We start from the raw sequence: 115,343 nt of genomic DNA on the forward strand, positions 1-115,343 counted from the left end.
CTTCTTCGATGGCTTCGCCGGCAGCCAATGCCGTGGCATCGATGGCGTCGACTTCCATCGCGGCTTCGGCAGTGGCAGCATCGGCTTCGGCCAGCAGCGCGGCTTCCTCGATGTCCCCGGTGGCAGGTTCTGGTTCGGCTTCGGCAACGGCCGGCTCGGCAATCTGCTCGATGGCCGGGGCAGCGGCTTCTTCGACGACCGGCGCAGCGGCCTGCTCGACGACTGGTTCGGCAGTTTCCTCGGCGACCGGCACCGGGGTTTCTTCGACCAGCAGCGCATCGATCTGCTCGAGGTCCGGTGCGGCAGCTTCTTCGACCACCGGCGCGGCGATTTCCTCGACCGCCGGTTCAGCGGCTTCGGCGACGATCTCTTTGGCTTCGCCCGGCTCCACCAGGCGCAGCGTTTCTGCGGCAGGCCCGGCCTGCTTCAGTTCAGGCGCATCGAAAGCGTCATCGAAAGCGGCATCGAACAGGTTATCGATGTTGCCGTCCTGCGCGACAACTTCCTGCTTCGACTGCTCTGCGTGTGCCGTTTCTGCCGGCAGTTCGGCGACCAGGCTGTGGTAAGTATCGCTGAACAGGTTGTCGAGGCGCTGTTCCAGCTGCGCGCTGGCTGGCTCGCCGACAATGCTGTCCAGGCGTTCGTCGAGTTCCTGGCCGACTTCCGGCGGATGCGCCAGTTCGTCGCGCAGCTTGTGCAGCGCTTCGATCAATTCCGGCTGTTCCGGCGGCAGCTCGCCGGTGGCAAAGCTTTGCAGCATCTGGCGCACGCGCTCGATCGTGAAATCGAACAGGTCGTGTTGCGCATCGTCCAGGTGCGGCGCTGGCGGTTGCAGTTCCTGCAGCGTGATTTCCAGCGCATAGGACAGCTCACGCAGCGGCTTGAAGCCCACCGTGCCGGAGGTGCCGGTCAGGGTATGCACCGCCTGCAACGCCTCCGGATTCACCGGACGCTGCTCGTGGCGCCATTCGCCGAAATCTTGCGACAGCAGGCGTACCAGTTCGTCGGTTTCCGCCATGTAGATGTTGTACAGCGGCAGCGGGATCGCCAGGCGCCCCACGAACTTCATATTGTCTTCCGCCGGCGGCTCTGGTGGCGTTGGCGCGGTAGCAGTCGGGAATTCGATGACGTTGGTTGGGCGGGCCGTTGCCGCTTCCGTTTCCAGCGCCTCGACGACCAGCGGCTCGTCCAGCGTCAGGGCAGGTTCGGGCTCGGTGACTTCGATCGCGTCCAGGTCAAAGGACAGGTCGGCAGGCAGTGCTTCGATCACTTCCTCGGCCGCTTCCGGCGCGGCTCCCTCAGCCGCCGCCTCGGCGCCGGCAGGCTCCACGACGATTGGCTCGGCCAGTGCCGGGGCCTCGATCGCGTCCACTGCAGCCTCGATCTCGACGCCGGCTGCTTGCGGCGCACTTGGCGCCGCGGCAGGCAGGGTGCCCGCAGCAGGACGCTCGAACACGCCAGTGTCCTGCACGCGCGTGGCAGCGTCGACGATCGGTTTTTCCTGGCGCGCAGAATTGCCCGTGCTGGCCAGTTCATCCACCCATGCCGACATCTCTTCGCTCGCAAATTCGAGCAGGCCGAACAGGTCTTCGGTGGCACGGCGCTCTTCTGCCAGCCACAGGTTCATCACCTTCTCGATCGAATGCGCGCCGTCGCCGAAGCGGTTCAGGCCCACCATGCGGCTGCTGCCCTTCAGCGTGTGGAAGGAACGGCGCAGCATGGTCATCGTGTCCAGGCTGGAAATCTCGCTGTGCGGACGCGCCAGCGTCTCGCGCACGAAGGCCAGCACTTCCTGCGCCTCGCCGATGAAAATTTCCAGCAGCTCCGCTTCCACCGCCTCGTCGCCGGCGGCGCCGGCTTCGGGAACGGGTGCGGTCAGCACCGGCTCAGGGGCCGCTTCCGGCTCCGGCAGCGCCTCCTCCAGCACCGGGATCGACTCCGGGCCGGAGATTTTCTTGAACGGCACGGCACGGAACGTACCGTGTTCCGGATCGAAGGCGAACCGCTCGCGCGCGCCGGATGGATTCTGCGCCAGCATATCGACGAAGAAGCCCAGCGCGCCCACGTTCTGGGCGATCTCGTCGAGCGCCCTGGCTTCGTGCGCCTCATCGAACTGGCCCGATGCCAGGCGGCCGATCTCGATGCGCACGTGCGCCGCGGCGTTCATTGCATCGTCCTGGTCCAGGATGGCGCAGGCGCCGTGCAGCTGGTGCAGCACCTTGTCCAGGTCCGACAGTTCGGCGCGGCGCGCCGGGTCGGTGTAATACTCGTCCAGCATCTTCTCGACCTGGCGCAAGCCGGTCTTCATTTCCAGCGCCAGGGCGACGACGGTATCTTCTTCGTGCAGCTGGCGGGCCAGGCCGCCCTGCCACTGCGCCGGCTCCGGCGCCGCGCCGCCGGCCTGCAAGGCTTGCAGGCGCGCCGCGATGGTGTCGGCGTGGACGTTGAAATCGTCCGGCAGGTGGCGGATCTGGGCGATGCCGTGCTCGGCGAACAGCAGTGCCGTCGCCATTTCCAGCCCCAGCGCCTCGCTGCGGCGCGTGCCCACGGTATTGCGTGCCGACTCCGCCAGCTGGCGCAGCAACGCTGCCAGCGCGCCCAGGCCCAGCATTTCGCTGGCCACGGCCGCCTTGGCCAGGGACTGGCCGAAATCGTTATCGAGTTCCGGATTGTTTTCGTTCTGTTCGATGCGCTGCCAGACCGAACGCGCGTGGGCGATGCCCTCGCGCGCAGCGGCCAGCGAAGCGTCGTCAATGCGGCCGTAGCGGCGCGTCTCGAAATCGTGCGGCACCATGCCGTCCAGCGCATAGCCGGCGCGCAGCTGGCGCGCCAGCGGCGGCAGGGTTTCCGGATCGGCCGAGGCGATGAAGAACAGCGCCTCTTTCAGCACATTGTCCGGCAGTTCGGGCGAACCGGCCGACAGGCGGCGCAGTTGCAGGTTGATCAGGCCGAACAGCTGCTTGACGTAGCGGTTGCTTTCCTGCTGGCCGCTCACCACCAGTTCGGCGAAGGCCTGCATGGCGCGCCAGAACACGCGCGCCTTATGCTCGCCTTGCTGGTCTGCCACGTCGGTAATGGCTGCCTGCAGCGCCGCGGCATGGATCGCCTGGCTGCCGGCGTCGGCCGCCTTCAGGTAGGGCAGCAGCGCGCGCTCGAAGCGCTGGCGCAGGGCCTTGTAATCGGGGGCGCCGCCCGGCGCGCCGGCCGATGGCAGCGCCGCCGGCAGTTCCGGCACATGCGATACGTCGGGGAAGAACAGGTCGGCCGGGTGGACCCGGTCGATGCCCAGCAAATCCTGGATATCGCGGAAGAAGGGGAACAGGCGCACCGGCTGGAACGGGGCGCCGGACAGTAGCTCCTCCAGGAACTCTACCAGCGCCTGGTACATATTGGCCAGCAGCTGCGCATGGTCCGGCGTGCATTTCAGCGTGCCGTCGCGCATGCGGTCCAGCACCACTTCCGCCAATTGCGTCAGCAGCGCGACGCCGTCCACGTCCACCATCTGCAGGGCGCCGTGCGCCTGGTGCAGGTGGGACTTGGCATGCATCAGCGCCGTGGTCTGGTCTTCCGCATCACGCCCGCCGGCTTCGAACAGCGCCGTGCGGGAACGGGCCAGCGCTTCGCGGATTTCACCCATGACCCAGGACAGCGGGCCGGTGTCGTATTGCGGCAAAGCGGTGAACGAAAGATCAGGTTTGCTCATAGATTCTAAAAATTAAGCGGCAACTTGGGCACTAATCAGGCACTCATCAGGCGCCGACGCGGAATCGCGACACGGAGTTCTTCAGCTCCTGCGCCAGCGAGGTCAGTTTGCGAACCGAGCTCGCGGTTTGCTGGGTACCATCCTGGGTTTGCTGCGTTACCTGCAGGATGTGCTGCATATTGTGCGCCACGCCGTTTGCGGACGTCGCCTGCATGCCGGTTGCGTAGGAAATACCCTGAATCAGTTCCGCCAGGCGGTTCGAAACCTGCGAGATGTCCTGCAGTGCGGTACCTGCCGCGTCGGACAGCTTGGCACCTTCGACCACACCCTGCGTGGATTTTTCCATTGCCGCCACCGCGTCGTGGGTGTCGGTCTGAATGGTCTTCACCAGCGCACCGATCTGCTTGGCCGCTTCGGCGGAGCGTTCCGCCAGTCGCTGAACCTCTTCCGCAACCACCGAGAAGCCTCGGCCTGCCTCACCTGCCGATGCCGCCTGGATCGCCGCGTTCAGCGCCAGCACGTTGGTCTGTTCGGTAATGTCGGAAATCAGCTCGGTGATCTCGCCAATCTCCTGCGAGGATTCGCCCAGTCGCTTGATGCGCTTCGAAGTTTCCTGGATCTGCTCGCGGATCTCGTCCATACCCTTGATCGCGTTCTGCACCGCTTCCGCACCCTGGCGCGCCGCATCAACCGACTGGCGCGCAACGTCCGCCGATTCGGCCGCGCTGCGCGACACGTCGGTAATTTCGTTGGCCATCTTCACAACGGTGTTGGATGCGTCCTGGATCTCCTTCGACTGCGCTGCCGATGCTGCCAGCAGGTCGTTGGAAATACCCTGTGCGTGGGTCGATGCCGAGGTAACCTGTTCCGCGGTGATCGTCACACGGCCTACCAGGCCGCGCAGCTCTTCCACGGTGTAGTTAACCGAGTCGGCAATCGCGCCGGTAATGTCTTCCGACACGGTTGCCTGCACGGTCAAGTCACCGTCCGCCACTTCCTGCAGTTCGTTCATCAGGCGCAAAATTGCGGCCTGGTTCTGCTCGTTAATGGCCTTGGTTTCTTCTTCCTGCTGCTGCGCTTTCAGGCGCATCGCTTCCGCTTCCTGGCGGCGGCGCTCGGAAGCGCGGCCACGGTTCTGCGAATCGAGCAGCAGCACGCGGCCGATCGCCGCAGCGGAGACCAGGGTCACCGTCAGGCCAACCACCATCAGCCAGAACGAGATACCCAGCGAGTCCTGCTGCTCACGCAGCTTGGTCTGCAGGTTGGCGAAGTTGGCACGAACGTCTTCGTTCTCGTTGAACAGCAGTCGTTCCGCGCTCTTCGCAGCGGAGAATTTTTCCAGACGGTCCAGAATGAACTTGACCAGCTTGTCGTAGTCTTCGAAGCCTTTCTTCAGCGCCTGCAGGTTTTCGCGGGTCTCGCCATCCTTCACGGCCGGCAGGCCGAGCTGGTCGCTGCCGCCCAGGAAACCGTCCACGGTCTGGCGGAACACGGTCGCGTCGCGGCCCAGCTGGAACGCGGTCTCGGACGAGGAAACGCCGCCCTCGGTCAGGAAGTTCGAAGCGCTACGGCTCATGCGCTGGGTCAGCATGCCCAGCTTGCCCAGTGCCGCCAGTTCCTTGGCGCTGCCGCCCTGCTTCAGGCGCGCCGATGCGACTTCCTCGGTCAGCGACAGCAGGTCAGGCGACATGGCGTTGAGCTTTTGCAGGGTCTCGTCCAGACCGGCCAAGTCCCATTTGTATTTGGCGATGGTGGCGGCAGCCTTGTCGGAAGCGGTCCACTTCTTGCGGGCATCGTTCAGGGTCGGCAATACCGCGCCCGGGGCCGACAACACCGAGTGGCCGGCATAGCGGCCGCCGTCGGCCAGCGCCAGCAGCGCGCGATTCAGTTCGCTGCGGCTGTCCTCCAGCTGCTTGATCGCCTGCTGGTTGCCCTTAATCGCGTTTGGCGCCGCCTTGCCGATACGCTGCGAGTGCATCAGCACGTCGGAAGCGATCTGGGTACGGGTCGACGTCACGCCGCTGTTGTACGCGTTCCACGCCACGAAGACCACCGACAGCAGCAGCGATACGCCCAGCGTGGTGGACAGCAGGCTCAGCTGGCGCGCGCTGGGCAGGTGGCCGATCAGCGGCAGCTTGACGTTGGCCGCAGCCTCGCCCACCGAGCTGGTACGCAGGCGCTGCAGCAAGCCGCGCGCGCCTTCCGCCGCTTCCGGGGTAACGCTTTCGGTCGCTGCCGGTTGTTCAGCAGTGTCAACGGCCGCCTCTGGCGACGCGCCTTCGTACTGAGAATTGTTAAAGTTGGCAAACTCCGAATTGGAACCCAGCTCGGCGCTGGCCTCCGGTGCGGAGCGCGACAAAAATTTAAATGCCATTACTACGTCCCCCGATAGCTTTCAATATGTTGCGCCTGCCCGATGGCAGCGCGAGATTACAGGCCGATTTGCAGGAACCGCGCATCGTGCACCAGTTCGCCCAGGTCCAGCCTGGTCCACTGCTGCCCTTCACGGTCTTGGAATTGCTGGCCACCCCAGGCAGCTTGCCCACTGTCCGCCGGTGCTTGTTCCACCATTTCGTCCAGGTTGCGCAAGCCAAGCACGCGCCCGGCCAGGATTGCTACATTAAAGTTGAGGTGGGTGGCAAACGTCACCAGGCGGCTGTCCGGGCCTGCCTGCGTGCCAGCCTCGCCCATATAGCGCGCCAGGTCGACCACACCGACCAGGTTGCCGCGGATATTGGACAGGCCGCGATACCAGTCCTGCGACAGCGGTACCGCCGTCACAGCCTGGAACGGCACGATTTCGCCGACCTGGGTCAGGTCCAGCAGGCAGCGGCGGCCGCCCAGCAGCACGCCCAGTTCGCGGCCGGCATTGCCCGTGCCGGCCTTGGCGGCCTGCATGCGCTCCAGCAGCGTCACTTGGTACTGCCGCAGGCGGCTGCGGCGTTCAGCGCCGGTCGGCGCCTGCTGTTCGGTCGTCATCGCTTAACCGAGTGCGGCAATCTTGGCCAGCAGCTCGGCCGCGTCGACCGGCTTGACCAGGTAGTCCTTGGCGCCCTGGCGGATGCCCCAGATACGGTCGGTTTCCTGGTTCTTGGACGAGCAGATGATGATCGGCACGTCCTGCAGCTCAGGATCCTTGGCGATGGCGCGCGTGACCTGGAAGCCGTTCTGGCCAGGCATCACCACGTCCATCAGGATCAGTTGCGGCTTGTCGGCCTTGATCTTGGCCATGGCTTCTTCGCCGTTTTCAGCGGTGGACACGGTGAAACCGCTGCGCACCAGGATGTCGGTCAGGTAATAACGCTCGGTAGGCGAGTCGTCTACGATCAGGATTCGTTGAATGGCCATGCTTTACTCTCTGTATTACGGTGTTTTACGCACTGGCGGCGGCGGTGTGCTCTCGCACCGCAGCCAGCAGGCTATCTTTGGTGAAGGGTTTGGTCAGGTAGGCAGCCGAACCGACCATGGCGCCGCGTGCGCGGTCGAACAGGCCATCCTTGGATGAGAGCATCAGCACTGGGGTCGTATGAAACTTGGCGCTCTTTTTGATCAGGGCGCAGGTTTGATAACCATCCAGCCGCGGCATCAGGATGTCGCAGAAAATCAGCGCAGGCTGCTGGTCATTGATCTTGGCCAGCGCATCAAAGCCATCCTCGGCCAGGATTACCTGGTATCCCGCCTGGGTCAGGAAAATTTCTGCGGACCGGCGAATAGTCGAGCTATCGTCGATCACCATGATTTTCAGTCCGGTTCCTTGCGGTTTTGTCGTCATTTCTAAAGTATTTCCCTATAGTCTCGCTACGATAGCACAGGGGACAGCCCTATGGCAGGATCTGCTGCTTAAAAGAAACACTTATTTATTTGAAAACTTGGAAACATTCCTTATTTGATAAGAAACTAAGTTTTCAATTACATAACAGTTTAGATGGCGACCATCTCGAAATCATCCTTGCGCGCGCCGCATTCCGGGCAAGTCCAGTTCATCGGCACATCGGCCCAGCGGGTGCCCGGCGCAATGCCTTCTTCCGGCAAGCCTGCGGCTTCGTCATAAATCCAGCCACAGATCAGGCACATCCAGTTCTGGAATTCCTGGCTTGTATCATTGCTGCTCACGTTGAGTCACCTTCTAATAAAGTAAAATGCTGAATTAGGTATCTTAATCTAACCGCCGTGCAAAACCAAACATCTCCCTTGATCCTGACATTTGGCGTGGCCGATCCGGTCGGAGCGGTGGGCGTGCATGCCGACCTGGCTGTTTTCCATGCCCTCGGCTGCCGCGGCCTGTCCGCCACCACCGCCCTGCTGGTGGGCGACAGCGCGCGCGTCGAAGACCAGCAGCATGTCGATCCCGACTGGGTGGCCGACCAGGCCCGCATGGTGCTGGAAGACGTGCCGGTGCAAGCCTTCAAGGTGGGCGCGCTGGACCACCTGGAACATGTCTCCACCCTGGCCGAAATCGTCTCCGACTATCCCGACGCGCCGCTGGTGCTCGACCCCTTCGGCAGCCAGTTGCCGCCGCCGGGCGACGAAGACGATCCCGAAGAGCTGCTGACCGTGTTGCGCCAGCTGCTGGTGCCGCAGGGCACGCTGCTGATGCTGTCGGAAGTCGAACTGGCGCGCATGGCCGAAACCTGGCGCGACCTGGGCAACGGCGAAACCATGGCCGACGACGCCGAGCACCTGATCGACCTCGGCTGCGAATACGTGCTGGTCACCGGCACCAACGCCGGCGGCGGGCAGCGCGCCAATACCCTGTACAGCGCCGAAGGCGTGCTGCGCCACGACAAATGGCAGCACCTGCCGGGCCCCTTCGTGGGCGCCGGCGGCACCCTGTCGGCCGCCATCGCCGCCTGGCTGGCGCACGGCCTGGCCGTGCCGGAAGCCGTGGAGCGCGCCGAACAATACACCTACCAGACCTTGCTCCATGCCCAGCGCTATGGCATGGGGCGCTTTGTCCCCAATCGATTCTTCAAGCCATGACTACTTCGAAAAACGACATCCTGTTCGAACGCGCCCAGAAATCCACCCCGGGCGGCGTCAATTCGCCGGTGCGCGCCTTCCGTTCCGTGGGCGGCACGCCGCGCTTCATCACCCGCGCCGAAGGCCCCTACTTCTGGGATGCGGACGGCAAGCGCTACATCGACTACATCGGCTCCTGGGGCCCGGCTATCGTCGGCCACGCCCATCCGGAAGTGGTGAAGGCGGTGCAGGATGCCGCCACGCGCGGGCTGTCCTTCGGCGCCCCCACCGAAGCTGAAATCGAGATGGCGGAAGAAATCTGCCGCCTGCTGCCGTCGATCGAACAGGTGCGCCTGGTCTCCTCCGGCACCGAAGCGACCATGAGCGCCCTGCGCCTGGCGCGCGGCGCCACCGGCCGCGACAAGATCGTCAAGTTCGAAGGCTGCTACCACGGCCACGCCGACTCCCTGCTGGTGAAAGCCGGCAGCGGCCTGCTCACCTTCGGCAACCCGACCTCGGCCGGCGTGCCGGAAGACTTCGTCAAGCACACCCTGGTGCTCGACTACAACAACGTGGACGCCATCCGCGCCGCGTTCGACGAGTACGGCAATGAGATCGCCTGCGTCATCGTGGAACCGGTGGCCGGCAACATGAACCTGATCAAGGGCACCCCGGAATTCCTGGGCGCGCTGCGCGAACTGTGCACCGAGCATGGCGCCATCCTGATCTTCGACGAAGTGATGTGCGGCTTCCGCGTCGGCCTCGGCGGCGCGCAGGAACTGTATGGCATCAAGCCCGACCTGACCGCGCTGGGCAAGGTGATTGGCGGCGGCCTGCCGGTGGCAGCCTTTGGCGGCTCGAAAGAACTGATGTCGAAGATGTCGCCGGTGGGCGCGGTGTACCAGGCCGGCACCCTGTCGGGCAACCCGGTTGCCGTGGCGGCCGGCATGACCACTTTGAAACTGATCCAGCAGCCCGGCTTCTACCAGGGCCTGGCCCGCAGCGCGCGCCGCCTGGCCGACGGCCTGAGCGCCGCCGCGAAAGAAGCCGGCGTCACCTTCTGCGCCGATGCCGAAGGCGGCATGTTCGGCCTCTACTTCAGCGCCACGCCGCCCAACAACTACGCCGAAATGATGGCCGGCGACCGCGAGAAGTTCAACGTCTTCTTCCACAAGATGCTGGACGAAGGCGTCTACTTCGCCCCGGCCGCCTTCGAAGCCGGCTTCGTCAGCGCCCAGCACGACGACGCCGTGATCGACGCCACCATCGCCGCCGCGAAAAAAGTCTTCGCTACGCTTTAAAAAGTCGGGGTCAGGTCTGGCAATCCGCCACATTTTTCGCTTTGCGAAAAATGTGGCGGATTGCCAGACCTGACCCCGACTTTTAATTCACTACTGGTGCGCAGCTGAAAGGCCGCGCGTCCATCGGGATGTCGATCCGGAAGGTGGTGCCCAGCGCCGCCGAACTGGTGACGATGATGCTGCCGCCGTGGCTCTCGGCCACGCGGCGCGCATAGGGCAGCCCTACTCCCCAGCCATCCTTGGAGCATTTGCCCCCGCGCGCGCGGCGATAGACCTGGAAGATCGATTCCAGCTCTTCGGCAGGAATCGGCTCGCCGTCGTTGTGCACGGACAGTTGCACGCGCTCGCCATGGCAGGCGACCCGGATCAGGACCGGCGTACCCGGCTTGCGATACTTGATGGCATTGCCCAGCAGGTTCTCCAGCGCGCGCTGCAGCGAGGCGCGGCACCATTGCCCCACTGCCGACTCGAATTCCACCTGCACCTGCACTGCGCTGCGCTCCATGGTTTGCTGCGCAACCTCGTAGGCCAGCAAGGCAAGGTCGAACTCCTCCAGGTGCAGCGGCAAGCGTTGCCCGCCTTCGAACACCATGCAGTCCAGCAGGTCGCGCGTCATTGCTTCGATGCGCTGCGCGTTCACCGCGATGCGCTCGGCCAACCTGCGGATGTCGTCAGTCGGCGCCTTGCTTTCGATAACTTGCGCCGCCACGCTGACGGTCGACAGTGGTGTGCGCAGGTCATGCGTCAGCGCGGCAATGAACTGCTCGCGCAGCGCTGACTGGATCAGGGCGAAGGCCGTCACGCTTTCGCGGATGGCGCTGTCGATCGAGGTGGCAATCGCTTCGCGCTGATCATGGGTCAGCACCACGCTGTGCAGGTGCAGCATCTTGAACAGCACTTGCCGGAACAGCTGGTATTCGCGGATCAGGGTGGTGGTGTCGTAGCCGCTCAGGCGCGCGCGCTCGCCGCCATGCTCCTGCGCGATCACCGCCACGTCGACGCCGCTGGCCTGGTAATACTCGTGCGTCAGCAGGCGTGCCAGGTGCTCGTAAAAAGTCGGCAGGGTATTCAGCAAGATCGGGTCGGGCAGCTCGCCGGCCTTGCACAAGGTCTCCCGCGCTACCTCGCGCCAGGCGTCGATCACCTGGTCGCGCAGCGCCAGCATCGCTTGCGATGCTGGCGACAAATCGACCTCAGCCATTCAGCCTCCGGGGTAAATGTGGATTGTGAAACGAAAGAATGTGACGAAGATACTTTCGTGTCAATATGTGGCCCGAATGCTGTATATGATTGACAAGTACAAGTACTGGAGCATGCAATGGTTCGCAGCTGGAGCAGGAACAACTGGTTTTCACTGTTATTCGCAGGCGCCCTGGGCGGTCATTTCGTCCTTTACCGGACACAGGGCAACCCCTTGGGTCATCCGGAGTGGCCGCTGCTACTGGACCTTTTGGTTACATTCCCTGTTGCATATTTGCTGATTTGCCGGCCCGCCTGGAAGGATTGGCTCAGGAAATGTGCCGCCATGTTGTTGCTGGGGCTGGCGTTCGGCAGTTTCGCCATCCCCGATGCATCCAAGCTGGCATGGCGCGAGATTGACCGCTTGCGCATGGCACTGCCTGGGCTGCTCGCCATGGCGGAAATAGCCCTCGCAGCCTGGCTGCTGCTGGGAATTCGTCGCGCCCTGCAGGCCGACGCCAATCCAGACCGCGTCCTGGCGCGTGCTATCCGGCGCCGCTTTGGCAAAGGCACCACGGGCCGCCTGATGGAGTTCGAAGCACGCATCTGGTATTACGCCCTGTTCATGCGCACGGCGCCCGTATTTGAAGGCGAACAGCATTTTTCGACGGCCCGTGCAGGCGGCAACGCGAGCAACCAGCTTGCGTGGATCTGGCTGATGGCATTCGACATCCCCGTCGCGCATTTGCTGCTGCACTTCCTATGGTCTCCGGCTGCCGCCTGGGTCGCTACGGCGTTGACTGCCTGGGGCCTGCTCTATTTGCTGGCCGACTATCGCGCCACCCTGGCGCGGCCAGTGTCGCTTGGCGCTGCCGATTTGCACCTGCGCTGCGGCGCGCTGGCCGCCGATGCCGTCGTCCCGTATGCCGCGATCGTCTCAGTCGCGCGCGTGCCGCATCCGGAGCGGCGCCTGCCTGGCAAGCGCTATTTCCGCCACCAGGGTGCGATGAATGTGGAAATCACGCTGCGGCCCGGTACCGCGCTGCCAACACTCTTGGGCGGCGACCGGGCTGCCACCCACATCGTGCTTGGCGTGGACGACCCTGCAAAATTCGTCGAGGCGCTGGGCGCGCGGCTGCACTGAGCCGGGTCCGCTGCGCTACAGCGCTGGCGGCCCGGCCGGCCCAGCGCACTCGGGCGCTGACGCGCGCACGCGCTTGAGCGGAATCGACATCAGCCAGCCACGCAAGTTCCTGACCAGCGCACGGCCGCAATGCTCGCTGACCGGTACAGCGCGTTCGACTGCCTCATTCTTCCCTTCCAGGTAGCGGAAGGTGCGCTCGGCGCCGGCGTTCGGTGCGACAGGCACGAACGCATGCGCCCGCGCAATCTCGACTGATGCGCGGAACAGTCCAGCGCTGACCTCCCGCAGCCGCTGGCCGCCGTCGCGTTGCCAGAATACAGCCTCGTTCTCCACTTCAACGGCTCGCGACACGACCCGCACCGTGTTGGTGTAGACCGGCTGCTCGCTTCCCGCCTGAAACACCGACACGGTATTGTCGACGATCAGCGCGCTCTGGTCCTGCGTCATGTAAAACACCGGTGAGCTGGCAATGAGCAGTCCTGACTGCGGCCGCTCATTGCTGCCGAGCCAGGATACGCCCGTCGCCGCAGGAAAAGCACGCTCAGCCAGCTCGGCATGGCTGAAGGTATTCAGGGTCTTCCTGAAAGGCACCAGGATCCGGTCCGCCTCAGCTTCGATCTCGCTGCGCTGCTCTTTCATCTGGCCCTTGACCACCGCCGCGTGCGTCGCCAGGGCCATGATAAAACCGGCCAGGCCGGGCGTCGGATACAGCATGGTGCCCGGCGCCTGGCCGGCCTTGTCAAAATTGACCTGGCCGTGGAAGGCGACTTTTTCCTCGGCCGGCAAACTGAGCGACCAGAGGGCATCGGCCTGCGCGGATTCGGCCGCCTTCGCCGCCGGCAGGCAAGCCAGCAGTACGGCCAGGGCAATGTAACGATGGCGGGTCATTGTCTTAGTTGGCCAGCGGCTGGAGGATGGCCTGGCGGGCCGCTTCGATCGCCTGGAAATAGGCATTGCTCAAGCCAGGGAAGGCCGGCGCTTCGTCCCAGTTGCCCTGCGCGCTCTTTTGCTGCAGCAGCGGCACATACCACTCGTAGGAACCGTCCCTGAAGTCGACCATGTAGAACATGCCGCGGACGACTCCTTTGGGTTCGCCAGCGGGAATGTACGAGGAGTATGCGCGCGTGATGCCTACTTCCGCCAACTCCACCACCAGCAGCTTGTCCAGCTGGTACTGCGATTGGAGCGAGGAGTAATCCCTGGGCGCCGCGTTGCGCACTGTGCTGCCGGCCTTGGGCAATTGGCCCACCACAATCGGCTCGTCGATCACGACAGGCACCTGGCCCTTCAGTTTCAACACTGCGGCGATGTCATCCTTCAGGCCGGCCAGGTCATCCGTCGGCAAGGTCCGCGCGTGGGCCGTCAGCTTGGCGTTTGCCAGCGCGGCGGCAGCATGGCACAGCGGCCATTCGGCACCTGGGAAACTGGTGTCAGCCTTGGGCAATTTGCTCATCGCGACGCCGATGCGCAGTCCCGGCTCGGCAAATGGCCTGTAAGCCATCGAGACCGGAGCTTGAGGCGGGGTGGCGCAACCTGCCAGCCAGCCTGCGGCAACGGCAAGCAGCAGCCCAAATCCGAATCTCATCTCAGCCCTTTCGTATCGTTGGAATTTCGCGCAACCGGGAGTCGCGGCGAAATTCTACCTTTCAAACAGGGCTTAGCAAATAAATATGTTGCTTTACATCAACGCAGCCAGCCGCGGCGGCGGAAATACATCAATGGCGCGGCAGCACTGACAATCATCAGGCCCCAGGCCCAAGGGTAGCCCAGGTGCCATTTCAGTTCGGGCATGAAGTCGAAATTCATGCCGTACACCGAGGCGATCAGGGTCGGCGGCAGGAAGGCCACCGAAGCCACCGAGAAGATCTTGATGATCTTATTCTGGTTAATGTTGATGAAGCCGACGGTGGCATCCATCAGGAAGTTGATCTTGTCGAACAGGAAGGAAGTGTGGCCATCCAGCGATTCGATGTCGCGCAGGATCTGGCGTGCTTCCTCGAACTGGTCGGAATTGAGCAGGCGGCCGCGCATCAGGAACGAGACCGCGCGGCGCGTGTCCATCATGTTGCGGCGGATGCGGCCGTTCAAGTCTTCCTCGTGCGCGATGGCGCTCAGGGCGTCGGCCGCGTCCTTGTCGGTGAATTCTTCCTGCAGCACGCGGCCCGAGACTTCTTCCAGGTTCTGGTAGATGCCTTCCAGCGCATCTGCCGAATACTCGGCGTCGGTGGCGTACAGGTCCAGCAGCACGTCCATGTAGTCGGCGATCGAACCGGGACGCGAACGGGCGCGCATGCGCACCAGGCGGAATACCGGCAGGTCGTCGGTGTGTACCGAGAACAGCATTTTCTTGGCCAGGATGAACGCCACCGTGACCACGCGCGACGGGCCCTCGTCTTCTTCCAGCAGGAAGTCGGTCCGCAGGTGGAGGTCGCCGTTTTCCGCTTCGTAGTAACGGGCGGAGGCTTCGATGTCCTTGACTTCGTCTTCGCCTGGCAGGATGACGCCGTAGATGGACTTGACCCAGGCGCGTTCGTCTTCTGTCGGATCAGTCAGGTCGACCCAGACCGGCGCCACTTGTTCAAGGTCTTCGCGCGTCTCAATAGGCACCTGGTTGAGCCGGCCATTTTGTAAAACGAAAACATTGATCATAGGCAATCTCAGCCGGACAGGGGATGTAGAGCGCGGGTTCTAAAAAACTTCGCAAGTGTACCCGCAAAGGGGGGCGGGTTGCCACCCCGCCGAGGCATATTTTTAGCGCGTTGCCCGCTCAATGGCGCGGTCTGTGGCATTCGGCATCGCTTCCGGCGGCGGCTTGGGCGGCTCCTTCGGCGGCTCGATGCCGCGCGAGTCGTGGATCTCGATGACTTTGCCTTTTTCACCACATTCGGTGTTGGAAATCACGGTCTTGCCGTTGATGACGCATTTGCGCATCGGTGCCGGCGGCGGCGTCACCGATGCCACCGCTGGCGCCGCCACTTCGGCCGCCTTGGCGCCGACCTTGTTCAGTCCTTCTGCAAACAGGTTGCGCTCCTGCCGCATCGAGATCAGTGCAAATGCCGCCACTGCGCCCAGCACGCCCATAATGACCGCCACCGCGACCAGGCTGATGCCCGCTTGATGTTTTTTCATGGAAGATCCGCCGAATTCATTCGTTGCATGATGATGCCGGTACGCCGCGCCAGATAGGCCGATTCGCGGTGCGCATCATAGTATTTAGGACGCGGCAGCATGACTGCCAGCCGCGCCGCCTGTTCCGGCCCCAGCTTCGACGCCGGAATCCGGTAATAGTGGCGCGCCGCCGCTTCCGCACCGTAGATGCCGCGCCCGAACTCCGCCACGTTCAGATAGATCTCGAAGATGCGGCGCTTATCCATCAGCATCTCGAGCATATAAGTGATGATCAGCTCCTGCCCTTTGCGCAGATAGCTGCGCGAGCCGGACAGGAACAGGTTCTTGGCCAGTTGCTGCGTGATCGTCGAGCCGCCGTGGATCTTGGCGCCCTTCTTCTTTTCCTGGTTATGCTCGTAGGCTTTCTGCATCGCCTCCCAATCCACGCCTTCATGCTCGGCGAAGTTGGCATCCTCCGAAGCGATCACCGCGCGTTTCAGGTTCGCGGAAATGGCCTGGTAGCCGACCCATTGCTGCTGCACGCGCGCTTTCGGGTCCTTCTCCTGCATAGCGGCCTGCTGCTCACGCATGAAGGCCGTCATGGTCGGGTTATGGTCGACCCACCACCAGATCTGCACCAGGAAATACAGCTGCACCGCGAGGAAAATCGCGATCGGGACGATGATGAACCACTTCAGCTTCCTGATCATAGCCTGGCGCGCAACTGCTGTAGCACTTCGGCAGTCCGAGGGCGCACGCCACGCCAGACCTGGAAGGCTTCGGCGGCCTGTTCGACCAGCATGCCCAGGCCGTCGCGCGCGACGGCGCCGTGGCTGGCGGCGAATTGCATGAAGACGGTCGGCCTGGCGCCGTACATCATGTCCAGCGCCAGCGCACCCGGCGCAAAGACCGTGGCCGGCACGGGCGGAAGATCGGCGCTCAGGCTGGCGGAGGTGGCGTTGATGATGATGTCGAATGCGCCCAGGACGTCGGCAAAGCCGCAGGCCGACAACACGCCCGGCCCGGCCAGCGCGCCGAATTGTTCGACCAGGGCCTCGGCCGTGGCAACGGTGCGGTTGGCGATCACCAGCGCAGCGGGACGATGTTCCAGGATGGGCAGCACGACGCCGCGCGCAGCGCCTCCTGCGCCAAGCAGGAGCACGCGCTTGCCGGCAATCGCGACGCCGGCGTTCTGCACGATGTCGGCCACCAGGCCGGCGCCGTCGGTGTTGTCGCCCGTGATGCTGCCATCAGCGCCGAACACCAGGGTATTTACCGCGCCCGCAGCCTGGGCGCGCACGGTCAGCGAAGTGGCCAGCTTGTGCGCTTCCAGCTTGAAGGGCACGGTGACGTTGGCCCCCTTGCCGCCAGCGGCAATAAAGGCCCGGACCGCGCCGCCGAAACCGTCCAGCGGCGCAAGCCATTTCTCGTAACTCAGTTGCTGCCCAGTCTGCGCCGCATAGGCCGCGTGGATTTCAGGCGACTTGCTGTGGGCAATCGGGTTGCCAAAGACGCAGTACTTGTCCATCACTGGTTGCTTCCGTAGGAAACCTCGACCTTCTCTTCACGCGTAAAGACGAACTTCTGCACGATCACCCACAGGTCGTCGCGGTCCTTGGAGCGCATATTCGGCGGGAATTTGCCGAATGGCGCGGAGCGGCGCACGATGCTGATCGCTGCCTTGTCCAGATCCGGATTGCCGGAGCTGCGCTCGATCACGGTGCCGCCTTCCTTTTCATAGACGCTGCCGTCCTGGAAGATAGGAATGCTCAGCACCACCACGCCGTACAGCTTGCGCCCATCCTTCTGCGGGAAATTGAGCGTGCCGATATCCTCCACGCGGCGACGGAAGGCGTTGTAATACATGGCGTAGCCGACGCCCTGCGTGCTCGGCGACAGGAAAGTCTTTTTCGGTCGCTTGTTCTGGTCGTCGATGGTTTGCGTGATTTCCGCTTCCATGCGGGCGATGGCTTTGCTGCTTTCAATCAGCTCGGCGCCAGTGCGGCTAGGGTCGGTCTGGTTCTTTTCGGCCACCGGCGGGGCGGACAAAGGACTCTTTCTGACTTGGCTCAGCAGGTTTTTCTGGCGCTCCTCCAGCTCCTGCATATAGCGCTGGGAGGCCTTGATGCTGTCGCCGGTTTCCATGCGGCGCATGTCGGGCAGCGGGGATTTGGCACGGCCGGCATCGGCATTGCCGCCGCCATCCAGGTCGGCCTGCGCCAGTGCATCGGCCTTCAGCGGCTTGGATGCATGCTTGGCATTGACCAGGATGACTTCAAGGCCGGGGTCGGTTGGCTCGACCTTGAAATCTTTGGGGGCGACGAAATGCACCATCAGCGCCACGGCGTGGAAACCCACCGATACTGCGGAGGCGATGACAAGGAACTGGTTTTCTTTGAAATACTTCACGCGCTGGAATCAAAAATGATGCTTTAGAGAATCTTGAATTCTACTTCACTGTGGGCCAGGTTCGGTAACAACCGTCTCGCTGGCGAGCGAAGCTTCCTCTGCGTCGGCCTCGGTCGGCTGCGCCGGGTCGGCTGGCGCCTCTTCCTCGTCCAGTTCCGCCTCGGGCTCGGAAGGCAGGGTAATCGAGCCTTCCTGCAGGCGCGTCTCGATGGCCAGGTCGACTTCGTCCCAGCGCAGCACGTCCAGCTTCACGTGTGACCCGCGTGCAACAGACGGCATGCCGGGCATGCGCACGATCAGCGGGATGTCGGCCAGGCGCAGGACTTCATCCTTCAGCACCACGGCTTCCACTTCCTTCGCATTTTCCTGGCCCAGCCATCTCAGGCACCAGTAACGCTCCATATTCGACTGGAAGTCGGCATAGGCCGCGTAGGCCGCATCGAAGGCCGACACGATGGCGAACAGGTTGGCGTCCTTGTGCTTGAACGGCGCCACCATCGGCGCGGTCACGCCGTGCGAAGCGCAGGCCAGGATCTGCCATTGGTTGACCAGGTCGGTATACCGGCGCAGCGGCGAAGTCGACCATGCGTACTGGTCCACGCCCAGGCCCTGGTGCGGGGCCGCCTGCGTCATCATGCGCACCTGCATCTTGGCGGCCCAGCCGCCCACGCCCTGTCCCTGGGTGCGGTAAATGCCCGGCACGCCATGGTCGTGCATCAGCTTGCCCCAGGTGGAGTTGGCAAAGATCATCAGCTCGGCCACGATCTTGTCCAGCGGCGCACCGCGCTTGCGGCGGGAAATGGTGACGACGTCGTCTTCCACATAGAAGTTGAAGTCGACGCGGTTGTTCTGTTCCGGCTTCAGGCCGAACGCTTCGCGCTTGACCATGCGGCCTGCTTCCAGGTGCTGTGCCCAGCCCCACAGCAAGGCCAGCTCGGCCTTGCGCGGGTAGTCGCCCGCGCCGCTGGCCAGGGTTTCCTCGTTGACCAGTTCGTCCAGCGTGTTGTGGCGCAGGTTGTTGGCGATCGGAACCAGTTCAGCTATCGTCTCGGTCGAGATCACGGACCAGTCGGCCGGGTCGAGCACGGCATACAGGGACAGGGCCGGGCAAGTCTTGCCCTCGGCCAGGGTGAAAGCGTCGACGATGCTGTCCGGCAGCATGGTGATCTTATCGCCCGGCATATAGACCGTGGACATGCGGCTGCGCGCGATCTTGTCGATGGCGTCGTCCGGCTTGATGCCCAGGCCCGGGGCGGCGATGTGGATGCCCACGCGCACCTTGCCGTCCGGCTGGTGCACCACGGAGAAAGCGTCGTCGATCTCGGTGGTGGTCACGTCGTCGATGGAGAACGCTTCCACCGCCGCCAGCGGCAGCTTGGCCGGAGCGGAAGGCACCGGCAGTTCGGGGAAGCCATGGCCTTTCGGGAAATTCTCGAACAGGAACTTGGCCATATGCAGCTCTTTCGGCGACTTGATGCCGCCGGCCGACAGCATCAGGCGCGCCGGCGTGGTGTGGGCCTCGTTGGCGGCCTGCTCCAGCGCCTTGTATTCGATGGTGTTCTTGTCCGGCTTGAACAGCAGCTGGTTGACGATGTTCTGCATCGATGCCGGCAGGGTGCCAGCCTTCAGCTCCTCGGCGTACTGGCCCTGGATGATGGCTTGCTGTTTCTTTTTCTCGATGCCGGCCAGGGCGGCCTTCAGGGTCTGCTCGGGCGCTTTCTTATAGCGGCCGCGGCCCTTCTTGTGGAAATAGATCGGTGCCGAGTGCAGGCTCAGGATCAGGCCGGCCGCTTCGGCCGCTTGCGGAGCGTGGCCGAAGTATTCGGCGCCCAGTTCGGCAAAACCGAACTCCTCTTCGCCCGCCACCTCCCACAGGAAGTCCAGGTCGACGTCGGCGGCAATGGCCTTGGCCTGCTCCATCAGCTCGGCCGGCGACGGCTTGTCAAACTGCAGCATGACATCCTTGGTCTTGACCTTGTTGCGCTTGCCGCTGGCCATTTCAACCTGGTAGGCTTCGCCCGCCTGCGACAGCACGCTGCCTACTTTGAAATCGCCGGATTCTTCAAAAAATACATTCATTTCACATTATTCCGTTCAAGCTTGAGCACCGGCGGCAGGAATACCTCGGTCACAAGCAAAGTTCCTTCATGGCGCTGGTACAGGCAGCGCCGTGCATACAGTAAAGCTTCATCCGGCACCTCGGCGCCGTGCGCCGCCAAGGCACTGCGGGCACGCCGGGCCAGCGGATGCGTCGCGCGCAGCCGCGCAAATTCCAGTTCGCCACGCCGCACCTGCGGGTCGCCAAACAGTGTACTGCCGAGCGAACGTTCGCCCAGGGCGCTGAACAGCGGCCAGTCCGAGGCATCGGCCGACATCGGCACCACGGTATGGGCGAAGACGACAGGCGTATTATCACACTGCAGCAAGACCTCCCGCTCCCAGACGCGGCCTGGGCGGTGGTAGCCGATGATGTTGGCTTCATCTGCCAGGCAGATTGCCGTGTCCTGGTGCAGCAACTGCACGCGGAAGGCGCTGCTGTGCGCTTTCAGCTTATTGGTCAGCGAGCCGCCGCCGGTCAGCCAGTGGCGGTAGGGGTGCGGGGCGTTTGTCGCGAGCACGTGACCGTGCCAGTTGGCCTGGCGCAGCGATTGACCTTTCATCGAGCCTCGCCCGTGATGCCGCAAAACTCGAGGACCTCGTCGAGGTAGCCGGCGTACTCGCTGATGGCGTGGTCGCTGCCCTGCACTACCTTCTGCTTCGCGCCGGCATAGTGCGCCACCATGTCGCGGTAGTCCAATACTTCGTCACCGGTGCAGGCAACCAGGAAGTAGCGTTCCGGCTGCGTAATCTTCGGCACGGCCAGCGCGCGCAGCTCCTCTATATATTCACGCTTGAATTCGAACGGCTCGTCCGAATGATAGGCGGTCGTGACGCCAACGTGCTTTTCGAGGTCAAGCGCCGCAACCACTGCGGGATTCAGCAGGACGGCGCGGCAGCCAAGCTTTTCCGCCATCCAGGTGGCGTAGTAGCCGCCCAGCGAGGAACCGACAATCGTGAGTTCTTCGGCCGGCACGCCTGCCACCAGGCCAAAGGCCAGTTCCATTGCCCGCCTGGGGCTGGCCGGCAGCTGCGGGCAGATGAATTCCGCGCTGCGGCCAAGCTGCGCCATCCGCTCCCCGGTCAGCCGCGCCTTCATCGACTGCGGCGAAGAACGGAAGCCATGCAGGTACAAAATCATTACTTCAGCGCCTCCAGCAATTTCTGGTGGACGCCGCCGAAGCCGCCGTTGCTCATCACAATAATATGGTCGCCCGGCCTGGCCTGCGCGACAATAGCTTTCACCATACCGTCCAGGTCCTCGTAGGCCGAGGCGATTTCGCCCATTGGCGAGAGGGCTTCAGCCAGTTTCCAGCCCAGGGCTTGCTCGCTGCCAAAGCCGAATACCAGGTCGGCCTCTTTCAGGCTGCCGGGCAGCGCGTCCTTCATGGTGCCCAGCTTCATGGTGTTGGAGCGCGGCTCCAGCACGGCCAGGATGCGGCCATTGCTGCCGATCTTCTGGCGCAGGCCGCCGACGGTGGTTTCGATGGCGGTTGGATGGTGGGCGAAGTCGTCGTACACGGTCACGCCGTTAACGGTGCCGCGCACTTCCATGCGGCGTTTCACGCTCTGGAAGCTTTCCAGCGCCTGGGCCGCGATCTCGATCGGCACGCCCACGTGGCGGGCTGCGGCAATCGCGGCCAGCGCGTTGGAGCGGTTATGTTTACCGGTCAGCTGCCAGTTCACAGTGGCGGCCTTGGCGCCCTTGAAGATGACGTCGAAGCTGCCGTCGGCATGTTCAGCCATGGACCAGTCGGCGCCCTCTGCGCTGCCGAAGGTTTCCTTCTCGCTCCAGCAACCGCGTTTCAGCACGCGCTGCAGGCTCGCTTCGTCGGCATTGGCGATCACGCGGCCGATGCCCGGCACGGTGCGCACCAGGTGGTGGAACTGGGTTTCGATGGCGCCGATGTCCGGGAAGATGTCGGCGTGGTCGTATTCCAGGTTGTTCAGGATGGCCGTCTTCGAGTGGTAGTGCACGAACTTGCTGCGCTTGTCGAAGAAGGCGGTGTCGTATTCGTCTGCTTCGATGACGAAGAATTCGGAGTCGGCGCCGGGGCCGGTCAGGCGGGCCGATATGCCGAAGTTCTGCGGGATGCCGCCGATCAGGAAGCCGGGCGCGTAGCCGGCATGTTCCAGGATCCAGGCCACCATCGCCGAGGTGGTGGTCTTGCCGTGGGTGCCTGCGACCGACAGGACCCATTTGTCCTTCAGGATGTGGTCACCGATCCATTGCGGGCCGGAGATCATCGGCAGGTTGCGGTTCATGATCTCTTCGATCAGCGGATTGCCGCGCGAGACGACATTGCCGATGACATAAAGGTCGGGATTCAGTTCTACCTGCTCGGGGCCGAAACCCTGGATCAGTTCTATGCCCTGCGCTTCCAGCTGCGTGCTCATCGGGGGATAGACATTGGCGTCGCAACCCGTTACGCGGTGGCCGGCTTCCTTTGCCAGGACGGCAAGCCCGCCCATGAAGGTGCCGCAGATGCCTAGGATGTGGATGTGCATGGTGCAGATAGAAAAGAATCAAGAGCCGGATTTTACCTGATTAAAACCGGTAAACCGGTGTCTGACCCGCAGGGTCAGACACCCAACGGTCTCCTGGTCGGCGGTTTTGGTTGTGCGATGTTGATCTTCTCAAAAGTCAAGGGCACAGAACCAACCCACGGCTTCGAGACCGTTCGGGGTCTGGCTCTGCGTCAGATGGCCGCCCCGTCAGACCCCGAATTACCGGTTTTAGGTATGATGCATCCATGAACCCCGAGATCAAAACCGAAATCGCCGCCGCCGCCGCCCGCATGATCGCGCAGGATGGCGCCGACTACGGCAGCGCCAAACGCAAGGCCGCCCGCCAGATATTGGGCGAGTCGCAAGCCCGCGACCTGTCCGACATCCTGCCCGACAACGAACAGATCGAAGAAGAAGTCCGCCTATACCACGCTCTATATAACGCCGACACCCACCCGGCGCATTTATTCAGATTGCGCGGCCTGGCTTTGCAGGTCATGGAAATGCTGGAACAATACCAACCTTTCCTGACCGGCTCCGTCCTGTACGGTACGGCGGGCATGCACGACGACATCCACCTGCAAGTATTCGTCGACAGCGCCAAGGAAGTAGAAATCTATTTATTAAACAAGAACCTGCAAATCGAGATCTCCGAGTCGCCCCATTTTCGAGGGCCCCGTTTCGAAGATGTTGAAACGGCCAGCTTCATGTGGAAGAACGTCGGCGTGCACGTCGAAATCTATGAGCAGGACGATCTGCGCGGCGCGAAAAAGAAAAGCGGCGACAAGCTGCTGCGCGCCGACCTCACCGAATTGCGCACCATCCTTACCAATAGCTCCCACCCAGCCCAATAATGAAAAAATTTGCAATCTACGCCGTGGCCGCCGTCCTGTTTGCCGGTGCCGGCGCCTGGTACTTCCTCCACACCCAGCAAGCTCCCGCTCCAGCCCCGATCACCACCACCGCGCCAGCCGGCGTGACCAGCCCGGTGGCCGCCATGATGGCCGAGTCCTTGCCAAATGATAAAGGCGTCAAGGAAGCGCTGTCGAAATGGAAAGGCAAGAACCTGCTGGTGAATTTCTGGGCGCCGTGGTGCGCGCCGTGCGTGGAAGAGATGCCGGAATTGTCCGAACTGCAAAATTCCGAGCTCGGCAAGAAGGTCCAGGTGATCGGTATCGGCATTGACTCGCCATCCAATATTGCAGAATTCACACAGAAAGTGAAAGTCGCCTACCCTGTTTACGTGGCAGGAATGAGCGGGACCGAACTGTCGCGCCAGTTCGGCAACACGCAAGGCGGGCTGCCCTTCACCGTCCTGATCGGCGCTGACGGCACAGTCAAAAAGACCTACCTCGCACGCCTGAAATTCGACGACCTGAAGGCCGACCTGGCGGCACTAAACTAGCAGAAGAACGCCGCCGAACGACCGTTCTATTAAGTTCCGACAAGTTATTTTCTCTTGCCAATGCTCGTAGATGGCGGCAAAATGCGGAACTTTCGCGGAAAATGGTCAGGGAATCATGGCATCGAACCTGCTGCTACTTAATGGCCCCAACCTGAATTTGTTGGGGACGCGCGAGCCTGAAACCTACGGCGCCAGCACGCTGGCAGACGTTGAACAGGCTGCGCAGGCACAGGCCAACACAGCCGGTGCACAGCTCGCCTGTTTCCAGAGCAACCACGAAGGAGCGTTGATTGACCGCATCCACGCAGCCCGAACCGAGGGCGTGGATTTCATCGTCATCAACCCGGGTGGCTATACCCACACCAGCGTCGCATTGCGCGATGCACTGGCCGGCGTAGCGATCCCTTTTATTGAAGTGCACATTTCGAATATTTATCGGCGGGAGGAGTTCCGCCACCATTCCTATCTCAGCGCAATCGCACAGGGGACGATCTGCGGGCTTGGTATCGACGGATATCGTCTCGCCATCGACTTTGCTTTAAAAAGCAGTTAATCTACCGCGATCTGCGCACATCTAACGCGATGCCGCCCATAAGGCGACATCAATGTAACCGTCAACATAATAGATAGAACAAGGGAGCCAACAACATGGATCTACGCAAGCTGAAGACGCTGATCGACCTGGTAGCAGAGTCGGACATCGCTGAACTGGAAGTGACCGAAGGCGAAAGCAAGGTTCGCATCGTCAAGTCCGGCGGTCTGGCACAAAACCAGGTCGTGATGATGCCGCCGCAAGCGCCAACCCATTACGCACCCGCTGCCGCTCCTGTCGCAGCACCGGTTGCCGCGCCTGCCGCAGCCGCTCCAGCTGCCGCCGAGCCGACCGGCCACGTTGTGAAGTCCCCAATGGTGGGCACTTTCTACCGCGCTTCCGCGCCTGGCAACCCAGCCTTTGTTGAAGTGGGCGCCACCGTGAAGGAAGGCGACACCCTCTGCATCATCGAAGCGATGAAGCTGCTGAACGAGATCGATGCCGACAAGTCCGGCACCATTACCCAGATCCTGGTCGAGAACGGCCAACCGGTCGAATTCGGCCAGCCACTGTTTGTGATCGGCTAAAGCCGGGCCATGGCTGCTGTGGATACTGCGGCAGCCAGCACAATCTCTCCTCCTTTCACAAACATAGAAGCTGCCATGTTTGAAAAAATCCTTATTGCCAATCGCGGTGAAATCGCCCTGCGCATCCAGCGCGCGTGCCGCGAACTGGGCATCAAGACTGTGGTCGTGCACTCCGAAGCCGACCGTGACGCCAAGTACGTGAAGCTGGCCGACGAGTCCGTCTGCATCGGCCCTGCTCCTTCGGCCCAGTCCTACCTGAATATGCCGGCCATCATTTCCGCGGCCGAAGTCACCGACGCGGAAGCGATCCACCCGGGCTACGGCTTCCTGTCCGAGAACGCGGACTTCGCCGAGCGCGTGGAAAAATCCGGTTTCGTCTTCATCGGCCCGCGCGCCGAATCGATCCGCATGATGGGCGACAAAGTGTCGGCCAAGCAGGCGATGATCAAGGCCGGCGTGCCTTGCGTGCCAGGTTCCGACGGCGCCCTGCCGGATGATCCGAAAGCCATCGTGCAGATCGCACGCAAGGTTGGCTATCCGGTGATCATCAAGGCCGCTGGCGGCGGCGGTGGCCGCGGCATGCGCGTGGTGCACACCGAAGCTGCCCTGCTGAACGCGGTCACCATGACCAAGTCGGAAGCCGGCGCCGCCTTCGGCAATCCGGAAGTGTATATGGAGAAGTACCTGGAAAACCCACGCCACGTGGAAATCCAGATCCTCGCCGACGAACACAAAAACGCCGTCTGGCTGGGCGAGCGTGACTGCTCCATGCAGCGCCGCCACCAGAAAGTGATCGAAGAAGCGCCGGCGCCGGGCATCCCGCGCAAGCTGATCGAAAAGATCGGCGACCGCTGCGCCGAAGCTTGCCGCAAAATCGGCTACCGCGGTGCGGGTACCTTCGAATTCCTGTACGAGAACGGCGAGTTCTATTTCATCGAAATGAACACCCGCGTGCAGGTCGAGCACCCGGTGACCGAAATGATCACCGGTATCGACATCGTGCAGGAACAGATCCGCATCGCTTCCGGCGAGAAGCTGCGCTTCCGCCAGCGCGACGTGATGCTGTCCGGCCACGCCATCGAGTGCCGTATCAATGCCGAAGACCCGTTCAAGTTCACCCCGTCGCCAGGCCGCATCACCGCGTGGCACGTACCGGGCGGCCCAGGCGTGCGTGTTGACTCGCACTCCTATGCGGGTTACTTTGTACCACCGAACTACGATTCGATGATCGGCAAGGTCATTACCTACGGCGCGACCCGCGAGCAGGCTATCCGCCGCATGCAGATCGCGCTGTCGGAAATGGTCGTTGAAGGCATTTCGACCAACATCCCGCTGCACCGCGAGCTGATGGTTGACGCACGCTTCATCGAAGGTGGCACCAACATCCATTATTTGGAACAACGGTTGGCAGAGATGCCAAAAGCAGGCAAGTAAAATAGGTAAGAAATAAGATGAGCTGGACTGAAATCGTCATCGAAGTAGCCCGTGAACACGCTGAGGCCCTGTCCGAAGCGTTGATGGATGCGGGCGCGCTGTCGGTGTCGGTGGAGGATGCCGATGAAGGCACCGACGCCGAAAAACCCCTGTTCGGCGAGCCGGGCATGGAGCCGACCGAAGCGGCATGGGATCATAGCCGCGTGGTCGCGCTGACCGATGACGAGGAAGACCAGGCCCTGATCGTGGCGGCTGCCGCCGGCGCGATCGGGCTGGCTCACCTGCCAAAGTTCACCACCCGCAAGGTGGAGGATGCCGACTGGGTGCGCCTGACCCAGTCGCAATTCGAGCCGATCCATATCGGCAAGAACATCTGGGTCGTGCCGAGCTGGCACGAAGCCCCCGATCCGTCGGCCCTGGTGCTGGAACTTGATCCCGGCCTGGCTTTCGGCACCGGCTCCCACCCGACCACCAAGCTGTGCATGGAATGGCTGGAAGCCCACCCGGCTCCGGGCAAGACCGTGCTGGATTACGGCTGCGGTTCCGGCATCCTGGCCATGGTGGCGCGCAAACTGGGCGCTGCCACGGTAGCCGGTGTGGATATCGATCCACAGGCGATCGTCTCGGCCAACGACAATGCGGTGCGCAACCGCGTGGAAGATATCCAGTACTTCGTGCCGGATGATTTCGCGGAATCGGCGTTTGCCTCGCAGCGTTTCGATATCGTGGTCGCCAACATCTTGTCTTCGCCGCTGAAACTGATGGCGCCGATGCTGTCCGGCCGCGTTGCACCGGGCGGTTCGCTGGTGCTGTCTGGGGTGCTGGCGCGCCAGGCAGAAGAAGTCGCTGCGGCCTACGCGCCGTTCATCAAGCTGAGCGTCTGGGCTGAGCACGAAGGCTGGGTGTGCCTGTCCGGCACGCTGGCATAAGGTAGCTTCCTGACTGATGGCGCTCGCCACTAAATGCCCCCATTGCAATACGATCTTCAGGGTCGCGGCTGACCAACTGAAACTGCGCGGGGGCATTGTCCGTTGCGGCTCTTGCGCGCTGGTCTTCGACGGCAATGCTGCCCTGGTCGAACCGGCTGCCAAGCCGACTCCTGTCATTCCCGATGTAGTCGCCGAGGCGCCGCCGCCCAAGCCGGCGGTCTCCGATTACGTGCATGGCTCGCCGGTCGATTTCGAGATCGATTTCGGCGAGGAGCCGGCACCTGCTACGCCACAGCCGCCTGTGGCCGAGCCAGTCTCGCCTGCCGTCTGGCGTACCGCAGGTACTCCGGCCCCTGTTGCCGAGCCAGTGCCCGCTGCCGCCCAGCCCAAAGCGCCCTCGCCTGACGACATCGCCATCGCCGCCGTCACTCGTGCGTTCGCCCACGTGACCACGAATCCTGCGGTGGCATCGCCCGCGCCAACTTCGCCATCGCAAGCCGAACCGCCGCAGCCCGCCGCGCCTGCGCAAGCGGCAGCCTCGACGCCTGTCGCCGAGCCATCACGCCCGGCTGCCGCTCCGCTTGCCGCCAAGCCATCGCAACCGGTCGAAGCTTTGCACGCTACGGCGCCGTCACCGGCAGCTCGCGCCCCCTCGTCGCCGGCTGCGCGTTCGCTGATCGATGTAGTGTCGCCCGACGCCGCTTTCACGGCAGCTGCCGAACCATCACCTCCGCTGGTAGCCGACACTGCTGCCGCGGCATCATCAGCCAAGGCGCGGACGCCGGCTGGTTCGTCTTCGCTGGCCGACCTGGTGGCGCCCGATGCCATCTTCACGGCCACCGCAGAACCGTCGCAGCCCCTGGCACCTCCACCGGCCGCCAAAGCGTCGGCCCCGGTTGGCTCAGCCATGCTTTCGGATGTGCTGTCGCCCGATGCCACTTTCTCGGCCGCTACGCAAACAACACCAGCTGCCACCGCACCGACGACGCCAGCACCGCGCACCGCGTTCACGCCAGCGCCAACGCCAATCCCTGCGGCGGCCGCTCGGCCTCCTGTCGACGCAACCACGTCCACGGCGATGCCCCAGCCGGCAGAAAGCCTCCCATTCGGGGCCCCTCCGCCAGTCGACCGGGCGCAACCTGCTGCCCTTGAAGCCGCTCCGCAGCGGGACGAGCCACCTGCCGAGCCGGCGCAACCTGCCGATGCGAGCGCGCTCGCGCCGGAAGAAGCGCTCGAAGTCGAAGCCCCAGCGCCCGTCGAGCAGGCTGGCGCGCCTGCCGACGATACAACGCCTCAGCAGCGGGACGAAACACCTGCCGAGCCGGCGCAAGCTGCCGACGCGAGCGCGCTCCCGCCGCAAGAAGCGCTCGAAGTCGAAGCCCCAGCGCCAGTCGAGCAGGCTGATTCGCCTGCCGACGATGAAGCGCCCCCGCAGCGGGACGAAGCACCTGTCGAGCCGGCCCAAATTGCCGACCAAATCGTGCTCGCGCCCGATGAAGCGTCCGCATTCGAGGCCCCATCACCCATCGAGCACACCGATTCACTGGCCGACAATGAGGCCCGCCTCGAGCCAGCGCAGGCGGTCGAAGATGGCGATGGCGTTCAGCCATGGGACGATACGCCCGCCGGCGAAGAGCACGCGACGACGGAATCTGGCGAGCAGGCCGGCGCTTCCCTCGTGGAGGCTATCGACCAATGGTCGACCGATAATTTACATCCCGACGGCCGCGTCGAGCCCTCGCTCGACACGCCCCAAGAGCACGTGGTGGTCGCCGCCCTTGATGACGCGCACCATTTTGAAGACCTGCCGTCCGAAGAGCCGTCCGAGCCGGTAGCACCAGCAGCCGAGGCAGAGGCGAACCGCCTGAGCGAACCATCCCTGGATGCCGAACCGTGGCACACAGGCGAAGCAGAGGCGTCCGACGACGCTGCGCCAGCCAGCGAAGCATGGAGCCTGTCCGATCCCGACGAAACTGCCCAGCATGCAGTCGCAGCAGTCAACACGGATGCACCGGACGACGGCGCCTCCATCCCCGACGAAGCGCCAGCCGAACAACCGGCCAAATCCCGCCGCGAACGCGCCCTGAAGCGCGCCAAATCGCGCCGCGATGCCAGCGGTCCGTCCGCCGAACACGAAGTCTTTGCGCTTGAAGAAAACGGCCCCGCACAGGAATCGAGCGCCGAAGAAGTTGCTGCCCGCATGCGCGCGCTGGCCGGCGTCGACGAAGCAAAAGCCGAGGCCGAAGCCGAAGACCTCGACCACTCCGACCTGAGCTTCGTGAAGCGCGTCGACCGCAGCCAGAAGTACGGCAAGGCGGTCACGATCACGATGGCCGTCGGCGTCCCGATCCTGCTGGCGGGACTGGTGCTGCAAGCCGCCACCACCTTCCGCGACAGCCTGGCCGCGAATTACCCGCAACTGAAGCCAGCCCTGGCCGCCGTCTGCCAGCCGCTCGGATGCAAGATCGCCCTGCCCACCCAGCTCGATGCCCTCAGCGTCGAACCGGGAGAGCTGGCCAGCATGACTGAAAACACCTTCAGCTTCAGCACCGTCCTGCGCAACCAGTCCAAGACTCCACAAGCCTGGCCGCACATCGAACTGACCCTGAACGACAACGCCGACAAGCCGGTGCTGCGGCGCGTATTTGCCCCGCGCGAATACCTGCCCTCGCCAATCGAGCCCGAAAAAGGCTTCGGTCCGCGCAGCGAGCAAAGCATTAAACTGTACTTCGAGCTGAATGAGCTCAAAGCTTCCGGCTATCACATCGCCATTTTCTACCCTTAAAAATACTATGACTAAAACCGCGCTTGTCTGTGGCTCGCTGGCCATCGACATCATCATGCAATACGAGGGCCGTTTCGGCGACACCCTGCTGGCAGACCAGCTGCACAAGGTCAACGTGTCCTTCCTGGTGCCGACCATGCGCACCGAGTTTGGCGGCTGCTCCGGCAATATCGCCTACTCGCTGAAGATGCTGGGCGGCGACCCGCGCATCGTTGGCGTGCTGGGTCAGGACTGCGCGGCCTACCTGGAGCGCTTCCAGAAGCTCGGCATCTCGACCGACAACATCCTGATCAAGAAGGATGCCTACAACGCGCAGTGCTTCGTCACCGCCGATGCGGACCACAACCAGATCAATGCCTTCCACCCAGGCGCCATGTCGTTCGCGCACGAGAATCCGATCGAGAAAGCCGGCCCGGCCCGCATCGCGATCATCTCGCCGGACGGCCACCTGGGCATGCTGAAGCACGCGGAAGACCTGGCGCGCCTGGGCATCCCGTTCATCTTCGACCCGGGCCAGCAGATGCCGATGTTCACCGCCGAACAACTGATCGGCTTCATCGAGCAGGCCACTTATGTAACCTGCAATGATTATGAAATCGAACTGCTGATGTCGCGCACCGGGCTGACCATCCCGGATATCGCTGCCAAGCTGGAAGCATTGATCGTGACCCGTGGCGAGAAGGGTTCGGAGATTTATACCCAGGGCAAGCGGATCGATATTCCTGCCGTGGTGGTCGATTCGTCGCTCGACCTGGACCCGACCGGTTGCGGCGATGCGTATCGCGCCGGCTTGCTGTTTGGCCTGGTCAACGACCTGGGGTGGGAGTCGACCGGCCGCCTGGCCAGTTTGCTGGGTGCGATCAAGATTGTTACCAAAGGGGCGCAGAACCATGTGTTCACGCCTGCTGAAATCGCGGACAAGTTTGAGGCGGCGTTCGGTTACCGTTTCTGAAACCGGTAAACCAGGGTCAGACCCAAGGGTCTGACCCTGTACGGTCTCCCAGGCGCGGGTTGGGTTCCAGGCTTTTGACGTATTGAGAAGATCAAAAACGCACAACCGAAACCCGCGGCCGTCGCTCTGACGGGGTCAGACCCTTGGGTCTGACCCAGATTTACCGGTTTACAAGACGCGCCACATCCTCCAGCGTCACGCCGGACACTTCCAGCAGCTTCTTCTTATTGGTCTGCCCATGCGTCAGCGTCACCGCGCTGCGCGACACGCCCAAGGCTCCGGCCAGCCACTTCACCAAGGCCTCGTTCGCCTTGCCCTCGATGGGTTGCGCAGCCAGCTTGATCTTCAGGGCATCATCCAGCACCCCGATCACCTCGGTCTTCTTCGCATTCGCCTGGATCTGAACCGCCAGCCGCACGCCGCCCGGCAAGGGCGAACACCAGCTGCGGCTCATGCCACCCCGAACAGCTTGCCCAGCAGAAGTTGGAAGATCTGCAGCAGGATCACCGCCACCAGCACCGACAAGTCCAGGTTGCCAACCAGGGGCACCACCTTGCGGATAGGCCTGAGCAGCGGATCATTCAGCGCGCGCACGAAAGGCGCCAGCGGGGCATGCGGGTTGACCCAGCTGAAGATCACTTCGATGATCAGCAGTGCCATGAAACCGAACAGTATCCACTGCAGGAAGCGATACAAGGCCGCCAGCAACACGTACTCCACCGACCGTCCAATCAGGAAATCGATCGACGTCGCCAGGATTACGATCAAGAACGCCCCGATCAGGCTGGCCCAGTCATAGCCGCCCATGCCGGGAACGATGCGGCGCAGCGGGCGCACCAGCCAATCCGATAATTGAAAAGTAAACTGTGCCACCGACGAAGGCGGCCGGACGCGGATAGCCTGCATCCAGAAGCGCAGCAGCAGCACGCCGCCGAGGAGGCTCGCTATAACATCGACGATCAACTTCAGAATATCAAACACGAGTTCACTCCAAATAAAAAAACCGCTGTGCGATTGTCTCACACAGCGGTGTCTTCGCCATCCGGCACCAAGCGTTTAACGGCTTAGGAAGGACGGGTGCTGGTCGGGAACGGCCAGGCGGCTGCCGGGGCGATCACGGTTTTTGCTGCCGGAGCGGCGGCTGGAGCTGGGGCTGCAGCAGCAGGTGCTGGTGCGGCGGCTGGCTTCACAGCTTCCTTCTTGGGAGCAGCTGGTTTCTTAGGAGCGGCCTTTTTAGGGGCAGCTGGTTTAGCAGCCGGAGCTGCAGCCGGTGCTACGGCTACTGGCGCAACAGCTGGCTTGGCTGCTGGCTTAGCCGAGGCTTTTTTTGGGGCGGCCTTTTTAGCTGCAGGCTTGGCAGCTGGTTTTGCGGCGGCTTTAGGAGCGGCTTTTTTAGCAGCTGGCTTGGCAGCAGCTTTCTTGGCAGCTGGCTTCTTGGCGGCTGGCTTGGCAGCAGCTTTAGGAGCGGCCTTCTTGGCAGCAGGCTTGGCAGCGGCTTTCTTGGCAGCTGGTTTCGCAGCAGCTTTCTTGGCGGCTGGCTTGGCAGCAGCTTTCTTGGCAGCTGGCTTGGCAGCAGCTTTCTTGGCGGCTGGCTTGGCAGCGGCTTTAGCTACGGTCTTCTTGGCTGCTGGTTTCGCTGCAGCTTTCTTGGCAGCTGGCTTAGCTGCTACTTTCTTGGCAACGGCTTTTTTAGCTGCTGGTTTAGCGGCGGCTTTCTTGGCTGCTGGTTTTGCTGCTGCTTTAGCTACAGTCTTCTTGGCTGCTGGCTTGGCTGCTGCTTTCTTCGCTGCTGGTTTTGCTGCTGGCTTAGCAGCGGCTTTCTTCGCTACTGGCTTAGCTGCTGCTTTCTTGGCTGCTGGTTTTGCAGCTGGCTTGGCGGCGGCTTTCTTGGCTGCTGGTTTAGCGGCTGGCTTGGCAGCGGCTTTCTTGGCAGCTGGTTTAGCAGCTGGCTTAGCTGCGGCTTTAGCGGCCGGCTTGGCGGCAGCTTTCTTTGCTGGAGCAGCTGCTTTAGCGGCTGCTGGTTTCTTCTTAGCGGCGGTTGCCATTTTTAGTTCTCCTTCATCTGGGATGGGAAAAATTCACGCACAAATTTAAAACCCGTCCGGCCCTGCGCTGGACCAGGCGAATTATTCATCGGCACAAACAGGGTTGCGGTTTGCGCTAATGAATTCGGCACCCAGCTGAACTGCTGCACCTCCTCACAAGTGCAGCGCTTCAGCCATCGATTCCTGCGCCGGTGCTTGGCAGCGCAGGACTCAAATTCTTTGTCGCGACGATTGCGCGGGTGGGGCGTCAACTCAGCTCCTCGACCCTTCGCCGGGCCACTTGGTACGACCAGCGTTCAAAGAAAAAACCGCCCGGCCTGATCGAGTGATCAGGAGAGCGGCTTCGCTGTCGTCGTGTGGTCTTTAAGCATACTTATGCGTTTTTGGTTCCCATTATTTTTCGATTTTTGCGGTAACAACACACCCGAAAAAACAGTGCTTGCAAATTCACGCGATTTCAAGTTCGCAAAGTACACGAAAGCTTGTCGATGCGCAACCAGCACGAATGATTTTCTTCTTCTTTTTTTGCGCCGATCTGCGAGTTCGCGCACATTGAAACGCGCATCGCGAGCCGCTCACGCGCTTCGCTCGACCATCACATTGTCGACCACCTTCGGATAACGCCTTTAGGTAAAGGCTGTATAAAAAATGAAGCGCCCTGGCCTGCGTTTGCGCGCGGGACCGGGGCGACTGATGGCGGCGTTTGAAAATTTTTTTTCGTCGCGATTACGCGACATGCAAAATTCGCTGCATCACGCGTTCGAGATCAAGCAAACAGGTGCTGTGCGTGCTGCCATCTGTTTGCGGCAGCTCCACCACCTCATGCGATTCAGCTGACAGTCCTTGCAGCGCCGCCGAGGCCTTCATCAACGACGGTGCAGCGAAGCGCTTGCCGTCATCGACCGTGACGATGTCGGCCACCGCGTCGACTACCAGGCCGTAACGCCCTTCTTCGCGCTCGATCACCAACACCTTGCCGGCATCTTCGCCGGCGTCCATCCCGTACAGGCGGCGCAAGTCGACCAGGCTGATGAGCTGTTGGCGCAGGTTCAGCACCCCGCACAGGCAGTCGGGCATGCCGGGCGGGTGGCTGATGTCGCCGCCGTGGTCGATGATCTCGCGCACTTGCTTCAGCTCCAGCGCGAACAGCTCGCCCACCCGGAAGCTCAAGTAGACCTTGCGTCCGGCGCGCTGGCTGGCTGCCGCCGCCCCGCCCTGGTCGGCTGGATACAGCCGGCGATGGCCCAGGTCCATCTCGCCGATCTCGCTGCGCGAGAAGGTGCCCGCGTGGTCCAGCAGGATCACGTCCTCTTCACCGGGCCGCGCCACGCAACCGGCAAACATCGCACTGCGCTCCTTGCTCAGCAAAGGGATCGGCAGCACTTCATCGCTGGTGAAATGCAGGATGCTTTCCACTTCGTCGACCAGGAATCCGATCGTCGCCTCGCCGATGCGGGCGACCAGGATGCGCTGTTCGGCATCGGCTTGCGCGGGCAAGCCGCCGGCCAGCGCGGCAAAGTCCACCACGGGCACCTGCAGGCCGCGGAACAGCATGCGGCCGCGGCACAGGGGACTGGCCAGGATGGACGCGGCCAGTTCGGGCACGCGAACGATTTCCTGGATCGCCTTCATCTCCATCGCGAACCGGGCGCCGGCGGCACGGAAGCTGATCGCGTGGCGGCGCTCGCCGACCACCCGCATCTGGCGCCGCGATTCGGCGCCGGCGGCGCGCATCGATTGCACCTGCGGCACGTTCTCGATATGCACCAGGCGGTCGATGTCGAGCACCTGGACCAGGCGCCGGCCGTCTTCCAGCAAGATGGTGCCGGCTACTACCCCTTGTGTCGATCCCTCCGCATAACGCAACCGGCTGCGTTGTTCGGGCCGCACGCGCAGGATTTCGCCGGTGGCGTGCACCAGCAGGCCGACCTGCGCTTCCTGGTAGTCGATGATGGCGATCTTGTCCGAAGCTGCGGCCGCAGGCGCCGACGGATCGAACAGGCGGCCCAGGTTGACCACCGGGATCACGCTGCCGCGCAGCGTGAACATGCCTTCCAGATAAGATGGCGCGAGCGGCACGCTGGTCATGCGATCGGGAAAGTTGACCACTTCGCGGATGCACAGTGCGGGCAAGGCGAACTCGCTGCCGCCCAACATGAAAGACCCAAACAGTTCGACCGCCGCCGCGGCGTCCGCCTGCGGCGCCGCCGACACCACACGCAAGGCTTCCATGGCTTACACCACGAAACCGGCGACTAGCTTGTTCAATTCCCCGGCGCGCGAATTCAGGCTGGCGGTCGACGAGGCAATGCTGTCGCAGCTGCCGGCGGACTGCTCGGCCGCTTCGGCGATATGGTTGATGGCCACGCTGACCTCGCGCGCCGACAACAGTTGCTCACGGGCTTCGTGCGAGATTTCGGCAATGGCTTCGCTGGTCTTGCCGACGCCTTTGACGATGCGGTCGAAGGCTTCGCTGGCCTGGTGCGAGATGGCGGTGCCGGTATTGACCCGCTTGACCGACTTGCTGATCAGCTTGGAAATCTCCTTGGTCGCTGCGAGGAACGCTCGGCCAGCTTGCGCACCTCGTCCGCCACCACCGAGAAGCCCAGGCCATGTTCACCGGCGCGCGCCGCTTCGATGGCCGCGTTGAAGGCCAGCATATTGGTCTGATTGGCAATATCGCTGATCACCTTGACGATCTCGCCGATGTCTTCCGACGAACGATTGATCAGGTCCATCGCCTCGATCGAGCGCGCCACCGCCTTGGCGCCCGCCTCGGCTTCGTCCTGGGTCGACTTGGCCAGGTTCGTTGGCCTGGCCGGTGCTGGTGGCAATCGCATCGATCGAACGGGTCAGGCCGTCGACCGTGGCGTTCATCTCCTCGACTGTCGCACCCAGCTCCTGCGAACCGCCAGCCACTACGCCGGCACGGTTGGCGATCTCCTCGGCATCGTCGGCGAAGGCGGTGGCCGACATCACTACCTGGCCGATCACGCCGCGCAAGTCTCCCATCATCTTGCCGATCCCTGCGCCCAGCTGGTCGAGCGGCTCGTCGCCGGCCAGCGGCACCTCGGCCGTCAGGTCGCCCTTGGCCGCGCGCGCCACCGCATCGAGCAGGCGCTCGATCTTGGCGGCGTCGCTGGCCGCCTTGTCCTTGATGCCCTGCTCCATCAGCACCTGCTCCGTGATGTCGCTGGCGAACTTGACGATTTTGAAAGGCGTGCCGTTCATGTCCAGGATCGGATTGTAGGTGGCCTGGATCCAGATCGTCTTGCCGCCATTGCCGACGCGCTTGTAGCGGCCGCCGTCGAATTCGCCGCGGTTCAGTTTTTGCCAGAAGCGCTTGTAGTCGACGCTGGCCGCGTAGTCGGTCTCGCAGAACATGCGGTGGTGTTCGCCCTTGATGTCGTCCAGCGTATAGCCCATCGCATCGAGGAAGTTGCTGTTGGCGGTGAGCACATGGCCGCCCATGTCGAATTCGATCACGGCCTGCGCCTTGTCCATCGCGCTGACCTTGCCCTCGTACTCTGCGTTGCGCAGCTTGGTGGCCGTGATGTCGGTGGCGAACTTGATTACTTTATAAGGCTTGCCGTCGGCGTCGAACACCGGGTTGTAGGAAGCGTTGATCCAGATTTCACGCCCGCCCTTGCCAAGGCGCTTGTACTCGCCGTGCTCGAAATGGCCGGCGCGCAGGCGTTCCCAGAATTGCTTGTATGCTTCGCTGGCCACGAACGCGCTGTCGCAAAACATCGCGTGGTGGCGGCCCTGCACCTCGTCCAGCGTATAACCTGACCGGGCTGTTCATTTGGGTGAGCTCCTGTAGGGATTGTTGCCACTGAGAATTTTCAGTATAGACAGCGCCCTGCGGGGATACTCACGCTTGTCACCGTTGTCGACCCACAACGAAACAACGCCCGGCGTGCCGGGCGTTGTCAGTTTCTTACTCCTCGTGGAAGGCTTCTTCCCGTTTCTTGCGCAAGGAAGGCGACAGCACCACCGCCAGCGCCAGCACTGCCAGCGCCAGCAAGGTGGCACTGATCGGACGGTTGAGGAATACCATCGGGTCGCCATGCGACAGCGTCATGGCGCGCCGCAGGTACTCTTCCAGCATCGGCCCGATGATGAAGCCGAGCAGCATCGGCGCCGGCTCGGCATCGAGCTTGGCGCAGATATAGCCGAACACGCCGAACAGCGCCATCAGCCAGACGTCGAACTGGGCGTTATTGAGGCTGAACACGCCGATCGCGCAGAACATCAGGATGGCCGGGAACAGGCGGTGGTATGGCACGGTGATCATCTTCACCCACAGGCCGATCATCGGCAGGTTCAGCACCACCAGGAACAGGTTGCCGAACCACATCGACACGATCAGGCCCCAGAACAGATCGGGCTTCTCCGTCATCACCGCCGGTCCAGGGGTAATGCCCTGGATGATCATGGCGCCGATCATCAGTGCCATCACCGGGTTGGACGGGATGCCCAGCGTCAGCATCGGGATGAAGGAAGTCTGTGCGCCCGCGTTGTTGGCCGATTCCGGCGCCGCCACCCCCTCGATGGCGCCCTTGCCGAACTCTTTTGCGTTGGGCGACACCTTTTTCTCGAGCGAGTAGGAAGCGAAGGAAGCCAGCATCGCGCCTCCGCCCGGCAGGATGCCCAGCGCCGAACCGAGGAAGGTGCCGCGCAAGACCGGCGCCAGGATGCGCTTGAAGTCTTCCTTGTTCAGCATCAGCCCCGACACCTTCTTCATCAGGATGTGACGCTCTTCATCATGCTCCAGGTTGCGCACGATCTCGCCGATGCCGAACATGCCCATGGCCACGATCACGAAAGAAATGCCTTCAGCCAGCTCCGGCATGTCGTAGGTGTAACGTTGCTGGCCCGAGTTGACGTCGGTGCCGATCATGCCCAGGAGCAGGCCCAGGATCACCATGCCGATCGCGTTCAGCAAGGAACCGCTGGCCAGCACCACGGCCGCCACCAGGCCCAGCACCATCAGCGAGAAGTAGTCGGCCGGGCCGAACTTCAGCGCCAGGTCGGCCAGCGGCGGCGCAAAGCACGCCACCACCACGGTGGCCACCGTGCCCGCGAAGAAGGAGCCCAGGGCCGCCGTTGCCAGCGCCTTGCCGGCATGTCCCTTGCGCGCCATCTGGTAACCGTCGATGGCGGTCACCACGGAGGATGACTCGCCCGGCAGGTTGACCAGGATGGCCGTGGTGGAGCCGCCATACTGGGCGCCATAATAAATACCGGCCAGCATGATCAGCGCCGCCACCGGCGGCAGGCCGAAGGTGGCCGGCAGCAGCATGGCGATGGTGGCGATCGGGCCCAGGCCCGGCAGCACACCGACGGCAGTGCCGATGAAGACGCCCATCAGGCAGTACATCAGGTTGGTCAGGGTGAAGGCGGTTTCAAAGCCCAGACCCAGGTTGCTTAAAATTTCCATGCCCGCTCCCTAGAAACCGAGCCAGGGGCCGAGCGCAGGTATCGGCAATCCCAACAATTTAATGAACAGCACATAGGCGAAGGCCGCCAGGCCGATGGCCAGCAGTGCCACTTCTTTCCAGCGGAACTTGGGGCTGGCATACGCGCTGACCAGCACCAGCACGGCTGCCGCCGGCACCAGGCCGGCGCCGCGCATCAGGACGCCGAACAGCACCACGGCCAGCGTAACCAGGGCCAGCGGCTTGAGGTGCAGCTTTTCCATCGGTTCGCCGTGGCGGAAGAAGGAACGCAGCACCCCCGCCGCGCCGATCACGGCCAGCAGGATGCCCAGCACGACCGGGAAGAAGGCCGGCCCCATGCGGAAGGAAGTGCCCATGTTCAGGTCGCCGCGCGTGAACACGGCGCCCAGCCCAATGGCGATGAAGATCACCCCGATCCAGAAATCCTTCGGGTGACGAATTGCGGAAGACATCAGAGACTCCTTGGCCGGCGCTTAGTCGGCGTAAACACCGGCTTTGCTGATGATCGGGCCCCAACGGTCGATATCAGCCTTCAGGTGCGCACGCAGGGCTTCCGGCGTGGCGCGCTTGGTTTCCACCGGCTCGGTGCCGAGGTCGGCGAAGCGCTGCTTGACGGCCGGATCCTTCAGCGCCACCTGCAGGGCGCCAACCAGGGTGTCGATCACTGGCTTCGGTGTGCCTTTCGGTGCGTACATGCCGTGCCACACCGCCACTTCAAAGCCAGGAACGCCGGCTTCGTTCAGGGTCGGCACGTCCGGCATCGACGGCACGCGGGTCTTGGTGGTGACGCCGTAGACCTTCACCTTGCCGCTCTTGATCTGGCTGGTGGTGTTGGTGGTCTGGTCGCACATGAAGTCCACCTGGCCGCCCAGCAGGTCGTTCATGGCCGGGCCGGTGCCCTTGTATGGCACGGTGGTCAGGTCGGTCTGGATGGCGGACATGAACAGCATGCCGCACAGGTGGGACGCCGAACCGAGGCCGGCGTTGGCGTAGGTAACCTTGGCCTTGTTGGCTTTTACATAAGCCAGGAATTCCTTGAAATCCTTGGCCGGGAAGTCCTTGCGCGCCACCAGGGTCATTGGCACGTCGGTCACCAGGCCGATCGGCTCGAAGCTGTCGATGGCGTTGTAGCTCAGCTTGCGGTACAGGGCCGGCGCGGTGGAATGGCCGATGTGGTGCAGGAAGATGGTGTAGCCGTCCGGAGCCGCCTTGGCGGCGCGCGCCGCGCCAATGGTGCCGCCGGCGCCGCCGACGTTTTCCACAACGATCTGCTGTTTCAGCTTGGTGCCCATGGACTGCGCCAGCAGGCGCGCCACGGTGTCGGTCGGTCCGCCGGCTGCGAACGGCACGATCAGGGTGATCGGCTTGGTTGGGTAGCTCTGTGCCTGCGCGAGGCCGGCGCCGAACAGGGGCAGGCATGCCATTGCGGTGATGAGGGCGCGTCGTTTCATGTGGTTCTCCAGTTGCTGATTAATTGTTGGATTTGCGCTACTAGTAATGTTGTACCAGCAATTATTGGAGGACACAAGTCGGGCCTGTCAGTTTGATTGACTTCGCGCCTCAAGACGCACATGATTGGCTGATCATGGCTCCCAAGCTGCACCTCGCCGCATCGTTCCTGGCGCTGCCTTTGGCGGCATCGGCCGGCTCGCTCCAGCTGTTTACCGAGTACACGCCGCCCGACATCATGCGCGATGGCGAACGGGTCGTCGGCATCTCGCCGGACAAGGTGAAGGAAATCATGGCGCGCGCCGGCATCAGCTACACCATCGAGATCATGGCGTGGCGCCGCGCCTACGAACTGGCGCTGCGCACGCCGGCTTCCTGCGTATTCTCCACCTCCCGCACGCCGGAGCGGGAAGCCCTGTTCAAATGGGTTGGGCCGCTGCGCGAAGTGGACTGGACGCTGTACGGCCTGGCCAACCCGCCGTTCCGGCTCGCCACGCTGGATGACGCCAGGCACCTGCGCATTGGCGGCTACAACGGCGACGTGCGCGCCCAGTTCCTGCTGGACCGCGGCTTCAAGGTGGATATTGCGCCCGACAATTTTTCCAACCCGCGCAAGCTGCTGGGAGGCCGTATTGACCTGTGGGCGACCAGCCACCAGCTGGCCAACGGCGTGCTGGCGCAGGAAGGCCTGCTCGGCAAGATCGTGCCCCTGCTGACCTTCCACACCTCGCGCGCCTACCTGGCCTGCAACAAGGCGGTGCCGGACGCGCAGGTTGCCGCCATGTCGGCGGCCATGGCGGAAATGGTGAAAGACGGTACCTCGACTGCGATCGACCGCAAGTATGCCAACTGGCGGCCAGCGCCCTCACCCACCCGCTGACCTGGGCAAGCGCAAGCGCCGGAAGCGGTGGCGCCGGTGCTCCTCGTTGTCGAGCGAAAGCGAGGACTTGACCAGGTCGCTGCGGCTGATCACGCCCACCAACTGGCGGCTGCCGGCATCGGCCACCACCGGCAAGCGCTCCAGTCCGTGCACCGCCAGGCGCACCGCCACCGTGCGGCAAGTTTCGCCGCGCAGCGCCACAATCGGGGCGTTCACGCCATACAGCTCGCGCACGTGCACGGCGTGGCTGGCCTGCACCAGGGTCGCGCGATCAAGCATGCCCAGCACCGCGCCATTGCTGGTGACCGGATAGGCGCGGTGGCGCTGCGCCGCGCCGAAGTGGGACGCCAGCACGTCGGCAACGCGCGCATCCGCGTCGATCGACACCGGGGCGGCCGTCATCACCTCCTCCACGCTATGCCGCTCCAGCGGATCGATGCCGTACTCGCGGTAGATATGGTGGCCGCGGCGAGCGATCTTCTCGGTCAGGATCGAACGGTGCATGGTGATGACGGTGAAGCCATAGGCCACCACCGAGGCTGCCAGCACCGGCAGCAGCGCATTCGCATCGTGCGTCAGCTCATAGGCAAAGACCGTGGCCATGATCGGTGCGCGCATCATGCCGCCCAGGGTGGCTGCCATGAACACCAGCGGCCAGACCGCTGGCGAGCCGCCCGGCAGGTAGGGCGCCAGCAGCGTTCCCAGGCCGGCGCCCAGCATCAGCAAGGGCGCCAGCACGCCGCCCGACGTGCCCGAGCCGAGCGCGATCAGCCACATCACGGCCTTGGCGGCCAGCAGCGTCGCCACCACGCCGGCGGCCAGGTGATTTTGCAGCAGGTCGCCGATCACGTCATAGCCGACGCCCAGCGCGCGCGGCTGGAAATAGCCGCCGATGCCGATCGCCACGGCGCCCAGCGCCGGCCACCACATCCAGTGCAGCGGCAGCTTGTGGAAGCCGTCTTCAATGCGGTACAGCGCGGTCGACAGCAGCCACGCCATGGCGCCGCACAGCACTCCGGCCACGGCGCAGGACAGCAAGGCTACCGGCGGCAGCTGCGGGCTTTGCTGCGGGAACAGCGGCCCCGCTTCCATCAGCAGCGGCCGCAGGAAACCGGCCACGGCGCAGGCAATGGCGACCGGCAGCAGGCTGCGCGGGCGCAGTTCGAACAGCAAGAGTTCAACCGCCAGCAGCAGCGCCGCGATCGGCGTGCCGAAGACGGCCGTCATGCCGGCCACCGCGCCCGCCACCAGCAGGGTCTTGCGCTCGGCATCGCTCAAATGGAAATGCTGCGCGAACAGCGAACCGACCGCGCCGCCGGTCATGATGATCGGCCCCTCGGCGCCGAACGGCCCGCCACTGCCGATGGCAATGGCCGAGGCCAGCGGCTTGAGCACCGCCACCTTGGGCGACATCGCACTGCGCTTGAACAGGATGGCCTCGATCGCCTCGGGAATGCCGTGGCCGCGGATCTGCTCCGAACCATAGCGGGCGATCAGGCCAATCACCAGTGCGCCAATCACCGGCACCACGATCACCCAGGCGCCCAGCGCATGGGCGGACGGCGATTGCGGCGCGGTCGACAGGGACTGGAAAAAGAACAGGTTGGTGAACAGCGAAATGGCCTTCAGCAGCAGCCAGGCGGTGCCGGTGCTCAGCATGCCGATCAAGGCAGCCATGGCGCCAATCTGCAGCAGGCGCGCGTCGCCGCTGAAATCGCGGCGTGGATCGTACGGTTTCATGGTTTCCTGGGCAGGTTGGGAACGGTGAAGACGCCGTGCAGCGATTGCAATTCGGCGCGATGGATGGCAGCCAGGCGTACCAGCACTTCTTCGCCGGCGGGCAGCAGGTGGACTTCGACCCGGCGCCGGTCCTGCGCATGCGGGCGGCGCTGCACCAGCCCGGCTGCCTCGCAGCGGCCCAGCAATGCGACGACGCCATGCTGCTGCGCCTGCAGCCGTTCGGCCAGCTCGCCGACGGTGGCCCAATCGCGGCCGGGAAAGCCCTTGATATGCAACAGCAGCAAATACTGCAGTGGCGTGATGCCTTCGGCCTGGGCCGCGTTCTCGGAGAAGCGCTCGAAGCGCCGCATCTGGTAGCGGAATTCGGACAGGGCCATGAAGTCGGCCTTGGCCAGCGTATCTGGTGGAGACGGCATTTTTATATCACGATATGATGTAATCAGCCGGTCATGATACCACCGTTTTTCTATCTGCAACCAGGCCGGCCAGCGCTGCCTGTCGCGGGATCACGCCGCCGGCTTTGACCTCGCAGGCGCCACGATGTGCGGTTGCTGCGGTTCTTGCGTGAAGTGCGGCGACATGATCTGGACGCCTTCGCGATTGAAGACGTCGACCACCTGCTGGTGTAGTAGGCTGAGCAGCTCGGCACGGCTATTGGGCGAGCTCAATACCGAGCATGCCACGAGCTTGTATTCGATATAGAAATCGGACAGGGCGCTCTGGATCACATACGGCCGCGGTTCCGCAGCAATGCCCTCGGTGGTCGCAGCCGCTTCCTCCAGCATGGCGTAGACCTGGCGCCAGGGCGTGTCATACCCGATGGTCACGCTCGTATCGACCACATAAGCGCCCGGCACGGCGCGCGAGTAATTCTTGATCGTATTCGACAGTACCCAGGCATTCGGCATGGCCACATCCACGCCCATGCCGGTACGCACGCGGGTATCGAAGATTCCGGGTTCGACCACCGTGCCCTGCACGTCGCCGATGCTGACGTAGTCGCCCTTGCGCAGCGCCCGCGTATACATCAGGATCAGGCCCGCCGCGCCCTGGCCGACAATGCTGGAGGCGCCGATCGACAGCATCAGCCCCGCCAGCACCGTCACGCCCTGGAAGGCCGCCGTGTGCGAACCAGGCAGGTAGGGATAAGCCATGGCCAGCGCAAACAGCCAGATCACCACCTTGCCCAGGCGGCGCGTCGGCACTGCCGTATCGCGATCGAGCCAGCCGAAATGCAGCTCGCCGCTTTCGATGCGCTTGAAAACAGAGGCCAGCGTGGCGCTGGCAAGGCGCGCCACGACAACAATCACGGCAACGAGCAGCAGGCCGGGAATCGCATCGGCCACGTTGCCGGCGATTTCAGCGGCGGTATCGAGCAGGAATTGCTGCAAGCGTTCGCCCCAGTTGCGCGCGAACGGAATCCGCGCGAGCACAAAGGCCAGCCAGACGTAAGCGGCCAGCAGCCCCAGGAACCAGGCCGCAACATCCATGGTGAGCCGCATGAAATGGACCAGGTGTTCCGCATCGAGCACGCGCACGTTGCGCACCCGGACCTGCGCCAGGCGCCGCCCCAGGATCGCCTCCAGCCGGCGCCGGCCCTGGCGGCGCAGCGCCGCCAGCACCCACAGGAACAAGGCCAGCGCGCAGCTGGCCAGGGCGCACAAGGCCAGCGCTTGCGCGATATAGGCCGGGCTGCGCTGCTCGCGGCGTTCCAGCAGAGCTTTGTTCAATTGCGCGGCGCTTTCATGGGCCAGCAGTTCGGTGGTATCACCCGCCAGGGCGTTGACGTCGCCGGGAGACACCAGGAACAGCAGCGAGCCGTCCAGCAGGACTTGCGTACCCTCGGCGATCGAACGGGTGCTGGCCTGCTGCGGACCGCCTTGCGCAAGCGCGCGTTCGAGGCGTTTCTCTGCAGCTTCGGCGCGGTCATGTGGCGGATAGCCGCTCAGCATCGCGCGGAACACGAAGACTGTCCGGTTGCCGACGGTGAGCCGCGCGAGCGGCGCCTCTGGCTGGGCCGCCGGCGTGGCACTTGGCAGTGCGTGGCTCAACTGGCTGAACGTCAGCAGAAAAAGACAGAAAAGCGTGCGTAGCAGCATGGGTTCCTTCATGTCAATTTGCGTGCCATCATTGCATACAATGCTGTACAACTCAATCCATGCGCTCGCCACCGCCAAGCATGAAAATGTTACGACTGCTCGTCCTCAGTTGCCTGCTGCTGTCCGCACCGTACGCAGGGTGCGGCGAACTGGTCGTGCTGGTCGACCGGGCGGCCGACATGCCCATGTCGCGCATTGAGAATGGGCGCCTGGCGGACGGCGTGCACAAGATGCTGGGAGAGGCGCTGGCCCGCGGCACAGGGCGCGAGCTGCGCTTCCTGCTGCTGCCGCGCAAGCGCATTGCCAGGGCCTTGCAGCAGGGCGAGGCCGACATCCTTTGCGGCTATACGCCGGAATGGATCGAAGGGGACTTCCTGTGGACAGAACCCGTGTTCACGGCGGAGGAAGTCCTGGTCACCGATGCCCGCCATCCGCAACCGCATTCCATCGCCGACCTGCGCGGACAGGCCATCGGCACCATCCTAGGCTACCAGCATCCTGAAATCGAAAAGGTCCTGGGCGCCGGCTTTGTACGGGACGATTCGCCCAATATGGAGACCAATCTCGAGAAGCTGGCGCGCGGCCGGGTGCACCATGTGCTGATCGCGCGCGCTGTCCTCGAATACCGGCAGCGCCTGCGGGCCTTTCCGCTGAACCTGCACCCGCCCCTGACTGCGGCGAGCTTCACGACCCGCTGCGCGGTTTCACGCAAAGGCCATCTCAGCCTGGAAGAAGCCAATCGCGCGATCGCTGCCGCCGCCAGAGACGGCACGCTCGCGCGGATCCTGGCGCAGTTTCGTTAGGCGCCTGTCCGGCTTCACGTGTCGATGTTTTCAGCTCGTTTGGCAGCAGATAGGTATAGCTCTTTGGATCGAACATTTCCTTCCAGGTTTTCGTGCCCACCTGGATTCCTTCCTGCATGCCGGCCTTGCGTGTGATATACAGCGGTGTGAACGTCGAGTCGCTTACCGGGTCGGTGCGATAGGACCGCTACAGTTGGTTGCAGCGGCGCGGAACGATGGCGTACTCCTCGTCCGCCTCCTCGCTCGACGCTTCCGGCGAACCCTCACCCTCGGCAGGCGCAGTCTTCTTTTCGTCCTTGTTTTTTCCCAGTCGGCATACGCGCTCTCGGTTTCCTTGCAGTTGCCGGCCCCAGGACCTGGAACGCTGCCGTGAACTCGGTCAGCACGACGATCTGTTCATTGCGCTGCGCCAGGACCACGTTGCTGGTGGTGGTGAAGTGTTCGCCCACGGCGGCTTCATTGGCGGTAGTCTTCAGCCCCCCCGGCATCGACGCTCAAGGCTTCGAACGAATCCTGGCCATCCTTCGATTCGATGGCGAGGCCGCTGGTGACCAGGTAGAGCTCATCGCCTCCTTGCCGTCGACTTTCTTTTGCTGTACGACCGTGATGGGGTAAGTTGCGTGGTTCATTTCGTCAACGTAGAGCCAGCCTTTCCGCGACTCCGAGTACTTGCCATAGTTGCGCCTCATGAGCCCGTCGATCGGAACGGCGATACCCTGCTTGCGGTCCGCGCTCAGCGCTTCGTGTCCACCTTCAATGAACCTGCAACGGGTAACAAACTGCTAATGTGACGGCCAGCAAAGCCGTGTACACCAGCGAAGCCATAAGCAATGAGCTGCGCAGTAGGTACCCCGCCCCCAATGAAGTTGCGCCACTTGAAACCAGTCTGTAGGCGAAACCATTATCGGCCGGATTTCAGAAATAGCAATGCACGCTCAAGCACTTCATCCTGTTGCGCCCGCAGTCCCGCAACAGTAGGGTGGACCGTGATATGAGGTTGAATACCTATTTGTTGCAAACGAGTGCCATTGGCGCGGGTGATTCCGATCCCAGAATAGCTTACAGTGACTTTGCCCGGAAGTGTCATGAGGCGAAGGTCGCCGTTCGTGCCAACGCTCGGGCTGCCAATAAAGGTGACAGGCGCCACCGACTCAAACAAGAGCGCGGCATGTTCCGCCTGGCTCATGGTTCGAGCATCGATCAGGACCACGACCGTACCGGAATAGATCGGGCCGTCGGCACGGCGAATTGGCTGCGGATGATACAGGCGGAAAGCTGTCGACGGTAACAGGCCACTGCCGAAAAACTGGTGTATCCCGGGGCCGCTGGCGGCGCCCTTGACGTTCAAGCGGGCGGCAATGGCCAACGCCGTACTGCGCGGATAACCCCGCAAGTCAAAGATTACGCCCGACGTATCCGCAATGAACGAGAACATGGCGGGGACCGCATCCGGTTCCAGGCGGTCGAGGTCCACATAGGCGATACGGCCTTCAAATCTTTGCAAGACGGGTGAGGATGCCCGTTGAATCGTCTCGGCGGTTACAGCTTTCCGGCCCAGCGTGGCTTCATACTCACCGCGCGCACCGAGTAGCTTCAGCCTGGCGACCGAAGCCGGCTGGCCTCGCAGCAAGGTGCCCAAAACGCCAAATTCAATGCCAGCCGCCGTGGCAGCTGAAGTCCGGGACGCAAGCATTGCCATTCGCGTTGAAATTGGCTGGTCATCGATTGCAATGAGCTCATCGCCGGCACGAATGAATTCTGCTTGATCGCCGCCAACGCTGTCTGCGGTGGCGATAACCTTTCCGTCGATCAATGCAAAGCGCAGGTCCAGGTCTCCCTTTCCATAAAAGGCATTCAGTGCCCGGCTCGATACCCAGACATGGTTGTCCCCCATCTGAATTGCCATCGTCTCCAAGGCTTGGGCGTACTCAAGGCTGTTGCTGACCATCGTCATTTGTTGCAGACACGTGGCCAAAGCGTCATTCCAGGCCTCGCCAAGTAACTCCCGATAAGGATATTGGCGATCTATCGTGGCCCACATTTTAATGGCGGCGAGAAGCCGTTGCTCCAGCGCGGGGAATTCGGCCTGATCAGCCTGGTGGTGCTGGCGTGCCATTATGGGCGCTGGATGCTGGGCGGGAGCAGGACGCCAATGGCCGTGATTTTTCAGCATTTGTATTGCCGCTTGCACGAGTGCCTTCTCGGCATTGCCGTCGCCTGCAGCGGAGATGACCTCATTGGGGCGAAAGCCGATGATTCCCTGAGTTGTCACCAATCTGGCGCGGCTAAACTGAACCGTTATATGTTCGCCGATATTCAGGTGCTGCAATGGCACCGCATATGCAGGCAAAATTCGTCCCACTGCAATAATTTGTGCCGCGCCCCTTGTTTGCAGGGCCACGGCAACCTTGGGAACCGGGAACAGATTGTCGACTATAAATACGATGGGTTTGCCGCGCTGCGAGGGCTGCGGCGTAACCGAGCGCATATTCATCGTCAGCAAGCCGCCGACAGCAGCGCCGTCGTCCGCCGTGCCGGATGGCAGCGCGTCAGCATAAAACCGGTATTGCTCAGTTGGCAAGGCCAGCGGCGCCGTGATGACGCGGGCTGCAAGCTGCTCCAGATAGGGAGCTTGGTTGGGAACTTGCCAGGATGTGCTACGCAGATCGATGACCAGACCGCGCACGTTTGGCAAATGCGCCAGAAATTTCGCCCAGTCCGCCGGCGACACCGGGCGGCCGCCATGCAGTCGCAGCAGGCAATAGCTAGCCGGCAACTCTTGCCACAGAGCTTGGCCCGACGGGAGGGCGAGCGGCCGGCTCTCGCTCTTATCCCAGATGCGCAACGCAGAATCATGCAATGGTTGCATCAGCCGCTCGATGGCAAGCATGCGCGCGCCGTCATCCTGCGCAGCGAGCATTGCCGGCAACGCATCGACCAGCGCCTGATCCCAGTCGACTGTCCCGTCACCCAAGGCTGGATGAAGGTATTGCACATCGCGCCAGATGCGCGCCATGTCCGGCAGGTCGGCCTGTGCAGCGACAGCCGCTGTAGGCAGGCAAATTAACAGGCTGGCCAAGCAAAGCAAGCTGGCCCACCTGCGCCGAATACCTTGCCGCAAGCTCATCCATGACATCATGGTTGGGCTTGCGCTACGGCATGCGTCAACGGCGCGCGCGCGTGTTTGCCAATGATGTCGCGCAGCAGCAAGTCGTTAAGTGTCCACAGCAAGGCTTCGTGTTTAATGGCAGGATGTGCAGCCTGCAGCGCCTGGAAGCTGATCGGCTGTGTGGCATTTGCAATGGATTCCGTGACCGCCTGGCCATGCGGCGTGCGTAAGGAAGCGCGGCCATTGATCGTGCGCGCCTTGAAAATGGCGCGACCATCGAAGCGCGAGTGCAGGATGAAGCGACTCTGTTCCAGCTCGTCGTAAGCGTCTGCCCGGAAGGGACGTGCAATGTCGAAAGCACTTGCCGTGCGCTCGTTGCGGACCAGCTGCGTTTGGTAAGCCGAGAAGGTCTCGTCACTAAATAGGACTTCCAACAGCGTCTCCTTTGCCGCAGCGATGATGTGCCGCGATTGCTCATTCGCGTGAATTGAGTGTCGGCACGAAAAATGGTCGGGCAATACGTTCTTGGCCACCCATTCCACGTAGTTCGCGACGACTGGTGGGTGAACGCCGATGGCAACGTGGAATGTCTCTTCCCGCAATGGTATTGCAGTGTGCCACCATCCGCGCGGAATATAAAGGATATCGCCTGCTTCCAGTATCTCATCGAAGAAGGGAGTAGCGGGGCAATCGGCTTTATGGTGCAGGCTGGTTTGACCAGGCAGTGGCAGGGAGAACGTGGGTTCATAAACAAGCCACCGCTTGCGTCCGATCAACTGTACTGCAAACACGTCGTGCGTGTCCCAATGGTTGCCAAACGTCTCCTTGTCACCAAAAGAAATATAGCCGTTTGCCGCTGCGGGCGCGCCGGTGAATCGGGCGACCTGATTGCACAGATCGCGAATGGGTACGGATACCCCTTCCATCCGGTTGTAAATGATCGAGGCACCGTCTTCCAGCAACTTGGCCAGTTCGGCTTTGATGATGCGTTTGCGAACCACGCCGAGGTCGGAACAAAGTTCCGTATATTTCGCTTCATCGATGACCCCCCCCTTGTGCACGCGCAGATTGGCATCGGTGTTCTCACCGACAAACAGGGCGCGATCCACTTCGTCCCAGCCGACAGCAAGCGCGGCGTAACCGCCACGCTGAATAAAGGGACGCTTTTCGTGCAGTTCGTCAAAGAAGGTCTGTTTCGATATTCCAAAGTCCAGCATGAGTACTTCTCCAATTGTCGTATAGGAATGCAGTCAAGCACTGCGTAGATGGCTGGCAGGCTGATCGTTCGCGACCCGGCCGTGCTCAATGGTCAGAATCCGGTCTGCGGAGGCGATGGTCTCAAGCCGGTGCGCGATAATAATGCGCGTTATCCGCAGCGCACTGATGGCAGCGTTCACCTGCTTTTCGCGTGGTACATCAAGGTGGCTGGTAGCTTCGTCCAGGAACAATATTTGAGGACGCTTGTACAAGGCACGCGCCAAAAGGATGCGCTGCTTCTGCCCGCCAGATAACACCGTACCCATATCGCCAACCAAGGTATTGAATCCCATCGGCATAGCCCGGATATCGTCCAGTACGGAGGCGGTCGCGGCACACTGCTCAACCCATAGCGGATCGGCATCGGCGTCAAAGAAACTGATATTGTCCTGAATCGAGCCAGCAAACAGGACGTCATCCTGCAGTACGGTACCGACCATCGAGCGAAATGCATTGACGCCGAGCTGCCGTATATCGGTGCCGCCAATGGTAATGCTTCCTTCGTGGGGCGGACGAATTCCCAACAGGACAGATAGCAGAGTACTCTTGCCGCAGCCCGATGCGCCGACGATGGCCAGCGACTCTCCTGCTGCCAATTCGAAGCTAACGCCGTTCAACACCCATGGTTCCTGTTCGCCATACCGGAATCGTAAGCCGGCCACCCGTAACGATGGCGCCGTGCGGTCGGTGGCGCCAGCCATATGTTCGGGCCCATCTTCTTCGGGTGCCGTCAATACAATATCGCCCAGCCGTTCGCTCTGCAATTGAAGCATTTTGAATTCCATCGTCTTATCGATAAGGGAGGCGGTACGATTGATAAACTGCGTCTTGTACGCCATGAAGGCGAGCAGAATGCCTACGCTGAAACGGCCCTCCATGACGAACAGCGCGCCGAGGCCAGTCAGCAGCAGGTTTTCGAGACCAAAGCCAAGACCATTCACCACACGGAAATACAGATTCAGTTTTTGCAGCCGAAGATTGGCGTTGATCTGGTCGGAGGACAGCGCCAGCCAGGCTGCGCGCCGCTGTTCTTGCTTGGAAAACAGTTTGATCGCCTTGACTCCCCGCACCGTTTCCAGGAAATGTGTGTGTTGCTTGGCACCGCAGTTAATTTCCCTCTCGCTGGCGGCACGGGTAGGGTAATACCATGCCCACCGCAGCAGTGCGTATAAGGCAACCACGGCGATGCTGACCGCAGTCATGGCAGGACTGTAGTAGCACATCAGCATTAGTGTCACCAATGCCATCGTGCCATCAAGCAGCGCTTCCAGGAATGAGGTAGTGATCGTGCGCTGAATCTGGTTGACAGCGTCGAACCTTGAAATGACATCGCCCAGGGTGCGCTTCTCAAAGTACGGCATGGGCAGCCGGACCAGGTGGGAGAAGATATTCGATCGCCACTGCAGGCTGATCGACGTGGACATATAGATCAGCATCCAGCTACGCGCCGTACTGATACCGGTCTCCAGCAACAACAGCAATGCAAAAGCTGGTACGAGGACGTAGAGCAGCGGCTTGTCGTTGGATGGAATAACCGAGTCGACAATCCAACCCGTAAAGAATGGGCTGATCAACGATAAGACTTCCAGGGCCGCGGCCAGGAGCAGGATTTGGCCAGCGGCACGGCCGAATCCACGCGTCGTGCCTATCAGTTCACGGAACCGGACCCGAGGCGTTTCGACTCGTGGCTGGAACTCCGGCTTGGGCCAAAGCTCCAGGGCGACCCCGGTAAATGATCGCGACACCTCGGCAAAGGTCAGCTTTCGCTCGCCAAACGACGGATCCTGGACTGTAATGCCGCGCTGATCGACCTTGGTCAGTACCACGAAGTGATTGAAATTCCAGTGCAGGATGCACGGCAACTGCAACTGGTCCATGTCTTCCAGCTCCAGGCGCAATGGGCGTGACCCCAACCCCATTTTTTCCGCAATATGAATCAGTTGGCCAAGGGATGCTCCTTTTAAGGAGATGGCGAAACGTGCTCGCATTTCCGCCAAATCGACGCGGTGCTGGTAATAGGAGAGCACCATGGTCAAACAGGCCAGTCCACATTCCGCAGCCTCAATTTGAAGAACCAGTGGGACGTTTCGCCCACGGGCGAATAGCATTTTTTCAAAGGACTGCATTATTTGCGATTTTTCGGAAGCGAAGAGGAGGATGAAGCTGCTTAAGGCTTAGTGGCGCCGACCAGTGCATTGAGCTCGCGGAATGGCATGAACATCCATTGGTAGAGACTACGCGTTTCTGACAACACGTCGGCCTGCAAGTTCATCCCGGCCGGAAGCTTGCGCATCTGGCCTGCGACCTGAATATCCTGCTGGTCCAGTTCAACGATGATTTCATACTGAGGCGTGCCAATGCCGCCGTTTGCCGCGCTCACCGCAGTGCCGACGACGGCCGGGGCCTGAGTGACTGAAACAACGTTGCCGCCAGCTTGACCAAAGTGCTGATAGGGATAGGCGTCATAGCGCAGGAGCACGCGCGCATTGGGACGGACGAAACCGATGGCATTGCTAGGGGCGTACAAGCGCGCCTGCATCCGGGAAGCTTGCGGCAGCAAGCTTGCAAGTGTACTGCCTGCCCCCACGGCCTGGCCTGTATCCGCCAGGATCGCCGTGGCGACGCCGTCGCGTGGTGCGACTATGAGTTCGGTGAGCTGCAATTCATTTTCACTGAGTTCCTGCTTGTTCGACGATAGCTGGCGGCGCAACGCTTCCGCGTCACTGGCATGGCGCAGCCGTGCTGTGGCCAAGTCATCTTGTCGTTCGTTGATATTTCGCTCGACTTCCAAACGCTCGCGTTGCAGTGCAGCCAGGCGATTCCTGTGCTCAAGCAGTTCAGACTGCTTTTGCTTGAAAGATTCGTCGGAGACATAGCCGCGCTCATGCAGGTCCTGGAATCGTTGGTGGCTCCCCTGCTCCAGCGTCAACAGCTTGCTTTGGCTGGCAAGTTGCTCATCCAGCTTTGCCAGTTCCTCTCGCAGGGTACGCAAGTGCAGTACCGTGCGACGCTCCTGATCCTGCAAATACTCGGCCTTGAGACTCAGTTCGTGCTGGAGCGAATCTGACCGCGACTGCAGTTCGTGTGCAGCGGTCTGGCGTGTAGGGGCCAGTGCACCATTTTGACGTTCGCTGGAGATGACATACATGATCTGCCCGGCCCGCAGGGTATCTCCTTCGGCAAAGCGGCGCTCAAGCACAACGCCGGCCTGGTTGGCCGCCACCTGGATAAGACCGCCAACCGGGACAAGTTTGCCGGACACCGTTGTCCGGCGCGTATACGTGCCCAGCGAGAGCAGCAAGACCAGCCCCACCAGCACGCAGGCAACCAAGGCGGACACGAGACGTGCCGAGGGCGGTTGAATTACGATAATTTCGCCAAGCCATTTTGGGCGGCGGGCGGCATAGGCTTCCCGCCTGAAAAGCTCACTCATGCGGCGACTTTCCTTGTGTTGGCGCGTTGCCGGCCCAATGCCGTGCGATAAATGCGTTCCAGTGCATCGTAGGCGATGACTTCATACGAGCGCGGATGCTGGCTGAACAAACGTATACAGCACATATGCAGATGGCTCTGCACGATCTCATCTGCCAACGGCTGCACCGTGCTCAACAACGCGCGACGTCGTTCCAGTCCGCTGGCGGCAGCCAAACGATAATTCGCGTCCCATCCCTTGGCGTCGGCGGTATCGTCGAGGATGCAGTTCAATTGGCTGGCATGCGTGCGGAAATTTTTTCCCAGCAAATCGCGCTGATAGGAGCTCACGCTGAACTCGGCGCGGTATTTGTTTGCCATTGTGGCTACGATGCGGTGACGAGCCTCGATAGAGTAGCCCAGGTCGGCCAACAGGGTGTTGCAGGACCAGACGGCAGCATGACAGCGCTCTTCTTCTCCTTGTCCGGCGATGCCCAGCAAAGCGATGGCAATATCGCTGTCGGCGCAGAACAGTTGCTCGCTCAGTCCCATCAGTTGTGCACCGCCATAACGGATCAACTCGCGCTCATACTGGGCGAAATGGTAATGGCGAATGCGCTGCTTTTCATGCAGCGAATCGAGAACTTTGGTAACTTCGCGCACAAGCGGTCCTAACTCGGGGCTCAGGAATCGAAGCCGCAAGTGATGGTTCGGATCGGCGTAGCGGATAAAGAACCAGTCGCTGGCCAGTCCGGCGCCGCGCAGACGGCGCACCAAGGGTTCGATCACGTCCAGCAGCAGCGCGTCGACCTCGGTGGGAGCAAGATATATTTTGGCATACAGAACTTCGTGCATGGCCACGAGGGGCAGATCGCATTGATCCAGCTTTCGTACCTTACCATGTGACACTGCCGCTGGGACGGCATCCGGTCCAAAGGGCAGCAGCACCTCGTGCCTTGTCAGCAGCGGCGCACCGTTCGCGGGCGCTGCCTGCGAAACGACTTCGCGCAGCACGAGCCGGCGGCTCTTCCGGTATATGCGATAGAGCTGTTCCATATCCAACTCATCGGTGCGGTCCAGCAGCAACGTGTTGTCGAACTCTTTTAGTTCGGTCAGTGCCGGGAGACCGCGTTGTGCAAGGTAAGTTGCAAACGCCCGCCTGTTCTCCTGCTCGGACAGTGCCTTGTCAGGTACGAAATCCCCGGTTTGGATCAACCAACGGGCCGGCGCAAGGATAATATTGGCATATTCCAGGCGTGGAAGATAAGGATAGCTCCTGAAGAAATTGCTCCATCCAAAATGCGCGAAATACGCTGGATGCAACTCAAGGCTACGCAGGAGAGAGTAGGCCTTGACATTGCCAAAATGCTCGCTGTTATGAGCGGACGACATATGCGGAATAACCCGTTTGCCGTGCCGACGCGAGTACAGCTGCACCTCGCCGCCGACCACGGTCACAAGCAGGTCGTTCAACGGAATTTCGTTGTCGCTACCGCGCAGATCCCCTTCAACCAGATTGATGCGGTAGGGCCAGATGTCGGCCCGAGACATCACATTGTTGAGTTTGCCATATGGCATGTAACAAATTTCCGCATGCAGGACTTCGGGATCGTTTTGCTCCGTTGTCCTTGCCATATCGCGCAGAGCATTGCCGATTGCCGGATCGCCATAAGCGAAGCGGCCGGTCCAAGCCCCCAGGCTGGAATTGGAAATACCCTGCAGCCAGGTACGCGTACCCTCGGCTGTTGGGGGCAGCACGGTCATGATCGCAAACAGGCTATCCGGGAACTTCCTGCCGCGGCGTTTGAATGTCCGCACTTCTTCCGGCGTAATGCGCAATACAGTATTGCTGCCAACGGGAGCGGCCAGCAACTTCCCGACCAAGAACTTGTCAAATTCACGCAGAGTGTCTTGCGCATTGCCGTTATGGCCACTCCCCTTCGTGAGGCCAAATTTTCGTAGCAAGTCGCAATTGTAGGGATCGCTCCCGGCCCCAAACAATTCTTCATCGTCCAGCAGTTCAGTCAGTGGCACGACGCTCTCGCCGTAGCGGTGCGAAAATGCCTGGGCCAAGTTGTTGAAGGACGCTTCCTCTTCGCAGAAGCGAGAAATCAGCAGACCTAAATCCGCCAGCAGCTCGTCGCAATACTGCCTGGACAGACTGAACGCTGCATCCGGACGGAAACAATCGACTCTTACTTGCGGTGCTTTCGGCGCTGGTTCGCAAAGTGCGGCCAATTCTGCTCCTATGCGCTGGTATTGAGCCATGGGGAAGGCCTGGACGTCGGTCAGAACGTCCAATTCGTCCGCCGCCCGCAACAAGGCTCGGCCAGCGGCGCTTGCAGGAGAAGCCAACAGTGCAGCTGCCAGTGCACGGGCAGGATCCGGGGCCAGCAGGTCGATTGTTAATGCTGGCAGTAATAGCCGGGCTTCGATGAGGTCGCCAATCAGGACCTCAAGGACTGCGTTCGGCACCTGCGGGAATTTGCCGGCGACGCGTTCGCACACCTGTTGCGGCAGCAATGGGGCTGCGTCGCAAAGTGCCAAAATTGCTTCCACTACCGGGTGCCGATCAACCTGGGCCAGTTGGTAATTCCGTCCGCCGGTGGAGGTGCTGGACCAATCCGTATATTTCAGGAACTCGCCGCTGACATATGCCGAGCGATTTGCGAGGTAGGGAAGTTGTTCGCGGTGCCGGATCACCATCTGGTCGCAAAGAATTTGTAGAAAGCCGGCATCGACGCGGGCGCGCCGTACGCCGCTGCCATCGCCTTCCAACTGAGCGGGGCCATGATAGCCATCACTAGTGATGCGACCGATGGCTACGGTGGAAAACATCCCAAAAGGGGTCGACCGCAGGCACATGCGGTTCAGGTAGCGCTCGAACGTCAGGAGAAGCTTGCGGCTGTCCGCTCGCGCGCTATCCCAATCGGATGACTGAAGCCGATGGTGCAGCTCGCCGCTTGCCAAGTAGATCGCTTCACTTACCGGGGCGCGAGCGAACAGTTCACGCGCCGCGCCCATGCGCTTGGTCCAAAGAAGCTCGGCTGGATCGGCAGCGCCAACTGCAGTATTGTGCCGATATTCCAGCCAGACTTTGGCAGGCAGAAATGGCGCGCGCAAAATAAAGAAATCGCGATGGGTGAAGCGGAGATCAGTGGTCATGAGTGTCAAAGTTTGCGGTACAGGGCATATGGCCAGCGTTAATCAGAAACCGAATGTCAGGCAAACATCCCAATGGTGGCGCCCGCGCGAATGTCGATCTTCCATTGCCAGCAATACGCCGCAGCTGCCTTCAAGCAGGCCTGGCTGCAGGGCATAGTGATCCCGGCCATCACCTAGCAAGTCCAGACGCGTGCGAAGGAACTCGGCGTAGCGCGGAGCCGGCGCGGCGGCATTCAGTTTGTGTACCATATGTAGGGCTCCCCCATGTCCGTGGCAGAGTGTGTTGTCACTGAAGCCGAACGATGCCTCAGGTTGCGCAAGGCGCGACAGGACAATTTCGTGGGCTTGCGAGGCCAGGGCCGGTTGCACGAGGGCCGTCGCGGCGCCGTGCAATGCAAATCCTGCACTCAGGTCGCCATAGCACCAGCCCAAACGGCTGGCTTGCGACAACTTCTGGCTCGTGTAATAACTGTAGCGACTGCCTTTCACTGGGTCCGACTGATACTCCAGCAGCGCAGCAACTGCCTCCTGCAGCAAGCCAGGAGTCGCGCTGGTGCCCAGGCCGTGATAGTGAGCACCTGCCAGCAGCAGCACTACGCCGGGCAAGCCGTGAGCGATGCCCAGGTCGGTATGGCCATTCTCGCGCGCGGACGCGGGGGCCAGCGGGCCTAGGTGTATGGGTTGAGTGTGCCAGGTACGGCCTGCGGTAGTCCTTGTAGACATCGCCACCAGGCTCGCCTCGACGATTGCATAAAGGTTACGGGCAGCTTCAAGGTTAGTGCGCATCAGTGCATATGCACCAATACCTGCGACGCCAGAAATGAGATCGAAATGTAAGGTGGTGGCCCGGCTCCTGATGTAATCGCCGAGCTGGGCATCCATTTCGTCAACAAAATCTGCTACTGCGGCTGGTAGTATTTCCGGTGCGCTGGCGCGGACGAATTCGAACGCATACAGGATGCCTACCAGGCCGGACCACAGGTTGACCTCCAATGGGTGTTTTTGAATTGCATTGATTAGCGCTTGCAGTAGCTGCTCCAGCCTCGCGCGCCGCTCGGCTGTCGGGTGGACCGCGTAGCGCTCGGTTTGCATGAGCAGCCCGCCGGCCAGCCCACCGGACAAGTATGGATAATTAGGGTTGCCCATCAATTGCGTCAGGTTCTGGCGTTCAGTTTGATCGTGCGCGGCAAACATGTTGGTCACTTCAACAGGAAAAGAATAGGGTGCGGAGCTGGCTCATCCAGATGGAAAATTGCCGGCCCAAGCGTTCTGGAGCCGGCAATCTTTCAGCGTTTTTTAGTCACCAGTGTTTGGACAGCAACGAACGTTCCTCGAGGTGCCCGGAGGGCATCTGTCGGACGGCACCGGGCACAGTTCAGTCGGGCACGGGCAATTCGTTGGCAAGGTGTCTGGCTTTGGCTTTTGTTTGGAACCATCTGGATCCTCGTCACCGTCTTCGCTTGCGCCTCCAACAAGCTCCAGCTCACTCAGGGTTAACGTACGCAAGGTACGCTTATTCAACTCAATTTTTTCCATTATTTTAAAAATGATAAATTAATACTCCGCGATATAAGAGTGCCATAACGCACGGTCTACACCGTCAATTATCAGGCACTCCGATATAATCGCAACCTACCCCAAATAAATCTGGGATAGGAATAATAATTATCATTTTAAAAAAAGTAAATACAGGGAGAATGATTTTATCGCAGCAAAAGACTAAATAATTCCAGGCGAAAATATATGCGGATGGCGCCACACCCATTGCACGATGCGCAATAGGCGTACATAAGGCGCCGCCATGTCGCTTTCAATATTTTGGGGGCAAACCTATTTTGTCACCCGTGGCTGGCAATTACTCATGAGCGTACTGGCGAAACCATTTTGTCATTATCCATTTTTCACCGCTTTGCACCGGGTCGCCCGCATGCAGGGTGCCGCATTGCACGGTTGGCGTTGGATAAGAAAAGAAGAGCGCGCTGCCCTTTCTTGGCATCACGCGCACGCCCAAGTTAGCCATAAACGTGGCGCCACCGCGCTCCGGCTGTTTTAAGTAAACGATCAGGGTCGCCAGGCGCTGCCCGCCATTCTGGACCGAATTTTCAAAATATTCGTTACCTTCCAAGAAATAATCATAGTGAGGCTTGAAGCTGCCGTGCGCGCCATAGCGTTGGATCTCCAGCGGCTCGCCCCAAGCCTGCGGCCACCCTGTCAGCGCTTCGATACGCCTCTCTATTGCCATTGGCAGTGGCTGTCGCGCCGCATCCAGCCTGCATGTGTCCGACTTGCGGTAATCATCAAATTGGATGCCGTGCTCGTGATTAGCATGCAGCACCATTGCCGCCTCAAGCGAGTCATGGGCGAGCTCGCACAGGGCGTCGCACTCCTCTTCAGACAGGAAATCATCGAGCAATACCAGACGCGGCGCAAATTGTTCCATTGCGATACGTACCCGGCGATCTGGCAGTTCGACAAACAGATCACCCTTGCCGGTGTCTATGGCGGGCAGGGCCTGCCCATGTAATCTTTCATCGCTGACTGCCTGAAAGTCGTTGGCGCCATGATCGAGCACGGTTTCCACAATGCGCTGCGCGAAATGCGCCGCATATCCCCCGGTTACCACCAAATTCATGACGATTTGGGTAAAGGGAGTGCCTTGGGCATGCAGTTTTTCAATGTGAATTTGCAAGTTTGCAGGGAATTGCACAGGTAACCTTTTTGAATCAATGGAAATGCGCCTGGGTTGCCCTGCTTTGCCTTGGCTAAACCGTATCTTTTTTCGGCATACAACATACGAAAGCGATGCGGCTTATTGAGGCTGAGCATGATAGCGCGTTTTTTTAATTTGTCAACACCATCAATATTAACTTGCAAATAGCAATCTAGTGTTGCAGCAAGACATCCGACAGTGTTCAATTTTATAATTTCCTGATAACATTTTGAGTTTGCCGCGACACTCCCGGCTGAAACAGGGAAAATGCTCACACAAGGAATTAAATGAATTACGCAAGAAAAAATCTATCCCCACACACCGCCTTTCGCCTTATTAATGAAGAACAGGGGGACGTGAGTTCAAAGCTGGGCGTTGTCGTACAGGCGATGGCAAACCTTATTAACGAAAAGGGTGGATTATCCGAGGCAATTTTGGCCGCTGCAGAGTTGCCGAACTTCGAGCGTTTTTTTGAATATGACGCCGCTGCCCCCGCAGCATCGTTTGCCCCGCGTGACAGCCTGCTGTTCCCTCCGCGCTATCCATTGGACACCTTTATCGTTTCGGTAGATGAAAGGCGGGAAGACTCGTTTGCCGAACAGTATTTGATGAAAATGCGAACCCCTGAAGGCGTGAAGATGGTGGCTGACACGCTATTATGGATAGCTGGTGACCAGACTGACGACCCCCCATCGGATGAGTTGATAAAGCGGCTCGACGAGATAGGTTGCTTCAGTGAGGCGGCAGACGAAGCCGACACGATTGCCGCGGCATTCAGTCAGGACGGCATATACAGGCTGCAGCACGCATCACTGCTCTATGTCCATCAAGGGCAATCGGTGCTCATTGATCCAGTGCTGCATACCGTCGGCTATGGCGTTGGCACCGGCGATTTGCGCCTGTTGATCGCCTCGCGCACGTGCTCTGCAATTCTGATCTCGCATTCGCACGGCGATCATTTTGAGCCCTCGTCCCTGGCCTTCTTCCCACGGGATATTCCGATTGTCGTCCCGACAGTCCGACGCACCAACATTCTGACTTCATCGTTTGTTGAACCGCTCAAAGCGATGGGGTTCATTAACATCATTGAGGCCGATTGGTGGAGTAATCCGCTGAACGTCGGGGATATCAAAATCACGGCTTTGCCCTTTTATGGTGAGCAGCCACGCTCGACAGGATATGTGCGCAATCCTGAACTGCGCAACATTGGCAATACGTACTTGATCACAACCCCAACCGACAAGACCTGGGTGGTCGTTGATACGGGCAATGAAGTGGAACACAAGATGGTTCATGTGGCGGAGGCGATAGCGGCCAAGTTCGGAAAAATCCGGCACATTGCCTGCAATCTGGGAAGGTTCACTGCCCATACTCCGCACTATTGTTCGGGCTCAGGCAGTTACTGGGCATGCTTGAGCAACGAGGATATGGCCAATTTTTCGCAACTTCGCTCAGAATGCGTGACCTTGGGGCCCAAAGGTGTCGCGGAAATCATTGCAGCCAGTGGTTGCGAAAGATTCATTCCCTATGCTGACTGGTGGGGCGAAATGGATCAGCCATCCATGCAGCAGGAGAAACTGACAAAGGCATTGCAGGAACAACTCAAGGGCTTGGGGTCCGCTTGCTCAATTGCAGACGTCAACATTGGTGGGGTCGTGAGGTTGCCTTAAGCGCCGGCAACCCATACGCCGATTTGGTCCACCAAATTCGCTAACAAAAGCCCGTGCCAGGCCCAATGCCTGGTGCCGGCGATTCGATGCACGGGTCGATCAGCTCATTGAGCGTCTCGGCCAGGTGCTGGCACCACACAAGCCCCTGGCCAACGCATGTCTTCCGTTTCCGCGTGAAGTCGAAGAATCAGCTGCTGATGCGGCAAGCTTGGCTTCGATTTGAATAAGCTGACCGCCGGCAGCAGCAAAGAGCTGGAGTTACAGCGACCTGCATCGAGAAGGGAACACGTTTCGTTTTGCAATCAGTACGCTCCGTGTGTTCTGCTCGCGTCCGCTTCCCGAAGGGAAAAATCAAGGATGGCAGCTATTTTGCGTAAGATAGCTGGGGCAATTAGTTCCTCAATATTGTGATCGAGTTTGCAGCCCCCCAGGTCTTCCGCTCGACCACGGTGTTGGTATTGACCTCGGCTTGAAGGATGTCGCCATGCCCCGGTACGTGAAAGTGGACGAACGCTTTACCACCCAGACCTGCTCGAATTGCGGAACCCCGATCCACGATCGAGCGCCAAGGTGGGACCGAAAGGTATCGCAGGCCTTGGAATAAGAGAATGGGAATGCAGCGAACGCGGTGTGATACATGAACGAGATCGTGATGCTGCGTTAAACATTCTCCGCCGCGGACGTGCGACGCTGGAAGCAGGAAACCCCAGCCTTTAGTGCGGGGAGGAAGTAAGCATTGCACACAATGCAGTACAACTCAATCAGTGTCCTTGCGACCGCTGCGTATGAAAACGTTTTACCTGCTCGCCCTCGTCTGCTTGCTGTGCGCGCCACATGCATGGGGCGGCGAACTGGTCGTGCTGGTCGACCGTGCGGCCGACATGCCCATGTCGCGCATTGAGAATGGGCGCCTGGCGGACGGCGTCCACAAGATGCTGGGAGAGGCGCTGGCGCGCGGCACAGGGCGCGAGCTGCGCTTCCTGCTGCTGCCGCGCAAGCGCATTGCCAGGGCCTTGCAGCAGGGCGAGGCCGACATCCTGTGCGGCTATACGCCGGAATGGATCGAAGGGGACTATCTATGGACGGAGCCGGTGTTCACGGCAGAGGAAGTGCTGGTTACTGACGCCCGCCAACCGCAACCGCATTCCATCGCCGACCTGCGCGGACAGGCCATCGGCACCATCCTAGGCTACCAGCATCCTGAAATCGAAAAGGTCCTGGGCGCCGGCTTTGTACGGGACGATTCGCCCAATATGGAGACCAATCTCGAGAAGCTGGCGCGCGGCCGGGTGCACCATGTGCTGATCGCGCGCGCTGTCCTCGAATACCGGCAGCGCCTGCGGGCCTTTCCACTGAACCTGCACCCGCCCCTGACCGCAGCGAGCTTCACGACCCGCTGCGCGGTCTCGCGCAAGGGCCATCTCAGCCTGGGAGAAGCCAACCGTGCGATCGCTGCCGCAGCCAGGGACGGCACGCTCGCGCGCATCCTGGCCCAGTTCCGCTAGGGCCTGTGCAGCATCACATGCCGACGTTCTTCAACTCTTCCGGCAGCAGGTAGGTATAGCTCTTCGGATCGAACATCACCTTCCAGGTTTTCGCCGGGACCTGGGCACCGCCCTGCATGCCCGCCTTGCGTGTGATGTACAGCGGGGTAAAGGTCGAATCGCTGACCGGGTCGGTGCGATAAGACCATTGCAGCTGGGTGCAACGCGGCGGAACGAGTTCGAACTCCTCCGCCGTCTCCTCGTTCGAAGCTTCCTGCGCGCTGTCAGCCTCGGCCGGAGCAGCCTTTTTTTCAGCCTGGGCTTTTTCCCAGTCAGCGTACTGGCTTTCGGTTTCCTTGCAATCGCCTCCGCCCAGAACCTGGAATGCCGCAGTGAACTCGGCCAGCTCCGCGATCTGTTCGTTGCGCGGCGCCAGGACCACGTTCCTGGTAGTGGTGAAATGTTCGCCCACGCCAGATTCATAGGAGCTGGTCTTCACCACCCATCCCCATACATCGGCACTCAAGGCCTCGAAATGCACGCGCTCCGGAGTCACCGGATCGACATCGCTTGGGCGGCACGGATCGCTGTATTCATACAGCTGGCCGTCGCGGTAGCGCAGTTGGAACACGCCGTAGAATGAATCGTCCTCGTCCTTGTTTGCGATGGCACGGCCGCTGGTGACCAGGTAGAGCTCATCGCCCTCCTTGCCGTCCACTTTCTTTTGCTGCACCACGGTCACGAGGTAAGTGACGTGACTCGTTTCATCGACATACAGCCAGCCTTGCTGGGATTCCGAGTACTTGCCATAGTTGCGCGTCATGACGCCGTCGATGGCTTCGTTCGCGTCGAAGGTGCGCGGCGCCTGCGGCTTGGATTGCAGCGCCATCACGGCGATCAACACCGAGAACAGTAGCCCGACTGCGGCAAAGATGTAGATGGCGATGCGGCCCAGTTTCCTGGTGCGCTTTGGTTGTTCCGGGGTAGTGGCTTCTTCCATGTTGTAACATTGCAATATTAGTAGAAGCGCAATTATACAAAAGCCAAAGAAACATGATTTCAGCCGTGCGCGGCTGACTGTTCCCTACGCATCCTGCCCACCTCAGTCGGAATAGCCTTGCGGCTCCGGTCCTGCATCGTGGCGCAATCCCCACCAAGGCAGGAATGCGTTGCCCCCGCCGCGGGCTCGGAACCACGGCGCGTTCGGATCGATCGGGCGTACCTTGGCGGGTGGGCTCACCACGACTGCCGTTGGCTGTTCGGCGTCGGTGGTGCCTGCCACCAGCACGTGCTTGCCCAGGTGATTGGCGTAGGCGATGCCAAGTGCAACGTTGGTCAGCGCCGTGCCAGCCCCCATCTCGCCCAATAGGGCCGAAGTATTGAAGGCCTGCTTCTTGAAATCGAAGTCCACCAACTCAGTGGTGAGTGTTTGAGCCAAGGCGCTGATGCGTTCAGAAGAAGCAGAGTGAGTCTTGTTGGCATCATGAATGACGTAGCCAATGTCGCCATTTAGCTTGCCAACGTTACGTGCCGCGGCTTCCATAGTCGCCCTCCAAGCCTGGACTTCGCGAGACGGCTGTCCTTCCTGGCCTTCGAAGTCCACCACGTTCGTGGCGGCCGGATGGCCAATCCAAGCCAGCGGTGCACGCTCCGTCTTGTAGTTCGGACCAGCGAGCACCAGCAGCACCATATTCTCGTTAATCTGCGCGTCTTTTGGCGGGAAGCTCGGGGCGTCCCAGTTCATCACCCAGACCGTTTCGTTTGGGTGCGCTTGCAAATAGTCGAGACCAGCGGCCAACGATGTGAATCCAGCATTGGCACCGCCCATCGTTACACGTACGTCTGGCGGGGTACTCCGGCTCCATGCGGCGGGGAAGTTAGGATTGCCAATATCAAACGTATCAACGATGCGCTCTCGTGTGTAGGTTGCCGCCTCGATTGGATCCAGGCGCCCCTCGGGCAATGCATACTCGACGTGAATGCCAGCCAATTCTCGCCACGTTTTCTTGTCCTTTAAGGAGTGGACATTATAAAAATATGTCGAACTTGAAAAGTAATTCTTGTGAAATCTTAGCGTCAGTGAATCAACGTACTTGTGATGAAATCCATTGAAGGTTTCCACCCCATCATTACCGCTCGCGATAATGCCTATCGCCCGGAGCTCCGAGAATGACTTGGGATCTGACTTAACCATGTCATCGTCGTTGTTAGGCTGAACAAGCCCCAAGGTCCAAAGCAATTGCCACTCGGTCGGATAATCCCGCCGTTGCAGCAGGTTAAGCCATTGCAGCCCAACGACTTGTGCCTGAAATGGTTTGGCTTCCTGCAGCGCCCCCATCGCGGCGGCAGGCTCAGACCGGGTCGTACTGCACGCGCCAAGGTTAAGCAATGCCATGACACTCGTGCTAAAGAGGGCAGGCAAAAGTAAGAATCGATTCATAGTCAGCATCTGTTGGGAAAAGGGCGACGACTGGATAGTCACCTTGGCTGCACTGCCACCGATACTCCCCTGCCGCAACTACTTCGCGCACAAAATCTGCCGCGACAATGCACTGCCCACGTTATCCGCGGGTGCTCTTCGGGGCAGTGGTGATAAGGGTCGCGCCACAGCTGGTTTTATGACCGTCAAATGCCACTGGCACACCGTCGATCAGCGCTTTGGGGTCACCTTCAACAATCACGCAAACGCCATGACCAGGCACTGGGCAGGTACAGCTGTCACCCTTGCGGGCGACAGCGATTCCATGGACCTTGGAATTAGGTGATGCACTGATGACGATGCCACCATGGCTGGTGGGGTCGTTCAGGCGGATCACGCCGCGCATGTGACGGCCTTACTCATCGCGAATAGCCTTGCGAGCCAGGCTTGGCGTCGTGACGCAGTCCCCACCAAGGCAGGAATGCGCTGCCGCCACCCCGAGCCCGGAACCAAGGAGCGTTTAGATCGATTGGCCGCACTTTGGCAGGCGGGCTTACAACGACTGCTGTCGGCTGTTCCGCGTTGGTTGTACCAGCGACCAGCACGTTCTTGCCAATATGATTGGCGTAAGCAATACCAAGTGCGACATTGGTTAGCGCCGTGCCGGCGCCCATTTCGCCCAGCAGCGCAGGAGTATTGAAGGTCTGCTTCGTGAAATCGAAATCCACCAGTTCAGTCGTCAGGGTTTGAGCCAGTGCGCCGATACGCTCGGATGAGGCGGAATGGGTATTGTTGGCGTCATGAATAACGTAGCCGATATCGCTATCCTGCTTGCCGACGTTCCGAGCGGCGGTTTCGACTACTGCCTTCCAAGCTTGGATCTGGCGCGGCGGCTGGCCTTTTTGCGCTTCAAAGTCCGCCACTTTTTGCGTGGCAGGGTAACCGATCCAGGCCAGTGGCGCGCGCTCAGTGCTGTAGTCTGGGCCAGCAAGAACCAAAAGCACCATGTTTTCGTTTATCTGCTCGTCTTTCGGCGGAAAGCTCGGGGCATCCCAGTTCATCACCCAGACTGTTTCGTTTGGATGTGCTTGTAGGTAGTCGAGACCTGCAGCCAGCGAAGTGAAACCGGCGTTGGGGCCGCCCATCGTTACGCGTACGTCAGGTGGCGTGTCGCGGTTCCATGCTTTGGGAAAGTTCGGGTTTCCAATGTCAAACGTATCAATAATGCGTTCCCGCGTGTATGTTGCGGCCTCGATCGGATTCAAGCGACCTTCTGGCAGCGCATACTCGACGTGGATACCAGCCAACTCACGCCATGTCTTCTTGTCTGTGAGCGAATGGGCGTTGTAAAAATACGTTGGACTGGAAAAATAGATGTCGTGAAAGAGCTCGGTAAGGGCATCAACGTACTTGTGATGATATCCCTTGAATGACTCCCTTCCATTATTGCCCGAGGCGATAATTCCTATCGCTTGAACCTTCGAGAATTTCTCAGGCTTTAATTTAACCATGTCATCGTCCTTGTTAGGCTGCACAAGCCCTAAGGTCCAAAGTAATTGCCACTCGGTCGGATAATCCCGCCTCTGCAGCGGGTTAAGCCATTGAAGGCCAACGACTTGAGCCATAAAGGGCTTTACTAAATTTGGTACCGCCGACTCAGCCGCTGCGGGCACCGGCTGGGCGGCTGCATGTGTGCCGAGGCTTAACAAAGCCAGTACGCCAGCTCCAAACAAGGCGGGAAAAACCAAGGAACGTTTCATAAGGTCACCATCAGATAGCAAATTTGGCGAGGATTCAGCGGCTCCTCTCGTAATTACGAAGGCCGCAATGACTGCAAGAACAAAGGCGAATAAGGCACAGGCGACTCGGCGCGTACGCGTCTCAGACAGAAATTTCATTGTGCCCCCTTGGGTACTTTGGCAAAGAAGCCTCGTTGATTAACGATCTTAATAGGCATGCTGCCTTCAGGATCGTTTTCCGCCCAAGTGTGAACAGCTAATTTCTTGAACTTCCCTAATTCAAAATATTCCTTGAATCGCTTGTTAGAATTATCGTCATCAAGACCACGAAGGAATCGCCAGTCTGCAGCCTTTCGTAACTCGGTAAAATCTACTGCTTTGATATAGCAAGCGCCAACTGCCACGTCGTAGGCAAGCGCCTTTTGTGCATGCATGCCGTTAGTCATAATCGTCGAATGGTCTGTCGCATGTGTGTCGATGTTATCAGCCAGGCTCTCTTTGATTTTCTTGGTGCGCCAAGCATTGTATTCTGCACTGGCAGTACTTGGATCGTCTTCTTCCATCACTTGATCTCCATTTTTATAGAGGCCCTCCCGTTTCGCCTGCATGCGTAGCATGGCATGGTGCTCATAACGCAAGCCGGCCTCGGAAGACTGATCACCTTCTGCCGTATCGGTACCCTTGCGTGTCGAACCCTCTGAGCCACCACGCGGAATGGTCCGGTCGCCAGCATAAGCGTCACCTTCGTTGCGTTCACGATTCTTGTCGCGCGAGTCGCCCGGAGCATCGTAGCTCTGATCGAAGTCGGCGCACGGCTGGCCAAAACGCAGCGCAACTGGCAAGAACGAATCTGGCAGGTTTGGTGCGGTAAGTGGCGTCTTCCAGTTTTCTGGCGGGCTGCCATTGATGCGTGTACGAGCCAGCGATGTTGCTACCACTACCAACGGAGCGCTTACAAGCGTCATCACTTTGCCAAAAATATTCGTGTTGGCCGCAAGGCCTTTTGAAATGGAATATTTTGCTATCGGCGAAGGCGGGTGCCAGAACTCCTTAATGCCGCGGTCTTTCATCGCCTGTGCAAAGTCGTATTGCCCCTGCTCACCAACTTTGAATCCTTGCGCGAACACCCTTTGACTGAACACACCGTGGCCGCTGGTGGCATTGATCTCTTGCTGGCTCAGGCCACGCCAGCCTATGCCTTGAATGGTGGAGGATGAAATTACTTGGTCGTGCGGATTGAAATACAGGGTTACGCGTCCAAACGTTGTCAATTTGTCGCCATAGCCATACTTGTTACGGTCGCTTCGCGCATCGAAACCATGCGCTTCGTTTTTCATGAGTTCATCAACGACAGATGCTGGTTGCTCGTATGCCGCCTGCTTCCGTATGATGTCAAAGAAGGCGGCCAGCGTCTTGTAGCGGGCCTCGCCACTTGTACGCCCCCTACGCCCCTCTTCGTCTTTCATCCCGCGCTCGGCCCAGGTCTGGGTAGCGTTCTCTTGCAATAAGCTGTAAGGCGGATTGCACAGCACGTAGGTATCTGCTACGCAGTTGCCAGTTTTACCGGTCGCGTCACTGACGGGATCGAGCCGATCACCGAGAAATGCAGCCGCAATGCCGATCATATTGCCTTGGCTATGGCAGACGATAGTAATCGGGGTATCGGCCTGCTTCTTACGGATCGATTCGACCAGCTTCGCCAGGCGCAACGCGGCCAGCACGTAGTAAGGCCGGGGTGGGCAGGAATACACCAGTCGATCATTGGTCGGGTTCATGTGTTGGATGTGCAGCCACAGAAACAGAGTGTCGTCGATGCCGCTTCCCCATAGGTCGGGCAGCGATGTGCACCCGTTGGCAAATGGCCCACCTCCCCAATAGTTCTTTTCATTGAGGTAAATGGAATCGCCAAACTTCTGCAGTTCTTCGCTGCTAGCCTTATACCCCCAGCGGAAGTGAATCACCGGAGAGAAACTACCCGCACAATCAACAAAAGAATTTTCGTTCAGCTCGGGATTAATGAACCCATCCGGCGTCAACTCCTCCATATATTTGGCTGGCCGTAGCTGGCCGCCTTCCGGCGTAGCATGAACAATCTGTCCCTCATTGCGTTTGAGGCGGTCGTTCAGGCCTTTGCAGATGCCATCTTCCGTCTGCGTGTACCACTCGCCATCGGAATTCACTCCGTGCACGAAAATGGTAATGCCCGGCAGCGGCATCTGGGCGATCACGTCGAGGTGTTTGGGGTCGACCAGGCAGACGCCACTCTTGGCGCCGACGATCAGGTTACACGGGTCCTCAACCGGACCGTCAAAAGTTAATGGCTTCGTCATTGATGCGATTTCCTGGCTGATACGGGAGTGCACTTCATTTGCGCGGACGATAGAAAATGGCCTTGATCTGCTGCAGGCGGTCGGCGACGATCTTTTCGCCGGTACCGGCACCATCGCTGACGCCCTTCATCGCGCTGTCGCCGACGCGCTCGACGTGCAGCTGCATGCCTTCCACCGGCTTGCCGTCGGTGGCGCGCAGCAGGCGTGGCACGCGGCCAAAATCGCCCGATTCAAACTTGGGCAGCTCGGTCGCGGCGCTTGCGGGACCGTTCCAGTGGTGGCCATCCGTTTTCACGGTGAGTGGTCCCGGACCGCCGATTTCGGCATTGCCGCCTTTCAGCGTCAAATAGGCGCCACCACTCACCATCAAGGTCACTTCTTCTTCGGCCATGATGATCAGGCGCTTGGCAGCGGTGACCTTGATGTCCTTGGCCGAATTGATCTGCATGTCATCCAGTTGGCTTTGGAGCAGGAACTTGCCCTTGTGCGCCACCTGGGTGATGCCGTCCATGTGCGAGAACAGCGAAATGCCCTTCCCCGCATTGAGATTGAAGCGTTGGCCGCTCGTGAACTGCATATGCTGCTGGGCCACCGTGTCGACGTTCACGCCGGCGTAGCTGACCAGCGTTTTCGGTGTACTGAGCGCGATTCCGGCCGGCGCCGTCATGCTCAGCGTCGGCTTGCCGCCGTCGCGCTGGCGATCGGTATTGCTGCCGCCGGCGGCGGCGTCCACATGGTCTTTGAGTTCCGCTTGCGGCTCGGCATCCAGCGCAAGGCCCTGGTGTTCGGCGGCGTACTGACCAAGGGACTTGAACAGGTCGAGGCAGTCCTGCATCAGGGCCAGGTGTTCGTCGCTGCTTAGCTGGTTGCCGCAGGCGTCCAGCCGCTTCCAGGCGGAGATCAGGAGCGACTTGGCGGTACGAATGGCGCCGCTGTCGTTGGTGGCCAGCTCGAAGCCCTCGCCGCGCGGGTCGGCTTCGCCGTCGCAGCGCGGATGGGTCAGATAACCGAGGTTCAACTGGCTGTGTCCATGTTCACTGGCCAATTGGGCGCTGATCTGGCCGGGCGTATCGTCCATGCGCAACTGGTTATAGCGCTGCGCCTTGACCTCTTTGCTCTTGATGCCGGACAGGTATTTGTCGCCGGGCAGTCGGCTGCGGTGGCTGAATGATGGCGGGTTGGTCTTGCCGCCATGTACGCGGCCGATGATCAGTGGCTTGTCCGGGTCGCCGCCGAGGAAGACGCAGATCACTTCGTCGCCGGCGCGCGGGAGGGAGATCGCGCCATACTGGGCGCTGGCCCAGCCGCTGGCCACGCGCACCCAGGCCGAATCGCGCTCGCTGTCGGACGCGCCGGCGCCGTTGGCGTGCTCATGGTCTTCGTTGCGGCAGCCGGCAAAGCGGATCTTGACGCGGCCCAGCGCATCGCAGTGGATTTCTTCGTTGACGGGGCCGACCACCGTCACGCTCTGCGCCTCGGTGCGCGGCAGATCGATGCGTGGGTCGTAGCGCGGCACGATGGGAATGCCGCGCCTCACGCAAGTAAAGCGATTGGTGTAGCGCACGCCGCGTTCGGCACTGGCCTGCTCCATGCCATTGCTGTCGGTACGCCAGTGATTGAGCGCGAACAGCCGGCGCACGCGGTCGTCGAATGCTTTGGGCAGGTTGTTTTCGGCCTCCACACGCAGTTCGGTGATGACAAACTCACGCTGCTCTTCCGAATGCGACTCCAGCTCCGGATGGCCGCTCACACGATTCCACTGGCCTACGCACATATTGCGGTCGCTGCCCTCGCCCTGGAAGAACTTGGACTCGTATTCATGCCGTTGCATGCGCAGGGTGCCCAGGCTACGGTAATCGGCGTCGTTGTCACCCGCATGCGGCACATCGACCAGGTAATCATCAAGGCCACTGGCGAACTGGTTGCCAAGCTTGCCCTGGTCAGCCTCGCTGAGGTTCTGGCTGCCCATGGACCAGGCCTGGGCGTAATCCCAACTGCGGCGGCTCACGCTGCCGGCGCTCAGTTGCCGCACTGCGTGCCATGTCGTGATGGTGTCGCGCTGTTCGGTACCGTCGTCACGGTGGTAGCGAATGGTGCCGGCCGCGTTCTCTTCCAGCGACATGGCATCGTCGAACAGCACCAGCGTGTGGGCCGGCGCTTCGTCGCTGCCGTGTTCACTCGATGCGCCGGGACGGATGAACCACGCAATGCCGCGGCGCTTCCAGAGGCGCTGCAGGAAAGCGGCGTTCGATTCGTTGTACTGCATGGTGAATTCGCGCGCCAGGTAGGTTTTCAAGTGACCCAGGTCGAACTGGAATGCGCGTGCCACGACGGGATTGGAGTCACGCCATTCGCGCAAGATGGTGTTGGTGATATCGATTTCGCTGGCGTTGCGGAACACCCGCGTATTGCTGGTTTTGTCGAGCAGCGACAGCGCGTCGCGCACGATCAGCTGGTAGGTGGCCAGGCCGCCATCGCCCTGCCCTTCAATGGCCGAGGCGACGATGCCGCACACGGAGCGCAGGCCGCCGCTGTCGGTAACGAACTGCAGTTCAACCGGATTGGCCATGAACTGCTTGAGCGGCAGTCCGGCTTCAGACGAAACGCAGAGCAGGCTGTATTCGATACCGCCGCAGATGCTCTCCACACCGCTAACGTGCTTGACCAGGAGTTTGTCGTCAGCTGTCCCCTCACCGCGGAACAGGCGCAGGCGGATCGGGCGATTGGCTTCGGTGAGCCCGGCCATTTCAAGGCCGGCGAGGCGTGGGGACATGCGAGCACTCCTGAAAATCAAGAAAATTCGGAGTGGAAATTATATTTTATTTAACACTTCATTGATGCACGATTGAATTTTTTTACATTGACAAGGTGCGGTCTGTCACTTTCTTTCAGACCGGACGCAACTGGTCGGCAAGGCTCCGCGTTTTTGTCGTAACTTCGGTACCGGTATGAAGCGTCGATTTTCGTTCGATCAGCATGATATGGCACTCCTCAACAGCGACGGGATTGTGCCTGACGCCTTTCGGAACGACGAAAGCCTCCCCTTCACGGAGCACCACCGTTCTGTCTTCCATCTCGATAGTTAAAGAGCCTTTGAGAATATAAAAAAGCTCGTCCTCGTTATCGTGGCTGTGCCAGGTGAGCGAGCCAAGTACCTTGGCAACTTTGACGAACGAGTCGTCCAGTTCTGCCACGACGCGGGGCGACCAGTGTTCAGTAAGGCCTGCCGCGATCTGGTTCGGAGAGACAACGTTGGTCATTGCATACCTCATTTAGGAGAACATCTTATTTCCTGGCTTCAGATACAAAAAAGCCCGGCAGTGCCGGGCTTTCCAGGTAGCAGGGTTTAATCCCAGCTCAACGCGCCGCCGGTCTGGTACTCGGTGACGCGGGTTTCGAAGAAGTTGCGCTCTTTCTTCAGGTCGATCATTTCCGACATCCATGGGAATGGATTCTCGTCCTGGTCGAACAGGGTTTCCAGGCCGATCTGGGTGGCGCGGCGATTGGCGATGAAGCGCAGGTAGCCTTTGAACATGGCTGCGTTCAGGCCCAGCACGCCGCGTGGCATGGTGTCTTCCGCGTAGCGGTATTCCAGGTCCACGGCTTGCAGGAACAGGCCCTTGATCTCTTCCTTGAAGGCCGGGGTCCACAGGTGCGGGTTTTCCAGCTTGATGGTGTTGATCAGGTCAATGCCGAAGTTGCAGTGCATCGATTCGTCGCGCAGGATGTACTGGTATTGCTCGGCGGCGCCGGTCATCTTGTTCTGGCGGCCCAGCGCCAGGATCTGGGTGAAGCCGACGTAGAAGAACAGGCCTTCCATCAGGCAGGCGAACACGATCAGGGACTTCAGCAGTTGCTGGTCGGTCTCGATGGTGCCAGTCTTGAAGGCCGGGTCGGTCAGCACGTTGATGAACGGGATCAGGAACTGGTCCTTGTCGCGGATCGACGCTACTTCGTTGTAGGCGTTGAAGATTTCCTGTTCGTCCAGGCCGAGGGATTCGACGATGTACTGGTAGGCGTGGGTGTGGATTGCCTCTTCGAACGCCTGGCGCAGCAGGTACTGGCGGCACTCAGGGGCGGTGATGTGGCGGTAGGTGCCCAGCACGATGTTGTTGGCTGCCAGCGAGTCGGCGGTGACGAAGAAGCCCAGGTTGCGCTTGACCAGGCGGCGCTCGTCTTCGGAGAGGCCGTTCGGGTTCTTCCACAGCTCGATGTCGCGCTGCATGTTCACTTCCTGCGGCATCCAGTGGTTGGCGCAGCCGGCCAGGTATTTGTCCCAGGCCCATTTGTACTTGAACGGGACCAGCTGGTTGACGTCGGTCTGGCCGTTGATGACGCGCTTGTCGTCGGCGTTGACGCGCAGGGCGACTTGCTCGGCGGTGGCTTCGGCGGTGGCGCCCAGTGGTGGGGTTTGGCGCGGTGCTGCCGCGGCTTCATCATCCCAGGATAGCATTTGTTTTTTTCCTCTTAGATTTACTCTTTTTTAACCGGTAAACCGGTGTCTGACCCATAGGGTCAGACACCTTCTGCTCGACCGCCGACGGTATTGTTACAGCCGAGGACTTTGTGCAGACGGGGTCTGACCCAGCGGGTCAGACCCCGGTTTACCGGTTCTAACTATGACTATTGTATTACTGGCAGGCTTCGCATTCCTCGAAACCTGGGTCACCAGGACGCAGGTAGCAGGCGGCGCCTTCGGTTACCTCGGCAGTCACTGCCGCCGGGGCATCCGGCACGTTCGCGGACACGGCGTTCAGGGCGCCGGTGCGGGTGGTGGATTTCTCCATGTGCGACGCTGCAATGGTGCGCAGGTAGTAGGTGGTCTTCAGGCCGCGCAGCCAGGCCAGCTTGTAGGTTTCGTCCAGTTTCTTGCCGGAAGCGCCTGCCATGTAGATGTTCAGCGACTGTGCCTGGTCGATCCACTTCTGGCGGCGCGATGCTGCTTCCACCAGCCAGGTTGGCGACACTTCGAATGCGGTGGCGTAGATGTCGCGCAGGTCTTGCGGTGCGCGGTCGATCTTGCTCAGCGAGCCGTCGAAGTACTTCAGGTCGGCGATCATCACTTCGTCCCACAGGTCGCGTGCCTTCAGGTCGCGCACCAGGTAGGCGTTGATCTCGGTGAATTCGCCGGACAGGTTGGACTTCACGTACAGGTTCTGGAAGGTCGGTTCGATGCAAGCCGACACGCCGATGATGTTCGAAATGGTTGCGGTCGGGGCGATCGCCACGCAGTTCGAGTTGCGCATGCCGAACCTGGCGATGCGTTCACGCACCGGGGTCCAGTCCATCGCGGACGACAGGTCCTGCTCCAGGTAGCCGCCGCGCTGTTCTGCCAGCAGGCGCACCGAGTCTTGCGGCAGGATGCCACGCGACCACAGGGAGCCTTCGTACGACTCGTAGCGGCCGCGCTCTTCCGCCAGCTCGGTCGACGCCAGGTAGGCGTAGTAGCACACGGCTTCCATCGAGGTGTCGGCGAAGCTCACCGCTTCCATCGAGGCGTATGGCACGCGCATCATGTGCAGGCAGTCCTGGAAGCCCATCACGCCCAGGCCGACCGGACGGTGGCGCATATTGGCGTTGCGTGCTTTCTCGACGGCGTAGTAGTTGATGTCGATCACGTTGTCCAGCATGCGCATCGCGGTGCGAATGGTCTTCTGCAGCTTGACGTGGTCGATCTTGCCCTCTTTCATGTGGGCCGGCAGGTTCACGGAACCCAGGTTGCAGACGGCGATTTCGTCGGCGTTGGTGTTCAGGGTGATCTCGGTGCACAGGTTCGACGAATGAACAACGCCCACGTGCTGCTGCGGCGAACGGATGTTGCACGGATCCTTGAAGGTGATCCATGGGTGGCCGGTTTCGAACAGCATGGACAGCATCTTGCGCCACAGGTCCAGCGCTTCGATCTTCTTGAACAGGCGCAGTTCGCCGTTGGCTGCCTTGGCTTCGTAGCCCAGGTAGGCTTCTTCGAATTCCTTGCCGAACTTGTCGTGCAGGTCAGGCACGTCGGATGGCGAGAACAGGGTCCAGGTGCCCTTTTCCATCACGCGCTTCATGAACATGTCCGGAATCCAGTTCGCGGTGTTCATGTCGTGGGTGCGGCGGCGGTCGTCGCCGGTGTTCTTGCGCAGGTCGAGGAATTCCTCGATGTCCATGTGCCAGGTTTCCAGGTAGGCGCAGACGGCGCCTTTGCGCTTGCCGCCCTGGTTCACTGCCACGGCGGTGTCGTTCACCACTTTCAGGAACGGTACCACGCCTTGCGATTTGCCGTTGGTGCCCTTGATGTGGGCGCCCAGTGCACGCACCGGGGTCCAGTCGTTGCCCAGGCCGCCGGCGAACTTGGCCAGCAGTGCGTTTTCCTTGATGGCGTCGTAGATGCCTTCCAGGTCGTCGGACACGGTGGTCAGGTAGCAGGAGGACAGCTGCGAACGCTGGGTGCCGGAGTTGAACAGGGTCGGGGTCGACGACATGAAGTCGAAGGTCGACAGCAGGTTGTAGAACTCGATGGCGCGCGCTTCGCGGTCGGTTTCGTTCAGGGCCAGGCCCATGGCGACGCGCATGTAGAAGGCCTGCGGCATTTCGATGCGCACATCGCGCACGTGCAGGAAGTAGCGGTCGTACAGGGTTTGCAGGCCGATGTAGCCGAACTGCAGGTCGCGGTCGGCCACCAGGGCCTTGGCCAGCTTGGCCAGGTCGAACTTGCCCAGTTCTTCGTTCAGCAGTTCAGCGGCGATGCCCTTGGCGATGTACTGCGGGAAGTATTCGATGTAGGCGGCAGCGGCGCCGGCTTGCGGAACTTCCTTGCCGAACACTTCCTTGCGGATGGTGTGCAGCAGGATGCGGGCGGTCACCTGGGAGTAGGCCGGGTCCTTTTCCATCAGCGCGCGGGCAGCCAGGATGGCGGACTTGTGCAGTTCTTCGACCGGCACGCCGTCGTACAGGTTCTTCACGGTTTCGGCCAGGATGGCGTCGGCATCGACGTGCTTTTCCAGGCCCTTGCAGGCGGCGCCGATCAGGTCGCGCACTTCCTGCATCACCAGCGGACGGGATACGCCGTTCTCGGTGACGTTGATCTGCGGCTCAGCGGTCGCGGTGGCGCCGGCTGCCTCTTTCTTCAGGCGGCGTTCTTCCATGTGCTTGGCGCGGTACAGCACGTAGGAGCGTGCCACGTCGTGTTCGCCGGAGCGCATCAGGGCCAGTTCAACCTGGTCTTGCACGTCTTCGATATGGAAGGTGCCGCCGGCTGGCTGGCGGCGCATCAGGGCGCTCACCACGTTCTTGGTCAATTCTTCCACCAGTTCGCGGATGCGGGCGGAAGCCGCACCCTGGCCGCCGTTTACTGCCAGGAAGGCCTTGGTCATTGCCACGGCGATCTTGGATGGCTCGAAAGCGACCACGGCGCCGTTGCGGCGGATGATGCGGTAGTCGGCCATTTGGCTAGCGGAAACAGCGACGCCGCCAGCGGTTTCGCCAGCGGAAACAGGCACTTGAGGCGCCTGAGTGGTGGAAATATCTTGAGTAGATTGCATTTATGCTCCGCGTATTCAGTATTTGTTAATGGCCACTATATCTAGTGGACCATCGAATTCTGTCCACTAATTGTAGTGACGTGATTCGGATCGTACAAGGTGAAATTTTTTCGTTTAGACCACGTTTTCTTATTGACTTTTGATATCCCCCATCGCTACAGGCGATCGGCGGTGAGCGAGCACTAACACAGCTTTTTGCGTGCTGATTTAATAAGCAATGTTGCGGCGCAGCACACGGTTGTGCGTTGGCGAAAACGCTACATCAATCAAGGGGATTTTCGCGGCGGACCGGGATTATAGACCAATCGGGCGGCGGGCGCCCCGCCGCCGCGAACTGCTAGCCTGGGTCCTGGATGTTCAGCTTCTGCATCTGGTAGCGAAGCTGGCGGTAGCTGATGCCCAGCAGCTGGGCGGCCTGGGTGCGGTTGTAGTTGGCCTGGGCCAGGACACGCGTGATGATGTCGCGCTCGACCGCTTCCAGGTAGGCCGGCAGGCTGCTTGCCTGGACATTGAACGCCGGCAGCTGCGGCATGGCCGGCGCGCCGCCTGCTGCGGCCGCCCCTGCAGGGGCTTCGGCCGGCAAGCTTGCCACCGGCGCTGGCGTGGCGGCCGGGCTGGCCGGCTGGGCGGCAGCCTGGCTGGGCTCCGGGCTGGCAGGAGCGGCTGGCGCGGCCACGGGCGCAGGGCTTGGCACTGGCGCCGGCAGCGAACCGCCTTTCAGCGCCAGGTCTTCCGCCGAGATCACGCCATCATTGGAAAATGCCAGCGCGCGTTCCAGGATATTCTCCAGCTCCCGCACATTGCCCGGGAAGGAGTAGCCTTTCAAGACGTCCAGCACGCCGGGCGCCAGCACCACCTTTTGCTCAAAGCTCCCCAGCCGCGCCAGGATGGCTTCGACCAGTTCGTCCAGGTCGTCAAGCCGCTCGCGCAAGGGCGCCAGGCGCAGTTCGATCACGTTCAGGCGATAGAACAAGTCCTGCCGGAACAGGCCGTCCTCCACCAGCTTTTCCAGATTCTTGTGGGTGGCTGAAATGATGCGCACGTCGACCGGCTCCTCGGCCGTGGCGCCGATCTTGCGCACGCGCCGTTCCTGGATCGCGCGCAGCAGCTTGACCTGCATGGCCAGCGGCAGGTCGGCCACCTCGTCCAGCATCAGGGTACCGCCGTTGGCAGCCTGGAAGAAGCCGTCGCGCTCGTCGGAAGCGCCGGTGAACGCGCCCTTGCGGTAGCCGAAGAACTCGGCCTCCATCAGGGCTTCCGGGATGGCGCCGCAGTTGACGGCGATGAACGGCTTGTCCGCGCGCGAGCTCTGGGCGTGGATTTCGCGCGCCGCCAGCTCCTTGCCGCTGCCCGACTCGCCACTGATGGCAATCGGCGCCATCGAGCGCGCCAGCCGGGCAATCTGGGCGCGCAGGGCCTGGATCGCAGCCGAACTGCCGCGCAGCCTGCCTTGCGCCTGTCCGCGCGCCCGGGCGGCAGCCGGGGCGCTGTCGCTCAGCTTCAACGCCGACTGCACCAGCACGCGCAACTGCTCCAGCTGCACCGGCTTGCTCACATAGTCAAAGGCGCCCGCCTTCAGCGCCACCACGGCATTTTCGGCACTGCCGAAGGCCGTCACGACTGCAATCGGGATATTCTTGCCGCTGGCCGCCACCTCGCGCACCAGGTCCAGCCCAAGGCCGTCGGGCAAGCGCATGTCGGTCAGCACCAGTTGGAAGTCTTTTTCGGCAAACAGCTGGCGTGCTTGCTGAAGTGTTTCGGTGCTGTCCACGTCCAGCCCCATCTTCAGCAGGGTAATTTCCAGTAGTTCGCGCAGGTCGGCTTCATCGTCGACGACCAGGACACGTGGAGAAGTCATGTGTTTTTCGCAAATGTAATCACAAAACGGCCGCTCGATTTGCGCGCACCGCCCTCTGTCACGCTGGCTTCGAAGCGGTGTTCGTAGTCCAGCATGGCTTCGTTATTCGAGCACAATTCACGCGCCAGATACAGCCCCAGGCCCGTGCCTTTGCTCGACGTAGTATAAAACGGCTCGAACAGGTGGGCCCGCACCTGCGGCGAAATGCCGGGGCCATCGTCCTGCACGTGCAGTTCCAGCGGCCGGCCGGCCACCTGCACGATGAAGACGCGGATGCTGGCCGGCGTGCCGCTGGCGTAGCGCACCGCGTTGTTGAGCAGGTTGATCAGCACTTCGCGCAGGTGCAGCGGATCGAAGCGCACCACCACCTGGCGCATGCCGCCCAGGCAGACGATCTTGCTGTCCAGCTTATGGGTTTCGTCGAATTCCGCCTTCAAGTCATTGAGGAAGCTTTCCAGCTCCATCGGCTCATGGTGGTTTTGCGCCTTGCGCGACAGTTGCAGGATGTCTTCCACCATGCGGTTCACGCGTGCCACATTGTCGGCGATGATCTTCAGCAGGCGCTTGTGCACGGGCGCGTGCAAATCCTCTTCCAGCAGCGAATTGGCGTGGCCGATGGCCGACAGCGGATTGCGCACCTCGTGCGCGATACTGGCGGTCAGGCGGCCCATCGAGGCCAGCTTGAGCTGCTGCGCCTTTTCCTCGATGCTGGTCACGTCTTCCAGGAAGATCACGTTGCGCTCCACGTCCAGGCCGTTGGTATCGGCGGCGGCGAAACGCAGTTTCAGGTGCAGCGCCACGTCGCGCCGCGAATTCCAGGCAGCCGTCATGTCTTCCTTCTGGGGGTCCTCGAACGGCTTGACGGTGATGAAGGCGCTGGCCTGATGCGGGTCGTTGCGCCAGGTTTCGTAAGCGAGCGCAATCGGCTGCAGGGCTGCGCCATCCAGCATCTGCGCGGCGCCGCCCAGCATCTGCTGCGCTGCCGGATTGCTCATATGGATGGTGCCGTCCGCTCCCACCACCAGGATGCCGTCGGCCGAATGCGCGATCACCAGGCGGTTGACGGCCTGCTGCACGCCGATTTCAATGCCGCGCTGCGCCGCCAGTTCTTCCTGGCCGATCAGGCGCGCCGCCATGCGGTTCACCACCAGCGTCACGGCAAACCAGGCAACGCCGTACAAGCCGGCCTGCAGCACCGACGAATCTTCCCCGGCAATGGCGAAGTAGGCGCTATGGGCCAGCATGAACAGCGTGGCCAGCGAAGCACTGAACAGCGACAGCACCAGCGGCGCCAGGATGGCGCAGCCGGCCAGCGGGAACAGGTACAGGATGGCCAGGCCGGAGCGCAGGCCGCCCGATGCAAGGTACAGCAAGGAGATGCAGGTCAGGTCGCAGGCCACCTGCGACATCAGCTGCAGCATGAAATGGCGGCGCCAGCGGATAGCCAGCACCTGCATCCCCACCGCCAGCAGCAGGTAGGCGATGCACACCTGCACCGACAGTTCCGGGAGCGTCAGCTTGCCGGCGCTGAAGTACAGCAGCAAGACCAGGGCAATGACGATGCGGGTCGCGCCCAGCGCCTTCAGCGAGCGCCAGAAGGTGTCGCGCGAGGCGGCCGACAGGGTATGGAGACGGGCGAACACGCTGCGGCTTAATGCGGGGCGTGCGCCGCGCAGCAGTAGTCACGGCCGTTGGCAGGCACGTTTTCGGAGGCAGGGAAATGCACGCCGCAATGGGCGCATTGCAGCATCTTCTCGGCCTGTTGCGGCTCGGCCGCGCGCGGCTGTTGCGGCGCAGGCGAGCTACCGCCCTGCGGCGGGCCGCTCATCTTGCGCAGCTTGCTGCGGACGGCGGCGATGACCAGGAAGATCAGCGCCAGCCAGAACAGGAGTCGTGTCATGCCAAACCTCGATGTAAAACCACTTCCAGGACAAAACGGCTGCCGACATAGGCCAGCAGCAGGGTCGCAAAACCCGCCAGCGTGAAGCTGAGGGCCGTCTTGCCGCGCCAGCCGCGGAAATGACGCCCGGCCAGCAAGGCTGCGAACAGGACCCAGGACAGCAGGGTGAACACCGATTTATGGTCCCACTTCAGCGCCCGCCCAAACAATTCTTCGCTGAAGACGATACCCGACAGGACGGTCAGGCTCAGCAGCACGAAGCCGAAGGCGATCAGGCGGAACAGCAGCTTTTCCATCGTCAGCAGGGCCGGCAACTGGTCCAGCGCGGCGGCGAAAAAGCCGGGACTGTCGCTGCGCGTATGCAGGCGCGACTCCTGCAGCGCCATCAGCACGGCATGGAAGGCGGCGATGGTCAGCGTGCTGTAGGCCAGCGTGGCGATGGCAATGTGCCAACCCAGCATGGTGGAACGGCCCGCCATCGGCACCAGCGAGCCGGGAAAGCCGGCCTGCAGGGCAACCGCCAGGGCAGCCACCGGCATGACGATGCGGCGCAGGCCATCCAGCGGGTAATTCTGGTTCTCCAGCCAGTAGGCGCCGACCGAAATCCATAGCGCGGACGACAGCATGGTGGCAAAGCCGATGCGCAGCGAGCCTGGCACCATCACGTCGACCCACAGCGCCGCCCCGTGCAGCAGCCAGGCGCCGGCCGTCAGCGCGGCGATAGGCACGGATTTACGCGACGGGAGAAAACCACAAATCAGGTAAAGCAGCGTTGCTGCGAGCAGGAAGTAAGTTTGCATCCGGTAAGTTTAACACCTGAACACCATGGGGTCAGGCACTGACATGCAACACGCTGCGCGTGTCACATGTCAGTGCCAGACCCCTGCTAATCAACCGCCGCCGCGCGCAACTCGTCGTTGTGATGGCGTTGTTGTTCTTCCATCACCAATTGCCCCAGCTCGCGCTTCAGGGCATTGAATTCCGGCGACGACGGATCGCGCAGGCGCGGCATGTCGACCAGGATGTCGCGCTTGACCGTGCCGGGGCGGTAGGTCATGACCACGATGCGGTCGGCCAGGTAGATCGCCTCCTCGATGCTGTGGGTGACGAAGATGATGGTCTTTTTCTGCTGGTCCCAGATGCGCAGCAGCTCGTCCTGCAGGTCGCGCCGGGTCAGCGCATCGAGCGCACCGAATGGTTCATCCATCAGCATGATCGGCGAATCGAGCGCCAGCACGCGCGCGATCGCCACCCTTTGCCGCATGCCGCCCGACAGGTCTTTCGGGAAGCGGTGGCGGAAGTCCTGCAGCGACAGGGTCTTGAGCAGCCTGTCCACGGTGGACGCGATCTGCTCCTTCGGCATGCCCTTGATCTCCAGCCCGAAGGCCACGTTGTCGGCCACCGTCATCCACGGGAACAGCGCGTACTCCTGGAACACCATGCCGCGCTCCGGGCCCGGGCCGGCCACTGGCTTGCAGTCGGCGACGATGCTGCCGCGGGTGGGCGGGGAAAAGCCGGCGATGGCATTCAGCAGCGTCGACTTGCCGCAGCCGGAAGGCCCCAGCAGGCAGACGAACTGGCCGCGCGGGATCTCCAGGTCGATGCCCTGCAGCGCCACCACCGAGGTGCCGAAGACCTTGGTGACGCCCTTGACTTCGATATGTGCAGCGCTCATTCAGCTCTCCAGGCCGCGGTGCCAGCGCAGCAGATGGTTGTTCAGGCGGTCCATGGCGACGTCGATGGCCAGGCCGAGCAAACCGATGGTGATCATCCCGGCGATGATCTTGTCCGACCAGAAGTACTCGCGCGCCTCGCTGATGCGGAAGCCAAGGCCGTTGTTCACTGCCACCATTTCCGCCACGATCACCACGATGAACGCCGTGCCGATGCCGATGCGCACGCCGGCCAGGATGGAAGGCACGGCGGCCGGCAGGATCACGCGCAGGAACATGGTGGGCCCGGAGGCGCCCAGGTTGCGCGCGGCGCGCAGGTAGATGCCGTCCACCTGGCGCACGCCGGCGATGGTGTTGATCAGCACCGGGAAGAAGGCGCCCAGCGAAATCAGGAAGATGGCCGGCGGGTTGCCCAGCCCGAACCACAGCATCGACAGCGGGATGTAGGCGATCGGCGGCACCGGGCGGATGATCTGCACCAGCACATTGAACAGGCGGTAGGCGTGGGCGCTGGCGCCCATGGCCAGGCCCAGCGGCAGCGCCAGCCCGCCGCCGATGGCAAAACCAAGCAGCACGCGGTACATGCTGCCGATCGCATCGTGGATCAATTCGCCGGAGAAGGCCCAGGCCAGCCAGTTGCCGCTGCCGTCATAAGGCTGCAGCGGCAGCAGGTACTCCACCCATTTGCGCGCCACCGCCTCCGGCGACGGCAGCGCCTGCGGATTGACCCAGCCGCGGTAGGTCACGAGATGCCAGGCCAGCACCAGCATTGCCGGCACCACCAGGCCGACAGCGACGTCCCGCCATGCGACCTTCATTTGACGCCCAGCGATTTCTTGGCCTGGTCCAGCAGGTCGGTCTTGACCCAGTCCTTGGCCACCGGCGGCTTGGCCATCTTGCCCACGCCGGTCTTGACCATGATGTCGGTGGTGACCTGGATGTGCTCAGGCGTCACGTCGTACGAATACGGCGAGTTGCCGATCGCGTCCTGGAAGTCGTCGCTGGTGATCTGGCCCTTGAACACGGTGTCGCGCACATATTTTTCCGCGGTGGCCGGCTGGTCGATGAAGGTCTTGGTCGCCTCCACGAAGCAGCGCATGAACTTCTCCGCCACCGGGCGGCGCTCCTTGTAGAACTTCTCGGTCATCACCATGGTGCGGATCGGCTCGCCGATCGGGGTGTTGTAAGGCTTGAGGATCTCGGTGCCGTAGCCTTTGTTGATGGCCTGCGACGACTGCGGCTCCGACTGCATCATGGCGTCGATATGCTTGCCGAGCAGGGCCTGGTTCAGGTCCGCATAGGCCAGCAGCACGGTTTGCACGTCCTTGCCCGGCTGCTCGGAAACCGTCAGGCCGGCCTGCTGCAGTTCTGCCAGCAGCAGCACTTCCTGGATGCCGCCGCGCGTCACGCCGACCTTCTTGCCCTTCAGGTCCTTGACCGACTTGAGATTCAGGTCGCTGCGGCCCACCAGGCGCGCCCCGCCCTTGGCGAAACCGGCCACCACGTAGATCGGGGCGCCGCCGGCGCGGCCGGAGATGGCCGCCTCGGAAGCAGTGGCGCCCACGTCAAGCTCGCCGGCCAGCACGGCGGACATCACGTCCAGGCCCTTGGCGAACACGCGCTCTTCGACCTTGATGCCGCATTTCGGCGCGATCTCCTTGATGTACGACACGGCGCCGTAGTGGGCGAACTTCAGGTTCCCCAGCCGCACCACTTCCTGCGCCTGCGCGCTTCCAGCAGCCACCAAACTTGCCAGCGCCACGAGGGCCGCCGCCTTGCCGATACGTTCCAGTTTCATCCAGGTCTCCTTAGTGAATTTTGGCCTGCGCGGCCGCGCGCCCATCATACATTGAAGGCAGTGGCGCTTAAAGGGCGCTGCGTTCGCGCTGTTGCGCCAGGCGTTCCGCGCACGGGGGATGGATCGCGAGGTAGGCGCGCTCGGCGCCGGGCGTGCCGGTGGTGCCGGCCGCGCCGCTGAGCGCTTCCTGCACTTCGGTCAGCAGACGCAAGGATAGGCCGTTATGCTCCAGCAGGTCGGCGGCGTAGTTGTCGGCTTCGATTTCAGCCTGTTGCGGCCACTCCAGGTGCGGCGCCCGGGCCGCCATGCTGGAAACCAGCCAGTTGGTGTCGCCCAGCACCACCGCGCTTGCCGCCGGCAGCATGGCTTCCTGCACCAGGCGGCGCAGCATGTGGCGCTGCTGCTGGTGGCCCAGCTCGTGCGCCAGTACCGCCAGCACCGCGCCATCGTCGGGCAGCGCCAGCACCAGGCTGTCGGTCAGGATGATGTCGCCCGATGGCAGGGTGAAGGCTGCGGCGCCCAGTTGGCTGCTGCGAAACAGCAGGCGGTGGCGCGGCGCGCCCTCATGCGGCGCCTGCAGGCTGGCGAAGGCCCCGCTGATGCGGGCCCGGTGCGTTTCCGACAGCTCGCTGGGCTGCAACGCCTGCCTATCGAGTTCGCGCAGCATGTCCTGCCCCAGCCGGGTTTCAAGCGTTGGCGGGAAAGCCTCGGCCAATTGGTCGACGATGGCGGGACGCGCCAGCTGCCAGCCGATGTACAGCGCAACGCAGGCCGCTGCCGCCAGCGCAGCGAGGCGCCAATGGCGCAGTGCGCGCCGCCGGCCGGGCGCGAATAGATTGATCAGGTCTGGAACGGCCAGCGTCTGCACAAGGTTTATCCATAAAATTAATTTATGAACAAGATGCACGTGGGTCGCATGTCTTGTCAAGAAGAAACTTTGTTTATTTCGCAAATTTGTGCAAGATAGTGACATTTCGTGAGAGACCCGGGGTCACCGCCGGACGCTGCCGCCGAAGCCGGCTCCTAAGGTAAAATGGCGGGATTTTCCGCTTATCGCGCCACCATCTATTAATTAGTAGGCCACCAATGCTAGACAACCTGACTACGCGCCTTGCCAAAGTCGTCAAGACGATGCGCGGCGAGGCCCGCCTGACCGAATCCAACACCGCCGACATGCTGCGCGAAGTGCGCATGGCGCTGCTGGAGGCCGACGTCGCCCTGCCGGCCGTGCGCGAATTCATCGCCAAGGTCAAGGAAAAAGCCCTCGGCGAAGAAGTGATTTCCTCGCTGACCCCGGGCCAGGCCCTGGTCGGCGTGGTGCAGCGCGAACTGGGCGCCCTGATGGGCGCCGACCTGGGCGTGGAAGCCTCCCAGCTCTCGTTCGCCCAGCAGCCGCCGGCCATCATCCTGATGGCGGGCTTGCAGGGCGTGGGCAAGACCACCACTGTCGGCAAGCTGGCCAAGTACCTGAAAGAGCAGAAGAAAAAGAAGGTGCTGACCGTTTCGGCCGACGTCTACCGTCCCGCCGCGATCGCCCAGCTGCAATCGGTGACCGGCCAGGTCGGCGCCGACTTCTTCCCTTCCACCGCGCAGGACAAGCCGGTCGACATCGCCCTGGCTGCCCTCGACTGGGCCAGGAAGCACCACCATGACGTGCTGATCATCGACACCGCCGGCCGCCTCGGTATCGACGAAGAGATGATGAAAGAGATCGCCGCCGTGCACGGCGCGGTCAAGCCGATCGAAACCCTGTTCGTGGTCGACGCCATGCTGGGCCAGGATGCGATCAACACCGCCAAGGCCTTCAACGATGCGCTGCCGCTGACCGGCGTGGTGCTGACCAAGCTCGATGGCGATTCGCGCGGCGGTGCGGCGCTGTCGGTGCGCCACATCACCGGCAAGCCGATCAAGTTCGCCGGCGTGTCGGAAAAGCTGGACGGCCTGGAAGCGTTCGACCCGCAGCGCATGGCCAACCGCATCCTGGGCATGGGCGACATCCTGGCCCTGGTCGAGGAAGCGCAGAAGAACGTCGACGCCAAGGCGGCGGCCGAGCTGGCAGCCAAGGTCAAGTCGGGCGGCAAGTTCGACATGAACGACTTCAAGGCGCAACTGGCGCAGATGAAGAAAATGGGCGGCATGTCCGGCCTGCTCGACAAGCTGCCGGCCCAATTCCAGCAAGCGGCGGCCGGCGCCAACATGGACCAAGCCGAAAAGCAGGTGCGCCGCATGGTCGGCATCATCGACTCGATGACGCCGCAGGAACGCGCCAAGCCGGAGTTGATCAAGGCGGCGCGCAAGCGCCGTATCGCGGCCGGTGCCGGCGTCCAGGTGCAGGAAGTGAACCGCATGCTGACCCAGTTCGAACAGATGCAGACCATGATGAAAAAACTGTCCGGCGGCGGCATGATGAAGATGATGCGCTCGATGAAAGGCATGATGCCGGGCATGCGCTAAGCCCCGCCAAGCCGCAAAAAGCCGCCTTCGGGCGGCTTTTTTTGTGTTTAAGTCTTGTTTCCCCTAAAAAACCCACAAAAACACTTGCACAAGCTGCAAACCCCCGCCAATATTAGCCGTGCGATAGTATTGCGCAATTATCCATTTGTTTGTTAAGGAGGCTCGAATATGGCAACAGCCAAGAAAGCAGCACCAGCAGCAAAGAAAGCCGCCGCCAAGCCAGCAGCAAAAAAAGCTGCTCCGGCCAAGGCAGCCGCCAAGCCAGCAGCAAAGAAAGCAGCCGCACCAGCCGCACGTAAACCTAACGCAGCCTTCATGAAGGCGATGACACCATCGAGCGCACTGTCCGCCGTAGTCGGTTCCGCACCGCTGCCGCGTACCGAAGTGACCAAGAAAGTCTGGGACTACATCAAGAAACTGAACCTGCAGGACGCCGCAAACCGCCGCATGATCAATGCGGACGACAAGCTGAAAGCTGTCTTCGGCGGCAAAGCCCAGGTTTCCATGTTTGAAATGACCAAGCTGATTTCCGACCACCTGAAATAAGCTGCTTCTGGCTGTTGCAGCCATTCGAGGAGCCCCGACGCCACGCGCTCGGGGCTTTTATTTTTTATGCACCCACGCCTTCACACTGCCCTGTCGCTCGCCAGCCTGGCCGCCCTCGGCCCGCTGGCCTTCGACGCCGTGCTGCCCGCCTTGCCGGCGCTTGGCAAGGAGCTCGGCCTGTCCCTTCCCGCCACCCGGTCCTTGCTGGCTGTGTACATGGCAGCCCTGGCATCGTCCCACCTGCTGTCGGCCTGGGCCGCCAATGCGCTGGGCAAGCGCACAGTACTGCTTGCCGGCGCCTTGCTGTTCGGCGCCGGCGGCGCCATGTGCGCGCTGGCCCAGGCACCGTGGGAATTGCAGGCCGGGCGCATCCTGCAGGGCCTTGGCGTGGGTGCGGCGGCGGCCCTGCTGCCCCTGCTGATGCGGGCCCATTCAAGCCGCGGGCTGCGGCTGCTGGCCGATGGCGCCATTCCGATCCTGGCGCCGGCGGTTGGGGCGCTGTTCGTGCTGTGCGCCAGCTGGCGCCATGCGTTCTGGCTGGCGGCAGCGGCGGGCCTGCTGCTGCTCGTCCTGCTGGCGTCCACCCCGGCCGGCAGCATCAGTGCCGGCGACAGGTTCCAGTTCGGGGAGTTGATGGGAAACCTTGCCTACCTGCGCTATGCCGCCTGCCATGCCATGTGCTTCGGCGCCCTGGCGGCCGGCGCAGCTGCCCTGCCAGTCATGGCCTCCATGGACCTGGGGCTTGGCGCGGGCCACATTGCACTGCTGCAGGCCGCCGGCGCTTCAATCATGTTGCTGCTGTCTTACAGCAGCCCGGACGGGCCGACGAGGCAACGGGTCACAGGTGGCATCGCAATGATGATCATGATGGCCGCTTTCATCGTGGCCTGGAACGAACTGGAGAAAGGGGTCGATCCCTTCTACTACCTGCTCGGCTGCTGGGCGATGCTTTGCGGCGGCTTCTCGGCCTGCGCAATGCCGCTGGCTGCGGGAGCGCTGAAAGCGGCGGGCCAGCAGGCGCGAGCCGGACTGTCGCTGCTGCAGTTTGCCAGCCATGCCGTCGCCGCCGCCGCCATCCAGTTCACGGCCAGGGGCAATGTGGAAGACACGGCACTCATCACGTTCGGCACTGCCGCCCTGATGGTGCTTGCGGGAGCAGCCGTGCTGCCCTTCTTCATCTGGCGCTCCGCCCATGTTGAGCATTAGCCGGCCGCCATGCAAGCACTCCACCGCCTTGCCCTTCCCCTCGCCAGCCTGACCGCACTGGGCCTGCTGGCCTCGGACCTGTACCTGCCCGCCATTCCGGTGATGGCCGCGGAGCTTGGCGCCTCGATCCCTTCCGCACAGGCGACCATGGCGCTGTTCATGGCAGCGCTGGCCCTGTCGCAGCTTGCCTGGGGCTGGGCGGCCGATCATTTCGGCGACCGCCGCACCATCATGGCGGGCACCGTCCTGCTTGGCGGCGGCAGCCTGGTGTGCGCCATGGCGCCGGGGATCGACTGGATGCTGGCGGGCCGCCTGCTGCAAGGACTGGGCGCAGGCGCGGCCACCGTTGCCGTCCCCGCACTGATACGGCGCCGCTTCAACGAAGCAGACGCCGTCAAGGCGCTGGCCATGGTCGCCATGGCCGAATCGACCATTCCCGCTGTGGGGCCGGTAGCAGGCGCCGCGATCGTGCTGTACGCCGACTGGCGCACCACGTTCTGGCTGATCGCCGCCATGTCGCTCCTGCTGCTGCCGCTGGTCGCGCGCATTGTCGGCCGCGCGCCGGCATCGGCGCATCCCGCCGCGACGCCCGCCCAGCGCGGCTATGCCCCGCTGCTGCGCAACCGCCGCTACCTGCGCTACGCCTTTAGCTACGCCCTCATGTTCGGCGCCTTGCTGATGTATGTCGCCAGCGCGCCGGTGCTGGTCACGCATGCCCTCGGGCTGGGCATCGAAGCCTTCGCCATCCTGCAGATCTGCGGCGTGCTGGCCTTCATGCTTGGCGCCTCGGCCGCGGTAAGGCTGGTGAAGCGGCTTGGCCAGCAATGGCTGGTGCGCAGCGGGACGCTGCTGCAATTCCTGGCAGGCGCAGGCTTGATGGGAATGGCCCTGGCGGGCCTGGCCGGCACGCGCGGCCTGGTGGCGCTGGCCGTGCTCGCGGCCCTGTTCTGCGGCGGCCTTGGCCTGCGCGGCCCCGCCACCATGGGCGGTGCGCTGCATGCGGCCGGGGACGATGCCGGCAAGGGCGCGGGCCTGCTGATGTTCCTGGCCTTTGCCTGCGTTGCGGGCGCCACGCAACTGGTGGCGCCCTTCCTGCATTACGGCTTGCTGCCGCTGGGCGCCCTGCTATTCGCGATGGTCAGCGCCAGCGCGCTCTTGCTGCCGCGTTAATTGCCGCCGATGGCGGCACTCTTGATGAAGACCAGCCTGTCGGCATCGTCTGGCCCGGCGATGCGGCCATTATTGCGTTCGGTGGCGATGCGGGCGCTCACCGGCTTGCCGCGCAAGCTCGGTTTCAAGCTCACCACGTCGTCCTTGTCCGGCTCGGTAAACCAGTCGCCGCAGTGGGTCGTGCAATAGGCCTGGATCTCCTTGCCGTTCTCCGTGCGGATCTTCAAGGAATAGTTATCGAGGCCGCCGCCGCCGACCAGTTTGCCCTTGACGAGTTCGGTCGGGACGGGCGGGCAATACGCGGGCGCATCATCGCCCAGGATCTTGCAGCCTCGCTTGATTTCATCGGTGATCATCTCGCAGCTGTTTGCGGCATTGCATGGCGGACGCGTGGCGGGAGAGACATTCTTGCATTGCTTGACCAGTTCGGCGGCCTTTGCCTTGCCAAGCTGCTCGTCACAGGACAATGCCGCGGCATTGCCGGCAAAGGCCAGCCAGGCCAGGGAAATCAGGATCTTATTCAATTGCATGGTTGCGCACCTGCGTGTGTTGGAGAGGCGCAAAGTGTAATCGCCGCCGCCCGCACACATATGCACGGAATGTCACGCACGCGGAACTTTGACGTGGCGCAGCAGCTTCATGCGGCTTCCGGTCCATTCGAAAAATGAAATGCCGCGCCGTTTCTCGTCTTCCTCAGGCTCGCCGATCAGGATGAACAGGCGGCTGTCGACGCGATAGCGCAGCATGCCGCCGCTATCGAACAAGGGACCGTCGATATTGATGACGATATTGGTTTCGACACCGGCCGGATGAAATACCTTGCCGGTGCGGGCATCGATGATCTTGTTCATCACGCAGCTGCTGCCGCAGCCCCATTGCGCCACGATGAAATGGCCGGCGAAATCCGGGCGCTGCTCCTGCGCCGCCTTCTTCAACATGGTGCGGTACAGGCGCGCCTGCGGGTCGGCCCGCCAGCGCACGGCCGCAACCGGGCCCGTATAAGGCCTGGCGGGATAATCCTCGAAACGCGGCGCATCGGCCGGATAGTCTTCCTGGCAGATGGTGAGGCTGTCCTCCTCGCCGGGCGGATCGCTCTTGCACGCCAGCGCCAGCGACGGCGCCGTGCAGGCTGCCGCCGCCAGCAGCATGCCAAGCCGGCGCAAGACGGCTACAGCTTCCATTTGTTCCACGCCGCCAGCACCGCGTTCGGATACTCAGGCCGGCCGCGGCTGCCGTTGTAGCGGCCAAGGGCCAGGTAGAGGTTGCCCTGCTCCATGTCGATATACATGCGCAGGATCGAGCAGCCGTAGCGCAGGTTGGTCTGCATATTGAACAGCTTGGAGCGGTCGCGGTCGCCGATCACATTGGTCCAGAACGGCATCACCTGCATGTAGCCGCGCGCGCCGACGATCGACACCGCATATTTGCGGTAGGCCGATTCAACCTGGATCAGTCCCAGCACCAGGCCCGGGTCCAGGCCGGCGCGGCGCGCCTCGTACCACGCGGTCTCGAGGAATTCGCGGCGCGTGAATTCGTCCGGCAGCTTGCGCTTCAGGCGATCCGACATGGCCGCATACCAGCTGTCGTACTGTGCGCGGTCGGTGGGGTTGAGGAACACCGGCTTGGGCGGCCGGGCATCCATGATGGCGTTGGACAGCGCCAGCCGCACGCTGTCGGCCAGCGCCTCTTCTTTCTGGTTGCCGGCAAAGCCGAACGGCGCGCACAGCACGCCGGTGGCGAAGGCCAGCGTATGCCACCAGCGCAGGGGACGCGCCCACCAGCGGCGGCGGTCACGTCCCTGCTTTGGCAAATCCCTTGCCATGGCGATCACTTCTGGATCTTGCCCTTGATGAAGGCCAGGGCATCGGCGACCGGCACGGCAGTCGCTTCGGTATCGCGGCGGCCCTGGTATTCCAGGTTGCCTTCCTTCAGGCCACGCTCGCCGATCACCACGCGGTGCGGCACGCCGATCAGTTCCCAGTCGGCGAACATGGCGCCTGGGCGTTGGCCGCGGTCATCCAGAATGACGTCGATGCCCGCTTCCACGGCCGCGTTGTACAGCTTCTCGGTTTCTGCCTTGACCAGCTCCGAGCGGTCCATGCCCATCGGGCACAGCACCAGTTCGAACGGCGCCAGGGAAGTCGGCCAGATGATGCCCTTGTCGTCGAAGTTCTGCTCGATGGCGGCGCCCAGGATACGGGTGATGCCGATGCCGTAGCACCCCATCTGCAGCGGGGCAGGCTTCTGGTTCTCGTCCAGGAAGGTCGCCTGCATCGATTCGGAGTAAGCGGTACCGAGCTGGAACACGTGGCCCACTTCGATGCCGCGCTCGATCGCCAGCACGCCCTTGCCGTCCGGCGAAGCGTCGCCTTCGACCACATTGCGCAGGTCGGCCACGATGGCAGGTTCGGCCACGTCGCGGCCCCAGTTGGCGCCGGTGTAGTGGTAATCCTCTTCATTGGCGCCGGTCACGAAGTCGGACATCAGCGCCACGGTGCGGTCGGCCACCACGGTCACAGGGCCCTTGGCGCCGATCGGCCCCAGGTAGCCAGGCTTGCAGCCGTAGATTTCCAGGATTTCGGCTTCGGTGGAGAAGCGGTTCTGGGCCAGGCCGGGCACCTTGCTGGCCTTGATCTCGTTCAGCTCATGGTCGCCGCGCAGCAGCAGCATGAAGTGCTGCTTGGAGCCGTCTTCCTTGTCGGCGGTCAGGGCGATGGTCTTGACGGTCAGCTTCAGGTCGATGCCCAGCAGCTTTGCCACATCTTCGCATTTGGCAGCTTTCGGGGTCGATGTCTTGGCCAGGGCGGCGCCGGCGGCGGCGCGGGTGCCGGTGGCCACCGCTTCCGCCGCTTCCATATTGGCCGCGTAGTCGGAGGTCGGGCAGTACACCAGGGCGTCTTCGCCGGTGGAGGCGATCACGTGGAATTCATGCGAACCGGTGCCGCCGATGGCGCCGTTGTCGGCCGCCACCGCGCGGAACTTCAGGCCGAAGCGGGTGAAGATGCGGGTGTAGGCGTCGAACATGATCTTGTACGACTTTTGCATGCCTTCCAGGTCGCGGTCGAAGGAATAAGCATCCTTCATGGTGAATTCGCGGCCGCGCATCAGGCCAAAGCGCGGGCGGCGTTCGTCGCGGAACTTGGTCTGGATGTGGTAAAAATTCAACGGAATCTGGCGGTAGGATTTAATCTCGCTACGCACCACGTCGGTGATCACTTCCTCGGAAGTCGGCTGGATCGCGAAGTCGCGGCCGTGGCGGTCCTTGACGCGCAGCAGCTCCGGACCCATCTTGTCCCAGCGCCCGGTTTCCTGCCACAGTTCCGCCGGCTGCACCAGAGGCATCAGCAGCTCAATAGCGCCGGCATTATTCATTTCTTCGCGAACGATGGCTTCGACTTTACGGATCACTTTCAGGCCCATCGGCATGTAGGTATAAATGCCGGAACCGAGGCGTTTGATCATGCCCGCGCGCATCATCAACTGGTGGCTGACGATCTCCGCGTCAGATGGAGCTTCCTTGAGGGTTGAAATAAAAAAACGAGATGCACGCATATCGGTGAATTCTTTTTAAAAAGAGAGAGTTATAATCGACCTAATTTTAAAGGATTAGCTGGCCCGATGCGTCCAAACTTTATACAAAGAGCGCTATTGCAGTTGGATTTGTAGTCAAAAATATAAGAGGACGCCTCGGCCACAGAAAGTTTGAGGTGCAATATGCTCGATCGTGAAGGGTTTCGCCCCAACGTCGGCATCATCCTGCTCAACTCGCATAACGAGGTGTGGTGGGGCAAGCGGGTGCGCGAGCACTCGTGGCAGTTCCCGCAAGGCGGGATCAAGTACGGTGAAACGCCGGAGCAAGCAATGTATCGCGAGCTCGAAGAGGAAATCGGCCTGCGTCCGGAGCACGTCAAGATTATCGGCCGCACGCGCGACTGGTTGCGTTACGAGGTGCCTGATCACTTCATCAAGCGGGAAATCCGCGGCCATTACCGTGGCCAGAAGCAGATCTGGTTCCTGTTGCGCATGTGCGCGCGCGACAACGACGTGAACCTGCGCCTGACCGACCATCCCGAGTTCGACGCCTGGCGTTGGCATGATTACTGGGTTCCGCTGGACGTGGTGATCGAATTCAAGCGCGAAGTCTACCAGCGCGCCTTGCAGGAGCTATCGCGCTTCCTGACCTGGCCGGCGCATGGCGACCGCCGCCATTCCTCGCGCTACCTGCGCCAGCCGCATGGCCAGCGTGGACAGCGCAGCAGCGACAAGCCGCAGCAGCCCGCGGTGACGCCGCCGCCAACGGAACTGGTAACGAAAGAATGAAGAAGCTGCCCGAGAGGGCAGCTTTTTTTATGGCTGGCGCAAGGCCCAGCGCTGCGACACATAGTCGATCACCAGCAGCTTGCCCAGCAAGTGGTGCAAGCCCACCACGCCGGCGAGAGGTTCGCCAGGCTCGAAGCCCAGGCCCTCGCAATAGCCGGCCAGGAAGGCGGGCAGCTTGATGCTGTCGCCGATCTCCAGGGTGCGCGGCGCCGTTCCCATCACGCAAGGCAGCTGCCTGCCCCACGCGTTGGCAGAAAAGCGCCGCTCGTCGCGCAGCGCAGTGCCACCGGTCAGCGCGGCCATCGCCTGCGCCGAATGGCCGTTCAGGCCAAACGCCGCGGAGCCGGTATCGAGAAGGGCAGCCTGCGGCTCGCCGCCGGCCACGCGCACCGTCACCAGGGGCTGGCCGCCCGCCCCGCCCCAACGCGCGTAGCGCATGGCTTGCGCGTCCGCTGCCTGCTGCAGCGCCGCGCCCTGCTGCCAGCGGTAGCGCGATCCGGCCAGGTCGAGCTCCAGCGTGCCCTGTTCGAAGAATTCGTTGCCGATGGTGGCAATCACGCCTTCGGTGCAGCGCCCCTGCTCCAGCAAGGCAAGGCTGGCGGAGCTCGCGGCGACCGCACGACGCAAGCCGGCAAGTTCGAGCGTCACCTCCTTGCGTCCCTCGCCGCCCTCGCTATGCCAGACGACGGCGCCCGCGACACCGGTGTCGAGCTGCGCATAGCAATCGACGCCCTCGACCTTCACCGGCAGCACGATGGCGGCCGGCACCTTGGGCGCGCCTTCATAGAGCGCATGGTCGACAAAGAAAAACGGCAGGAATCCCGGCATTATCAAAAAAGCAGCGAAGAAAGGGGCGCAGGATACACCCTGGCGCAGCAAGGTACAATGGCGGCATGTTTACCCCGTCTTCCCACGACGTTCGCCGCTTCTTCTGCGACGTCTACCGCAAAGCCAACGCCAACGAAATCATGGACCCGATCGAACTGATCGCCCGCGACTGGATCATGGCGCACCCCGAGTACCACGACCAGTTGAAGGATGTGGAAGCGGCCATCGCCCGCGACTACTCGGTCGAAGGCAGCGAAGCCAACCCTTTCCTGCACCTGTCGATGCACCTGTCGATCACCGAACAGCTGTCGATCGACCAGCCGCGCGGCATTCGCGAAGCCTTTGTTGGACTGGCGCGCAAGCTGGGCACCGAACACGCCGCGCACCACGAAATCATGGAGTGCCTGGGAGAGATGATCTGGAATTCCCAGCGCCGCGGCGTGCCGCCGGACGGCGCGGCCTACGTGGAAGCGGTCAAGCGCCGGATTTGAGGAGCAGGCGCGCGGCGCCCGCCAAGCCATAGCCCGCAGCCAGCAACAAGGCGTAGCGCACGTCGGACATGGTTCGCGTCAGCTGCCACACCACCGCGGCCAGCAGCAGCATGATCGCTGCCGTTCCGAACAGGCCCAGCACAGCGCGTTTCCGGCTTACCGCCCGCGACTGCCAGATCCCCAGGGCCGCCAGGCAGAAGGCGGTAAAGTAAGCGATCACGCCTCGTCCACGCGGACGATAGGCATATGCCAGATCAGGGCGAACACCAGCGGGCTGGCGACTGCCGCGAAAATCACCGAGCGCACCAGGTGGTCGGAACCGGCTGCCAGCGCCGGGCCGACATTGATCAGCCACGGCAGCGTCGCAGCCAGCAGGGCTTGCGACTTGCGTCCCAGGCGGGCGATCAGGCACAGCATCAGCACTGCCACCCCGGCCAGCAATGCAGTAAGCAAGTACACCATCTCTCGGCACCTCCGCGATTTCTTGATACGGCCATGATAGACCACAGGTTCCTCGCGGAAACTATCCAATAATCGCAGTGCAGCAAATATTTATGCCGGCTTCCTGAACACGCAATAGCCGCCTGCCAGGCGGGCATCCGGCGCCGCGGCCAGGTGGCCATCGGACAGCAGGTAGATGCAGGAGCCTGCGCAGGCTTCCAGGTGCGCCAGCATCTCAGGCAGCGTGGCCTCGGCCGCAAAATCATCCCACGCCGTGCCGGCGCCCGCCCCGGCGCGCGGCGTCACGATGGCGTGGCTGGAGCCGAAGGCAGATGCCAGGCGCAAGGCAAGGCCCGCCAGCGCGGCGCGGCTGCCCATGCGCTGCAATACGCAAGGCCAGCAGAAAACGTCGTCGCGCAACTCAAGCGCCACCATATGCTGGCTGGCCTGGCGCGCGCTGGCCGGCAGTCCGCCAACCCGGCCCAGCGCCTTGTCGACGCGCCGCAACAGGCCGCGCGCTGGCAGCGCATGGCTGACGTAGATTGTCGAAGTTTCCATGTTGATTTCCTCCAAGCATCATGCTTTCCTTCAGCATAGACCATGAATGCCACATGGAAACTATCCAATCATTGCAGCCGCAGCCCGGCCTTGATCAAAGGCAAATCGGTGTAGCGCCGGCCGGTGGCGGCAAACAGGGCATTTGCCAGGGCCGGCGCCAGCGGGCCGACCGCTTCCTCGCCGACACCGCCGGGCGCCTCGTTGCTGTCGATGACCACGACGTCGATCTGCGGCGTTTCAGCCAGGGACAGCAGCTTGTAATCGCTGAAGTTCGACTGTTCCACCGCGCCATCCCTGACCGTGATTTCGCCGTAAAAGGCCGCGCTCAGGGCGAAGATGATGCCGCCCTCCACTTGGCCGCGGATGTTGCGCGGGTTGACCGCAATGCCGCAGTCGAGCACCGTGGTGACGCGGTGCAGCCTGACCCGTGATTCCGCGTCGACCGACAGTTCGACCACCTGGCCGATATAGGTGCCGTTGGCCCAGGTGAAAGCCATGCCGCAGTGGCGCCCGGGCAGCCTGTCGCCGCGCCAGCCGGAACGCGCTTCCAGCTGGTCGAGCACCGCGCTTTCGCGGCTGCCTGCCTTCATCAGGCTGCGCCGGTAATCAAGCGGGTCCTCCTTGGCGCGCAGGGCAAGGTCGTCCACGAAGGACTCGGTGGCGAAGACGTTCTGCGACGCGGCGACCGAACGCCAGTAGCCAAGCGGCACGCCGGCGTCGATGGTGTTGGTGCGGTGAGCGAAGCCGGGCAAGCCGTAGTGGCGGGTCATCAGCACGCCGACTGCGCTGCGGTCGAAAGGCCTGGCGTACTGCCTGTCCGCGCCGAATCGCGAGTAGTTGAACAGGGTGTCGCTCGCGCTGTCCATGCGCACGGCGGCCAGCGCACCGGCGGCGTCGAAGCCGGCGCGCAGGCGCAGCACGGCGGCCGGCCGGTGGTAGCCGTGGCGCATGTCTTCTTCGCGGCTCCACAGCAGCTTGACCGGCACGCCGGCTTCCTTCGCGATCAGGGCTGCCTGCACGGCGAAATCGGCCTCGATGCGGCGGCCGAAACCTCCGCCGCTTAGCGTCGTGCGGATCGTGACCGCTTCCGGCGCGATGCCAAGCGCCTGCGAGACATAGGTGCGGGCCGTGTCCTGCGCTTGCGTCGGCAGCCACAGTTCCGCCTTGCCGTCCCTGACGCTGGCGGTGCCGTTCATCGGCTCCATGGTGGCATGCGCCAGCAGCGGCACGCTGTAGGTCCGTTCCAGCCAGGCGATGGACCTGGCCACGCCTGCGTCGTGCGCGGCGCCGATGTCTTCGGCCTTGCCATTGCGCGGCACGACCAGGTCGCCCTCTTTCTGCACTGCCTCGCGCAGCAAATCGCGGTACGGGGCGCTGGAGTGCTTGCTGGCAGCGGCGAGGTTCCATTCCGGCTTGAGCGCATTGAGCGCTTGCTGCGCGCGCCAATAGCTGTCGGCCACGACAGCCACGGCATCGGGCAGGCGCACCACTTTCTTCACGCCGCGCTTTGCCAGCGCCGGCTGCGGGTCGAGCGCCGCCAGCTTGCCGCCGAAGTGCGGGCACTGCATGATCGCGGCATGCAGCATGCCGGGCACTTTCACGTCGATGCCGTAGACCGCGCTGCCATCGGTCTTGGCGGGCAGGTCGAGCCGGGCCACGTCCTTGCCCATGTAGCGCCAGCGCTGCTTCGGCATCAAGGGCGGATCGGCCGGTACCTGCTGGGCTGCCGCCAGCTGCACCAGCCTGGCATAGGGCAGCTTGCGGCCGCTAGGCTTGTGCAGTACGGCGCCAAGCTGAGTGTCGCATTCTTCGGACGGGACTTTCCACTCCGCGGCAGCCGCACTCACCAGCATCGCGCGCGCCTGGGCGCCGGCCTTGCGCAGTTGCGTGAACTGGCGCGCCACGCCGCCGCTGCCATAGGTCGCATATTCGCCCCAGCCGGCGTTGATGAACTGCTTTTCGAGCGGCGCCATTTCGATGCGCACGGTTTTCCAGTCCAGGTCCATTTCGTCGGCCAGCAGCTGGGCGATGGCGGTGCCGGTGCCCTGTCCTATTTCACTGGCGTTGGAGAGGATGGTGACGCTGCCGTCCGGCGCAATGCGCACCCAGCCCGGCGGCGGAAGCGGCGTCTCGGCCGCCGCAGCGACGGCCGGGCCGACGGCGAGCAGCAGGCCGCCGGCCGCCAAGGTCTTCAGGAAGTCGCGGCGGTTGCTCATGCCACCTCCTCCACCTTCATCCCCGCCGCACGCCTGATTGCGCGCCGCACGCGTGGATACGTGCCGCAGCGGCACAGGTTCGTCATCGCTTCCGCAATCTGCGCATCGGTCGGCCTGGGATGGGATTTGAGCAGCGCCGCCGCCGCCATCAGCATGCCCGACTGGCAGTAGCCGCACTGCGGCACCTGCTCCGCGATCCAGGCCTGCTGCAAGGCGTGCGAACGATCCGGCGACAAGGCTTCGATCGTCCTTACCCTACTCTTGCCGACCGCGCTGACCGGCATCACGCAGCTTCGCACCACCTGACCGTCGATGTGCACGGTGCAGGCGCCGCAAACGCCCGCTCCGCAGCCGTACTTGGTACCGGTCAGCCCCAGCGTATCGCGCAGCACCCACAGCAGCGGCGTATCGCCCTCGACATCGGCCGTGCGGGCCGCGCCATTGATATCCAGCTTGTAAGCCATCGTCTCCTCCAAATGTTGGAGGAAGCTTAACAGCGGCCAGTGCGCGCGGCTCGGCGCTGTGACGAACGCCGGCAACCGTGGTTTAAAAATGCAAAAAGCCCGCACAGGGCGGGCTTCTCTTCAAGCAGCGCTGAATCAGCGCTTCAGGACCAGCGAACCTGGCAGCGAGTGCAGGTAGGCGGCGATGTCCTGGATGTCCTTGTTGGTCAGGGGCTTGACCTGGCCGGTCATGATCGCGTTGGAGCGGCCGTTCGGCGCGTCGCCGCGCTTGTAAGCGGTCAGCGCATGCTGCAGGTAATCCTTGTGCTGGCCGGCCAGCTTTGGATAGCTCGGGTCGATCGGGGAGTTGTAATCCTTGCCGTGGCAGGCAGCGCAGCTGTATTTTTCAGTCAGGGCCTTGCCATTTTCGATGCTGCCGCCAGCCAGGGCGCTGAACGAGACTGCGGAGCAGAACAGAGCGGTAATCAGTTTTTTCATGGTTCAGGGCCTTATTTCTGCTGGGAGTAGAACGCGGCGATGTCGGCGATGTCCTGGTCGGACAGGCTGACAGCGATACCCTTCATGGTCGGGTGCTTGCGCTCACCCTTCTGGTAGCCCTTGAGCGCGTTTTCAATGTACTTGGCAGATTGGCCGCCGATCATCGGCACCTGGAAAACTTCGGGGAAAGTCGCTTTGTAGCCTGGAATTGCATGGCAACCGATGCACATCTCGATCTTGCCTTTTGCGTTCTTGGCGTCGCCGACGATGTCCGCGGCGACGGCTGCCTGCGCAACTGCGGTCAGCGCGAGGAGTGCGAAGATTTTTTTCATAGGTGTGGGCTTTAGTCAGTTGAAATCGGACACTGCATTGCGCAACAAAACCGCTCCTTTGCGCCCTCAACCTGCGATTTTACCTTAGAAGTTGGCCAATCGTCCATAAGATGGAACAAGCAACAGCCTGAAACTGTGGTTTGCCAGGGCTTGCCATAACAGCAAGCCCTGGCTGGGCCTTAATAGCCGGCCGGATAGCTGGCAGTTGCACTCATGGTGACCGGCTGCCCCACGCCGCTGCCCGAGCTGATCAAGTCATTCATCGGGAAGAACAGCTGCGCTGCTGCCGGCAGGTTGTATGCCGCCACCTGGGCTTCCGCTGCTGCGCTGACCGTGATGCCCCACAGCTTGAACATCGGACGCATGTCGCGGCCAATCAGGAAGGAGCTCGAGACCAGCATGAAGTCGTTGCCGTCCATATTGGAAGGGTAGCTGGCGTAGGTGCCGAAGCCATAGCCCGATGCCACGCTGGCCCAGTTGCCCGAACTGGCGCTCATATTACGGTCCAGCAGGTATTGCAGGGTCGGCAGCTCCCAGCCGTCGACAAAGCTGCTGTTGTAATAGCGTGCGTATTCCACCAGCTGGCGATAGAACATGATGCGTACCGAGTTGTTGGCGGCGTAGCTGCTGTCGGACCAGGTGCTGTTGAACATGGCGTTGGCCGGATCGGCGGCAGCCAGCGCCGTCTTCAGGGCGCTGAACGCGGCGAAGCCGGTATCCGGGCGCGCCTTGAGCGGGGCGGCAATGCCTGCAGGCGATTGATTGAACTTGATCATCTTATGCACCGGGAAGATGTTGTTCGACACTTCCGTCGACTGGCCGCCGTAAATCTTCATGCGCCAAACCTGCAGGTTATGCCCGATCTCGTGCGACTCGCCCCAGCCAAGCGGCTCGAACGGCCAGTCCTGGTCATAAGGATTGCCGGAGCAGCCGTTGCCGCAAGCGGCATGCGAATCGGCGATCACGTTTTGCATGGTGTCGCGGCGGTGCTGGGTGCCGGTGCAGTCCCAGCCCAGGCTGTCGCACTTGGCCTTGACGCTTGGCGCCAGGCCCAGGAAGCCGCTGGAGGCGTTGAAGCCGGCCAGCTCGTAAGTATCCTTGATGGTGTACTTGAAGGTGGTGTCCGCCAGCCGCACCATATTGCCCTGGTAGTTGGAAATGGTGCGCTTGAACTTGTCCTTCTGCGACTGCACGGTCAGCGTATCGGTGGCAAAGACCACCCAGCCGGTCGGCGTCGTGTTGACGGCATCCTGGAAGGCCGCCACCTGCACCGGGTCGTAGGCATTGCGCAGGATAGGATGCGTAATCACGCCATCGACCTTCACGCTGACCGACTGTTCGCCGGCCACCGGCGCATCGATGAACAGGATCAGCGGACCGCCGTAAGGGCTGCTGATCACGACCGGCTTGTTCGGCTCCAGCGCGAAACGCGGCGAGCTGATTTGCGACGGACGGTCATAGGTGTTGAAGACCCAGGTGGTATCGCGCAGCATGTTCAGGCCGAAGCGTACGGTGTTGCCGCCGTTGTCGGTGCGGGTCAGGGTCACCTTCGTTCCCGGCATGACGTACAGGCCGGTCATGTATTGCTTGGTGCCGCTGCTCGGCAGGCCCGTGGTAACGGTGCTGGACACGGTCGGCGTGGTCGCCGGGAACAGGTCCGAGAAATTGCCCAGGTTCTTCGCGACGGTCGTGACGCTGCGGTTGTACATCACCGTCATGTCGGAGAACAGGCCGCGGAAAAAGTCCTGGCGGTTGGCGGTCCTGGTCATCGGGTAGGACAGGGCCGCACGGTATTTGTCGCCCAGCAGGACCAGCAGCTTCTCCAGCTGGTAGCCGGTCTGGGCGAACAATGGCGCCTGCGGGTTGTCCAGGTCCCGGATCACGTCCTGCACATCCTTGACCGGATTGCCGAATTCCGCCATGTACGCAACGTCATCCGAGCAGTCGATGCGGCCGCCGCTCGTGCAACCGCTCCAGCTGGTGGTGAAGTTGTTCTGGTTCAGGCGGTTGAGCAGGTTCTGGAACTTGCTCAGTTGCGGCGAATTCGCCGGCAAGGCCGCCGGGTCGAAGGACAACAGGCCTTGCTTGCTCCAGTAATTGGTTTGCTGGCTGAGACCGAAGTAATTCAGCAAGCGGTCGGACAGGTCGTCGCTGTCGCGGTAGTGGTGCAGGTACAGCACCGGAATGCCGCGCTTCTGGGCGTCGGCCACTGCCTGCATCACAGCCGCGCCATCATAGGCGCCCGGCCCCTGCTCGCGGCCAATCACCAGCAGGTCCGCGCTCTGCAGGCAGCCTGCCAGCGCAGCGCCGTCGCACACATTGTCTTTTTGCGTAGCGCCAGCCGCCAGGCCGTTGACGGTTGCCGTCGGCGACTTGGCAAAGAACCAGTCGCGCACCTTCTTCTCGTAAGGGAACCAATAGGTCTCGGTACCAGGCAGGTGCGCGGTAACGACCTTCAGGTTGGCCAGGCTGCTGCGCGCGGTCAACCAGGTCGCCAGGTTGACCATGAACTGGTCCATATTGGCGTTGCCCGGCACGCCCAGCGGATTGCCGCCAAAGGCGGCGTAGCGCGCATTGCTGCCCGGTGCAACGCCGGCGACCGCCAGGGCGGAACCGTTACCGGCGGCGCTGTCGCTATAGCTCCAGTTGGAAGGCAGGATAACGTGGTTGCGCGAGTTGTCGCCTACGCCGAAAACCGACGAATCATGGGTCGGGTTCCAGTCGATGAGCCCGACGCTGGAACTGGTCCGCTTGCCATCCGCGCCGAGCTGGAACAAGGCCTGCTTGAGTTCACCGTACTTGGCGGCCTGCCCTGATATCAGCGCCTGCGCCGCCTGCATGATTTCATCGGTCGTGGCGTACTGGGCATCACCGGCCGTCAACGCTGCGCTGACCCCGGTTTGACCGCTGGTCTGGCCGCCGGAAGGAGGCGTGGATGGCTGGCTGCCACCCGTTGCAGGATTGCCGCTACCGGTCGAGCCACTGCCAGGCGCACCGCTGGCGCCACTGTCGGAGCCGCCGCCGCAGCCAGCAAGGCCCGCCAACAAGGCGACCAGGGGAATTAATTGGAATAGGTTCTTATTCACACCAGCCCTTTATCTGAAGAATATTAGCAGTCGAAAAAATGTTGCCATATGGAAATGGCGGGAAGTATATCTCAAAAGGCAAGAGATATATCCGGCTAATTTTCGAGGGCACCCTCATTAGTGAGTAATTAGCAACAGAAGGCGGACATTTTGGCCAGAATCGGCAGAAATCATCGGGCAAATGCACGCTTGGCGGTGCGCCCGGCAGCAACCGCGAGTTTGCAAAACAATAAATACGCATTAACGCAATAGCATCAAATAAGAATATAAAAGTGCAACGGGATAATATAAAAAAGTTAATTGAAATCCGAGGACCGCGGCACCGCGCCAGGCCGCTCTGGCATATACTTCCATTGATCAACTCACTGGAAATTTTCTATGCACGCACCGCAACGCTTTGAAGGCTCGGACAACTACGTCGCCACCAATGACCTGAAGCTGGCCGTCAACGCCGCCCTCACCCTGCAGCGTCCCTTGCTGATCAAGGGCGAGCCGGGCACCGGCAAGACCATGCTGGCCGAAGAAGTCGCCGCCGCCCTCGACATGCCGCTGATGCAGTGGCATATCAAATCCACCACCAAGGCCCAGCAAGGGCTGTACGAATATGACGCCGTGTCCCGCCTGCGCGATTCCCAACTGGGCGATGAACGCGTGCGCGACATCCACAACTACATCGTCAAGGGCGTGCTGTGGCAAGCCTTCACCGCGCCGGAACCGGTGGTGCTGCTGATCGACGAGATCGACAAGGCCGACATCGAATTCCCGAACGACCTGCTGCGCGAACTGGACCGCATGGAGTTCTACGTCTACGAGACGCGCGAGATGGTCACCGCCAGGCACCGCCCGCTGGTGATCATCACCTCGAATAACGAGAAGGAACTGCCGGACGCCTTCCTGCGCCGCTGCTTCTTCCACTACATCAAATTCCCGGACAAGGACACGATGGAAGCCATCGTCAAGGTCCACTACCCTCACCTGAAGCAGGAATTGCTGGCCACCGCCCTGCAAACTTTCTACGAAGTGCGCGACGTGCCGGGCCTGAAGAAGAAGCCATCGACCAGCGAATTCCTCGACTGGCTGAAGCTCCTGATGGCCGAAGACATCCCGCCGGAAGTCCTGCGCGGCAAGGACCAGAAGGCGGCTGTCCCGCCGCTGCACGGCGCCCTGCTGAAAAACGAACAGGACGTGCACCTGTTCGAACGCCTGGTATTCATGTCGAGGACCAACCGCTGATGGACGCACCAACCCCGGTCACGCTGGAAGCCAACGGCCTGCGCCTGGAGCCGCTCGGACCGCAGCATGCCGACGCCCTGCGTGAAGCCGCGCAGGACGGCGAGCTGTGGAAGCTGCGCATCACCTCCGTGCCGGAACCGCACGAGGTGGAAGCCTACATCGCCACTGCACTGGAAATGCGCCCTTCCCGGCTGGCCTTCGCCGTGGTGGATGCGGCCAGCGGCCAGGTGCTGGGCACCACCAGCTACCACGACATCGTGCCCGCCATCGACCGCGCCGAAATCGGCTACACCTGGTACCGCCGCAGCGTGCAGCGCACGCATGTGAACACCACCTGCAAGCTGCTCCTGCTGACGCACGCCTTCGAAACGCTGGGCTGCGCCGTGGTCGGCTTCCGCACCGATAACTTCAACCATGCCTCGCAGGCCGCCATCGAACGACTCGGCGCAAAGAAGGACGGCGTGATCCGCCACCACGCCGTGCGCCGCGACGGCACCGTGCGCGACACGGTCATGTACAGCATCGTGCGCGGTGAATGGCCGGAAGTGAAGGCGCAACTGCGCTACCTGCTGGCGCGGAGTGCAACGGCATGCTGATCGACTTCTTCTTCGCGCTGAAAGACGCCAGGATCCCGGTCACGATCAAGGAATTCCTCACCCTGCTGGAAGCCATGCAAAAGCAGGTACTGGAGCCATCGCTGGACGACTTCTACTACATGAGCCGCCTGTGCCTGGTGAAGGACGAGGCCAACTACGACAAGTTCGACCGCGCTTTTGGGCAGTATTTCAAAGGCATCAACGCCGTCTTCGACACCACCAAGGAGATCCCGCTCGACTGGCTGCTGCAGCGCATGAAACGCGAGCTGACGCCCGAGCAGATCGCCGCGCTGGAGAAATTCGGCTACGACAAGCTGATGGACCGCCTGAATGAGCTGCTGAAAGAGCAGAAGGAACGCCACGAAGGCGGCAACAAATGGATCGGCAGCGGCGGCACCTCCCCGTTCGGCAATGGCGGCACCAATCCCGAAGGCATCCGCATCGGCGGCAAGGGTGGCAACCGCACCGCGGTCAAAGTGTGGGAGCAACGCACCTACAAGGACTACGACGGCGAGCGCGAACTGGGCACGCGCAACATCAAGGTCGCCCTGCGCCGCCTGCGCAAGTTCGCGCGCGAAGGCGCGGCCGAGGAACTGGCGCTGGACCAGACCATCCGCGCCACCGCCAACAATGCCGGCTACCTCGACATCAAGATGCAGCCCGAGCGCAAGAACAACGTCAAGGTGCTGATGCTGATGGACGTCGGCGGCACGATGGACGACCACATCGAACGCGCGGAAGAACTGTTCTCGGCCGCCAAGACCGAGTTCAAGAACATGGAGTTCTACTACTTCCACAACTGCGTGTACGACTACCTGTGGCGCAGCAACCGCCGCCGCAACGCCGAACGCTTCGCCACCTGGGACGTGCTGCGCAAATACCCGTCCGACACAAAGCTGATCTTCGTCGGCGACGCCACCATGAGTCCCTACGAAGTGCTGCAGCCCGGCGGCTCGGTCGAATACAACAACGAAGAAGCCGGCGCCGAATGGCTCGGACGCTTCACCTCGCACTTCCCGAAGTTCATCTGGCTCAACCCCGAGCCGGAAGGCCTGTGGCAATACCGCCAGTCGATCAGCATCATCAAGCAGATCATGCAGAACCGCATGTTCCCCATCACCATCGAAGGCCTCGAGCGCGCCATGCGCATGCTCTCGAAATAAAAGTCGGGGTCAGGTCTGGCAATCCGCCACATTTGTGGCGGATTGCCAGACCTGACCCCGACTTTCAAGTTAATTGGAGGCGGTAGCCGACGGCGGTTTCGGTCAGCAGGTATTGCGGCTGGGCGGGGTCGTCTTCCAGCTTATGGCGCAGGTGGCCCATGTAGATGCGCAGGTAGTGGCTGTTGTCCGATTGCGCGGGGCCCCAGACGGCGCGCAGCAACTGGGGCGCGGTCATCACGCGGCCGGCGTTGGCGACCAGCACGGACAGCAAGCGGTATTCGGTTGGCGTCAGGTGGACGTGCTCGCCGCGCTTGGTGACGCGGCGGTTCGGCAAGTCGACCACTACTTCGCCAAATTGCACTTGGCCGGCGCTGTCGGCCTGCGGTTGCCGCTGGCGGCGCAGGGTGGCGCGCACCCGGGCCAGCAGCTCGCCGGTACCGAATGGCTTGCTGAGGTAATCGTCGGCGCCGGCGTCGAGCGCCTTGATCTTGTCGGCTTCGTTGACGCGCGCCGACAGCACGATGACCGGCACGTTCGACCATTTGCGCAGGTCGGCGATGAAATCGTTGCCGTCGCCATCCGGCAGGCCGAGGTCGAGGATCACCAGGTCGGGCCGGCGCGTTCCGGCGTCGATCAGGCCACGCTGCATGCTGGCCGATTCGTGCACGTGCCAGCCCTCTTCCTCCAGTGCGGCGCGCACGAAGCGGCGGATCTGGGGTTCGTCTTCCACTAGCAAGGCGGTGGGGACAATCTCGGATTGTTGGGTGTTCATTCTTCCTCGATTTCAGGCAGCCCCGGCGGCGTGCCGACCGGCAGCGTGAAGACGAAGGCGGCGCCTCCCAGGGGCGATTTGTCCGCTGCAATGGTGCCGCCGTGTGCTTCGACGATGGCGCGGCAAATCGCCAGCCCGAGGCCGACGCCCGGCTTGGCCGATTCTTTTTCGCCGCGGGTGAATTTTTCAAAGATCGCTTCTTCGCGCCCACGCGGCAGGCCCGGGCCGTTATCGTACACCATGACCCGCACGAATTCGCCGCGCTGCACGGCGTAGATCACGATGGATGCGCTGGGCGGCGTGTACTTGGCGGCGTTTTCCAGCAGGTTGCACAGCACGCGTTCGATCAGCACCGCGTCGAAGCGCAACAGGGGCAAGCCGAGCGAGAGCTGGGTGCTGACCTTGTGCCCTGTCAGCTGCAGGCGGCTCGAACGCAAGGCGCTGCCCACTACTTCTTCCAGCGGTTGCCATTGCAGGTTGAATTTCAGTTCGCCGCTTTCGATGCGCGCCATGTCGAGCAGGTTGGCGACCAGGGCGCTCATGCGCAGCGCTTCGGCATGCAGGGAGCTGGCGAGGGACAGCTGCTGCGCCGACAGCGCCGGGCGCGAACCGGCCAGCGATTCGGACAGGCCGACCAGTGAAGTCAGCGGCGTGCGCAGGTCGTGCGACAAGGCTGCCAGCAGCGAATTGCGCAGCCGTTCCGATTCCATATTGACCAGCGCCTCCTGCGCCACTTCGACGTAATGCACCCGCTCCAGTGCAATCGCGGCCAGCGCCGCGAAGGTGTCGAGGTGCTGCCGCTGTTCGGGAATCAGTAGCCAGCGGCGCTGCGCCGGCTCAATGGCCAGCACGCCACGGGTGCGCATGGGCGCTACCAACGGCATGTAGAACAAGGGGCTGGCCGGAAGCGTGTCCGTGCACAGGCCAGCGCTTTCGGCATGGTCGAACGCCCATTGCGCCACGCCCTCGTCAAGCGCAGGCACCGGAGCGGTGCCTGGCGGCAGGTGCAGCCTTCCGTCGGCATCAGGCACCAGCAGCGTTGCCTTGGCATTGAAAGTCGATTGTACGAAGCGCGCCGTGGTCTCGAACACTTGCCCGGTCTGCAGCGCCCCGGACAGCTCGCGCGCGAATTCGTACAGGGCGCGGGCGCGTGCTTCACGATAGGAGGCCACACGGGCCTGGAAGCGCAAGCCCGCGGTCAGGTGGCCGGTGATCAAGCCTACCGCCAGCATCACGGCAAAGGTGATGGCGTATTGCAGGTCCGAGATCGCGAAACTGAAGCGTGGCGGCACGAAGAAAAAGTCGAAACACGCCACGCTGACGCAGGTCGCCAGCACGGATGGCCCGCGCCCGTAGCGCACTGCCACCAGCAGCACCACCAAAAGGAACAGCATGGCAATATTGGCCAGGTCGAAGTATGGCAGCAGCGGCGTCGCCAGCATGGCCATGCCGACGCTGGCGAGGCCAGCCACCGCAAAGCCCTTCGCCCGCCGCCTGAAGCGCAGCGCATCTTCGTCGGCGTCGTCCGGCGCGGCGGTGCCGGCTGCGGCTTGCACCGGATGCGATTCGACCTCGCTGCCGGACACTTCGATCAGGTCGATGTCGGGCGCATGCGCCGCCAGGCTGCGGATATGCGAACGGCGCCATGGCCAGTTGCGGTGCGCCCGCCCCATCGCAATCTTGGACAGGTTGTGGCTGCGCGCGTACGCGGCAGCCGTGGCGGCGATATCGCTGCCGGACAGCACGGCAGTGGTGGCGCCCAGGTCCTGCGCCAGCTTGAGCATTTTCAGGACGCGCTCACGCTCCCCGGCCGGCAGGCGTTGCAAGGCCGGCGTCTCGACGTAGATGGCGTGCCATTGCGTGCCCAGTTGTCCCGCCAGGCGTGCGGCGCTGCGCACCACTTGCTCGCAGCCTGGGCGCGGGCCGATCAGCGCCAGCACCGATGCGCCGGTTTTCCAGATGGTGTCGATCGACTGCTCGACACGATAGGCGCGCACATCGTCTTCGATACGGTCGGCAGTGCGGCGCAGGGCCAGTTCACGCAGCGCGATCAGGTTCCCTTTGCGGAAGAAGTTTTTCGCGGCCCGTTCGGCCTGCTGCGCCTGGTAGACCTTGCCGCCTTTCAGGCGCGTCAACAGTTCGTCGGCCGGGATGTCGACCAGCACCACTTCGTCGGCGGCGTCGAACACGGTATCGGGCACGGTTTCATTGACCTGGATGCCGGTGATGCCGCCCACCACGTCGTTCAGGCTTTCCAGGTGCTGCACGTTGACGGTGCTGAAGACATCAATGCCGGCTTCCAGCAGTTCTTCCACGTCCTGCCAGCGTTTGGGATGGCGCGAGCCCGGCGCGTTGGAGTGCGCCAGTTCGTCGATCAGGACCAGCGGCGGGCGGCGCGCCAGGGCGGCATCGATATCGAACTCGTTCAGGATCTTGCCGCGATAGGCAATTGCCCGAAGCGGCAGTACGTCCAGCCCTTCCAGCAGCGCCGCCGTTTCGCTGCGGCCGTGGGTCTCGATGACGCCGACCAGCACCAGCTGCCCGGCCGCCTGCAACTTGCGGGCGGCCGACAGCATGGCGTAGGTCTTGCCGACGCCGGCCGACGCGCCGAAGTAGATGCGCAGCTTGCCCCGCGCCGCCTTGCGCTCCTGCTGCATTTGCGCCAGCAGCGCGTCGGGATCTGGCCGGTCGTCGTCGAGTGGAATCATATCAGCGAGTATGCGGCGTTTTCTCGTCCAGCGCCAGATTCAACGCCAGGACGTTCACGCGCGGCTCGCCGAAGACGCCCATGACCTTGCCCGACGCATGCTCGGCGATCAGCGCCCGCACCTTGTCCGGTGCGATGCGTCGCTCGTCCGCCACGCGCCGAAGCTGGTATTCAGCAGCGGCCACGCTGATCTCCGGATCGAGCCCGCTTCCCGAGGCCGTGACCAGGTCGACAGGGATTGGCGCCGTGTTGCCCGGATCGGCAGCCTTGAGCGCTTCGATGCGGGAGCGCACAGCATCGGTGAAGGCGGGGTTGAGCGGGCCCTGGTTGGAGCCGCCGGAGCCGTTGGCGTTGTAGGGCATCGGGCCGGTGGCCGACGGGCGGCCCCAGAAATACTTCGCCGAGGTGAATTGCTGGCCAATCAGCTTTGAGCCGACCGGCTTGCCGTCCACTTCCAGGATGGAACCGCCAGCCTGGGCCGGGAAAGCCGCCGAGGCAACGCCTGTGACGGCAAGGGGATAGATCACGCCGCAGGCCAGGGTCAGTGCGCCGAACAACACCAGCGCGGGACGAATAGTCGAAATCATCTTGTTCTCCAGCTTAAACGAAGTTGAACGCTGCCAGCAGCATGTCGATCAATTTGATGCCGATGAACGGCAGGACCAGGCCGCCGGCGCCATACACCAGCAGGTTGCGGCGCAGCAGAGCGGTGGCGCCGATGGCGCGATAGCGCACGCCTTTCAGGGCCAGCGGAATCAGGAACACGATGATCAGCGCGTTGAAGATCACGGCGGACATGATGGCGGAGTTGGGGCTGGCCAGGTGCATGACGTCCAGCGCCTTCAGTTGCGGATAGGTGCCGACGAAGGCTGCGGGGATGATCGCGAAGTATTTGGCAATATCGTTCGAAATCGAGAACGTGGTCAGCGAGCCGCGCGTCATCAGCATCTGCTTGCCGATCTCCACGATCTCCAGCAGTTTGGTCGGATTCGAATCCAGGTCCACCATATTGCCTGCCTCCTTGGCAGCCTGGGTGCCGGAGCCCATGGCCACGGCGACGTCGGCCTGGGCCAGCGCGGGCGCATCGTTGGTGCCGTCGCCGGTCATGGCGACCAGGCGGCCGTCGGACTGGTAGCTGCGGATAAGTTTCAACTTATCCTCAGGCGTCGCCTCGGCCAGGAAGTCGTCGACGCCGGCTTCTGCCGCAATCGCAGCGGCGGTCAGCTTGTTGTCGCCGGTGATCATCACGGTCTTGATGCCCATGCGGCGCAGCTCCGCGAAGCGTTCCTTGATGCCGCCCTTGACGATATCCTTGAGTTCCACCACGCCCACCACGCGGCCATTGTCGGCCACCACCAGCGGCGTGCTGCCGCGGCGCGATACATCCTCCACAGTGCGGCCCACTTCGGCAGGCCATTGCTGGCCGGCCGCTTCCACATGCTTGCGCACTGCGTCGGCGGAGCCCTTGCGCACTTCACGTCCCTCCATGTCGACACCGCTCATGCGGGTGTTGGCCGAGAACGGAATGAAGGAGGCATGCAACGGCGACAGTTCGCGTTCGCGGATATTGAACTTCTGCTTGGCCAGCACCACGATGCTGCGGCCTTCCGGCGTTTCATCCGCCAGCGAGGCCAGTTGCGCCACATCGGCCAGTTCGCGCTCGGTGACGCCCGGTGCCGCGAAGAAGGCCGACGCCTGGCGGTTGCCCAGGGTGATGGTGCCGGTCTTGTCCAGCAACAGCACGTCGACATCGCCAGCTGCTTCCACCGCGCGGCCGGAGGTGGCGATCACGTTGGCCTGCATCATTCGGCTCATGCCTGCCACGCCGATGGCCGACAGCAAGCCCCCGATGGTGGTCGGGATCAGGCACACCAGCAGCGCAATCAGCACCGTAATGGTGATCGGCGAACCCGCCTGCGCGGCCGCCACTGAGAACAGCGAGAACGGCAGCAAGGTCGCGGTCACGATCAGGAACACGATGGTCAGCGCCACGAGCAGGATCGTCAGCGCGATCTCGTTCGGCGTCTTCTTGCGCTTGGCGCCTTCCACCATGGCGATCATGCGGTCGAGGAAAGTTTCGCCCGGGTTGGCGGTGACCTGTACCACCAGCCAGTCGGACAGCACGCGGGTGCCGCCGGTAACGGAAGAAAAGTCGCCGCCCGATTCGCGGATGACCGGCGCGGACTCGCCGGTAATGGCGCTTTCGTCCACCGAGGCCACGCCTTCGATCACGGTGCCGTCGATCGGTATGATGTCGCCGGCCTCCACCAGCACGTAGTTACCCTTGCGCAGGTCGGTGGCCGGGCATGGCAACCAGGCGGTGCCATGTTGTGGCGCCGCGAGGCGCTTCGACATCACGCTCTGCTTCAGGCTGCGCAGCGAAGCCGCCTGCGCCTTGCTGCGGCCTTCGGCCAGCGCTTCAGCAAAATTTGCGAACAACACGGTGAACCACAGCCACACGGCTATGGCAAGGATAAAGCCGGAGCTGGCCTCGCCCACGCCGTTCAGCGCCTGGATGTAAAGCAGCGTGGTAATGATGCTGCCGATATAGACGACAAACATCACGGGGCTGCGCAATTGGACCGCGGGACTCAGCTTGCGGAACGCATCGGCGATGGCAAGAACCACCAGTTGCGAATCGAGCAGCTTGAGGCGCTGGCCTGGTTGGGCGAGTGGAATCGCCTGGGATTGCGACATGGTGTGCACTCCTTATTTATACAATTGCAGGTGTTCGATCACCGGGCCAAGCGCCAGCGAAGGAACGTAATTCAACACGCCCACCAGCAGCACCACGGCTACCAGCAGCATTACGAACATCGGGCCATGGGTCGGCATGGTGCCGGCGTTGGCCTGAAGCCGCTGTTTGGAGGCCAGCGAGCCGGCTATCGCCAGCACCGGCACGATCATCGCGAAGCGGCCAAACCACATGGCGACGGCCAGCATGATGTTGTAGAACGGCGTATTGGCGGAAAGCCCGGCGAAGGCGCTGCCGTTATTGTTGGCGGCCGAGCTGAAGGCATATAGGATCTCGGAGAAACCATGCGCGCCCGGATTGGCAACGCCGGCCTTGCCCGCTTCCAGCATGACGGCGATGGCGGTCCCCACCAGCACCAGGGTCGGCGTCACCAGGATGGCGATCGACGTCATTTTCATTTCATACGACTGAATCTTCTTGCCCAGGTATTCCGGGGTGCGGCCGATCATCAGGCCGGCGATGAACACCGCCATGATGGCGAAGACCAGCATGCCGTACAGGCCAGAGCCCACGCCACCGAACACCACTTCCCCCAGCTGCATCAGCAGCATCGGCCCTGCACCGCCCAAGGGCGTGAAGGAATCGTGCATGCCGTTCACGGCGCCGCAGGATGCAGCCGTGGTCACGGTGGCGAACAGGCTTGTGGCGGCGATGCCGAAACGCGTTTCCTTGCCTTCCATATTGCCGCCAGCCTGCAATGACGTGGCTGACTGGTCGACGCCCATTGCTTGCAGTGCCGGTTGCGCGGCCTGCTCCGCAGCGGTGATGCCGGTAGCTGCGACCACGAACATGATGGTCATAGCGCCCAGCACGGCCCAACCCTGGCGGCGATCGCCCACCAGGCGGCCAAAGGTAAAGCACAGCGCGGCGGGGATCAGGAAGATGGCGAGCATCTGTGCGAAGTTGGACAGCGGCGTCGGGTTCTCATACGGGTGCGCCGAGTTGGCGTTGAAGAAGCCGCCGCCATTGGTGCCCAGCATCTTGATCGCTTCCTGCGAAGCGACTGGGCCCATCGCGATGGTTTGCGTGGCCACGCTCTGGGTTTGGGCAGGGGCCTCGGGCGTGGCGCCCGGGACGGTATAAGTCACCGGTTCCACCAGGTTCACTTCCTTATAGGCGGAAAAGTTCTGGATCGATCCCTGGCCGACCAGGAATACTGCAAAGACAAAGGACAAAGGCAGCAATACGTACAGCACGGTGCGGGTCAGGTCGACCCAGAAGTTGCCGATCGACTTTGCCGAGCGCGCGGCGAAACCGCGGATCAGCGCAAAGGCCACGGCAATGCCGGTGGCCGCCGAGAAGAAGTTCTGGCCGGCGAGCGCCAGCATCTGGCTCAAATAGCTCATGGTCTGTTCGCCCGCATAGCCTTGCCAGTTGGTGTTGGCCACAAAGCTGACGGCGGTATTGAAGGAGGAGTCCGGACTGACGCCAGGCAGGCCCTGGGGGTTAAGCGGCAGCCAGGCCTGCAAGCGCTGAACAGCGTAGACAAACAGGGTGCCAACGAGATTGAAGACCAGAAGTGCCTTGGCGTAGGCCTTCCAGCCCATGCCTCGCTGCGCTTCGTCGCCCGGCACGCCAGCGGCACGGTACAGCAGCCTTTCGACTGCAGCCAGCCAGCCAAGGCCAGGGATTTTGCTGCCATCGGCCACGCGAGCCAGCAAGGCGCCGAGCGGCCACGCTGCGGCGACCAGGACCAGCAGGAAGACGGCCAGCAGCAGGAAGGATTGGGGGGTCATATTACAGGTCCTCCGCTTTCAGAAGGGCAGCCAGCAGGTAGACCAGCAAGCCGGCCGTGGCGACGGAGCCGATGAGATAAAAGATATTCATTGCTTCCCTCCCAGCTTGTCGCAACCGGCCGCCATGGCGACAACCAGCACGAAAAAGGCGACGATTGCGCCAATAAAAACGATGTCCATCAGGTTCCCCGAAGGTCTTGTTTGCATGCGAACCAGCTTATCGAGACACGCCTAAATTCGGTGTAAAGACTCGGCAAAGCGGTGTAAACAAGGTGTAAAAATCAGAAGGTCCGGCTGACCGTGAGCTGCAAGGCGCTCTTGCCCAGGAACTTGCCGTTGGCTGGCGAGGCGTAGGCTGCCTTGCCGGCATTGGTGCCGACGGCAGCCAGCTGCACGCTGGCGATGCCCAGGTCTTTGCTCACGCCCAGCTTCCAGTCGCTGTAGTCGGCGACGCCATTGTTTTTCACGCGCTGTTGGCCGGCGTGCAGGTTGATGGTGTAGCCGGCGCCCGCATCGACATTTACGCCCAGGTCCAGGTAGCCGGAGTTTTTGCTGTCGGCGAAGCCGAACAGGCTGGTCACGGAATGCGAGTATTTCAAGGTCGCCGGGCCGTATCCAAGCTGGCCGTGGATCTCCGTCGTGTCAGGGTTATCGAGGCCTGGGATACGCCCCTTGTAAACATAGGTCAGCACGCCCGCGTCGTAGCTGACATCTGCCGTCAGTTGGCCGCGCTTGCCGCCGTAGATATCCAGCTCCACGCGGCCAGCCCCGCCGGCATCGCGCGTCCAGTTGATGGCCGACGCCCAGGCGCCCGCGTACCAGCCTGTCCCGCTGTCGGCAAAATCGGCGCCGGCCTGCAACGCGGGCTGCAGGCGCGATTGCGAGATCCCGCGATAGCGGTAGTCGCTGGCCAGCGCAGCGTTGAAGCTCAGGTCATTGGCAAAGGCAGGAGCGGACAGCATCGCCGCCGCCAGGAAAAACGCGTTCTTCATACATTCGCTTTCGTCAAAAAAGAAGGTGACGAAAGCGTATCGATCGGCGCGTAAAAACGGTCTAAATAGAAGGCAGCGACAAGTCAACGCCGCATAAAAATACCTACAGCCGCATGAACTTGCGCAGCACCGCCTGCACCTGGTGTTCAGCCAGTGGCTTGTCCAGCATGCCGGCGGCGCCGGCGGCGCGGCCGCGCGTCAGGTCGTAGTCGTGGGCCGACTGCACCAGGAAGATCACTTCGGGTTGCGCCTCCAGGCTGCGCAGTTGGGCGCACAGCAGGTAATGGTCGATGATCGGGGCGGCGAAGTCGATCAGTACCACAGCCACCGGCTGCTGGCGGCAATGCGCCAGCGCTGCCACTCCGTCCACTGCCCACAGCACCGCAGTGCCGAACTGCTTCAGGGACCGGCCCAGCTGTTCGCTGAAATTGGCGTTGGCATCGACGCACAGCACGGCGCCCTCGCGGCGCGGCTTGCGCATCTTTTCATAGACAGTGGGATCGGTCAGATCGAGGTCGAGCCGCTCGCGGCGCCGGCGCTCGGGTACCAGCGAATCGACGGAAGCCGACAGGCCGGCCAGCACGTCGGCGCGGCGCTGGAGCAGGCGGCCAAGTTCCGCATACATGGCGCTCCACTGCACTGGTAGCGGCAGGTTCGGGTATGGCAGGAGCACGCCGGTCGCTCCCAGCACCAGCGCCGGCCGGATGTCGCCTGCAGCCAACGATGCGATGGCTGCCAGCGCTTTCAGTTCCGTGCCGTTGGCCAGGTAAATATCGGGGTCCTGCAGGCTGTCTTCGGTCAGGCAGAGATAGGCCGGTCCGTCGGCGGGCGCCTTGGCCAGTCCCAGCGCGAGCGCCCGCTCGGCTTCCAGGGGGAAGCCGACCAGCCTGACTGCGAACGGGCGCCGATCTGTAGTCATAAAACCCATTTTAACGCTGCGATTCCCTTGCGCCACCGGCCGTAGCGGATAGAATGCGCAAGCATGCGATCCGTCAAACCGGAAAATACTGTATATAATCACAGCACTTTGCATTACCAATAACACGTATGGCCACTAAAAAACCAGTTTCCGACTACAGCGAATCATCTATCCGCGTCCTCAAAGGACTGGAACCCGTCAAGCAGCGCCCGGGCATGTACACCCGCACCGAGAACCCGCTGCACATCATCCAGGAGGTGATCGACAATGCCTCGGACGAAGCATTGGGCGGCCATTGCAAAAACATCATCGTGACGCAGAA

The 115,343-nt window shown here is 62.1% G+C and carries 101 protein-coding genes and 2 pseudogenes (2 of these 103 only partly in view); 26 read left to right on the top strand and 77 right to left on the bottom strand.

All coding sequences use genetic code 11. The features are described 5' to 3' along the window. The 6 genes from ACN9MW_RS27285 to ACN9MW_RS27310 all read right to left on the bottom strand — a co-directional run. On the bottom strand, positions 1–3,703 hold the 5' portion of the coding sequence (locus ACN9MW_RS27285; protein WP_426164799.1) for an Hpt domain-containing protein. 2,432 nt of this gene lie to the left of the window's left edge; the window shows 3,703 of its 6,135 coding nt (coding positions 1–3,703); it begins with the start codon at positions 3,701–3,703; its stop codon lies beyond the left edge, outside the window. A 46-nt stretch (positions 3,704–3,749) separates the two neighbouring features. After that, positions 3,750–6,077, bottom strand: coding sequence for a methyl-accepting chemotaxis protein (locus ACN9MW_RS27290; RefSeq protein ID WP_426164801.1), 2,328 nt, complete (start codon positions 6,075–6,077; stop codon positions 3,750–3,752). A 56-nt stretch (positions 6,078–6,133) separates the two neighbouring features. Then, the gene (locus ACN9MW_RS27295; RefSeq protein WP_426164803.1) at positions 6,134–6,682 is read right to left on the bottom strand and encodes a chemotaxis protein CheW; all 549 of its coding nucleotides are present in this window, start codon (positions 6,680–6,682) and stop codon (positions 6,134–6,136) included. 3 nt (positions 6,683–6,685) lie between these two features. Continuing rightward, a complete protein-coding gene (locus ACN9MW_RS27300) occupies positions 6,686–7,051 on the bottom strand; it encodes a response regulator transcription factor (RefSeq protein WP_055929369.1) in 366 nt (121 codons plus the stop codon). Positions 7,052–7,076: 25 nt separating this feature from the next. Next, positions 7,077–7,475: a response regulator gene (locus tag ACN9MW_RS27305; protein WP_426164806.1), complete on the bottom strand. Its 399-nt coding sequence runs from the start codon at positions 7,473–7,475 to the stop codon at positions 7,077–7,079. A gap of 149 nt (positions 7,476–7,624) precedes the next feature. After that, complete coding sequence (locus ACN9MW_RS27310) at positions 7,625–7,777, bottom strand: rubredoxin (protein ID WP_028104578.1); 153 nt, start codon at positions 7,775–7,777, stop codon at positions 7,625–7,627. Between the two features lie 96 nt (positions 7,778–7,873). Between ACN9MW_RS27310 and thiD the strand changes: the two genes are divergently transcribed. Together thiD and hemL are read left to right on the top strand one after the other, a co-directional pair. Next, entirely contained in the window at positions 7,874–8,683 is an 810-nt protein-coding gene (gene thiD / locus ACN9MW_RS27315; protein ID WP_426164808.1) for a bifunctional hydroxymethylpyrimidine kinase/phosphomethylpyrimidine kinase, read from the top strand. After that, a complete protein-coding gene (hemL, locus tag ACN9MW_RS27320) occupies positions 8,680–9,963 on the top strand; it encodes a glutamate-1-semialdehyde 2,1-aminomutase (RefSeq protein ID WP_426164810.1) in 1,284 nt (427 codons plus the stop codon). The genes thiD and hemL overlap by 4 nt, the downstream gene beginning before the upstream one ends. 82 nt (positions 9,964–10,045) lie before the next feature. Here the strand turns inward: hemL and ACN9MW_RS27325 are convergent, their stop codons facing one another. After that, positions 10,046–11,164: an ATP-binding protein gene (locus ACN9MW_RS27325; protein ID WP_426164812.1), complete on the bottom strand. Its 1,119-nt coding sequence runs from the start codon at positions 11,162–11,164 to the stop codon at positions 10,046–10,048. Between the two features lie 324 nt (positions 11,165–11,488). Here ACN9MW_RS27325 and ACN9MW_RS27330 point away from each other — a divergent pair, with 324 nt between their 5' ends. Then, on the top strand, positions 11,489–12,286 hold the full coding sequence (locus tag ACN9MW_RS27330; protein ID WP_426164814.1) for a hypothetical protein: 798 nt from the start codon (positions 11,489–11,491) through the stop codon (positions 12,284–12,286). Between the two features lie 15 nt (positions 12,287–12,301). On the opposite strand, the gene ACN9MW_RS27335 is transcribed toward ACN9MW_RS27330, so the two are convergent. The 11 genes from ACN9MW_RS27335 to mpl all read right to left on the bottom strand — a co-directional run bounded on the left by ACN9MW_RS27335 (position 12,302) and on the right by mpl (position 22,372). Next, the gene (locus tag ACN9MW_RS27335) at positions 12,302–13,174 is read right to left on the bottom strand and encodes a hypothetical protein (RefSeq protein ID WP_426164816.1); all 873 of its coding nucleotides are present in this window, start codon (positions 13,172–13,174) and stop codon (positions 12,302–12,304) included. Positions 13,175–13,178: 4 nt separating this feature from the next. Next, positions 13,179–13,871, bottom strand: coding sequence for a hypothetical protein (locus ACN9MW_RS27340; RefSeq protein WP_426164818.1), 693 nt, complete (start codon positions 13,869–13,871; stop codon positions 13,179–13,181). 98 nt (positions 13,872–13,969) lie between these two features. Further along, a complete protein-coding gene (gene corA / locus ACN9MW_RS27345; protein WP_426164820.1) occupies positions 13,970–14,935 on the bottom strand; it encodes a magnesium/cobalt transporter CorA in 966 nt (321 codons plus the stop codon). A gap of 102 nt (positions 14,936–15,037) precedes the next feature. Next, entirely contained in the window at positions 15,038–15,415 is a 378-nt protein-coding gene (locus ACN9MW_RS27350) for a DUF4124 domain-containing protein (protein WP_426164822.1), read from the bottom strand. Continuing rightward, a complete protein-coding gene (mtgA, locus tag ACN9MW_RS27355; RefSeq protein ID WP_426164824.1) occupies positions 15,412–16,104 on the bottom strand; it encodes a monofunctional biosynthetic peptidoglycan transglycosylase in 693 nt (230 codons plus the stop codon). Before mtgA ends, ACN9MW_RS27350 begins: the two co-directional genes overlap by 4 nt. Beyond that, entirely contained in the window at positions 16,101–16,922 is an 822-nt protein-coding gene (aroE, locus tag ACN9MW_RS27360; RefSeq protein ID WP_426164826.1) for a shikimate dehydrogenase, read from the bottom strand. Before aroE ends, mtgA begins: the two co-directional genes overlap by 4 nt. Then, the gene (locus ACN9MW_RS27365) at positions 16,922–17,803 is read right to left on the bottom strand and encodes an energy transducer TonB (RefSeq protein ID WP_426164828.1); all 882 of its coding nucleotides are present in this window, start codon (positions 17,801–17,803) and stop codon (positions 16,922–16,924) included. The genes aroE and ACN9MW_RS27365 overlap by 1 nt, the downstream gene beginning before the upstream one ends. Before the next feature lie 45 nt (positions 17,804–17,848). After that, a complete protein-coding gene (locus ACN9MW_RS27370) occupies positions 17,849–19,882 on the bottom strand; it encodes an RNB domain-containing ribonuclease (protein WP_426164830.1) in 2,034 nt (677 codons plus the stop codon). Continuing rightward, positions 19,879–20,463, bottom strand: coding sequence for a chorismate--pyruvate lyase family protein (locus tag ACN9MW_RS27375; protein ID WP_426164832.1), 585 nt, complete (start codon positions 20,461–20,463; stop codon positions 19,879–19,881). The genes ACN9MW_RS27370 and ACN9MW_RS27375 overlap by 4 nt, the downstream gene beginning before the upstream one ends. Next, on the bottom strand, positions 20,460–21,041 hold the full coding sequence (locus ACN9MW_RS27380) for a YqiA/YcfP family alpha/beta fold hydrolase (RefSeq protein WP_426164834.1): 582 nt from the start codon (positions 21,039–21,041) through the stop codon (positions 20,460–20,462). Before ACN9MW_RS27380 ends, ACN9MW_RS27375 begins: the two co-directional genes overlap by 4 nt. Next, positions 21,041–22,372, bottom strand: coding sequence for a UDP-N-acetylmuramate:L-alanyl-gamma-D-glutamyl-meso-diaminopimelate ligase (mpl, locus tag ACN9MW_RS27385; protein ID WP_426172321.1), 1,332 nt, complete (start codon positions 22,370–22,372; stop codon positions 21,041–21,043). The genes ACN9MW_RS27380 and mpl overlap by 1 nt, the downstream gene beginning before the upstream one ends. A 281-nt stretch (positions 22,373–22,653) precedes the next feature. Here mpl and ACN9MW_RS27390 point away from each other — a divergent pair, with 281 nt between their 5' ends. From ACN9MW_RS27390 to ACN9MW_RS27425, 8 genes are all read left to right on the top strand, one after another. Beyond that, complete coding sequence (locus ACN9MW_RS27390) at positions 22,654–23,262, top strand: hypothetical protein (protein ID WP_426164836.1); 609 nt, start codon at positions 22,654–22,656, stop codon at positions 23,260–23,262. Continuing rightward, positions 23,262–23,813, top strand: coding sequence for a redoxin family protein (locus ACN9MW_RS27395; protein WP_426164838.1), 552 nt, complete (start codon positions 23,262–23,264; stop codon positions 23,811–23,813). Before ACN9MW_RS27390 ends, ACN9MW_RS27395 begins: the two co-directional genes overlap by 1 nt. A gap of 115 nt (positions 23,814–23,928) precedes the next feature. Further along, positions 23,929–24,366 carry a type II 3-dehydroquinate dehydratase gene (gene aroQ, locus ACN9MW_RS27400; protein WP_426164840.1) on the top strand — a complete coding sequence of 146 codons (438 nt, stop codon included), beginning with the start codon at positions 23,929–23,931 and terminating at the stop codon, positions 24,364–24,366. A 95-nt stretch (positions 24,367–24,461) separates the two neighbouring features. Beyond that, positions 24,462–24,932 (top strand): acetyl-CoA carboxylase biotin carboxyl carrier protein, encoded by a 471-nt coding sequence (accB, locus tag ACN9MW_RS27405; protein WP_426164842.1) that lies wholly within the window; start codon positions 24,462–24,464, stop codon positions 24,930–24,932. Between the two features lie 75 nt (positions 24,933–25,007). Further along, complete coding sequence (gene accC / locus ACN9MW_RS27410) at positions 25,008–26,366, top strand: acetyl-CoA carboxylase biotin carboxylase subunit (RefSeq protein ID WP_426164844.1); 1,359 nt, start codon at positions 25,008–25,010, stop codon at positions 26,364–26,366. A gap of 17 nt (positions 26,367–26,383) precedes the next feature. Then, complete coding sequence (gene prmA / locus ACN9MW_RS27415; RefSeq protein WP_426164846.1) at positions 26,384–27,295, top strand: 50S ribosomal protein L11 methyltransferase; 912 nt, start codon at positions 26,384–26,386, stop codon at positions 27,293–27,295. 16 nt (positions 27,296–27,311) lie between these two features. Beyond that, the gene (locus tag ACN9MW_RS27420) at positions 27,312–30,080 is read left to right on the top strand and encodes a DUF3426 domain-containing protein (RefSeq protein WP_426164848.1); all 2,769 of its coding nucleotides are present in this window, start codon (positions 27,312–27,314) and stop codon (positions 30,078–30,080) included. A gap of 7 nt (positions 30,081–30,087) precedes the next feature. Further along, entirely contained in the window at positions 30,088–31,032 is a 945-nt protein-coding gene (locus tag ACN9MW_RS27425; protein WP_426164850.1) for a carbohydrate kinase family protein, read from the top strand. Between the two features lie 160 nt (positions 31,033–31,192). Here ACN9MW_RS27425 and ACN9MW_RS27430 read toward each other — a convergent pair whose 3' ends face one another. The 10 genes and pseudogenes from ACN9MW_RS27430 to ACN9MW_RS27475 form a co-directional block, all read right to left on the bottom strand. Then, positions 31,193–31,486 carry a DUF167 domain-containing protein gene (locus ACN9MW_RS27430; RefSeq protein WP_426164852.1) on the bottom strand — a complete coding sequence of 98 codons (294 nt, stop codon included), beginning with the start codon at positions 31,484–31,486 and terminating at the stop codon, positions 31,193–31,195. Then, positions 31,483–32,013 carry a YggT family protein gene (locus tag ACN9MW_RS27435; protein WP_426164854.1) on the bottom strand — a complete coding sequence of 177 codons (531 nt, stop codon included), beginning with the start codon at positions 32,011–32,013 and terminating at the stop codon, positions 31,483–31,485. Before ACN9MW_RS27435 ends, ACN9MW_RS27430 begins: the two co-directional genes overlap by 4 nt. A gap of 83 nt (positions 32,014–32,096) precedes the next feature. After that, positions 32,097–33,077 (bottom strand): transcriptional regulator, encoded by a 981-nt coding sequence (locus ACN9MW_RS27440; RefSeq protein ID WP_426164856.1) that lies wholly within the window; start codon positions 33,075–33,077, stop codon positions 32,097–32,099. Between the two features lie 726 nt (positions 33,078–33,803). Further along, positions 33,804–35,309, bottom strand: a complete 1,506-nt coding sequence (locus ACN9MW_RS27445; RefSeq protein ID WP_426164858.1) for a chemotaxis protein CheW — start codon at positions 35,307–35,309, stop codon at positions 33,804–33,806. A 3-nt stretch (positions 35,310–35,312) separates the two neighbouring features. Continuing rightward, complete coding sequence (locus tag ACN9MW_RS27450) at positions 35,313–35,465, bottom strand: hypothetical protein (protein WP_426164860.1); 153 nt, start codon at positions 35,463–35,465, stop codon at positions 35,313–35,315. Between the two features lie 140 nt (positions 35,466–35,605). Further along, on the bottom strand, positions 35,606–35,917 hold the full coding sequence (locus ACN9MW_RS27455) for a methyl-accepting chemotaxis protein (protein ID WP_426164862.1): 312 nt from the start codon (positions 35,915–35,917) through the stop codon (positions 35,606–35,608). A 382-nt stretch (positions 35,918–36,299) separates the two neighbouring features. Further along, positions 36,300–36,827: pseudogene (locus ACN9MW_RS27460) on the bottom strand (PAS domain-containing protein); the annotation flags it as partial. Positions 36,828–37,017: 190 nt separating this feature from the next. Then, positions 37,018–38,520, bottom strand: coding sequence for a tripartite tricarboxylate transporter permease (locus ACN9MW_RS27465; protein WP_426164864.1), 1,503 nt, complete (start codon positions 38,518–38,520; stop codon positions 37,018–37,020). A 9-nt stretch (positions 38,521–38,529) separates the two neighbouring features. Next, on the bottom strand, positions 38,530–38,991 hold the full coding sequence (locus tag ACN9MW_RS27470; RefSeq protein ID WP_426164866.1) for a tripartite tricarboxylate transporter TctB family protein: 462 nt from the start codon (positions 38,989–38,991) through the stop codon (positions 38,530–38,532). A gap of 21 nt (positions 38,992–39,012) precedes the next feature. Next, positions 39,013–39,990: a tripartite tricarboxylate transporter substrate binding protein BugD gene (locus ACN9MW_RS27475; RefSeq protein WP_426164868.1), complete on the bottom strand. Its 978-nt coding sequence runs from the start codon at positions 39,988–39,990 to the stop codon at positions 39,013–39,015. Positions 39,991–40,124: 134 nt separating this feature from the next. Here ACN9MW_RS27475 and ACN9MW_RS27480 point away from each other — a divergent pair, with 134 nt between their 5' ends. Continuing rightward, positions 40,125–40,868, top strand: a complete 744-nt coding sequence (locus ACN9MW_RS27480; protein ID WP_426164870.1) for a substrate-binding periplasmic protein — start codon at positions 40,125–40,127, stop codon at positions 40,866–40,868. Here the strand turns inward: ACN9MW_RS27480 and ACN9MW_RS27485 are convergent. The 3 genes from ACN9MW_RS27485 to ACN9MW_RS27495 form a co-directional block, all read right to left on the bottom strand. Continuing rightward, positions 40,854–42,608, bottom strand: coding sequence for a chloride channel protein (locus tag ACN9MW_RS27485; protein ID WP_426164872.1), 1,755 nt, complete (start codon positions 42,606–42,608; stop codon positions 40,854–40,856). The two genes, ACN9MW_RS27480 and ACN9MW_RS27485, sit on opposite strands and share 15 nt — an antisense overlap. Beyond that, positions 42,605–43,024: a MarR family winged helix-turn-helix transcriptional regulator gene (locus ACN9MW_RS27490; protein ID WP_426164874.1), complete on the bottom strand. Its 420-nt coding sequence runs from the start codon at positions 43,022–43,024 to the stop codon at positions 42,605–42,607. Before ACN9MW_RS27490 ends, ACN9MW_RS27485 begins: the two co-directional genes overlap by 4 nt. 90 nt (positions 43,025–43,114) lie before the next feature. Further along, positions 43,115–44,719 (bottom strand): mechanosensitive ion channel family protein, encoded by a 1,605-nt coding sequence (locus tag ACN9MW_RS27495; RefSeq protein ID WP_426164876.1) that lies wholly within the window; start codon positions 44,717–44,719, stop codon positions 43,115–43,117. Positions 44,720–44,793: 74 nt separating this feature from the next. Between ACN9MW_RS27495 and ACN9MW_RS27500 the strand changes: the two genes are divergently transcribed. Next, entirely contained in the window at positions 44,794–45,510 is a 717-nt protein-coding gene (locus ACN9MW_RS27500; protein WP_426164878.1) for a substrate-binding periplasmic protein, read from the top strand. A 263-nt stretch (positions 45,511–45,773) separates the two neighbouring features. Here the strand turns inward: ACN9MW_RS27500 and ACN9MW_RS27505 are convergent, their stop codons facing one another. The 8 genes from ACN9MW_RS27505 to ACN9MW_RS27540 all read right to left on the bottom strand — a co-directional run bounded on the left by ACN9MW_RS27505 (position 45,774) and on the right by ACN9MW_RS27540 (position 59,159). Continuing rightward, a complete protein-coding gene (locus tag ACN9MW_RS27505) occupies positions 45,774–45,998 on the bottom strand; it encodes a hypothetical protein (RefSeq protein WP_426164880.1) in 225 nt (74 codons plus the stop codon). A 413-nt stretch (positions 45,999–46,411) separates the two neighbouring features. Next, positions 46,412–48,589, bottom strand: a complete 2,178-nt coding sequence (locus ACN9MW_RS27510) for a S41 family peptidase (RefSeq protein ID WP_426164882.1) — start codon at positions 48,587–48,589, stop codon at positions 46,412–46,414. Positions 48,590–48,645: 56 nt separating this feature from the next. Continuing rightward, on the bottom strand, positions 48,646–49,836 hold the full coding sequence (locus ACN9MW_RS27515) for a JmjC domain-containing protein (RefSeq protein WP_426164884.1): 1,191 nt from the start codon (positions 49,834–49,836) through the stop codon (positions 48,646–48,648). A gap of 33 nt (positions 49,837–49,869) precedes the next feature. Further along, on the bottom strand, positions 49,870–52,002 hold the full coding sequence (locus ACN9MW_RS27520; RefSeq protein ID WP_426164886.1) for a peptidase domain-containing ABC transporter: 2,133 nt from the start codon (positions 52,000–52,002) through the stop codon (positions 49,870–49,872). A 41-nt stretch (positions 52,003–52,043) separates the two neighbouring features. Next, positions 52,044–53,309 carry an HlyD family secretion protein gene (locus ACN9MW_RS27525; RefSeq protein ID WP_426164888.1) on the bottom strand — a complete coding sequence of 422 codons (1,266 nt, stop codon included), beginning with the start codon at positions 53,307–53,309 and terminating at the stop codon, positions 52,044–52,046. Continuing rightward, positions 53,306–56,452: a lantibiotic dehydratase gene (locus ACN9MW_RS27530; protein ID WP_426164890.1), complete on the bottom strand. Its 3,147-nt coding sequence runs from the start codon at positions 56,450–56,452 to the stop codon at positions 53,306–53,308. The genes ACN9MW_RS27525 and ACN9MW_RS27530 overlap by 4 nt, the downstream gene beginning before the upstream one ends. Before the next feature lie 42 nt (positions 56,453–56,494). Then, a complete protein-coding gene (locus ACN9MW_RS27535; protein WP_426164892.1) occupies positions 56,495–57,646 on the bottom strand; it encodes a lanthionine synthetase LanC family protein in 1,152 nt (383 codons plus the stop codon). 661 nt (positions 57,647–58,307) lie between these two features. Continuing rightward, positions 58,308–59,159 (bottom strand): 2OG-Fe(II) oxygenase, encoded by an 852-nt coding sequence (locus ACN9MW_RS27540; RefSeq protein WP_426164894.1) that lies wholly within the window; start codon positions 59,157–59,159, stop codon positions 58,308–58,310. Between the two features lie 290 nt (positions 59,160–59,449). Here ACN9MW_RS27540 and ACN9MW_RS27545 point away from each other — a divergent pair, with 290 nt between their 5' ends. From ACN9MW_RS27545 to ACN9MW_RS27555, 3 genes and pseudogenes are all read left to right on the top strand, one after another. Next, positions 59,450–60,832: an MBL fold metallo-hydrolase gene (locus ACN9MW_RS27545; protein WP_426164896.1), complete on the top strand. Its 1,383-nt coding sequence runs from the start codon at positions 59,450–59,452 to the stop codon at positions 60,830–60,832. Positions 60,833–61,097: 265 nt separating this feature from the next. Beyond that, a pseudogene (locus tag ACN9MW_RS27550) lies at positions 61,098–61,549 on the top strand (zinc ribbon domain-containing protein); the annotation flags it as partial. A 68-nt stretch (positions 61,550–61,617) separates the two neighbouring features. Continuing rightward, a complete protein-coding gene (locus tag ACN9MW_RS27555) occupies positions 61,618–62,337 on the top strand; it encodes a substrate-binding periplasmic protein (protein WP_426164898.1) in 720 nt (239 codons plus the stop codon). A gap of 13 nt (positions 62,338–62,350) precedes the next feature. Here the strand turns inward: ACN9MW_RS27555 and ACN9MW_RS27560 are convergent, their stop codons facing one another. The 17 genes from ACN9MW_RS27560 to ACN9MW_RS27640 form a co-directional block, all read right to left on the bottom strand. After that, on the bottom strand, positions 62,351–63,316 hold the full coding sequence (locus ACN9MW_RS27560; RefSeq protein ID WP_426164900.1) for a hypothetical protein: 966 nt from the start codon (positions 63,314–63,316) through the stop codon (positions 62,351–62,353). A 102-nt stretch (positions 63,317–63,418) separates the two neighbouring features. Beyond that, complete coding sequence (locus ACN9MW_RS27565) at positions 63,419–64,711, bottom strand: hypothetical protein (RefSeq protein ID WP_426164902.1); 1,293 nt, start codon at positions 64,709–64,711, stop codon at positions 63,419–63,421. 166 nt (positions 64,712–64,877) lie between these two features. Further along, positions 64,878–65,141, bottom strand: a complete 264-nt coding sequence (locus tag ACN9MW_RS27570; protein WP_426164904.1) for a PAAR domain-containing protein — start codon at positions 65,139–65,141, stop codon at positions 64,878–64,880. Positions 65,142–65,154: 13 nt separating this feature from the next. Next, positions 65,155–66,633 carry a virulence factor gene (locus ACN9MW_RS27575; protein WP_426164906.1) on the bottom strand — a complete coding sequence of 493 codons (1,479 nt, stop codon included), beginning with the start codon at positions 66,631–66,633 and terminating at the stop codon, positions 65,155–65,157. After that, entirely contained in the window at positions 66,630–68,804 is a 2,175-nt protein-coding gene (locus tag ACN9MW_RS27580; RefSeq protein ID WP_426164908.1) for a T6SS effector phospholipase Tle3 domain-containing protein, read from the bottom strand. Before ACN9MW_RS27580 ends, ACN9MW_RS27575 begins: the two co-directional genes overlap by 4 nt. A 34-nt stretch (positions 68,805–68,838) precedes the next feature. Next, positions 68,839–71,577: a type VI secretion system Vgr family protein gene (locus tag ACN9MW_RS27585; protein WP_426164910.1), complete on the bottom strand. Its 2,739-nt coding sequence runs from the start codon at positions 71,575–71,577 to the stop codon at positions 68,839–68,841. A 115-nt stretch (positions 71,578–71,692) separates the two neighbouring features. Further along, complete coding sequence (locus ACN9MW_RS27590) at positions 71,693–72,064, bottom strand: cupin domain-containing protein (RefSeq protein ID WP_426164912.1); 372 nt, start codon at positions 72,062–72,064, stop codon at positions 71,693–71,695. A gap of 86 nt (positions 72,065–72,150) precedes the next feature. Beyond that, entirely contained in the window at positions 72,151–73,257 is a 1,107-nt protein-coding gene (locus tag ACN9MW_RS27595; RefSeq protein WP_426164914.1) for a ribonucleotide-diphosphate reductase subunit beta, read from the bottom strand. A 178-nt stretch (positions 73,258–73,435) separates the two neighbouring features. Continuing rightward, complete coding sequence (locus ACN9MW_RS27600; protein WP_426164916.1) at positions 73,436–76,330, bottom strand: ribonucleoside-diphosphate reductase subunit alpha; 2,895 nt, start codon at positions 76,328–76,330, stop codon at positions 73,436–73,438. 337 nt (positions 76,331–76,667) lie between these two features. Next, entirely contained in the window at positions 76,668–78,188 is a 1,521-nt protein-coding gene (locus ACN9MW_RS27605; protein ID WP_426164918.1) for a sigma-54-dependent transcriptional regulator, read from the bottom strand. Further along, the gene (locus ACN9MW_RS27610; RefSeq protein WP_426164920.1) at positions 78,185–79,831 is read right to left on the bottom strand and encodes an ATP-binding protein; all 1,647 of its coding nucleotides are present in this window, start codon (positions 79,829–79,831) and stop codon (positions 78,185–78,187) included. Before ACN9MW_RS27610 ends, ACN9MW_RS27605 begins: the two co-directional genes overlap by 4 nt. 8 nt (positions 79,832–79,839) lie before the next feature. Further along, a complete protein-coding gene (locus ACN9MW_RS27615) occupies positions 79,840–80,088 on the bottom strand; it encodes a PP0621 family protein (RefSeq protein ID WP_426164922.1) in 249 nt (82 codons plus the stop codon). Further along, the gene (locus ACN9MW_RS27620; RefSeq protein WP_426164924.1) at positions 80,085–80,888 is read right to left on the bottom strand and encodes a cytochrome C assembly family protein; all 804 of its coding nucleotides are present in this window, start codon (positions 80,886–80,888) and stop codon (positions 80,085–80,087) included. Before ACN9MW_RS27620 ends, ACN9MW_RS27615 begins: the two co-directional genes overlap by 4 nt. Positions 80,889–80,974: 86 nt before the next feature. Further along, on the bottom strand, positions 80,975–81,763 hold the full coding sequence (locus ACN9MW_RS27625; protein WP_426164926.1) for an ABC transporter ATP-binding protein: 789 nt from the start codon (positions 81,761–81,763) through the stop codon (positions 80,975–80,977). Next, complete coding sequence (locus tag ACN9MW_RS27630) at positions 81,764–82,531, bottom strand: ABC transporter permease (RefSeq protein ID WP_426172322.1); 768 nt, start codon at positions 82,529–82,531, stop codon at positions 81,764–81,766. 44 nt (positions 82,532–82,575) lie between these two features. Then, positions 82,576–83,559, bottom strand: coding sequence for an ABC transporter substrate-binding protein (locus ACN9MW_RS27635; protein ID WP_426164928.1), 984 nt, complete (start codon positions 83,557–83,559; stop codon positions 82,576–82,578). A gap of 67 nt (positions 83,560–83,626) precedes the next feature. Then, entirely contained in the window at positions 83,627–84,427 is an 801-nt protein-coding gene (locus ACN9MW_RS27640; RefSeq protein WP_426164930.1) for a M48 family metallopeptidase, read from the bottom strand. A 218-nt stretch (positions 84,428–84,645) separates the two neighbouring features. Here ACN9MW_RS27640 and ffh point away from each other — a divergent pair, with 218 nt between their 5' ends. The 4 genes from ffh to ACN9MW_RS27660 all read left to right on the top strand — a co-directional run bounded on the left by ffh (position 84,646) and on the right by ACN9MW_RS27660 (position 88,935). Beyond that, complete coding sequence (gene ffh / locus ACN9MW_RS27645) at positions 84,646–86,013, top strand: signal recognition particle protein (RefSeq protein WP_426164932.1); 1,368 nt, start codon at positions 84,646–84,648, stop codon at positions 86,011–86,013. A 168-nt stretch (positions 86,014–86,181) separates the two neighbouring features. Then, complete coding sequence (locus ACN9MW_RS27650) at positions 86,182–86,559, top strand: SWIB/MDM2 domain-containing protein (RefSeq protein WP_055929217.1); 378 nt, start codon at positions 86,182–86,184, stop codon at positions 86,557–86,559. Positions 86,560–86,625: 66 nt separating this feature from the next. Continuing rightward, entirely contained in the window at positions 86,626–87,765 is a 1,140-nt protein-coding gene (locus tag ACN9MW_RS27655; RefSeq protein WP_426164935.1) for an MFS transporter, read from the top strand. Positions 87,766–87,774: 9 nt separating this feature from the next. Further along, positions 87,775–88,935 (top strand): MFS transporter, encoded by a 1,161-nt coding sequence (locus ACN9MW_RS27660; RefSeq protein ID WP_426164937.1) that lies wholly within the window; start codon positions 87,775–87,777, stop codon positions 88,933–88,935. Here the strand turns inward: ACN9MW_RS27660 and ACN9MW_RS27665 are convergent. The 4 genes from ACN9MW_RS27665 to ACN9MW_RS27680 all read right to left on the bottom strand — a co-directional run bounded on the left by ACN9MW_RS27665 (position 88,932) and on the right by ACN9MW_RS27680 (position 92,487). After that, on the bottom strand, positions 88,932–89,465 hold the full coding sequence (locus ACN9MW_RS27665) for a hypothetical protein (RefSeq protein ID WP_426164939.1): 534 nt from the start codon (positions 89,463–89,465) through the stop codon (positions 88,932–88,934). The two genes, ACN9MW_RS27660 and ACN9MW_RS27665, sit on opposite strands and share 4 nt — an antisense overlap. Before the next feature lie 72 nt (positions 89,466–89,537). Further along, complete coding sequence (locus ACN9MW_RS27670) at positions 89,538–90,116, bottom strand: hypothetical protein (protein ID WP_426164941.1); 579 nt, start codon at positions 90,114–90,116, stop codon at positions 89,538–89,540. Then, positions 90,104–90,757 carry a lytic transglycosylase domain-containing protein gene (locus ACN9MW_RS27675; RefSeq protein WP_426164943.1) on the bottom strand — a complete coding sequence of 218 codons (654 nt, stop codon included), beginning with the start codon at positions 90,755–90,757 and terminating at the stop codon, positions 90,104–90,106. The genes ACN9MW_RS27670 and ACN9MW_RS27675 overlap by 13 nt, the downstream gene beginning before the upstream one ends. A gap of 5 nt (positions 90,758–90,762) precedes the next feature. Beyond that, on the bottom strand, positions 90,763–92,487 hold the full coding sequence (locus ACN9MW_RS27680) for a proline--tRNA ligase (RefSeq protein WP_426164945.1): 1,725 nt from the start codon (positions 92,485–92,487) through the stop codon (positions 90,763–90,765). Between the two features lie 162 nt (positions 92,488–92,649). On the opposite strand from ACN9MW_RS27680, the gene ACN9MW_RS27685 reads away from it, so the two are divergent. Next, positions 92,650–93,255, top strand: coding sequence for an RNA pyrophosphohydrolase (locus ACN9MW_RS27685; protein WP_057260876.1), 606 nt, complete (start codon positions 92,650–92,652; stop codon positions 93,253–93,255). Positions 93,256–93,282: 27 nt separating this feature from the next. Here ACN9MW_RS27685 and ACN9MW_RS27690 read toward each other — a convergent pair whose 3' ends face one another. Next, complete coding sequence (locus ACN9MW_RS27690) at positions 93,283–94,083, bottom strand: hypothetical protein (protein WP_426164947.1); 801 nt, start codon at positions 94,081–94,083, stop codon at positions 93,283–93,285. Between the two features lie 65 nt (positions 94,084–94,148). Here ACN9MW_RS27690 and ACN9MW_RS27695 point away from each other — a divergent pair, with 65 nt between their 5' ends. Continuing rightward, on the top strand, positions 94,149–94,574 hold the full coding sequence (locus ACN9MW_RS27695) for a DUF1841 family protein (protein ID WP_426164949.1): 426 nt from the start codon (positions 94,149–94,151) through the stop codon (positions 94,572–94,574). Here ACN9MW_RS27695 and ACN9MW_RS27700 read toward each other — a convergent pair. The 8 genes from ACN9MW_RS27700 to ACN9MW_RS27735 all read right to left on the bottom strand — a co-directional run bounded on the left by ACN9MW_RS27700 (position 94,558) and on the right by ACN9MW_RS27735 (position 102,148). Then, positions 94,558–94,794, bottom strand: a complete 237-nt coding sequence (locus ACN9MW_RS27700) for a hypothetical protein (protein ID WP_426164951.1) — start codon at positions 94,792–94,794, stop codon at positions 94,558–94,560. The two genes, ACN9MW_RS27695 and ACN9MW_RS27700, sit on opposite strands and share 17 nt — an antisense overlap. Beyond that, complete coding sequence (locus tag ACN9MW_RS27705; RefSeq protein ID WP_426164953.1) at positions 94,791–95,036, bottom strand: hypothetical protein; 246 nt, start codon at positions 95,034–95,036, stop codon at positions 94,791–94,793. Before ACN9MW_RS27705 ends, ACN9MW_RS27700 begins: the two co-directional genes overlap by 4 nt. 90 nt (positions 95,037–95,126) lie before the next feature. Next, positions 95,127–95,573, bottom strand: a complete 447-nt coding sequence (locus ACN9MW_RS27710) for a hypothetical protein (RefSeq protein WP_426164955.1) — start codon at positions 95,571–95,573, stop codon at positions 95,127–95,129. Between the two features lie 68 nt (positions 95,574–95,641). Continuing rightward, positions 95,642–97,789, bottom strand: a complete 2,148-nt coding sequence (locus ACN9MW_RS27715) for a molybdopterin cofactor-binding domain-containing protein (protein WP_426164957.1) — start codon at positions 97,787–97,789, stop codon at positions 95,642–95,644. Beyond that, positions 97,786–98,253 (bottom strand): (2Fe-2S)-binding protein, encoded by a 468-nt coding sequence (locus ACN9MW_RS27720; RefSeq protein WP_426172323.1) that lies wholly within the window; start codon positions 98,251–98,253, stop codon positions 97,786–97,788. Before ACN9MW_RS27720 ends, ACN9MW_RS27715 begins: the two co-directional genes overlap by 4 nt. 135 nt (positions 98,254–98,388) lie before the next feature. Then, positions 98,389–98,730: a c-type cytochrome gene (locus tag ACN9MW_RS27725; RefSeq protein WP_426164959.1), complete on the bottom strand. Its 342-nt coding sequence runs from the start codon at positions 98,728–98,730 to the stop codon at positions 98,389–98,391. 11 nt (positions 98,731–98,741) lie between these two features. Further along, positions 98,742–99,062 (bottom strand): c-type cytochrome, encoded by a 321-nt coding sequence (locus ACN9MW_RS27730; protein ID WP_426164961.1) that lies wholly within the window; start codon positions 99,060–99,062, stop codon positions 98,742–98,744. A gap of 179 nt (positions 99,063–99,241) precedes the next feature. Next, a complete protein-coding gene (locus tag ACN9MW_RS27735) occupies positions 99,242–102,148 on the bottom strand; it encodes an ImpA family metalloprotease (RefSeq protein ID WP_426164963.1) in 2,907 nt (968 codons plus the stop codon). Between the two features lie 378 nt (positions 102,149–102,526). Here ACN9MW_RS27735 and ACN9MW_RS27740 point away from each other — a divergent pair, with 378 nt between their 5' ends. From ACN9MW_RS27740 to ACN9MW_RS27750, 3 genes are read left to right on the top strand one after another with little or no spacing between them, the layout of a single operon-like run. Further along, complete coding sequence (locus tag ACN9MW_RS27740) at positions 102,527–103,381, top strand: AAA family ATPase (RefSeq protein ID WP_426164965.1); 855 nt, start codon at positions 102,527–102,529, stop codon at positions 103,379–103,381. After that, positions 103,381–103,977, top strand: a complete 597-nt coding sequence (locus ACN9MW_RS27745) for a GNAT family N-acetyltransferase (RefSeq protein WP_426164967.1) — start codon at positions 103,381–103,383, stop codon at positions 103,975–103,977. Before ACN9MW_RS27740 ends, ACN9MW_RS27745 begins: the two co-directional genes overlap by 1 nt. Then, positions 103,971–105,140 (top strand): vWA domain-containing protein, encoded by a 1,170-nt coding sequence (locus ACN9MW_RS27750; RefSeq protein ID WP_426164969.1) that lies wholly within the window; start codon positions 103,971–103,973, stop codon positions 105,138–105,140. Before ACN9MW_RS27745 ends, ACN9MW_RS27750 begins: the two co-directional genes overlap by 7 nt. 64 nt (positions 105,141–105,204) lie before the next feature. Here the strand turns inward: ACN9MW_RS27750 and kdpE are convergent, their stop codons facing one another. The 8 genes from kdpE to ACN9MW_RS27790 form a co-directional block, all read right to left on the bottom strand. Then, positions 105,205–105,912, bottom strand: a complete 708-nt coding sequence (kdpE, locus tag ACN9MW_RS27755; RefSeq protein WP_426164970.1) for a two-component system response regulator KdpE — start codon at positions 105,910–105,912, stop codon at positions 105,205–105,207. Next, positions 105,909–108,620, bottom strand: a complete 2,712-nt coding sequence (gene kdpD / locus ACN9MW_RS27760) for a two-component system sensor histidine kinase KdpD (RefSeq protein ID WP_426164972.1) — start codon at positions 108,618–108,620, stop codon at positions 105,909–105,911. The genes kdpE and kdpD overlap by 4 nt, the downstream gene beginning before the upstream one ends. Before the next feature lies 1 nt (position 108,621). Continuing rightward, on the bottom strand, positions 108,622–109,206 hold the full coding sequence (kdpC, locus tag ACN9MW_RS27765) for a potassium-transporting ATPase subunit KdpC (RefSeq protein WP_426164974.1): 585 nt from the start codon (positions 109,204–109,206) through the stop codon (positions 108,622–108,624). Between the two features lie 13 nt (positions 109,207–109,219). Next, positions 109,220–111,316, bottom strand: coding sequence for a potassium-transporting ATPase subunit KdpB (gene kdpB, locus ACN9MW_RS27770; RefSeq protein WP_426164976.1), 2,097 nt, complete (start codon positions 111,314–111,316; stop codon positions 109,220–109,222). Positions 111,317–111,328: 12 nt separating this feature from the next. Continuing rightward, a complete protein-coding gene (kdpA, locus tag ACN9MW_RS27775; RefSeq protein ID WP_426164978.1) occupies positions 111,329–113,110 on the bottom strand; it encodes a potassium-transporting ATPase subunit KdpA in 1,782 nt (593 codons plus the stop codon). Position 113,111: 1 nt separating this feature from the next. After that, entirely contained in the window at positions 113,112–113,201 is a 90-nt protein-coding gene (locus tag ACN9MW_RS27780) for a potassium-transporting ATPase subunit F (protein ID WP_426164980.1), read from the bottom strand. 190 nt (positions 113,202–113,391) lie between these two features. Next, positions 113,392–114,102, bottom strand: a complete 711-nt coding sequence (locus ACN9MW_RS27785) for a TorF family putative porin (RefSeq protein WP_426164982.1) — start codon at positions 114,100–114,102, stop codon at positions 113,392–113,394. A gap of 103 nt (positions 114,103–114,205) precedes the next feature. Continuing rightward, positions 114,206–115,021: a response regulator gene (locus ACN9MW_RS27790; protein ID WP_426164984.1), complete on the bottom strand. Its 816-nt coding sequence runs from the start codon at positions 115,019–115,021 to the stop codon at positions 114,206–114,208. 128 nt (positions 115,022–115,149) lie between these two features. On the opposite strand from ACN9MW_RS27790, the gene ACN9MW_RS27795 reads away from it, so the two are divergent. Next, positions 115,150–115,343: the 5' end (the start) of a DNA topoisomerase IV subunit B gene (locus ACN9MW_RS27795; protein ID WP_426164986.1), read on the top strand. Its footprint extends 1,807 nt past the window's final position; the window shows 194 of its 2,001 coding nt (coding positions 1–194); the start codon lies at positions 115,150–115,152; its stop codon lies off the right edge, out of view.

Source organism: Pseudoduganella sp. R-34 (assembly GCF_049904655.1).
In the GTDB taxonomy this organism is placed as follows: Bacteria; Pseudomonadota; Gammaproteobacteria; order Burkholderiales; family Burkholderiaceae_D; genus Rugamonas.

Coding starts and splice junctions, on each gene's coding strand:
- ACN9MW_RS27290 (WP_426164801.1), bottom strand. CDS start 6,077: ATGGCATTTAAATTTTTGTCGCGCTCCGCACCGGAGGCCAGCGCCGAG.
- ACN9MW_RS27295 (WP_426164803.1), bottom strand. CDS start 6,682: ATGACGACCGAACAGCAGGCGCCGACCGGCGCTGAACGCCGCAGCCGC.
- ACN9MW_RS27300 (WP_055929369.1), bottom strand. CDS start 7,051: ATGGCCATTCAACGAATCCTGATCGTAGACGACTCGCCTACCGAGCGT.
- ACN9MW_RS27305 (WP_426164806.1), bottom strand. CDS start 7,475: ATGACGACAAAACCGCAAGGAACCGGACTGAAAATCATGGTGATCGAC.
- ACN9MW_RS27310 (WP_028104578.1), bottom strand. CDS start 7,777: ATGTGCCTGATCTGTGGCTGGATTTATGACGAAGCCGCAGGCTTGCCG.
- hemL (WP_426164810.1), top strand. CDS start 8,680: ATGACTACTTCGAAAAACGACATCCTGTTCGAACGCGCCCAGAAATCC.
- ACN9MW_RS27325 (WP_426164812.1), bottom strand. CDS start 11,164: ATGGCTGAGGTCGATTTGTCGCCAGCATCGCAAGCGATGCTGGCGCTG.
- ACN9MW_RS27330 (WP_426164814.1), top strand. CDS start 11,489: ATGTTGTTGCTGGGGCTGGCGTTCGGCAGTTTCGCCATCCCCGATGCA.
- ACN9MW_RS27335 (WP_426164816.1), bottom strand. CDS start 13,174: ATGACCCGCCATCGTTACATTGCCCTGGCCGTACTGCTGGCTTGCCTG.
- ACN9MW_RS27340 (WP_426164818.1), bottom strand. CDS start 13,871: ATGAGATTCGGATTTGGGCTGCTGCTTGCCGTTGCCGCAGGCTGGCTG.
- corA (WP_426164820.1), bottom strand. CDS start 14,935: ATGATCAATGTTTTCGTTTTACAAAATGGCCGGCTCAACCAGGTGCCT.
- ACN9MW_RS27350 (WP_426164822.1), bottom strand. CDS start 15,415: ATGAAAAAACATCAAGCGGGCATCAGCCTGGTCGCGGTGGCGGTCATT.
- mtgA (WP_426164824.1), bottom strand. CDS start 16,104: ATGATCAGGAAGCTGAAGTGGTTCATCATCGTCCCGATCGCGATTTTC.
- aroE (WP_426164826.1), bottom strand. CDS start 16,922: ATGGACAAGTACTGCGTCTTTGGCAACCCGATTGCCCACAGCAAGTCG.
- ACN9MW_RS27370 (WP_426164830.1), bottom strand. CDS start 19,882: ATGAATGTATTTTTTGAAGAATCCGGCGATTTCAAAGTAGGCAGCGTG.
- ACN9MW_RS27375 (WP_426164832.1), bottom strand. CDS start 20,463: ATGAAAGGTCAATCGCTGCGCCAGGCCAACTGGCACGGTCACGTGCTC.
- ACN9MW_RS27380 (WP_426164834.1), bottom strand. CDS start 21,041: ATGATTTTGTACCTGCATGGCTTCCGTTCTTCGCCGCAGTCGATGAAG.
- mpl (WP_426172321.1), bottom strand. CDS start 22,372: ATGGGCGGGCTTGCCGTCCTGGCAAAGGAAGCCGGCCACCGCGTAACG.
- ACN9MW_RS27390 (WP_426164836.1), top strand. CDS start 22,654: ATGAACCCCGAGATCAAAACCGAAATCGCCGCCGCCGCCGCCCGCATG.
- ACN9MW_RS27395 (WP_426164838.1), top strand. CDS start 23,262: ATGAAAAAATTTGCAATCTACGCCGTGGCCGCCGTCCTGTTTGCCGGT.
- aroQ (WP_426164840.1), top strand. CDS start 23,929: ATGGCATCGAACCTGCTGCTACTTAATGGCCCCAACCTGAATTTGTTG.
- accB (WP_426164842.1), top strand. CDS start 24,462: ATGGATCTACGCAAGCTGAAGACGCTGATCGACCTGGTAGCAGAGTCG.
- accC (WP_426164844.1), top strand. CDS start 25,008: ATGTTTGAAAAAATCCTTATTGCCAATCGCGGTGAAATCGCCCTGCGC.
- prmA (WP_426164846.1), top strand. CDS start 26,384: ATGAGCTGGACTGAAATCGTCATCGAAGTAGCCCGTGAACACGCTGAG.
- ACN9MW_RS27420 (WP_426164848.1), top strand. CDS start 27,312: ATGGCGCTCGCCACTAAATGCCCCCATTGCAATACGATCTTCAGGGTC.
- ACN9MW_RS27425 (WP_426164850.1), top strand. CDS start 30,088: ATGACTAAAACCGCGCTTGTCTGTGGCTCGCTGGCCATCGACATCATC.
- ACN9MW_RS27430 (WP_426164852.1), bottom strand. CDS start 31,486: ATGAGCCGCAGCTGGTGTTCGCCCTTGCCGGGCGGCGTGCGGCTGGCG.
- ACN9MW_RS27440 (WP_426164856.1), bottom strand. CDS start 33,077: ATGGCAACCGCCGCTAAGAAGAAACCAGCAGCCGCTAAAGCAGCTGCT.
- ACN9MW_RS27445 (WP_426164858.1), bottom strand. CDS start 35,309: ATGGAAGCCTTGCGTGTGGTGTCGGCGGCGCCGCAGGCGGACGCCGCG.
- ACN9MW_RS27455 (WP_426164862.1), bottom strand. CDS start 35,917: ATGCGATTGCCACCAGCACCGGCCAGGCCAACGAACCTGGCCAAGTCG.
- ACN9MW_RS27465 (WP_426164864.1), bottom strand. CDS start 38,520: ATGGAAATTTTAAGCAACCTGGGTCTGGGCTTTGAAACCGCCTTCACC.
- ACN9MW_RS27470 (WP_426164866.1), bottom strand. CDS start 38,991: ATGTCTTCCGCAATTCGTCACCCGAAGGATTTCTGGATCGGGGTGATC.
- ACN9MW_RS27475 (WP_426164868.1), bottom strand. CDS start 39,990: ATGAAACGACGCGCCCTCATCACCGCAATGGCATGCCTGCCCCTGTTC.
- ACN9MW_RS27480 (WP_426164870.1), top strand. CDS start 40,125: ATGGCTCCCAAGCTGCACCTCGCCGCATCGTTCCTGGCGCTGCCTTTG.
- ACN9MW_RS27485 (WP_426164872.1), bottom strand. CDS start 42,608: ATGAAACCGTACGATCCACGCCGCGATTTCAGCGGCGACGCGCGCCTG.
- ACN9MW_RS27490 (WP_426164874.1), bottom strand. CDS start 43,024: ATGCCGTCTCCACCAGATACGCTGGCCAAGGCCGACTTCATGGCCCTG.
- ACN9MW_RS27495 (WP_426164876.1), bottom strand. CDS start 44,719: ATGAAGGAACCCATGCTGCTACGCACGCTTTTCTGTCTTTTTCTGCTG.
- ACN9MW_RS27500 (WP_426164878.1), top strand. CDS start 44,794: ATGTTACGACTGCTCGTCCTCAGTTGCCTGCTGCTGTCCGCACCGTAC.
- ACN9MW_RS27505 (WP_426164880.1), bottom strand. CDS start 45,998: ATGCCGGGGGGGCTGAAGACTACCGCCAATGAAGCCGCCGTGGGCGAA.
- ACN9MW_RS27515 (WP_426164884.1), bottom strand. CDS start 49,836: ATGCTGGACTTTGGAATATCGAAACAGACCTTCTTTGACGAACTGCAC.
- ACN9MW_RS27520 (WP_426164886.1), bottom strand. CDS start 52,002: ATGCAGTCCTTTGAAAAAATGCTATTCGCCCGTGGGCGAAACGTCCCA.
- ACN9MW_RS27525 (WP_426164888.1), bottom strand. CDS start 53,309: ATGAGTGAGCTTTTCAGGCGGGAAGCCTATGCCGCCCGCCGCCCAAAA.
- ACN9MW_RS27530 (WP_426164890.1), bottom strand. CDS start 56,452: ATGACCACTGATCTCCGCTTCACCCATCGCGATTTCTTTATTTTGCGC.
- ACN9MW_RS27535 (WP_426164892.1), bottom strand. CDS start 57,646: ATGTTTGCCGCGCACGATCAAACTGAACGCCAGAACCTGACGCAATTG.
- ACN9MW_RS27545 (WP_426164896.1), top strand. CDS start 59,450: ATGAATTACGCAAGAAAAAATCTATCCCCACACACCGCCTTTCGCCTT.
- ACN9MW_RS27555 (WP_426164898.1), top strand. CDS start 61,618: ATGAAAACGTTTTACCTGCTCGCCCTCGTCTGCTTGCTGTGCGCGCCA.
- ACN9MW_RS27560 (WP_426164900.1), bottom strand. CDS start 63,316: ATGGAAGAAGCCACTACCCCGGAACAACCAAAGCGCACCAGGAAACTG.
- ACN9MW_RS27565 (WP_426164902.1), bottom strand. CDS start 64,711: ATGGCATTGCTTAACCTTGGCGCGTGCAGTACGACCCGGTCTGAGCCT.
- ACN9MW_RS27570 (WP_426164904.1), bottom strand. CDS start 65,141: ATGCGCGGCGTGATCCGCCTGAACGACCCCACCAGCCATGGTGGCATC.
- ACN9MW_RS27575 (WP_426164906.1), bottom strand. CDS start 66,633: ATGAAATTTCTGTCTGAGACGCGTACGCGCCGAGTCGCCTGTGCCTTA.
- ACN9MW_RS27580 (WP_426164908.1), bottom strand. CDS start 68,804: ATGACGAAGCCATTAACTTTTGACGGTCCGGTTGAGGACCCGTGTAAC.
- ACN9MW_RS27585 (WP_426164910.1), bottom strand. CDS start 71,577: ATGTCCCCACGCCTCGCCGGCCTTGAAATGGCCGGGCTCACCGAAGCC.
- ACN9MW_RS27590 (WP_426164912.1), bottom strand. CDS start 72,064: ATGACCAACGTTGTCTCTCCGAACCAGATCGCGGCAGGCCTTACTGAA.
- ACN9MW_RS27595 (WP_426164914.1), bottom strand. CDS start 73,257: ATGCTATCCTGGGATGATGAAGCCGCGGCAGCACCGCGCCAAACCCCA.
- ACN9MW_RS27600 (WP_426164916.1), bottom strand. CDS start 76,330: ATGCAATCTACTCAAGATATTTCCACCACTCAGGCGCCTCAAGTGCCT.
- ACN9MW_RS27605 (WP_426164918.1), bottom strand. CDS start 78,188: ATGACTTCTCCACGTGTCCTGGTCGTCGACGATGAAGCCGACCTGCGC.
- ACN9MW_RS27615 (WP_426164922.1), bottom strand. CDS start 80,088: ATGACACGACTCCTGTTCTGGCTGGCGCTGATCTTCCTGGTCATCGCC.
- ACN9MW_RS27620 (WP_426164924.1), bottom strand. CDS start 80,888: ATGCAAACTTACTTCCTGCTCGCAGCAACGCTGCTTTACCTGATTTGT.
- ACN9MW_RS27625 (WP_426164926.1), bottom strand. CDS start 81,763: ATGAGCGCTGCACATATCGAAGTCAAGGGCGTCACCAAGGTCTTCGGC.
- ACN9MW_RS27630 (WP_426172322.1), bottom strand. CDS start 82,531: ATGCTGGTGCTGGCCTGGCATCTCGTGACCTACCGCGGCTGGGTCAAT.
- ACN9MW_RS27635 (WP_426164928.1), bottom strand. CDS start 83,559: ATGAAACTGGAACGTATCGGCAAGGCGGCGGCCCTCGTGGCGCTGGCA.
- ffh (WP_426164932.1), top strand. CDS start 84,646: ATGCTAGACAACCTGACTACGCGCCTTGCCAAAGTCGTCAAGACGATG.
- ACN9MW_RS27650 (WP_055929217.1), top strand. CDS start 86,182: ATGGCAACAGCCAAGAAAGCAGCACCAGCAGCAAAGAAAGCCGCCGCC.
- ACN9MW_RS27655 (WP_426164935.1), top strand. CDS start 86,626: ATGCACCCACGCCTTCACACTGCCCTGTCGCTCGCCAGCCTGGCCGCC.
- ACN9MW_RS27660 (WP_426164937.1), top strand. CDS start 87,775: ATGCAAGCACTCCACCGCCTTGCCCTTCCCCTCGCCAGCCTGACCGCA.
- ACN9MW_RS27665 (WP_426164939.1), bottom strand. CDS start 89,465: ATGCAATTGAATAAGATCCTGATTTCCCTGGCCTGGCTGGCCTTTGCC.
- ACN9MW_RS27670 (WP_426164941.1), bottom strand. CDS start 90,116: ATGGAAGCTGTAGCCGTCTTGCGCCGGCTTGGCATGCTGCTGGCGGCG.
- ACN9MW_RS27675 (WP_426164943.1), bottom strand. CDS start 90,757: ATGGCAAGGGATTTGCCAAAGCAGGGACGTGACCGCCGCCGCTGGTGG.
- ACN9MW_RS27680 (WP_426164945.1), bottom strand. CDS start 92,487: ATGCGTGCATCTCGTTTTTTTATTTCAACCCTCAAGGAAGCTCCATCT.
- ACN9MW_RS27685 (WP_057260876.1), top strand. CDS start 92,650: ATGCTCGATCGTGAAGGGTTTCGCCCCAACGTCGGCATCATCCTGCTC.
- ACN9MW_RS27690 (WP_426164947.1), bottom strand. CDS start 94,083: ATGCCGGGATTCCTGCCGTTTTTCTTTGTCGACCATGCGCTCTATGAA.
- ACN9MW_RS27695 (WP_426164949.1), top strand. CDS start 94,149: ATGTTTACCCCGTCTTCCCACGACGTTCGCCGCTTCTTCTGCGACGTC.
- ACN9MW_RS27705 (WP_426164953.1), bottom strand. CDS start 95,036: ATGGTGTACTTGCTTACTGCATTGCTGGCCGGGGTGGCAGTGCTGATG.
- ACN9MW_RS27710 (WP_426164955.1), bottom strand. CDS start 95,573: ATGGAAACTTCGACAATCTACGTCAGCCATGCGCTGCCAGCGCGCGGC.
- ACN9MW_RS27715 (WP_426164957.1), bottom strand. CDS start 97,789: ATGAGCAACCGCCGCGACTTCCTGAAGACCTTGGCGGCCGGCGGCCTG.
- ACN9MW_RS27720 (WP_426172323.1), bottom strand. CDS start 98,253: ATGGCTTACAAGCTGGATATCAATGGCGCGGCCCGCACGGCCGATGTC.
- ACN9MW_RS27725 (WP_426164959.1), bottom strand. CDS start 98,730: ATGAAAAAACTGATTACCGCTCTGTTCTGCTCCGCAGTCTCGTTCAGC.
- ACN9MW_RS27730 (WP_426164961.1), bottom strand. CDS start 99,062: ATGAAAAAAATCTTCGCACTCCTCGCGCTGACCGCAGTTGCGCAGGCA.
- ACN9MW_RS27740 (WP_426164965.1), top strand. CDS start 102,527: ATGCACGCACCGCAACGCTTTGAAGGCTCGGACAACTACGTCGCCACC.
- ACN9MW_RS27745 (WP_426164967.1), top strand. CDS start 103,381: ATGGACGCACCAACCCCGGTCACGCTGGAAGCCAACGGCCTGCGCCTG.
- ACN9MW_RS27750 (WP_426164969.1), top strand. CDS start 103,971: ATGCTGATCGACTTCTTCTTCGCGCTGAAAGACGCCAGGATCCCGGTC.
- kdpE (WP_426164970.1), bottom strand. CDS start 105,912: ATGAACACCCAACAATCCGAGATTGTCCCCACCGCCTTGCTAGTGGAA.
- kdpD (WP_426164972.1), bottom strand. CDS start 108,620: ATGATTCCACTCGACGACGACCGGCCAGATCCCGACGCGCTGCTGGCG.
- kdpC (WP_426164974.1), bottom strand. CDS start 109,206: ATGATTTCGACTATTCGTCCCGCGCTGGTGTTGTTCGGCGCACTGACC.
- kdpB (WP_426164976.1), bottom strand. CDS start 111,316: ATGTCGCAATCCCAGGCGATTCCACTCGCCCAACCAGGCCAGCGCCTC.
- kdpA (WP_426164978.1), bottom strand. CDS start 113,110: ATGACCCCCCAATCCTTCCTGCTGCTGGCCGTCTTCCTGCTGGTCCTG.
- ACN9MW_RS27780 (WP_426164980.1), bottom strand. CDS start 113,201: ATGAATATCTTTTATCTCATCGGCTCCGTCGCCACGGCCGGCTTGCTG.
- ACN9MW_RS27785 (WP_426164982.1), bottom strand. CDS start 114,102: ATGAAGAACGCGTTTTTCCTGGCGGCGGCGATGCTGTCCGCTCCTGCC.
- ACN9MW_RS27790 (WP_426164984.1), bottom strand. CDS start 115,021: ATGACTACAGATCGGCGCCCGTTCGCAGTCAGGCTGGTCGGCTTCCCC.